The sequence below is a fragment of the Streptococcus pseudopneumoniae IS7493 genome (genome assembly GCF_000221985.1).
Classification (GTDB): Bacteria; Bacillota; Bacilli; order Lactobacillales; family Streptococcaceae; genus Streptococcus; species Streptococcus pseudopneumoniae.
The window spans coordinates 453,572-568,914 of the sequence record NC_015875.1; the positions used below are offsets into that span (position 1 = coordinate 453,572).

Here is a 115,343-nt window from a genome sequence, read left to right on the forward strand (position 1 = left end):
GGCTTGAGCTTTTTGAGCGATACTTCTAAAGAAAGTTCCTTTATTTCCTTCAAATCCCTTGCCTGAGTAGGTGCTTTGGAGTTTGTCATCCTTGAAGCGTTTGATATAGTCAGCTAGATAAGGTTCATCTGTCTCTTTGTCATTGATGTAAAGTTTATCATTTTCGTAACGGATGGTATCGCCAGGCATTCCGATGACGCGCTTGACGATGTCCTTATTGCCATCTTCCTCATGGGCCACCACGATATCAAAACGGTCAATAGGGAGGTGCTTAACGACAAAGAGAATTTCGCCATCCGCTAGGGTAGGATCCATGGAGTGTCCTTCTACGCGGACATTACTCCAAAAAAAGATACGACTTAAAGCTAGTAATGACAGAATCAGGAGGAATAATCCCCACTCTTTTAGGAAATTTTTAAATGAATTCATAACTTACCTTTCTAAGCGTTTTTTCGCTTTTTCAGTATTTTTAAAGTGCAATTTGGCGCAGAAGTTGAGTCCCTGCATACCATAGGCTTGTAAAATCTGGCTAGCTACCTTATCAGAAGCTGTTCCAGCTCCACTTGGAAGTTGATAACCCAGTTCTCGTCCTAGATTTTCTAGATTTTCCAGAAAGAGATCACGCGCAATGATAGAAGAAACTGCGACAGCCAAGTATTCGCCCTCAGCCTTTTCTTCTAAGCTGATAGGATTGCTGAAACGATTGGCCTCTTGTGCCAAGTACTTGTCATAATTTTTAGCACTGGTAAAGGCATCAATCACAATTTTCTCAGGTTGAACGCCTTTTTGAAGAAGGAGATAGATAGCCTGGTTATGGAGGGCAACCTTAACCGAAACAGCATTGTAGCGGTCTCCGATGACCTCGTTGTACTTGCTTGGTGAGAGAAGCAGTGCCTGGTGCTGGATTTTGTCCTTGAGGATAGGGGCAATCTGACGAATCTTTTGGTCGGTCAGAGTTTTAGAATCCCCCACACCGAGTTTTCGCAAGAAAGCATGCTGGTCAGGTGTGACAAAGGAAGCCACAACTGCAAGTCCACCAAAGTAGGAACCATTTCCCACCTCATCTGTCCCAATCAAAGGAAGATTTTGTCCGCTGGTTTCCTCTACAACTTGATAGCCAAAGAAACGAGCATATTTCTCAGCTCCTTCACCCTGAAGCAAGACCTTTCCAGAAGTATAGATAGAAACCGTTGCCTGAGGCAGTCTCAAAAAGTAGCGGATATAGGGATTCTTACTAGGAGCCAGACTGGTTTGATAGTGTTCAAGAAAAGCCTGAATCTTCTTTTCACTTGGTGTGAGTGTTATACTTGCCATAGTTTCTATTGTACCATAAAAGCAGGCAAATTTGTAAAAACTGACAAAATTAGCGAATTTTGGTATAATATCGTGAGGTGAATTTTATGGCAAATCTAAATCGATTCAAATTTACATTCGGGAAAAAATCATTAACCTTGACAAGCGAGCATGATAACCTTTTTATGGAGGAAATCGCCAAGGTTGCGACAGAAAAATACCAAGCAATTAAAGAACAAATGCCTAGTGCAGACGATGAAACCATCGCTCTTTTGTTGGCAGTCAACTGTTTAACAACTCAGCTCAGCCGTGAGATTGAATTTGACGATAAGGAGCAAGAGCTAGAAGAACTCCGTCACAAGCTTGTGACTTGCAAGCAAGAACAGAGCAAGATTGAGGACTCCTTATGATTTCACTCCTTCTTCTATTGGTCTTGGCTTGGGGATTTTATATCGGCTATCGGAGAGGCCTGCTCTTACAGGTTTATTACCTGATTTCAGCTATGGCATCTGCTTTTATGGCTGGTCAGTTTTACAAGGGGCTTGGCGAGCAGTTTCACTTATTGCTCCCTTATGCAAATCCGCAGGAAGGTCAGGGAACTTTCTTTTTCCCATCGGATCAACTCTTTCAGTTGGATAAGGTCTTTTATGCAGGGATCGGCTACTTGCTTGTATTTGGGATTGTCTATAGCATCGGTCGTTTGCTTGGTCTCCTATTACACTTGATCCCTAGTAAAAAATTGGGTGGTAAGTTGTTCCAAGTTTCAGCAGGTATCTTGTCCATGTTGGTGACCTTATTTGTCTTGCAAATGGCCTTGACCATCTTGGCGACCATCCCCATGGCAGCTATACAAAATCCTCTTGAAAAGAGTATCGTCGCAAAACACATCATCCAGAGCATACCAGTAACAACCAGTTGGCTCAAACAAATCTGGGTGACAAATTTAATCGGATAAAAAGGGCAGGAGTTTTCCTAGCCCTTTGTTTACAGATTGACTAGAATCTATCAGAATGTAAAAAGCTACCACACCTAGACATTCAAAGATAAGGAAATAAAGATGAATAAGAAAATATTAGAAACATTAGAGTTTAATAAGGTCAAGGCCTTGTTTGAGCCCCATTTGTTGACCGAGCAGGGCTTGGAGGAATTGAGACAGCTAGCTCCAACTGCCAAAGCAGATAAAATCAAACAGGCTTTTGCTGAGATGAAGGAAATGCAGGCTCTTTTCGTTGAGCAACCGCATTTTACCATTCTCGCAACTAAGGAAATTGCAGGAGTCTGCAAGCGGCTGGAGATGGGGGCAGACCTCAATATTGAGGAGTTCCTACTCTTGAAGCGCGTGCTTCTGTCTAGCCGAGAGCTGCAAAGTTTTTATGCCAATCTGGAAAATGTCAGCTTGGAAGAATTAGCCCTTTGGTTTGAGAAATTACATGATTTTCCGCAATTACAAGGAAATCTCCAAGCCTTTAATGATGCAGGTTTCATTGAAAATTTTGCCAGTGAAGAATTGGCGCGAATCCGCAGAAAAATCCATGATAGCGAGAGTCAGGTACGCGATGTTTTACAGGACCTGCTCAAGCAAAAAGCGCAGATGTTGACAGAAGGGATTGTTGCTAGCAGAAATGGCCGTCAGGTTTTACCAGTCAAAAATACCTACCGCAATAAGATTGCAGGTGTCGTTCATGATATTTCTGCTAGTGGAAATACCGTCTATATCGAACCCCGTGAGGTGGTCAAACTGAGCGAAGAAATTGCCAGTTTGCGAGCAGATGAGCGCTATGAAATGCTTCGCATTCTCCAAGAAATCTCTGAGCGTGTTCGCCCTCATGCGGTTGAGATTGCTAATGATGCTTGGATTATCGGCCATCTGGACTTGATTCGTGCCAAGGTCCGCTTTATCCAAGAAAGGCAAGCAGTCGTTCCTCAGCTGTCAGAAAATCAGGAAATTCAATTGCTCCATGTCTGCCATCCTTTGGTCAAAAATGCTGTCGCAAATGATGTCCATTTTGGTCAAGATTTAACAGCGATTGTCATTACAGGTCCCAATACAGGTGGGAAGACCATCATGCTTAAAACTCTGGGCTTGACACAGGTGATGGCTCAGTCAGGTTTGCCGATTTTAGCTGATAAGGGAAGTCGTGTTGGTATTTTTGAAGAAATCTTTGCAGATATTGGGGATGAGCAGTCTATTGAGCAGAGCTTGTCTACCTTCTCTAGCCACATGACTAATATTGTGGATATTCTTAGCAAGGTCAATCAACATTCACTCTTGCTTTTGGATGAGTTGGGGGCTGGTACAGACCCTCAAGAGGGAGCTGCCCTTGCCATGGCTATTCTGGAGGACCTTCGCCTGCGTCAAGTCAAGACCATGGCGACTACCCACTATCCAGAACTCAAGGCCTACGGTATTGAGACAGCCTTTGTGCAAAATGCCAGCATGGAGTTTGATACTGCAACTCTACGCCCGACCTATCGCTTTATGCAGGGTGTTCCTGGCCGAAGCAATGCCTTTGAAATTGCCAAACGTCTAGGTCTATCTGAAGTTATCGTAGGGGATGCCAGTCAGCAGGTTGATCAGGACAATGATGTCAACCGAATCATTGAGCAACTGGAAGAGCAGACTCTAGAGAGTCGCAAACGCTTGGACAATATCCGTGAGGTGGAGCAAGAAAATCTCAAGATGAATCGTGTTCTCAAAAAACTCTACAACGAGCTCAATCGTGAAAAGGAAACCGAGCTTAACAAGGCGCGTGAACAAGCTAGTGAGATTGTAGACATGGCCCTAAGTGAAAGTGACCAGATTCTCAAAAATCTCCACACTAAATCTCAACTCAAGCCCCACGAAATCATTGAAGCCAAGGCCAAGCTTAAAAAATTGGCTCCTGAAAAAGTAGACTTGTCTAAAAACAAGATACTTCAAAAGGCCAAGAAAAAACGAGCTCCAAAGGTGGGAGATGATATCGTGGTTCTCAGTTATGGCCAGCGTGGTACCCTGACCAGTCAACTCAAGGACGGCCGCTGGGAAGCCCAAGTTGGCTTGATTAAGATGACCCTGGAAGAGAAAGAGTTTGACCTTGTTCAAGCCCAGCAAGAAAAGCCAGTTAAGAAGAAACAAGTCAATGTTGTTAAACGGACATCTGGCCGAGGTCCACAAGCCAGACTGGACCTTCGAGGCAAACGCTATGAAGAGGCTATGAATGAGCTAGATGCCTTTATCGACCAAGCCCTGCTTAACAATATGGCTCAAGTTGATATCATTCATGGTATCGGAACAGGTGTCATCCGTGAAGGAGTCACCAAATACCTACAAAGAAACAAACATGTCAAGAGTTTTGGCTATGCCCCACAAAATGCTGGAGGCAGTGGCGCGACTATTGTCACTTTTAAAGGATAAGAAAAGCCTGAGGAAATATGTTGTTCCTCAAGCTTTTTGATTTCTAACCTAGACATCTAAAGGTTGTCCAGTGTGATTGAGTTGTGTGACAGTAACAAAGAAATCCTCTCTCATTCGAGTCAGAAGTTGATTTGGATAGACCTTTTCAAAGTTATCAAGACTGGCAAAGATATGCTTAGCAAGCTCTAGACCTCTGACATCATCTTTTCTGAGAAAATTATTAGCCCGTTCCATGGAAAGACTAATCATCTCTGTCATCTTGGTGCTCAGTAGAGGGAAAGTATTAATCACTTCCAAGGTTTTCATAGCTAAGCTCTCAGCTTTGTCATAGTAGCCATTAACAGAGTAATGCTTGATAGCAGTTCTTAAGCAGGCAATATAGTAGTCAGCAGTACGGATTGAATGGTATTCAGTCTGTTTTTTTAGAGTATCTAATAAGTGGTAGAGTCTATAATCTAAAAATTCGATTGAAAAGTGAGGCAGGATAGATGAAAAGATATTGACCTCAATTTTGTTCCAGTCGTCTAATTCACTTAGATAGTTCTTGATATATTCTAGTTCTTGATAGTCTTTTGGAGTCAGAAAAGAATCGCCGATGATGTTTGCGATAGCAAATTTATTGACTACACGATTGGCGATCACATAGTGTTCAGCGATTCCAGGATTTTCCAGAGGCTGATTAATCAAGCTAAGGATCTTTTTAAATTCACGCTTATAGGCCAAATCAGCAACTTGAGCCTGTAATTTATGAAATTCAGTTGGAAACATCTGCGTTTTGAGACTATCAAAGGTCTCCTTATCAATTCCAATATTAGACAGAATCTCTTCAAATTTTTGAATGGTTATTCGAGATTTCCCTTGCTCAAACTGACGTAAAAAGTGAGGGGTCACTGTAGTACCAGCGGCTTCCTTCTGTGTAAACCCTCTCTCCTCACGGATGGCCTTATAGACTAATCCATAAACACTTTCATCTTGCATCCTAAATCTCCTCAAGTCCTTTTTTCCATTCTATCATAATTCTACCAGTTTTTAAGAGAATTTTTAGAAAAAAGTAAATATAGTTACGCTTTTTCGGGGGGGGGAATTGTTCAATAAAGGTAAATATAGATACGCTTTTCGTAAATAAGGTAAATAGCATGCTATACTGTAATCGTAAACAATAAAATTTTAAAGGAGATTTTTGATGATGAAGTCAAAAACAGTTTTAGTAACTAGCCTAGCGGCTGCAACATTTGGATTGGTCTCTCTTGTGGACACAGCAGGAGTTCTACCTTTTTCAGCGCAAACAGTGCAGGCTGACACACAAACGCTTAATCCAACTGCTAAATATTATATTCTTGTTCCAAAAGATTCAGAAGTATTTAAAGGATGGAAGGGAACTGCTAATCGTCCCATTATTTGGGCTACAAAAACCACTCCAGAATTATCTTATTTCGAAGAAACTGCTCGAAATTATATAGCTCTTGAAAATAAGTCTGGTGCCAATTACATAGAGTGGAAGGGGACTGTAGAAGAGTTTAAAGAGGCTGTTAAGAAGTTGACTGGTAAAACAACAGCTTCCTCAACTCCAAAGACTTTTAACCAATCAACAACGAGTCAAAAAGATGGCTGGTCAGGTTCGTCCTACTACCAAAATGGTAGCAAAGTTACCAGTAAGTGGATTTTTGATAAGAACTATAATTCCTACTTCTACCTAGATGCTTCAGGTAATTATGTTCAAAATGCTTGGGTAGGAAACTACTACCTCAAGTCAGGTGGATATATGGCTAAAAGCGAGTGGATTTATGATAAGAATTATGGTTCATATTACTACCTAACGTCGGAAGGAAGTTACGCCCGTAATACTTGGGTGGGTAACTATTATCTCAAGTCAAACGGCAAGATGGCTAAAGGTGAATGGATTTATGACAGTAACTACAGCTCTTACTATTACTTAACATCAGAAGGAAGCTATGCTCGTAACACATGGGTAGGTGACTACTATCTCAAGTCAAATGGTAAGATGGCAGTGAATGAGCGTACACCAGATGGTTATCAAGTTGATGGATCAGGTAAGTGGATCCGCTCTAAGGGAACTCATACAGCCAGCAGTTCACAAGCAACATCATTAGGAATAAGCCTTTACCATGTCAATGATGCTATGACCTATATCGATATTGCTCTACCTAGTACTCCATCTTCATCTTATCAAGTAGCCTATGATTTTGCCTTAATTGATGTAAATACAGGTAAGGTTTCTACAGATGCTCATTTTACTGCTACTTACAGTCCAAGTCTACGTGTTTTTCAAACTCGTCACTTCTTTAGTGCAACTCCAGATGGAAGTTATCTCTTTGTTATCAAAGGAAAAGGACAAGATGGTAAGGTATATGATGGACAATCTGTTGTCTTTCGTGTAAAGAATCATCGTTTTGTCGGATAGATAAATGTTGCACTTTAAACAAATAAAGACTAAAAAATAAAGGAAATTAAAAACATGAACAAAAAGAAATTATTAGTATGTGCTTTGGCACTTTCAACAGTCGGAGTATTGTCAACTATTGACACAGCGGGAGTTCTACCTTTTTCAGCAAAAACAGTGCATGCTGATGACATTGTTGCAGTTGGTAATGTTGATCACAAGGTCAATCTAAGTTTGGTTGGTTATGATAAAAATCGTGGCGTTTCTGTCACTTTTTCAATTGATAGTGTTAATCCTAATTTTGTTAATAATTGGAATAGTAAGCAAGATTCTATTATTGTAAGAACGAAGCTTGTTAATGCTAAAACAAAAGAGGTTGTGGATAATGACACCGGAGCAAGTGTTAGATTGAGATCCTATGATTTAACAAAAAGCAGCATTGACTCTTATTCATATGAATCGATTCCTGATGGTGAATACAAATATGAAGCCTATGTAAGTGAATTTTATATTGATCCTCAAACTAAGCTTCGTCATCAATACAAAGGAGAATCTCCTATTTTTAGTATTAAAGACGGTAAATTTGCTGGTCTAGTATCTTCAACACAATCATCCACAACACCAACAACTACTGCAACTCCAAAACAATCTACTAGTTCTAAGTCAGGTCAGACTGGTTGGTCAGGTTCTTCTTACTATAAAGCTGGTGTTAAAGTAGTCAATCAATGGATTTTTGATGTTCAGTACAATTCTTACTTCTACCTAAATGCTTCAGGGAACTTTGTTCAAAATGCTTGGTCAGGAAGTTATTACCTCAAATCAGGTGGCTACATGGCTAAGAGCGAGTGGATTTATGACAATAACTATAAATCATACTATTACTTGACAGCAGAGGGCAGCTATGCGCGTAATGCTTGGGCTGGAAGTTACTACCTCAAATCAGATGGTAAAATGGCTAAGAGTGAGTGGATTTATGATAGTAGCTACAAATCTTACTATTACCTAACATCAGAAGGAAGCTATGCTCGTAACACATGGGTAGGTGACTACTATCTCAAGTCAAATGGTAAGATGGCAGTCAACGAACGTACCCCAGATGGCTACAAAGTAGATGGCTCAGGTAAGTGGGTTAAATAGAATAAAAGTAGTGAAAGGAATTAGCACAGGCTGGTTCCTTTCTCTTAGATAAGGGAGAAATATGAAAAAGTTACTATTAACCACAACACTTTCACTGACACTAGTTCTAGGAGGTTGTCAGTATCTACCTTGGAATAAAAGCGCGGAACCAGCATCCGAGGAAGTAGCAACTCCAGAGATAGATTACAGCAAATATAACAAGGTTTTGGATGACTACGAAAAAGTAGCGAAAGGCACCTTGCCGAAAGGTATAGATGTCAATCCCCTAGCTAGTCAAGTGAAGTCTTCTCAAGGCTTTTATACAGATGTAGTTTATCACAAGACGGATTTGAATAATGATGGAGTCGATGAACTCTTGCTTGCTCTTGAAATGAAGAGTGGCGAAAAGAGTTTACTTGATATTCGTACGCTGAAAGACGAAAAGGTGATTCGTTTGACTGATCAAGAAAATCGTTTAGACCAGATTGGTGAGAGAATGACAGTCGGTATCTTGCCAGATAATTCTCTGCTCTATCGTGGAGCTGGTACAGCAACGAGTCACATCTATGCTCACTACCAATTTAGTGAAGACGGACAGTCTTTGGTAAAGGGTAAGGAGGCTCAAGAAGTAGCAGATCTTGGGGTCGGTTCTCCCATTTCTTTAGATACTTTAAGCTGGAAGTCAGTTTCAGATAAGATTCTTGGCGGAAGCAGTGAAGACAAGAGTACAGATGAAGCCAAACCAAGCGTAGATTACAGTTCTTATAACAGCATTTTGAAGGATTATGAATTTATTTTAGACCATAAGGCAGAGGTTAAGGATAATATCAATCTAACTGCTAATATCTATGCAGGGATGGCAGAACGCAGTCAAGCCTTCACCTATGCAATGGTTGATATGGATAAAAATGGCATTGATGAATTGATTGTCTCTTCGAAAAATGGTAGTGAGATTTTAGATATTTTTACACTCAAAAATCAGAAAGTCATTCGCCTCACCAATGCTAAAAATAAAATGCAGATGCTGGGAACTCGCTTCAAGGCCTATCTCCTAGAAGATGGAAACCTCTATACCCAGTGGAATCCGTTCGCAGGAGACCCACAAACCATTCATACCATTTGGAAGTTGAATAGTAGTGGGGACAAACTAGAGAAAGTTAAAGAAGCTAAGACAGAGGATAAAGTCAGTCCTGGTGCTCGAATGAATCTATCTAGCCTGACTTGGAAATCTGTAACAGAAAAATTTGCTGCAACAGCATCTTCATCAAATCAAAATACTTCTGGGAAAATGGACATTAATGCCATAAAAAATGGAGATTTCTCTAGTATTGAGGGAAAATGGAGTAATGGTCATGGAGGAGAAGATTTAGTCTTTAGTAAAGATGGCTTGATAGCGCCAGAGAAATTTAAGGTTGACCTTGCAGAATCAGAAATAGTCAATGATTTTTTACGAGCTCGCTACTCAGGTCCATCTTTTGGAGTCTTTATTCAATTCATACCAGCAGGTGTTAGAATACCTGATGAGACATCAATGGATGGATTAATATCAGACGCTTCGGATATTAGTAAAGATAGAATCATCTATCGTGCTTCATTTCCAGTACATAATAAACCAGAACAATTCTTATATCGTGTAGACTAGGAGTGAAACAGATTGATTTAATTAACAGCACCTCACGCACATGGGAATGCTCAATCTTTTTCTACTGAGTCAAATAAGATTTTTCCAAAATCCATTGACAAAAGCCAACATTTTTTGTAGAATAAGAATCAATTAAATACCAACACCGAATGAAGTTTAATAGAAGTGGTAAATCGTTTGATTTTCCATGACTGTAAATGGACGGAACTCTGGAGAGACCGTAAAGGCACCGAAGGGGCAAGGCAGGCAACTGCTCAAACTCTCAGGTAAAAGGACAGAGCTAGGATAGACCGCTTTTTAGCATTTATCTAAGCATTCCAGAGTACATGTATCTTACATGTGCTCTTTCTTTTGGGGTTGAAAAGATAGGAGAAGGAAATGTTAGAATTGCTTAAATCAATTGATGCTTTTGCTTGGGGACCGCCCCTCTTGATTTTATTAGTCGGAACAGGGATTTACCTAACTATTCGGCTAGGACTCTTGCAGGTTTTGCGTCTGCCCAAGGCCTTTCAGCTTATTTTTATCCAGGATAAGGGACATGGTGATGTATCCAGTTTTGCAGCTCTGTGTACAGCCTTGGCATCAACCGTTGGGACAGGGAATATCATAGGAGTTGCGACGGCTATCAAGGTTGGTGGACCAGGAGCCCTCTTTTGGATGTGGATGGCGGCTTTCTTTGGAATGGCTACCAAGTATGCGGAAGGACTCTTGGCCATCAAATACCGCACCAAGGACGACCATGGTGCAGTAGCGGGAGGTCCCATGCATTATATCCTTCTAGGAATGGGAGAGAAGTGGCGACCACTTGCTGTTTTGTTTGCAGTAGCGGGAGTATTGGTTGCTCTCTTGGGAATCGGAACCTTCACCCAAGTCAACTCGATTACAGAATCTATCCAAAATACAACGACGATTTCGCCAGCCATCACAGCTCTCGTCTTGTCTGTCTTTGTAGCGATTGCAGTCTTTGGCGGGCTCAAGTCCATTTCAAAGGTTTCAACTACTGTTGTTCCTTTTATGGCTATCATTTATATTTTGGGAACTCTTACAGTTATTTTCTTTAATATTGAGAAAATCCCTGCCACAATCGCTTTAGTCTTTACCTCAGCTTTTAGTCCCCTTGCTGCGGTAGGTGGATTTGCTGGTGCTAGCGTTCGGATGGCTATTCAAAATGGTGTGGCGCGTGGTGTGTTCTCAAACGAATCTGGTCTGGGTTCTGCTCCTATTGCAGCTGCAGCTGCTAAGACAAATGAACCGGTAGAGCAAGGTTTGATTTCCATGACAGGGACTTTTATTGACACCCTCATTATCTGTACTCTGACTGGTTTGACCATCTTGGTAACTGGTGTTTGGAGTGGTGACTTGAATGGGGTTGCCTTGACTCAGTCAGCTTTCTCAATAGTCTTTTCACACTTTGGACCTGCTCTCTTGACCATCTTCCTTGTACTCTTTGCCTTCACGACGATTCTAGGTTGGAACTACTACGGAGAACGCTGTTTTGAGTTCCTCTTTGGGGTTCGCTTTATCTGGCTCTACCGTGTGGTCTTTGTGCTCATGGTCTTGCTGGGAGGATTTATCGAGTTGGATATGGTCTGGATTATCGCAGATATCGTTAACGCCTTGATGGCTCTGCCAAACTTGATTGCCCTCTTAGTCTTGTCACCAGTCGTTATTGCTGAAACTAAAAAGTATTTTGACAAATAATGGAATCACACAGCTCGTGTGATTTTTTTGCCTATAAATGATTTTTATCAAGCTGATATATAATATATATTATGCAAATGATTGGAAGTGTGATAAACTAATACTCAATGAAAATCAAAGAGCAAACTAGGAAGCTAGCCGCAAGCTGTACTTGAGTACGGTAAGGCGACGCTGACGCGGTTTGAATTTGATTTTCGAAGAGTATAATATACAACGAAAATCTTATGAGAGAATAAACCTTTGTCTTAAATAAACTTAGGAATCAGGATTTTATAAGATTTTCCAATATACTAGTGTCAATAACAAGAAAAGAGGTATCTTATGACAACATTTACAATCCATACAGTAGAATCAGCACCAGCAGAAGTGAAAGAAGTTCTTGAAACAGTAGAAAAAGACAACAATGGCTATATTCCCAACCTAATCGGTCTCTTGGCCAATGCACCGACTGCTTTAGAAGCCTACCGAACTGTCGCATCTATCAACCGTCGCAACAGCCTGACACCCGTTGAGCGTGAAGTGGTGCAAATCACGGCAGCCGTGACCAATGGTTGTGCCTTCTGTGTCGCAGGTCACACAGCCTTTTCCATCAAACAAATCCAGATGAATGATGACTTGATTCAAGCTCTTCGCAATCGTACTCCAATTGAAACAGATCCTAAATTGGATACCCTAGCTAAGTTTACTTTGGCAGTTATCAATACCAAGGGTCGTGTAGGAGATGAATCCTTGGCTGAGTTTTTAGAAGCTGGCTACACGCAACAAAATGCCTTGGATGTAGTCCTTGGTGTCAGCCTAGCAAGCCTCTGTAATTATGCCAACAACCTAGCCAATACCCCAATTAACCCAGAATTGCAACCTTATGCTTAATTCATATCTGAGTAAAAAATGAAGTCTGAAATCAACGGACTTCGTTTTTTATCCCCTCATTTAAGCGCTTTTATGCTATACTGAAACTAACATGATTATTGGAGGTTAGGATGAAAAAACTCCCCTTAGTATTTTCAGGTTGTTTGCTAGGTTTGGCAGGAGCTGGAAATCTCGTTTTAGATACGTTGCCGGTTCTGTCCCATCTATTGAGTCTGACAGGTTTGATTTTGTGGATTTACTTTCTGCTTCTGCATCTTTTTAATTGGAAAGAAACCAAGCAAGAGTTGACCAAGCCCCCTCTTTTATCAGGAATGGCCACCTTTCCCATGGCTGGGATGATTTTATCGACCTATGTCTTTCGCGTATTCCCTCATCTTCCTTTGGTTGCGCAAGGACTCTGGTGGTGTTCATTTCTCTTGGATTTGGCCTTGATTGCTGGTTTCACCATCAAGTTTGCTTGTCCAGGTAAGAGAGTCAATGCGACTCCAAGTTGGACTGTTCTCTATGTAGGGATAGCAGTGGCTGCTTTAACCTATCCTCTTGTAGGTATCATCGAAATTGCCTATGCGACCTTGAGTTTTGGTTTTCTCCTAACCTTCTATCTCTATCCGCTTATTTATAGCGATTTAAAGAAAAATCCACTCCCATTAGCCTTGCTTGGGCAAGAAGGTATCTACTGTGCTCCTTTCTCTCTACTCTTGGCTTCCCTAGTTCGAGTTGGAGGAGCCAGCCTACCGACTTGGCTCTTGATTGCCATGATTTTGGCTTCCCAGTTCTTCTTTTTCTTTGTTTTGACTCGCCTGCCCAATATTTTAAAACAAGGCTTTCAACCAGCCTTCTCAGCCCTCACCTTCCCAACCATTATCACAGCTACTTCGCTCAAGATGGCTCAGGGAATTTTGAAACTTCCATTTCTGGATTACCTAGTATTGGCTGAAACCATTATATGCCTAACTATTTTATTCTTTGTACTAGGTGCTTATCTGATTTGGTTACGAAAAAAGGTCTAGCTAGAAATAGCTAAACCTTATTTTTTATGGTTTGATGACCTCAGCTCCACCCATGTATGGACGAAGTGCTTCTGGGATGGTCACGGAACCATCTTCATTTTGGTAGTTTTCAAGAATAGCAGCCACTGTACGTCCAACTGCAAGTCCAGAACCGTTCAAGGTATGGAGCAATTTCACCTTGCCATCTGCTTCATCACGGTAACGGATTTGGGCACGACGGGCTTGGAAATCTTCTGTGTTTGAACAGCTTGAGATTTCACGGTAGGTATTTTGGGCTGGAATCCACACTTCCAAGTCGTAAGTCTTCGCAGATGAGAAGCCCATATCTCCAGTAGAGAGCGCAACGACACGGTATGGAAGGTTAAGTTTTTGAAGAATGTTTTCAGCGTTGGTTGTCATTTTTTCCAATTCTTCGTAAGATTCTTCTGGTTTGGCAAATTTAACCATTTCAACCTTATGGAATTGGTGCAAACGAATCAAGCCACGAGTATCACGACCAGCTGAACCAGCCTCAGAACGGAATGATGGGCTCATAGCAGTGAAATAGATTGGCAGGTCTTTACCGTCAAGGATTTCATCACGGTAGTAGTTTGTCAGAGGAACTTCAGCTGTAGGAATAAGGACGTAATTGCTGTCGCTGAGTTCAAAAGTATCTTCCTTGAATTTTGGATATTGACCAGTCCCAAACATAGAATCGTGGTTAACCATGTAAGGCGTGATGACTTCAGTATAACCTTCTTTGCCATGCTCGTCCAACATAAAGTTGTAGATAGCACGTTCCAAACGAGCACCGAGGCCTTTATAGAAGAGGAAGCGAGCGCCTGTTACCTTGCCACCGCGTTCCCAGTCGAGGATACCAAGGTCTTCACCAAGATCCCAGTGAGCTTTTGGCTCGAAATCGAACTCGCGTGGAGTGCCCCAACGACGAACTTCCACATTGGCATCTTCGTCAGCCCCAATAGGAACGCTGTCAGCAGGGATGTTTGGAAGAGTAGTAGTAAATTCTGTCAATTTAGCATCGATTTCTGCCAATTCAGCATCCAAGGCTTTAACCTCAGCAGATAGAGTTTGCATGGCAGCAATCTTGTCATCTGCATTTTCCTTGTTGCGTTTGGCTTGGGCAATCTCAGCAGAAACTGTGTTGCGTTCAGCCTTGAGAGTTTCAACCTTGACCAAAATATCACGACGTTTAGCATCGATTTCTTTCATCTCGTTTAAGACAGCAGCATCTACACCACGTGTAGCCAATTTTTCTGCGACAGCATCAAAGTCTGTACGAATACGTTTGATATCTAACATAAGAACTCCTTTATGAAAAAAGCACACCTGACAAAGCGTTGGAGTGGCAGGGCCACGGTTCCATCCAACTTCACAGGTGTGCACTTGATTGTGTATGTAATTGTTATTAACGGTAGAATTTCACCTATCCCTCCTATCTGCTCGCAGCATCCGCAGACTTTCTGAAAGAAGAAGATAACCTACTTATCCGTTGCTATGATTATACTAAAGTTTCTACTTTTTTGCAAATAGATTTTTAAATTTTTGACCAATTGTCTGAATCAGGGTCGGAAGTTTGATGACCTTGTCATTACCCAGTTTTTCACGAGCAATTTTGAGAATGGCACCTGAGTCTTTTGAAGCAAAGAGGAATTTTCCTTTGTCTGTAAAGACTTCGAAGTGGCGACTGATTTTCCGCCCAGTGACATTGGCTCCAATTTGGTTGATATGGCTCCAAGGAATCTGGATAAATTGTTCAACATTGACATCGGGGTAAAATTCCAAAGCCTGATCTCCGACAAGGAATTTCCCAACTTTCCCAGCGATAGAGAGGTAGGAAGTGCCTGTCGTACTGAGGAGTACTGTTTTGTTAAGTGATTGAGCCATGCTTAGTCTTCCTTACTTTCTCCAAAAAAGGCATTGTAGAGGGCTTTAATTGCTGCTTTCTCTTGGTCTTTATTGACAACAAACATAATAGAAACTTCACTAGAACCTTGAGACATCATCTGGATGTTGATTTTGTTTTCAGATAGAGCGCGTGTCGCAGTAGCAGTCACTCCGATATGGCTCTTCATTTTTTCACCAACAATCATAATGATAGAAAGGTCGTGTTCGATTTCTGCATGATCTACTTTAGCCTTTTGAACCAACTGACGCAGGATTTCTTCTTCCTTGATGGGAGTTAGTTCGCGAGAACGGAGAATGATAGAAAGATTGTCGATACCTGTTGGCATATGTTCCCAACCGATGTTAAGTTCTTCCAGGATTTGCAGAACCTTGCGGCCAAATCCAACCTCACGGTTCATGAGGTATTTCGACATGTTAATGCTGACAAAGCCTGAGTCACCAGCAATTCCCACAACTGGAAATTCATCACTACTGTGTTTTAGAACGATACGAGTACCCGGATGGTCAGGGTTGTTGGTATTCTTGATAACCAGAGGAATTTTTCCACGGTAGGCAGGAAGAAGAGCCTCGTCATGAAGGACTGAGAAGCCTGCATAGGCCAACTCGCGCATTTCACGGTAGGTTAACTTAGGAATCGAGTGTGGTTGGTGAATGATTCCAGGGTGGGCTGCAAAGATACCATCAACGTCCGTAAAGTTTTCATAGAGGTCGGCTTTTACACCGGCAGCAATGATAGAACCTGTAATGTCTGATCCTCCACGTGAGAAAGTACAGATTTGATTTTCCTTAGTGACACCAAAGAAACCAGGAATGACAAGGACTTCATTGGTGTTTGTCAATTCTTCAATCTTGTCATAACTTGATGGAATGATGCGAGCGTGACCAGGTTCACTTGTGACCACAATCCCAGCTTCTCTAGGGTGCATATAGCGTGCATCGATACCATTTTGGTTAAAGTAGGCAGCAATCAATTTGGCATTGTTATTTTCACCGGCTGCTAGGAAAGTATCGTAGAGAAATTCATTTTCTTCAATAGGAAGAGTGGCCAAGGCGTGAATGCTTTTAGAAATTTTTTCTAGCACAGCTGGTTTTAGTCCCAATTCACTAACCATAGCAGCATAGCGGTCGATAATCCAGCTTTGGCTCTTGCTAATATCGTTACCCGCAACATAGTCGCGGTAGTATTTAATCAGGGCATCCGTAACCTTAGTATCTTCAGCATTGCGTTTACCAGGCGCAGAAACGACTACAAAACGACGCTCTGAATCGCTTTTAACGATGTTTAAAACTTTTTCTAATTGACCAGCAGAGGCAAGAGAGCTACCTCCAAATTTAACAACTTTCATAAGAACTCCTAAAGTAAGTATTTTATACGATTATAGCAGAAAGAAAGGCTTTTTTCAATGAAGAAAATAAGATGCTTTATAGGATAAAGCGAGCCTTTCCAATCGGCTGAGACACTTTCAGTCAATTTTTTCTTGCTTTCTGCTCCTGAAAAAGATATACTTTGCAAATAAAATAATTCAATACTCAATGAAAATCAAAGAGCAAACTAGGAAGCTAGCCGTAGTCAGCTCAAAGCACTGCTTTGAGGATGCAGATGGAAGCTGACGCGGTTTGAAGAGATTTTCGAAGAGTATAAACTGCTTATAAAATAAAAAGGAGCCCTGATGGAACATATTATTTATCAGCTTGAAGAGGATTTGGCAATTATTACTTTAAACCGCCCTGATGTCGCTAATGGTTTCCATATTCCCATGTGTGAGGAAATCTTAGAAGCCTTGACTCTGGCAGAAGAAAATCCAGCTGTGCATTTTATCTTAATCAATGCCAATGGAAAGGTCTTCTCAGTTGGGGGAGATTTGGTAGAGATGAAGCGGGCAGTGGATGAGGATGATATTCCATCATTGACAAAAATCGCAGAGTTGGTCAATACGATTTCTTATAAAATCAAGCAAATAGCCAAACCTGTTTTAATGGAAGTTGACGGTGCTGTTGCAGGTGCCGCAGCGAATATGGCTGTTGCGGCAGATTTCTGTTTGGCGACGGATAAGGCTAAGTTTATCCAAGCCTTTGTTGGTGTTGGTTTGGCTCCAGATGCAGGGGGAATTCATCTCTTGAGCCGCAGTATCGGTGTGACGCGTGCTGCTCAATTAGCTATGACAGGAGAGGCTTTAACGGCAGAAAAAGCCCTAGAATGGGGGTTGGTTTACCGCGTTTCTGAAGCTGAAAAACTTGAAAAGACGAGAGAACAGCTTCTTAAAAAATTAAGACGTGCTTCAAGTAATTCCTATGCTGCCATTAAGAAGTTGGTTTGGGAGAGCCAGTTTAAAGACTGGCAGGGTTACGCTACTTTAGAACTGAACCTACAGAAATCCTTAGCTCAAACAGAGGATTTCAAAGAAGGAGTGCGAGCTCATTCGGAGAGAAGAAGACCTAAATTTACAGGAAAATAAAAAATACTTGCATCATTCTTTGAATTTTGATATAATTCTTTCTGTCAAATGTTTTGATTGTAAAAGTTTTTTGAAGAAGGAGGGATATGAAAAATGGACTACCAACGAATCAATGAATATTTAACATCTATATTTAACAATGTCCTTGTAATTGAGGAAGTGAACTTGAGAGGTAGTCGTTTTAAGGATATCTCCATCAAAGAAATGCATACGATTGATGTCATCGGTAAGGCTCCAGATGTGACTCCAAGTCAAGTGTCAAAAGAGTTGATGGTAACTCTTGGAACTGTTACGACAAGTTTGAACAATTTAGAGTGTAAGGGATACATTGAGCGAGTTCGGTCAGAACAGGATCGTCGTGTGGTGCATCTGCATTTGACAAAGAAGGGGCGCTTGATCCATAGACTGCATAAACGCTTCCACAAGGCCATGGTAGAAAAAATTATTGATGGCATGAGCGAGGAAGAAATTGATGTTATGAGCAAAGGTTTGACTAATCTTTACCAATTTTTGGAGGATTTGAAATAATGGCTTTTGCAAAAATAAGCCAGGTTGCTCATTATGTGCCAGAGCAAGTGGTTACAAATCACGACTTGGCTCAGATTATGGATACCAATGATGAGTGGATTTCAAGTCGAACGGGAATACGACAAAGGCATATTTCAAGAACAGAATCTACCAGTGATTTGGCTACGGAAGTTGCTAAGAAACTGATGGCAAAAGCTGGAATAATAGGAGAGGAACTGGATTTTATCATCCTAGCTACCATTACTCCAGATTCGATGATGCCCTCTACAGCTGCTCGTGTTCAAGCTAATATTGGTGCTAATAAAGCCTTTGCTTTTGACTTAACCGCGGCTTGCAGTGGATTTGTATTTGCTCTTTCAACTGCTGAAAAGTTTATCGCTTCTGGTCGCTTTCAAAAAGGCTTGGTGATTGGTAGTGAAACCCTCTCTAAGGCAATCGATTGGTCGGATCGATCAACAGCTGTGTTGTTTGGAGATGGTGCTGGTGGTGTCTTGTTAGAAGCTAGCGAGCAAGAGAATTTCTTAGCTGAGAGTCTCAATAGCGATGGAAGTCGCAGTGAGTGTTTAACTTATGGGCATTCAGGTTTGCATTCTCCATTTTCAGATCAAGAAAGTGCAGATTCATTTTTGAAGATGGATGGACGCGCAGTCTTTGATTTTGCCATTCGAGATGTAGCCAAGTCTATCAAGCAGACTATTGAAGAATCTCCTATAGAGGCGACAGACTTGGATTATCTGCTATTGCATCAGGCTAATATCCGTATTTTGGATAAGATGGCTAGAAAAATTGGTGTTGACCGAGACAAACTTCCAGCCAATATGATGGAATATGGCAATACCAGTGCAGCCAGTATCCCGATTTTACTTTCAGAGTGTGTAGAACAAGGTCTCATCCCTTTAGATGGTAGCCAGACTGTTCTTCTATCAGGCTTCGGTGGAGGCTTGACCTGGGGCACGCTCATTCTTACAATTTAGGTAATCATGTGGTGAACACATTGTTATAAAAAACTATTTATTTTAAAGGAGTCCTATCATGGCAGTATTTGAAAAAGTACAAGAAATTATCGTTGAAGAACTTGGAAAAGATGCATCAGAAGTAACACTTGAATCAACTTTTGATGATTTGGACGCTGATTCATTGGACTTGTTCCAAGTAATCTCAGAAATCGAAGATGCTTTTGATATCCAAATCGAAGCAGAAGATGACTTGAAAACAGTTGGTGACTTGGTTGCCTACGTTGAAGAGCAAACAAAATAATACTCAATGAAAATCAAAGAGCAAACTAGGAAGCTAGCCGCAGGCTGTACTTGAGTACGGCAAGGTGACGCTGACGTGGTTTGAATTTGATTTTCGAAGAGTATAAGCAGAATATAGATAGAAGGAGTAGGGAAACCCGCTCCCTCTTGTTTAGGCAATAGTTTGATTGTCAAATTATGACAGTATCGAACTATTACGTAAGCAAGAAACGATGGAGGCACTATGAAAACGCGTATTACAGAATTATTGAACATTGATTATCCTATCTTTCAAGGAGGAATGGCTTGGGTTGCTGATGGTGATTTGGCAGGGGCTGTTTCTAAAGCTGGAGGACTAGGGATTATCGGTGGGGGAAATGCCCCGAAAGAAGTTGTCAAGGCAAATATTGATAAGATCAAATCATTGACGGATAAACCCTTTGGTGTCAACATCATGCTCTTGTCTCCCTTTGTGGAAGATATTGTAGATCTCGTTATCGAGGAAGGTGTTAAGGCAGTGACAACAGGTGCAGGAAATCCTGGTAAATACATGGAACGTTTCCATGAAGCTGGGATAATCGTTATTCCTGTCGTTCCTAGTGTTGCTTTAGCTAAACGCATGGAAAAAATCGGTGCAGACGCTGTTATTGCAGAAGGAATGGAAGCTGGGGGGCATATCGGTAAATTAACAACCATGACCTTGGTGCGACAGGTAGCCACAGCTGTATCTATTCCTGTTATTGCTGCAGGAGGAATTGCGGATGGTGAAGGTGCTGCGGCTGGCTTTATGCTAGGTGCAGAGGCTGTACAGGTGGGGACACGGTTTGTAGTTGCAAAAGAGTCGAATGCCCATCCAAACTACAAGGAGAAAATTTTAAAAGCAAGGGATATTGATACTACGATTTCAGCTCAGCACTTTGGTCATGCTGTTCGTGCTATTAAAAATCAGTTGACTAGAGATTTTGAACTGGCTGAAAAAGATGCCTTTAAGCAGGAAAATCCTGATTTAGAAATCTTTGAACAAATGGGAGCAGGCGCCCTAGCCAAAGCAGTTGTTCACGGTGATGTGGATGGTGGCTCTGTCATGGCAGGTCAAATCGCAGGGCTTGTTTCTAAAGAAGAAACAGCTGAAGAAATCCTAAAAGATTTGTATTACGGAGCAGCTAAGAAAATTCAAGAAGAAGCCTCTCGCTGGGCAGGAGTTGTAAGAAATGACTAAAACAGCCTTTTTATTTGCTGGTCAAGGTGCCCAGTATCTAGGGGTGGGACGGGATCTCTATGATCACTACCCTATTGTCAAAGAAACGATTGATCGAGCGAGTCAGGTGCTCGGTTATGATTTGCGTCATCTCATCGATAGGGAAGAAGACAAACTCAATCAGACCCGCTATACGCAACCAGCCATTCTAGCGACTTCGGTTGCTATCTACCGTTTATTGCAAGAAAAGGGCTATCAGCCTGATATGGTTGCTGGTTTATCTCTTGGAGAATACTCTGCCTTGGTGGCAAGCGGCGCCTTGGATTTTGAAGATGCGGTTGCCTTGGTAGCTAAGCGTGGAGCCTATATGGAAGAAGCGGCTCCTGCTGACTCTGGCAAGATGGTAGCAGTTCTCAATACGCCAGTAGAGGTCATTGAAGAAGCCTGTCAAAAAGCTTCTGAACTTGGAGTGGTTACTCCAGCCAACTATAACACATCTGCACAAATCGTCATTGCTGGAGAAGTGGTTGCAGTTGATCGAGCGGTTGAACTTTTGCAAGAAGCAGGTGCCAAACGCTTGATTCCTCTTAAGGTGTCAGGTCCCTTTCACACCGCTCTCCTTGAGCCAGCTAGCCAGAAACTAGCTGAAACTCTAGCTCAGGTAAGTTTTTCAGATTTTACTTGTCCCCTAGTCGGCAATACAGAAGCTGCTGTGATGCAAAAAGAGGACATTGCTCAGCTCTTGACGCGTCAGGTCAAGGAACCCGTTCGTTTCTATGAAAGTATTGGGGTCATGCAAGAAGCAGGCATAAGCAACTTTATCGAGATTGGACCGGGGAAAGTCTTGTCAGGCTTTGTTAAAAAAATTGATCAAACTGCTCACTTAGCTCATGTGGAAGATCAAGCGAGTTTAGTAGCACTTTTAGAGAAATAGGCTAAAATAAGTAGAAGTTTTGAAAGGAAAAAAATGAAACTAGAACATAAAAATATCTTTATTACAGGTTCGAGTCGTGGAATTGGTCTTGCCATCGCCCACAAGTTTGCTCAAGCAGGAGCCAACATTGTCTTAAACAGTCGTGGGGCAATCTCAGAAGAATTGCTCGCTGAGTTTTCAAACTATGGTATCAAGGTGGTTCCCATTTCAGGAGATGTATCAGATTTTGCAGACGCTAAGCGTATGATTGATCAAGCTATTGCAGAACTGGGTTCAGTAGATGTTTTGGTCAACAATGCAGGGATTACCCAAGATACTCTTATGCTCAAGATGACAGAAGCAGATTTTGAAAAAGTGCTCAAGGTCAATCTGACTGGTGCCTTTAATATGACACAATCAGTCTTGAAACCGATGATGAAAGCTAGAGAAGGTGCTATCATTAATATGTCTAGTGTTGTTGGTTTGATGGGGAATATTGGTCAAGCTAACTATGCTGCTTCTAAGGCTGGCTTGATTGGCTTTACCAAGTCTGTGGCACGTGAAGTTGCTAGTCGGAATATACGAGTCAATGTGATTGCTCCAGGAATGATTGAGTCTGATATGACAGCTATCTTATCAGATAAGATTAAGGAAGCTACACTAGCTCAGATTCCGATGAAAGAATTTGGGCAGGCAGAGCAGGTTGCAGATTTGACAGTATTTTTAGCAGGCCAAGATTATCTAACTGGTCAAGTGGTTGCCATTGATGGTGGCTTAAGTATGTAGCGAAAGCTAGAGGTGAAAAGAATGAAACTAAATCGAGTAGTGGTAACAGGTTATGGAGTAACATCTCCAATCGGAAATACACCAGAAGAATTTTGGAATAGTTTAGCAACTGGGAAAATCGGCATTGGTGGCATTACAAAATTTGATCATAGTGATTTTGATGTGCATAATGCGGCAGAAATCCAAGATTTTCCGTTCGATAAATACTTTGTAAAAAAAGATACCAACCGTTTTGATAACTATTCTTTATATGCCTTGTATGCAGCCCAAGAGGCTGTAAATCATGCCAATCTTGATGTAGAGGCTCTTAATAGGGATCGTTTTGGTGTTATCGTTGCATCTGGTATTGGTGGAATCAAGGAAATTGAAGATCAGGTACTTCGCCTTCATGAAAAAGGGCCCAAACGTGTCAAACCAATGACTCTTCCAAAAGCTTTACCAAATATGGCTTCTGGGAATGTAGCCATGCGTTTTGGTGCAAACGGTGTTTGTAAATCTATCAATACTGCCTGCTCTTCATCAAATGATGCGATTGGGGATGCCTTCCGCTCTATTAAGTTTGGTTTCCAAGATGTGATGTTGGTGGGAGGAACAGAAGCTTCTATCACACCTTTTGCCATCGCTGGTTTCCAAGCCTTAACAGCTCTCTCTACTACAGAGGATCCAACTCGTGCTTCGATCCCATTTGATAAGGATCGCAATGGGTTTGTTATGGGTGAAGGTTCAGGGATGTTGGTTCTAGAAAGTCTTGAACACGCTGAAAAACGTGGAGCTACTATCCTGGCTGAAGTGGTTGGTTACGGAAATACTTGTGATGCCTACCACATGACTTCTCCACATCCAGAAGGTCAGGGAGCTATCAAGGCCATCAAACTAGCCTTGGAAGAAGCTGAGATTTCTCCAGAGCAAGTAGCCTATGTCAATGCTCACGGAACGTCAACTCCTGCCAATGAAAAAGGAGAAAGTGGTGCTATCGTAGCTGTTCTTGGTAAGGAAGTACCTGTATCATCAACCAAGTCTTTTACAGGACATTTGCTGGGGGCTGCGGGTGCAGTAGAAGCTATCGTCACCATCGAAGCTATGCGTCATAACTTTGTACCAATGACAGCTGGGACAAGTGAAGTATCAGATTATATCGAAGCTAATGTCGTTTATGGACAAGGCTTGGAGAAAGAAATTCCATACGCTATTTCAAATACTTTTGGTTTTGGAGGCCACAATGCAGTTCTTGCTTTCAAACGTTGGGAGAATAGATAAGTATGAATTTAAACGATATTAAAGACTTGATGACTCAATTTGACCAGTCAAGTTTGAGAGAATTTTCTTATAAAAATGGGACGGATGAGTTGCAGTTTAGCAAGAATGAAGCGAGACCTGTGCCTGAAGTTGCAACTCAAGTCGCTCCAGCACCCGTTCTAGCAACACCGAGTCCAGTAGCTCCTACATCTGCTCCAGCAGAGACTGTAGCAGAAGAAGTTCCAGCTCCAGCTGAAGCAAGTGTGGCTACTGAGGGAAATCTTGTAGAGAGTCCACTTGTTGGAGTGGTTTACTTGGCTGCTGGACCAGATAAACCTGCCTTCGTTACAGTTGGTGATAGTGTCAAAAAAGGTCAAACATTGGTCATTATCGAAGCCATGAAAGTCATGAATGAAATCCCAGCTCCTAAGGATGGTGTGGTAACGGAAATTCTCGTTTCTAACGAAGAAATGGTTGAGTTTGGTAAAGGATTGGTACGAATCAAATGATCGATATTCAAGGAATCAAAGAAGCCCTTCCCCACCGTTATCCTATGCTCCTAGTGGATCGTGTCTTGGAAGTGAGCGAGGATACCATCGTTGCCATAAAAAATGTGACCATCAACGAGCCTTTCTTTAACGGTCACTTTCCTCAATACCCAGTTATGCCAGGTGTTCTGATCATGGAAGCCTTGGCGCAAACAGCTGGTGTGTTGGAGTTGTCAAAACCTGAAAATAAAGGAAAACTGGTCTTTTACGCTGGTATGGATAAGGTCAAATTCAAGAAGCAAGTTGTACCAGGCGACCAATTGGTTATGACAGCGACTTTTGTAAAACGTCGTGGCACCATAGCCGTGGTTGAAGCAAAGGCTGAAGTGGATGGCAAGCTTGCAGCTAGTGGTACTCTTACCTTTGCAATTGGGAACTAAGGAGGTTCTCCATGTTTCGAAAAATTTTAATTGCCAATCGTGGTGAAATTGCGGTTCGTATTATCCGTGCGGCGCGTGAATTGGGGATTGCGACCGTAGCAGTCTATTCAACTGCTGATAAGGAAGCCCTTCATACGCTTTTGGCAGATGAAGCGGTTTGTATCGGTCCTGGTAAGGCAACTGAGTCTTATCTCAATATTAATGCGGTTCTATCAGCTGCAGTCTTGACTGAGGCAGAAGCCATTCACCCCGGTTTTGGGTTTCTCAGTGAAAATTCCAAATTTGCAACTATGTGTGAAGAAGTGGGCATCAAATTTATCGGTCCATCTGGTCATGTTATGGATATGATGGGGGACAAAATCAATGCGCGTGCTCAGATGATTAAGGCTGGTGTGCCTGTTATTCCAGGTTCAGGTGGAGAAGTGCATAACTCTGAGGAGGCCTTGATTGTTGCTGAAAAAATTGGCTATCCTGTTATGCTCAAGGCTTCAGCAGGTGGTGGTGGTAAAGGGATTCGTAAGGTTGAAAAACCAGAAGACCTTGTTTCAGCCTTTGAAACTGCCTCTAGTGAAGCCAAGGCCAATTATGGCAATGGTGCCATGTACATAGAACGGGTTATCTATCCAGCTCGTCACATCGAGGTTCAAATTCTAGGAGATGAACACGGAAATGTAATCCACTTGGGGGAACGGGATTGTTCTCTACAACGGAACAACCAAAAGGTTTTGGAAGAAAGTCCTTCGATTGCAATCGGGAAAACGCTGCGTCATGAAATCGGTTCTGCTGCTGTTCGAGCGGCGGAGTCTGTTGGCTATGAAAATGCAGGGACCATTGAGTTTCTTCTTGATGAAGCCAGTGGCAATTTCTATTTCATGGAAATGAATACTCGTGTACAAGTAGAACATCCAGTAACAGAATTTGTTTCAGGTGTGGATATCGTTAAGGAACAGATTCGCATTGCGGCAGGTCAACCTCTGTCTGTTAAGCAAGAAGATATTGTCCTACGCGGTCATGCCATCGAGTGTCGTATCAATGCAGAAAATCCAGCCTTTAACTTTGCTCCAAGTCCAGGTAAGATTACTAATCTCTATCTACCAAGTGGTGGAGTTGGCTTGCGCGTGGATTCAGCAGTTTATCCAGGTTATACCATTCCGCCTTATTATGATAGTATGATTGCCAAAATCATCGTACACGGTGAAAACCGTTTTGATGCCTTGATGAAAATGCAACGTGCCCTCTATGAATTAGAGATTGAAGGGGTGCAGACCAATGCAGATTTCCAGCTTGACCTCATTTCAGATCGCAATGTCATTGCTGGAGATTACGATACTTCCTTCTTAATGGAAACCTTCTTACCCAAATATCAAGAAAAAGAATAAAATGACTTCAAGAGTTTAAACCGAAAAGGGGAATCAATGGCTCTATTTAGTAAAAAAGATAAGTATATTCGAATCAATCCCAATCGTTCGGTTAGGGAAAAACCTCAAGCTAAGCCAGAGGTTCCAGATGAATTATTTTCCCAGTGTCCAGGCTGTAAGCATACCATCTATCAGAAGGATCTGGGAAGTGAGCGTATCTGTCCACATTGTAGCTACACCTTTCGTATTTCTGCCCAAGAACGCTTGGCTTTGACGATTGATATGGGAACCTTCAAGGAATTGTTTACAGGGATTGAAAGCAAGGATCCCTTGCATTTCCCTGGTTATCAAAAGAAACTAGCAACTATGCGTGAAAAAACAGGTCTGGATGAAGCCGTTGTGACAGGAACAGCTCTTATAAAAGGTCAGACTGTGGCTCTTGGGATTATGGATTCCAACTTTATCATGGCTTCTATGGGTACGGTTGTAGGTGAAAAAATCACTCGTTTGTTTGAGTATGCGACTGTCGAAAAATTGCCAGTTGTCCTCTTCACAGCCTCTGGTGGAGCCCGTATGCAGGAAGGAATCATGAGTCTCATGCAGATGGCCAAGATCTCTGCAGCAGTTAAACGGCATTCAAATGCTGGTCTCTTTTACTTGACCATTTTGACAGATCCAACGACAGGTGGTGTGACAGCTTCTTTCGCTATGGAAGGTGATATCATTCTGGCTGAACCACAGAGCTTGGTCGGTTTTGCTGGGCGTCGTGTGATTGAAAATACGGTTCGTGAAAGCTTGCCTGAGGATTTCCAAAAGGCAGAATTCCTATTAGAACATGGCTTTGTGGATGCTATTGTCAAAAGAAGAGACTTACCAGATATGATTGCTAGCCTAGTCAGATTGCATGGAGGGAGTCCTAGATGAATATTGCAAAAATAGTCAGAGAAGCGCGTGAGCAGAGTCGCTTGACAACCTTGGACTTTGCGACAGGCATTTTTGATGAATTTATCCAATTACATGGTGACCGTTCTTTTCGTGATGATGGTGCAGTTGTTGGTGGTATTGGTTGGCTTGGAGACCAAGCTGTAACAGTGGTTGGTATTCAAAAAGGCAAGAGTTTGCAAGACAACCTCAAACGGAATTTTGGCCAACCACATCCAGAAGGCTACCGAAAGGCACTGCGGTTGATGAAACAGGCTGAGAAATTTGGCCGTCCAGTTGTGACCTTTATCAATACAGCAGGTGCTTATCCTGGTGTCGGAGCGGAAGAACGTGGACAGGGAGAAGCTATTGCTCGCAATCTCATGGAAATGAGTGACCTGAAAGTTCCTATTATTGCCATCATTATCGGTGAAGGTGGTTCAGGTGGGGCTCTGGCTCTAGCCGTTGCGGACCGTGTTTGGATGCTGGAAAATTCTATCTATGCTATTCTCAGTCCAGAAGGCTTTGCTTCCATTTTATGGAAGGACGGAACTCGTGCCATGGAAGCAGCAGAACTGATGAAAATCACTTCCCATGAACTGTTAGAAATGGACGTGGTGGACAAGGTGATTTCTGAAGCAGGACTTTCTAGTAAAGAACTGATTAAGAGTGTCAAGAAAGAACTTCAAGCTGAGCTGGCTAGACTTTCACAAAAACCGCTAGAAGAGTTGCTGGAAGAACGCTATCAACGATTTAGAAAATACTAATACCTCAGAATACGCAAAAACTAGAACTGGCAGTTAGTTCTAGTTTTTATGTGGTTCTTACTCTGTATCAAGGACGAAGTAAAAGGTGCTTGGAAGACCAAACACCTTTTCGATTATTCATTTTTTTCTGTTACAAACTGGCTGAGCAGTCCGTTGATAAAGCGGGCTGATTTTTGATCTGAAAAATTCTTAGCGAGTTCAATAGCTTCATTGACTGCTACCAGCTGAGGTGTATCAAATGATGTGATTTCAAAGATACCCAAGCGTAGTAAGTTTTTTTCGACCAAAGTCAAACGTTCAACTGTCCAGCCTGACTTGAGGTGCTGGTTGATTTGTGTATCCAACTCGTCTTTTTGTGCTTGAACACCAGAAACCAAATTTAGAAGAAAGGCTGGGATTTGCACATCTGCATCTTCACGGTCATGTGTGTAGGCAAAGCGACAAGCTGTTTCCATATCTGTGTCGAATTCAAGGCTCATAAGAGCTTGAAAAGCGCCTTTACGAAGTTCGCGTCTAGATTCTAATAATGGACTAGTCATTGAGGAAGTCCTCGTTAAATAGATCTTTCAACTCTGGTTTAGGTGTTTTGTCTGGAACAATTCCTGTAACATGGATATTGACAGCAGAAAGTTCCACATCAGCCATATCATGGACAGCATCTTTGACTGCTTTTTGAATAGCAATAGCTACTTTTGGTACTTTCACACCGTACTCAAGATAGAGATAGATGTCAGCAGTTAGCTCTTCATTGTTTTCTTTTAAGTAGACGCCGCGACCAAGAGAGAGTTTTGATAGGGTGTCAGATACGGATTTATTTGAAAATGAGTGGACACCATCAACTTTAGCAGTTGCGATGGCAATGATTTTTTCAAGTACACGTGGAGCGATAACGATTTCGCCAAATTGTTCTTCAATTCCCATAGAATGACCTCTTTCTAGAGATTAGGCACGAGAAACGTAAGTTCCTTCTGCAGTGTTGATGATCAATTTTTGTCCAGCTTCGATGAAGTCTGGAACGTTGACAACAAGTCCAGTTTCCATGGTTGCTGGTTTACCAGAACCTGTAACAGTAGCACCTTTGATAGATGGTTGTGTTTCAGCAACTGTCAATTCAACAGTAGTTGGTACAGTTACACCGATTACTTCAGTTCCGTAGAATTGGATTTTCACATCAGAGTTTTCAAGGATGTAAAGCAACTCATTTTCAACATTTACGACTGGTATTTCGTATTGGTCGTAAGTTTCAGTGTTCATGAAGTAGGCAGTTTCATCCATTTTGTACAAGTATTGAGCTGGAACAGTTTCGATAATAGCTTGTTCGAATTTTTCTTCTGGACGGTAGCTTGTATCAAATGTAGAACCAGTACGGACATCACGCAATTTCATACGCATGATTGTGTTCCCTTTACCTGGTTTGTGGTGGCTAGCTTCCAAAACGCGGATCAATTTTCCGTCTGCAGTTTCAAATGTCATACCAGCTTTCAATTTGCTTGCTTCAATCATGTTTTTACCTCTTTAATAAATATTATTACTCTTCATTTTACCATAAAATCTTCTGGAAATAAAGCCAAAATAGTTATTGGGAGATGGTAGGGGAGAAAAAACCAACCTCAAGGCTGGTTTCTTTTACATATTAATCTTCTTTCAACTTCGCCAATTCCTGTGCAAGTAGTTTAAGGGCAACTTGTGGGTTGGCTTGGCCTTTGGTTGCCTTCATAAGGAATCCTGTAAAGGCCTTGTCGGCGTTACGTTTGCCTGACTTGAAGTCGGCAACTGCGGCTTCGTTATCCGCAAAGACTTGGTGGATAATTGGAATCAAGACAGCTGGATCTGAGATTTGAACCATACCTGCTTTTTCCACATATTCACGCGCGCCACCGCCATTTTTAGCCAGGTGGACAAAGACTTTCTTGGCAATCTTAGAAGAGATAGTACCGTCTTCGATGATGGCAATCATTTCAACCAAGTTTTCTGGTGTCAATTCGATTTGTTCCAGCGTCTTGCTTTCAGCATTCAAGAACTGAGCGACTTCCCCTTGGAGCCAGTTAGAGACTTGTTTGGCATCACCACCTAGGGCAACAGCTTTTTCAAAGAAGTCAGAAGTGACTTTATTAGCAGTCAACTGACTAGCATCGTAGTCTGATAAACCAAGGTCAGATACATAACGCGCACGACGTTCTTTTGGAAACTCTGGCAACTCAGTCCGCATTTCCTCAATCCACTCGTCAGAAATTTCAAAGAGGGGTAGGTCTGGTTCTGGGAAGTAGCGGTAGTCAGCAGCCCCTTCCTTGACACGCATGAGGATGGTTGCTTTATTCGCTTCATCGTAACGGCGTGTTTCTTGGCGGATTTGACCACCTGAGCGAAGAATTTCAGCCTGGCGTCGGACTTCGTATTCAAGACCTTTACGAACGTTTGAGAAGGAGTTGAGGTTCTTCAATTCAGTCTTGGTACCGAATTTCTCTTGACCATAAGGACGAAGGGAGATGTTGGCATCCACACGCATCGAACCTTCCTCCATCTTAACGTCAGAAATGCCAGCGTACTGGATAACTTCCTTGAGGGCTGTCAGATAAGCATAGGCTTCTTCAGGAGAACGCATATCTGCCTCAGATACAATCTCAATCAAGGGAACCCCTTGGCGGTTGAGGTCAACATAAGAGTAGCCATCTGTACCATGGGTGTTTTTACCAGCGTCTTCCTCTAGGTGGGCACGTTCGATACCGATTTTCTTGGTCGTACCGTCTTCTAGTTCGACTTCAATCCAGCCATTATATCCGATTGGTTCATCAAATTGAGAAATTTGGTAGGCTTTGGGGTTATCAGGATAGAAGTAGCTCTTGCGGTCAAAGTGCATCTTTTTGTGGATGTCCATGTTGAGGGCAAGAGCAGCCTTGATTCCGGCATCGACAACCCCTTTATTGAGAACTGGCAGAACTCCTGGGAAAGACCAGTCAATCACGTTAGTGTTGGCATTTTGATCATTTCCGAAGTGGGCAGAAGTAGGTGAGAAGATTTTTGAATTGGTGTTGAGCTCTACGTGGACTTCAAGTCCGATGACTGTTTCAAAGTTCATTAGTTGTCACCTCCAAAAATCTCGGGTTGTTGTTTGTGGTAGTCTGTTGTTGCTTCAAAAGCAGCAGCAGCTTGGTAAATGGTTTCCTCAGAGTACTTGGGACCAATCAATTGGAGTCCGACAGGTAGACCTTGAGAGAATCCAGCAGGAATCGAAATTCCAGGCAGTCCTGCCAAGTTTACAGGTATGGTCAATAGGTCGGCTAAGTACATGGCAACTGGGTCATGGTTGAGAGAATTCAAGTCATAGGCAACACTTGGAGCAGTTGGACCCAAAATCAAATCATAATCCACGAAGACTTTTTCGAAATCTTGAATGATAAGTGTACGAACCTGTCCAGCTTTCTTATAGTAAGCATCGTAGTAACCTGATGAAAGGCTGAAAGTACCTAGCATGATACGACGTTTCACCTCTTCACCAAAACCTTGGCTACGGCTGTTTACATAGATTTCATCAAGATTTGTCGCATCCTCTGCGCGGTAGCCGTAACGGATACCGTCAAAGCGTTGCAAGTTTGATGAAGCTTCTGATGAAGCGATGATGTAGTATACGGCAACTCCGTATTTAGAGTGAGGAAGGCTGACTTCTTCGACGATAGCACCCAATTTTTCAAAGTGTTTGGCTGCATTCAGAATGGTTTCCTTAACCTCTGGGTCAATCCCTTCGCCTAGATATTCCTTAGGTAAAGCAATTTTCATGCCCTTGATGTCTTGACCAATTTTTGAAGTAAAGTCGGCAATGCGGACAGGGGCAGAAGTAGAGTCTTTGGCATCTTCGCAGGCAATAGCGTTGAGCAAGAGGGCATTTTCCTTAACAGTTGGTGCGAAAGGTCCGATTTGGTCTAATGAGCTACCGAAGGCAATGAGACCGAAACGAGAAACTGTTCCGTAGGTTGGTTTGAGACCAACGATCCCGTTGAAGGCAGCAGGTTGGCGGATGGAACCACCCGTATCAGAACCAAGTGACAAGCGGACTTGTCCTGAGGCTACAGCTGCAGCTGAACCACTTGATGAACCACCAGGAACCTTGCTGTGGTCCCAAGCATTTTTAGTTGCTCCGTAGTGAGAAGTCTCACCAGAACCACCCATGGCAAATTCGTCCATGTTAGTTTTTCCTACGACAATCATGCCCTTGGCTTTTGCATTGGCAACGGCTGTCGCATCAAAGATTGGCTCATAGTTGTAGAGCATTTTTGAGGCAGCAGTTGTGAGGATACCATCTGTAGAGATATTATCCTTTACTGCAAGCGGAATTCCTGAAAGGACATTATCAGTGTCAATTCCAGCTTCATCAATGGCTTTAGCTTGAACAAGAGCTTGCTCTTCAGCGATGGTAACAAAAGCGTTGATAGCTGTCTCGCGAGACTTGATATCTTCAAGCGTAGCTTGTGTTAATTCTGTTGCAGAAATTTCCTTAGAGACAAGGAGATTGTGCAAGTCTTCAATGGTTTTATTGTTGAAAGTCATTAGGCATCTCCTCCATCGTCTAGGATAGCTGGTACCTTGATATAGTAGTTGTCTTTTTCAGGTACGTTTTTAAACAAGCGATCACGGTCTGTTCCTTCTTCAGCCACATCAGGGCGGAGTACGGTCTTGCGGTCAGCCATGGTCGTAGTAGGTGCGACACCAGTTGTGTCAACTTCGCCCAGCAATTCAACCATGTCAACAATTTTAGACAAGGTCGTTGCAAAGGCAGCAGTTTCTTCTTCAGAGAATTTTAATTTTGAAAGATTGGCAACGTGTGTTACCTCTTCTTGCGTAATTTTCATCTTGCATCCTTTCGTGAAATGATGATTTTTAGTCTGTTCTATTTTACCATATTTTCCTATAAATAAGGGAGGGATAAGTGAAAAGAAATAGAAATTGAAAAAAATGCTAAAATCCGATATAATGGAGTGTTGAAAGGAATGGTAAAATCCAATGTAAAAATCATTCTTAGCTATTGAAACAAGAAAAATAGAGAATCAAAGAAAGAGAACTTATGAATATTCAAGAAGAAATTAAGAAACGTCGTACCTTTGCCATCATCTCTCACCCAGACGCGGGGAAAACAACCATCACTGAGCAGTTGCTCTACTTTGGGGGCGAGATTCGTGAGGCTGGTACCGTAAAAGGAAAGAAAACAGGGACTTTTGCCAAGTCTGACTGGATGGATATCGAGAAGCAACGTGGGATTTCGGTTACTTCATCTGTGATGCAGTTTGACTACGATGGCAAGCGCGTGAATATCCTTGACACACCAGGGCATGAGGATTTCTCAGAAGATACCTATCGTACCTTGATGGCGGTGGATGCTGCGGTCATGGTCGTGGACTCTGCCAAGGGTATCGAGGCGCAGACAAAGAAATTGTTTGAAGTTGTCAAACACCGTGGTATTCCAGTCTTTACCTTTATGAACAAGCTAGACCGTGACGGTCGTGAGCCACTGGACCTCTTGCAAGAATTGGAAGAAGTCTTGGGTATTGCGAGCTATCCGATGAACTGGCCAATCGGGATGGGGAAAGCTTTTGAAGGGCTCTATGACCTCTATAACCAACGCTTGGAGCTCTATAAGGGGGATGAGCGTTTTGCCAGTTTAGAAGATGGGGACAAGCTTTTTAGCAGCAATCCTTTCTACGAGCAGGTAAAAGATGATATTGAACTTTTAAATGAAGCTGGAAATGAGTTTTCAGAGGAAGCTATCCTTGCTGGAGAATTGACACCTGTCTTCTTCGGTTCGGCTTTGACAAATTTTGGTGTGCAGACCTTCCTTGAGACTTTCCTTAAGTTTGCTCCAGAACCACATGGACACAAGAAAACAGATGGCGAAATTGTGGATCCTTACGACAAGGATTTTTCAGGATTTGTCTTTAAAATCCAAGCCAATATGGACCCTCGTCACCGTGACCGCATTGCCTTTGTCCGTATCGTATCTGGTGAATTTGAGCGCGGTATGAGTGTTAACCTGCCTCGTACTGGTAAGGGGGCTAAACTGTCGAATGTGACTCAGTTTATGGCGGAAAGTCGTGAGAATATAACCAATGCCGTGGCAGGTGATATCATCGGGGTTTACGATACAGGTACTTATCAGGTTGGTGACACTTTGACAGTTGGAAAAAACAAGTTTGAGTTTGAACCGCTGCCAACCTTTACTCCTGAAATTTTCATGAAAGTATCTGCTAAGAACGTTATGAAACAAAAATCTTTCCACAAGGGAATCGAGCAATTGGTGCAAGAAGGAGCTATTCAGCTTTATAAGAATTACCAAACAGGCGAGTACATGCTGGGAGCTGTTGGTCAACTTCAGTTTGAAGTCTTTAAGCACCGTATGGAAGGCGAGTACAATGCAGAAGTGGTCATGAGCCCAATGGGTAAAAAGACCGTTCGTTGGATTAAACCTGAGGACTTGGATGAACGCATGTCATCAAGCCGCAATATCTTGGCTAAAGACCGTTTCGACCAATCAGTCTTTCTCTTTGAAAATGACTTTGCTCTCCGTTGGTTTGCGGACAAGTATCCAGATGTAGAGTTGGAAGAGAAGATGTGACTCAGTACCAACAATTGGAACTAAAGTTCCTAATTGTTGGACGCTAGTCGCTATTTGGCGAACTAGCTAATTGCCTCACTAACTGAGTTTTACAAATGGAATTGATTTGTAAAACTCAGTGTCGTAGTTCAGTAAATTTATTTGATTGTGTAACAATCTAAGTAACTAACGAGTCTGGGACAAAAGTCTAACCTTAAATATAAAAAGCGAACAAAACAAGTTATCTGACACTCAGAATTCTGTTTTGTTTGCTTTTTTGTCTAATCTATCGATTTTAAAAACTTATAATAAAGAATTCATAAAATCAAAATCTTTTTGTCCCAGACTCTAGGCGCTCCACTAGTAAAGTTTTACGAATAATATCGATTCGTAAAACTTTACGTCGTAACTGGTAGTGAGCGGTCTAGCTAACTGCCTCACTAACTACGTTTGGCAAATAGAATCGATTGGTCAAACTACGTGTCGTAGTATAACAATCGGCTTACCTAAACGCTTCACTAGGAAAAATCCACGAATAATATTGATTCGTGGATTTTTCCGTTGTAGCAGAAAGTAGGTAGCCTAGCTAACTGCCTTACTAACTACGTTTGGCAAATGAAATCGATTTGTAAAACTCCGTGTCGTAATGTAAAAATTGTAAACCGTAATGGGACTTCATCTAAAATCTCCACTGGTATGGTTTTACGAACGAATAGGCGAAAATAATGGTTACGTAGAAACATATGATGGGAATAAAAAGAAATGAGATAAAGAGTGAAAGAAGAGAAAAAAGCGATTGTCTTAGGTGCAGATAATGCTTATATGGATAAAGTTGAAACAACAATAAAATCTCTTTGTGTTCATCTATTATAATCTTAAGTTTTATGTTTTTAATGATGACCTTCCGCGAGAATGGTTCCAATTGATGGAAAAAAGACTAGAGACTTTGAATAGTGAGATTGTGAATGTTTAGATTGACAGTAGTATTCTGAAAGGTTATCGTCTCCCCTTTGAGGGACTTTCATATGCGGCTTTTTTAGGTATTTTATTCCAAAGTATGTAAGCGAGTCTCGTGTACTGTATTTGGATTTAGATATTGTTGTAAGAAAATCGATAGATGAGCTGTGGGATTTGGACTTGACGGCTATACCCTTAGCTGCAGTTAGAGATGATTTTTATACACATAATTTTAATTCTGGTGTTCTGTTAATCAACAATGGTATGTGGAGAGCAGAAAATGTCACGCAAGACCTGATTTAAGACACAAATAAAAAATCTTCCAATTCTCTGTTTCCGTGTCTGAAGGTTTCTTTGCCTTTCTGTTGATAGACTAGTAGCAGACGATTGATTTGTCTTTCAGAAAGATTAAGTTCGACACAGGCTTGTTTCTTTGTTTTCTTTCCTTGGGCAATAGCTGTTATAGTCATTTAGTTTTAAAAAGCGTTCCAAACATTCAAAAATAGTTGGGACTTCCCTTAATAAATCTGTTACTTTCTTTTTCAAGATAGCCCAAGCTTGCTCAATAGGATTCGAATCTGGTGAATAAGGCGTGCTAGCTATCAGCTAGTTGAACCATCTAATTTTTAGGAGGGCTGGGTGGCTAACTTCATTATAGAACTTTCAATATCACATTCGAATCACAATAAATAAAAAAATCTTCCAATTCCCTTGCAAAAATGAAGAAAGTGTGATAACATAGTACGGTATGTAGTGCTAGCACATCCGCTATATTAGATTTAATAGGAGGAAAACACAATGGCTAAAGTATGTTACTTTACAGGTCGTAAGACTGTATCAGGAAACAACCGTTCACACGCGATGAACCAAACAAAACGTGCCGTAAAACCAAACCTTCAAAAAGTTACTGTTCTTATCGATGGTAAACCTAAAAAAGTTTGGGCTTCAGCTCGCGCTTTGAAATCAGGTAAAGTTGAACGCGTTTAATAATAAAAGCAAGGAGACCTCAGGGTCTTTTTCTTTTGACATAGTGAAAAAATCATTTTAAAAGCAGAGTAAATATCCGCTGATACAGTATTCTGCTTTTACACTTGGGCTGAAATATGATAAAATAGAGTATCAACTAGTTGAGGTAAAAAGGATGACTGTAAAAATTAATACAAAAGATGGTCAAATCGAACTAACAGATGAAGTGATTGCAACCGTCGTAGGTGGAGCAGCAACTGAAATTTTTGGTGTGGTCGGTATGGCTAGTAAAAATGCCCTCAAAGATAATTTCCAAGCCCTTCTAGGTAAGGAAAATTATTCCAAAGGTGTCGTCGTAAAGGCAGCCGAAGATGGAAGCATTGCAGTTGATGTGTATACCGTGTTAAGCTACGGAACAAAGATTAGTGAAGTGTCAAAAAACATTCAAGAGCGTGTTGCCTTTAGCTTGGAAAACCAGCTTGGAATTACTGCTCAGACTGTAAATGTCTACATTCAAAATATCAAAGTTGTAGGAGAATAACCGTGTCAAAAATTACTACTAGCTTATTTCAAGAAATGGTGCAGGCTGCATCAACTCGCTTGAATAAGCACGCTGAATATGTCAATTCATTAAACGTCTTCCCTGTTCCAGATGGAGATACTGGAACAAACATGGGGATGACCATCGAAAATGGAGCTAAAGAAGTTGCAGACAAGCCAGCTTCTACAGTTGGAGAGGTAGCGAGCATTCTTGCTAAAGGGCTTTTGATGGGTGCGCGTGGGAACTCAGGAGTTATTATGTCTCAGCTTTTCCGTGGATTTTCACAAGCCATCAAGGATAAAGACGAGTTAACAGGTCAAGACTTGGCCCTTGCCTTCCAATCAGGTGTTGAAGTTGCCTATAAGGCAGTGATGAAACCAGTTGAAGGAACGATTTTGACAGTTTCTCGTGGGGCTGCTATCGGTGCTAAGAAAAAAGCTGAGCAAACAGATGATGCTGTTGAAGTCATGCGCGCAGCCTTGGAAGGTGCTAAAACAGCTCTAACTAAAACGCCAGACATGCTTCCAGTATTGAAGGAAGTTGGCGTTGTGGACTCAGGTGGTCAAGGATTGGTCTTTATCTACGAAGGTTTCCTTTCTGCCCTTACTGGTGAATATATTGCATCTGAGGACTTTGTAGCGACTCCTGCCAATATGAGTGAAATGATCAATGCAGAGCACCACAAGTCTGTGGCTGGTCATGTGGCGACTGAGGATATCAACTTTGGTTACTGTACTGAAATCATGGTAGCTCTTAAGCAAGGTCCAACCTATGCCAAAGATTTTGACTACGATGAATTTCGTAACTACTTGAATGAACTTGGAGATTCTCTCCTCGTTGTCAATGATGATGAAATCGTCAAAGTCCATGTCCATACAGAAGATCCAGGACTTGTCATGCAAGAAGGCCTAAAATATGGTAGCTTGGTCAAGGTAAAAGTTGACAATATGCGTAACCAACACGAAGCACAGATTGAGAAAGAAACTGCCCAAGTTAGCAAGCCAGCTGAAGAAAAAGAGTATGCTTTGATTGCTGTGGTGGCTGGTAAAGGTCTAGCAGATATCTTCCGTTCTCAAGGTGTGGATTATGTTATCGAAGGCGGTCAAACCATGAACCCTTCAACAGAAGACTTTATCAAGGCTGTTGAACAGGTCAATGCCCGTAACATCATCTTCCTGCCAAATAACAAGAATATCTTCATGGCAGCTCAATCTGCGGCAGAAGTTTTGGAGCAACCAGCAGTAGTGGTAGAGGCTCGCACTCTTCCTCAAGGTTTGACAAGTCTTCTTGCCTTTGATTCAAGCAAGTCCATTGAAGAAAACCAAGAGCGTATGACAGCTGCTCTTAGCGATGTCGTTAGCGGAAGCGTCACAACAGCCGTGCGTGATACAACGATCGATGGTTTAGAAATCCATGAAAACGATAATCTAGGTATGGTGGATGGGAAAATCCTCGTGTCAAACCCTGACATGCACCAAACCTTGGCAGAAACTTTGAAACATATGTTGGATGAAGACAGTGAAATCGTAACCTTCTATGTCGGTGAAGACGGAAGCGAAGAACTTGCCAATGAAATCGCTCAAGAAATCGCAGAAGAATTTGAGGATCTTGAAGTTGAAATCCACCAAGGTCAACAACCTGTTTACCCCTATCTATTTAGTGTGGAATAAGAGCCGATTAATGAAGGACTGAGAAATCAGTTCTTTTTTCTTTTTTAGTAAATGAAAACGGTATCTTTTTAATAAAAACAAAAATAACATTCATAAATAAACGTTAAAATAGAAAATTCAGAAAATTTCTTCTTTTCTCTTGAAAATTTTTTAAAAAATGGTATGATAGTAACAAGTTATTTTTAAGAGGAAAGAAAGGGGAACAATGGAGAAAATCAGTTTAGAATCTCCTAAGACGGGTTCGGACCTAGTTTTGGAAACACTTCGTGATTTAGGAATTGATACCATCTTTGGTTATCCTGGTGGTGCAGTCTTGCCTTTTTATGATGCGATATATAATTTTAAAGGTATTCACCACATTCTAGGACGCCATGAGCAAGGTTGTCTGCATGAAGCTGAAGGTTATGCTAAATCAACTGGAAAGTTGGGTGTTGCCGTCGTTACTAGCGGACCGGGAGCAACAAATGCCATTACAGGGATTGCGGATGCCATGAGCGATAGTGTTCCCCTTTTGGTCTTTACAGGTCAGGTAGGGCGAGCAGGGATTGGGAAGGATGCCTTTCAGGAGGCAGACATCGTGGGAATTACCATGCCAATCACTAAGTACAATTACCAAGTTCGTGAGACAGCTGATATTCCGCGTATCATCACGGAAGCTGTCCATATCGCGACTACAGGCCGTCCAGGGCCAGTCGTCATTGACCTACCTAAAGACGTATCTGCTTTAGAAACAGACTTCATTTATTCACCAGAAGTGAACCTACCAAGCTATCAGCCGACTCTTGAACCAAATGATATGCAAATCAAGAAAATCTTGAAGCAATTGTCCAAGGCTAAAAAGCCAGTCTTGTTAGCTGGTGGTGGAATTAGTTATGCTGAGGCTGCGGCAGAATTAAATGAATTTGCAGAACGCTATCAAATTCCAGTCGTAACAACTCTCTTAGGTCAAGGAACAATTGCAACGACTCACCCACTCTTCCTTGGAATGGGGGGGATGCACGGTTCTTTCGCAGCGAATATTGCCATGACAGAGACGGACTTTATGATTAGTATTGGCTCTCGTTTTGATGACCGTTTGACAGGAAATCCAAAGACTTTTGCTAAGAATTCTAAGGTTGCCCATATTGATATTGACCCAGCCGAGATTGGCAAGATTATCAGTGCAGATATTCCTGTAGTTGGAGATGCTAAGAAAGCCTTGCAAATGTTGCTAGCAGAACCGACAGTTCATAACAATACTGAGAAATGGATTGAGAAAGTTACTAAAGACAAGAACCGTGTTCGTTCTTATGATAAGAAAGAGCGTGTGGTTCAACCGCAAGCAGTTATTGAACGCATTGGTGAATTGACGAATGGAGATGCCATTGTGGTAACAGATGTTGGTCAACACCAAATGTGGACAGCCCAGTATTATCCCTACCAAAATGAACGTCAGTTAGTGACTTCAGGTGGTTTAGGAACCATGGGATTCGGAATTCCAGCAGCAATCGGGGCTAAAATTGCTAACCCAGATAAGGAAGTAGTCTTGTTTGTTGGGGATGGTGGTTTCCAAATGACCAACCAGGAGTTGGCTATTTTGAATATTTACAAAGTGCCAATCAAGGTGGTTATGCTGAACAATCATTCACTTGGAATGGTTCGCCAGTGGCAGGAATCCTTCTATGAAGGAAGAACATCAGAGTCGGTCTTTGATACCCTTCCTGATTTCCAATTGATGGCGCAGGCTTATGGTATTAAAAACTATAAGTTTGACAATCCTGAGACCTTGGCTCAAGACCTTGAAGTCATCACTGAGCATGTTCCTATGCTAATTGAGGTAGATATTTCTCGTAAGGAACAGGTGTTACCAATGGTACCGGCTGGTAAGAGTAATCATGAGATGTTGGGGGTGAAGTTCCATGCGTAGAATGTTAACAGCAAAACTACAAAATCGTTCAGGAGTCCTCAATCGCTTTACAGGTGTCTTATCTCGTCGTCAGGTTAATATTGAAAGCATCTCTGTTGGAGCAACAGAAGATCCGAATGTATCGCGTATCACCATTATTATTGATGTTGCTTCTCATGATGAAGTGGAGCAAATTATCAAGCAACTCAATCGTCAGATTGATGTGATTCGCATTCGTGATATTACAGACAAGCCTCATTTGGAGCGCGAGGTGATTTTGGTTAAGATGTCAGCGCCAGCTGAGAAGCGAGCTGAGATTCTAGCGATTATTCAACCTTTCCGTGCAACAGTGGTAGACGTAGCGCCAAGCTCGATTACCATTCAGATGACAGGAAATGCTGAAAAGAGTGAAGCTCTATTACGAGTCATTCGACCATACGGTATTCGCAATATTGCTCGAACGGGTGCAACTGGATTTACCCGTGACTAAAAATCCAACTTAAATTTGTTAAACCAGCCTAAAAGGCAATAAATGATAGAAAAGAGAGAAAAACTATGGCAGTTCAAATGGAATACGAAAAAGATGTTAAAGTAGCAGCACTTGACGGTAAAAAAATCGCCGTTATCGGTTATGGTTCACAAGGACATGCGCATGCTCAAAACTTGCGTGACTCAGGTCGCGATGTCATCATCGGTGTACGTCCAGGTAAATCTTTTGACAAAGCAAAAGAAGATGGATTTGACACTTACACAGTAGCAGAAGCAACTAAATTGGCTGATGTTATCATGATTTTGGCACCAGACGAAATCCAACAAGAATTGTACGAAGCGGAAATCGCTCCAAACTTGGAAGCTGGGAATGCAGTTGGATTTGCTCATGGTTTCAACATTCACTTCGAATTTATCAAAGTTCCTGCGGATGTAGATGTCTTTATGTGTGCTCCTAAAGGACCAGGGCACTTGGTACGCCGTACTTACGAAGAAGGATTTGGTGTACCAGCTCTTTACGCAGTATACCAAGATGCAACAGGAAATGCGAAAAACATTGCTATGGACTGGTGTAAAGGTGTTGGAGCAGCTCGTGTAGGTCTTCTTGAAACAACATACAAAGAAGAAACTGAAGAAGATTTGTTTGGTGAACAAGCTGTACTTTGTGGTGGTTTGACTGCCCTTATCGAAGCAGGTTTCGAAGTCTTGACAGAAGCAGGTTACGCTCCAGAATTGGCTTACTTTGAAGTTCTTCACGAAATGAAATTGATCGTTGACTTGATCTATGAAGGTGGATTCAAGAAAATGCGTCAATCTATTTCAAACACTGCTGAATACGGTGACTATGTATCAGGTCCACGTGTGATTACTGAGCAAGTTAAAGAAAATATGAAAGCTGTCTTGGCAGACATCCAAAATGGTAAATTTGCAAATGACTTTGTAAATGACTATAAAGCTGGACGTCCAAAATTGACTGCTTACCGTGAACAAGCAGCTAACCTTGAAATTGAAAAAGTTGGTGCAGAATTGCGTAAAGCAATGCCTTTCGTTGGTAAAAACGACGATGATGCATTCAAAATCTATAACTAATTAGAAAGCAAAGAATTTTGCTTAAAATAGTAGCTTCAGCTATTCGTGGGATATTAGATATACTTATTTAGGGGTTGAAATCATATGAATATTACCAATTTGTTTTCTATCAAGACAGGATGTGATGAAACTGATAGGCAACTGCAAAAATTATTTTTTCAGTTGGATTTACAATTGGGAGAATTGACAGATCAACTAAGAAAATTAGATTCTAATTTTGTTTCTCGTAGTCAATTTGTAGACACGCTGGATTTGAATGATGTAGAATATAAAGAAGTTTTAAACTATTTTATCTTCCATCGTAATGATAGTGAAGAAAGTTTGGCAGAATGGTTATATGATTGGATTTCCACAAATCGTTATGAACTTCCTAAAGAGTTTTCAATTCGTATGGCTCATAAATATCATGAAAGTGTTGCTGAAGTTTTTGGAGATGAATAACTAAAAAAACAGTCATTAGTGACTGTTTTTTATAGAAAAAGAGGTTTTATATGTTAAGTTCAAAAGATATTATCAAGGCTCATAAGGTCTTGAATGGTGTGGTTGTGAATACCCCACTGGATTACGACCATTATTTATCGGAGAAGTATGGTGCTAAGATTTATTTGAAAAAAGAAAATGCCCAGCGTGTTCGTTCCTTTAAAATTCGTGGTGCCTATTATGCTATTTCTCAGCTCAGCAAGGAAGAACGTGAGCGTGGGGTAGTCTGTGCTTCTGCGGGAAATCATGCGCAGGGAGTTGCCTATACTTGTAATGAGATGAAAATTCCTGCTACTATTTTTATGCCCATTACCACTCCGCAACAAAAGATTGGTCAGGTTCGCTTTTTTGGTGGGGATTTTGTAACCATTAAACTAGTTGGAGATACCTTTGATGCCTCAGCCAAAGCAGCTCAAGAATTTACAGTCTCTGAAAATCGTACCTTTATTGCTCCCTTTGATGATACTCATGTCCAAGCGGGTCAAGGAACAGTTGCTTATGAGATTTTAGAAGAAGCTCGAAAAGAATCGATTGACTTTGATGCTGTCTTGGTCCCTGTTGGTGGTGGCGGTCTCATTGCCGGGATTTCTACCTATATCAAGGAAACAAGTCCAGAAATTGAAGTCATTGGGGTAGAGGCTAATGGAGCGCGTTCCATGAAAGCTGCTTTTGAAGCTGGTGGACCTGTTAAACTCAAAGAAATTGACAAATTTGCGGATGGGATTGCTGTGCAAAAGGTAGGACAGTTGACCTATGAAGCAACGCGTCAACATGTTCAAACTTTGGTAGGTGTCGATGAGGGATTGATTTCTGAAACTTTGATTGACCTCTACTCTAAGCAAGGGATTGTTGCAGAACCTGCTGGAGCAGCTAGTATCGCCTCTTTAGAGGTTTTAGCTGAATATATCAAGGGGAAAACCATTTGTTGTATCATTTCTGGAGGGAATAATGATATCAACCGTATGCCAGAAATGGAAGAGCGTGCCTTGATTTATGATGGGATCAAACATTACTTTGTGGTCAATTTCCCACAGCGTCCAGGAGCTTTGCGTGAGTTTGTAAATGATATCTTGGGGCCAAATGATGATATCACCCGTTTTGAGTATATCAAGCGAGCTAGTAAGGGAACAGGTCCAGTATTGATTGGGATCGCTTTGGCAGATAAGCATGATTATGCAGGCTTAATTCGTCGAATGGAAGGTTTTGATCCAGCTTATATTAACTTAAATGGGAATGAAACGCTCTATAATATGCTTGTCTGAGGACTAATAAAAAAAATATCATATTATTTGCACAACTAATGTATAGGTGTTATAATGATAGTGAAGAAAGGGGGCGATTCCTATGGTTTTAGGAAGCTTATCGTGCTATTTCTACTACAACTCACTATAACACCTATTATTTTCGATTCTGTTTATATTAAGGCGGCAGAATTACTTACTATATATAAGGAAATTTTTTGAAATCCCCAATTGTATATATCCCTAATTTGAGATTTCTCTAAATATAATAGGAATCAAAAAAAATAATCAATGTTTGTGAGATGACTGCTAGGTGAGTTGGTCGAAAAACTCGTGAGATAGACAATAGTGCTAGACATGCAATAGCTAGTGATACTGATTTTAAATGACTAGCTGGAAAGTGGGTATGTAATCAGAAGATGCAAGATTGTACAAAGTAAGTAGTACCGGTTGTGAAATGGATAAGATATAGATAAGGACAGGAAAGGAACCAAAGAAGGAGAAAGAAAACGGAATGATTTAGAGATAGTGAGGAGTGAAAGACTATCTTTAGTGGGCTTGTTGATTTAAAAGGAATAGATAGAATGAAATAGTAAATCCTGTCTATCCTATTAAGAAACTGGTATTCAGCATACGTGAATATTTTTACAAATTTAAAGTTTAATAATGCAATTGTTTTTTAGGAGCATACTGATGGGTTATAGTAAGCGGAAAACTATATATTATCGGCTTTAAAAAGGAAGTAAGAAGATTCTGGGTCATTTATTTTATTGAATATATGTTTTTTTATTGACAAAAGTAGTAAAAACGTATACAATTAAGTATTGTAAAGAAGAAAATAGGAGAAAAACATGGCTAAGTCAAACTTTGAAAAAGTAGAATCAGTTGTTGGCTGGGTTCGTGATAAGAAAATCACAGGCTACCGTATCTCTAAGGAAACGAATGCGCGTGAAATGTCTATCATTGCTCTGGCGCAGGGTCGTGCAAAAGTAAAAAATATTTCATTTGAAACAGCCCTAGGCCTAATTGATTTCTATGAAAAAAATCATGAAAAATTTGAAGATTAATCTTTGGATAACGGCGGATTCTTGACCCTCAAGTAGTAGAGATAGAGAATCTGCCTTTTCATTTTGAGGACAGCAAAAAGACTGCACGGTTGAGGCAGCCTTTTCTTTTTATTTGAGATAGCGTTGAAGGAATTCTTTTGTACGGTCTTCTTTAGGATTGGTGAAGAGATCTTCTGGTTTGCCTTCTTCAGCAATCACACCCTTATCCATAAAGATAACACGGTGAGAGACATCACGGGCGAATTCCATTTCGTGGGTTACGACAATCATGGTCAAGCCTTCCTGAGCCAGATCTTGCATGATTTTGAGGACTTCTCCAACCATTTCTGGATCGAGAGCTGATGTTGGTTCATCAAAGAGAATAGCGTCCGGATTCATGGAGAGGGCACGAGCGATGGCCACACGTTGTTTTTGACCCCCTGAGAGTTGTCTTGGCTTCGCTTGCCAGTAGCGTTCTCCCATGCCGACTTTTTCTAGGTTTTCTTTGGCAGTCTTTTCAGCTTCTGTGCGTTCGCGTTTAAGGACAGTTGTCTGAGCGACAATTGTGTTTTCAAGCACGTTGAGATTTTCAAAGAGGTTAAAGGATTGGAACACCATCCCCAACTTTTCACGGTATTGCGTGAGGTCATAGCCTTTTTCGAGGACATTTTGTCCATGATAAAGGATTTGTCCATCAGTTGGTGTTTCAAGTAGGTTGATGGAGCGTAGGAAGGTCGATTTCCCGCTTCCAGAGCTTCCGATGATAGAGATTACCTCTCCCTTGTGGACAGTGAGTGAAATGTCTTTTAGCACTTCGTTTTGGCCATAGGATTTTTTGAGGTGTTTAATTTCAAGGATTGCTTGTGTCATTATTTAAAATCCTCCGTTTGTATTTGGTTAGCACCTGTAGTATAGGTATCCATGTCCATTCTGCGTTCGATGAAGCGTAGGATACGTGTTACGGTGAAGGTGAGGACAAAGTAAATCACGGCGATGATTGTAAATGTCTGGAAGTATTGATAGGTTTGAGTTGCCACGGTATTTCCTGAGAAATAAAGTTCGACAACAGAGATAACGTTCAATACAGATGTATCTTTGATATTGATGACAAATTCATTACCAGTTGCAGGTAGGATGTTACGGACAACCTGAGGCAGGACAATCTTACGCATGGTTTGGTTATGGGTCATACCAAGAGCAGTAGCAGCTTCAAATTGTCCCTTGTCAATTGCTAGGATACCACCACGGACGATTTCAGTCATGTAGGCACCAGTGTTAATCGAAACGATGAAGATAGCAGCCAGTGTGCGATCAAGGTTGATACCGAAAGCTTGGGCAGTTCCATAGTAGATAACCATCGATTGAACGATCATTGGCGTACCACGGAAAATTTCAATGTAGACATTGAGGATCCAGCCGACTAGTTTTTGTAGGCTATAAATGGCTTTATTTTCAGAGAGAGGAGCAGTACGGAAAACACCAATGGCAAGTCCAATAATGAGACCTGTGATAGTTCCGACGATAGAGATTAAAAGGGTGACACCCGCACCACGCAAGAGTTGTTGCCAGTTTTCAGAAAGAATTTTAGCGACTTGGCTGAAGAAACTACTGCTAGTCTCTTCAGTTGTTGTAGATTCGGCAGGTTGTTCCTTGATCATACGATCCATCAAGGCAACTTGGTCATCTTTTGAAATGGTTTCGATGCTGGCATTGATTTGGCTAATACGATTGTCATCTTTACGAAGTCCAATGGCGATAGCTGTATCTTCTTCCCCAGTTTTGAAACCTGGTTCTACTTGGACCATCTTGAACTTAGAGTTAGCAGCTTCAGCAGTCAGAGCTTCTGGGCGTTCAGAAACATAGGCATCGATGACACCAGCCTCAAGAGCTTGGCGCATTTGAGCGAAGTCTCCCATAGCTGTTTCTTTTTTAGCACCTAAGATTTGTGCAATCAAGTCGTAGAGGTAGACACCTTGTTGAGAAGTGATTTTCGCACCATTAAAGTCATCCAAAGATTTAGCATTTGCGTAGGCAGAATCTTTTTTGATAAGCAAAACTGGTTCGCTAGTGTAGTAACTGCTTGAAAAGGCAATTTCTTGTTTACGCTCGGCAGTAGGACTCATACCTGCGATAATCATGTCAATCTTACCAGAAGTAAGGGCAGGGACTAGACCTTCCCACTTGGTTTTAACAACCAAAGGTTCTTTACCTAAGTCCTTAGCGATTTTCTTGGCGATTTGAACATCGTATCCGTTGGCATACTGGTTGGTTCCATCGATTTTGACAGCTCCATTGCTATCATCATCCTGGGTCCAGTTAAAGGGGGCATATGCTGCTTCCATCCCGATGCGTAAATATTCATCGGCTTGAGCAACATTGACAAGTCCTAGCATCAGCAAGAGACTTGTGAAAATAGATAAGTATATTTTTCTCATGATTTCTCCTATTCTAATCTATTAAAAAATAACTGTCTCCTATTTTATCGAAAAATGCGTAATTTTTCAACATAAGTAAGCCTTTACTTACGAAAAAATGCTATAATGATAAGAAAGATAAAAAGGGGGCTTAGTTGATGAAAAAAACTTTTTTCTTACTGATGTTTGGCTTGTTTTGCCTTCTGCCACTTTCTGTTTTCGCCATTGATTTCAAGATAAACTCTTATCAAGGGGATTTGTATATTCATGCAGACAATACGGCAGAATTTAGACAAAAGATAGTTTATCAGTTTGAGGAGGACTTTAAGGGCCAAATCGTGGGACTTGGACGTGCTGGCAAGATGCCTAGTGGATTTGACATTGATCCTCATCCAAAGGTTCAGGCTGCGAAAAATGGTGCTGAACTAGCAGACGTTACGAGCGAAGTGACAGAAGAAGCGAATGGTTATACTGTGAGAGTCTATAATCCAGGCCAGGAAGGCGACACAGTTGAAGTTGAGCTTACATGGAACTTAAAAAATTTGCTTTTCCTATATGATGACATTGCTGAATTAAATTGGCAACCTTTAACAGATAGTTCAGGGGCTATTGGCAAGTTTGAATTTCATGTAAGGGGAGACAAGGGAGCTGAAAAACTCTTTTTCCATACAGGGAAACTTTTTAGAGAGGGAACGATTGAAAAGAGTAGCCTTGATTATACTATTCGTTTGGACAATCTTCCGGCTAAGCGTGGAGTTGAATTGCATGCCTATTGGCCTCGAACTGATTTTGCTAGCGCTAGGGATCAGGGATTGAAAGGAAATCATTTAGAAGAATTTAATAAGGTAGAAGACTCGATTGTTAAAGAAAAAGAGCAAAGTAAACAACTCCTTACTTGGGTCTTACCTTCGATACTTTCTATCTCCTTGTTATTGAGTGTCTGCTTCTATTTTATCTATAGAAGAAAGACCACTCCTTCAGTCAAATATGCCAAAAATCATCGTCTCTATGAACCACCAATGGAATTAGAGCCTATGGTTTTATCAGAGGCTGTCTACTCGACCTCCTTGGAGGAAGTGAGTCCCTTGGTCAAGGGGGCTGGCAAATTCACCTTTGACCAACTTATTCAAGCTACCTTGCTAGATGTGATAGACCGTGGAAATGTCTCTATCATTTCAGAAGGAGATGCAGTTGGTTTGAGGCTAGTAAAAGAAGATGGTTTGTCAAGCTTTGAGAAAGACTGTCTAAATCTGGCTTTTTCAGGCAAAAAAGAAGAAACTCTTTCCAATTTGTTTGCGGATTACAAGGTATCTGATAGTCTTTATCGTAGAGCAAAAGTCTCTGATGAAAAACGGATTCAAGCAAAGGGGCGTCAGCTTAAATCTTCTTTCGAAGCAGTATTAAAAGAGATGCAAGAAGGGGTCAGAGACAGGGTTTTCTTCTGGGGGCTCCCAGATTACTATCGTCCTTTAACTGGTGGGGAAAAGGCCTTGCAAGTGGGTATGGGACTCTCCACTATCTTGCCCCTATTTATTGGATTTGGTTTGTTCTTGTACAGTTTGGACGTTTATGGCTATCTTTACCTCCCCTTGCCAATACTTGGTTTTCTAGGTTTGGTTTTGGCTGTTTTCTATTATTGGAAGCTTCGATTAGATAATCGTGATGGTGTCCTAAATGAAGCAGGAGCAGAGGTCTACTATCTCTGGACCAGTTTTGAAAATATGTTGCGTGAGATTGCGCGATTGGATCAGGCTGAATTGGAAAGTATTGTGGTCTGGAATCGCCTCTTGGTCTATGCGACCTTATTTGGCTATGCGGACAAGGTCAGCCATTTGATGAAGGTTCATCAGATTCAAGTGGAAAATCCAGATATCAACCTCTATGTAGCTTATGGCTGGCACAGTATGTTTTATCATTCAAGCGCGCAAATGAGCCATTATGCCAGTGTCGCAAATACAGCAAGTACCTACTCTGTATCTTCTGGAAGTGGAAGTTCTGGCGGTGGTTTCTCTGGAGGCGGAGGTGGTGGAAGTATCGGTGCCTTTTAAAGAGAACTGCCATAGATTGAAAAATATGCTATAATGGAAGATAGAAAAAGGAGTAATCTATGTATCTTATTGAAATTTTAAAATCTATCTTCTTCGGGATTGTTGAAGGAATTACGGAATGGTTGCCGATTTCCAGTACAGGTCACTTGATTTTAGCAGAGGAATTTATCCAATACCAAAATCAAAACGAAGCCTTTATTTCCATGTTTAATGTCGTGATTCAGCTTGGTGCGATTTTGGCGGTCATGGTAATCTACTTTAACAAGCTCAATCCTTTCAAACCGACTAAGGACAAGCAGGAAGTTCGTAAGACTTGGAGACTATGGCTGAAGGTCTTGATTGCGACCTTGCCTTTACTTGCCGTCTTTAAGTTTGATGATTGGTTTGATACCCACTTCCATAACATGGTTTCTGTTGCTCTCATGTTGATTATCTATGGGATTGCCTTTATCTATTTGGAAAAACGTAATAAAGCGCGTGCTATCGAGCCAAGTGTGACAGAGTTGGACAAGCTTCCTTATACAACAGCTTTCTATATCGGACTCTTCCAAGTTCTTGCCCTTTTACCAGGGACAAGCCGTTCTGGAGCTACAATCGTCGGTGGTTTGTTAAATGGAACCAGTCGTTCAGTTGTGACAGAATTTACCTTCTATCTAGGGATTCCTGTTATGTTTGGAGCTAGTGCCTTAAAGATTTTCAAATTTTTGAAAGCAGGACAGCTCTTGAGCTTTGGACAATTGTTCTTGCTCTTGGTTGCGATGGGAGTCGCTTTTGCAGTCAGCATGGTGGCTATTCGCTTTTTGACAAGTTATGTGAAAAAACACGATTTTACCCTTTTTGGTAAATACCGCATCGTGCTTGGTAGTGTCTTGCTACTTTACAGTTTTGTCCGTTTATTTGTATAAGAAAAACCTTGAAGGGGCAGCTCTTCAAGGTTTTATACTCTTTGAAAATCTCTTCAGACCGCGTCAGCTCTATCTGCAACCTCAAAACAGTGTTTTGAGCAGCCTGCGGCTAGCTTCCTAGTTTGCTCTTTGATTTTCATTGAGTTTCAAAATCCAGTCACGGTAATCCCCAGCAGGCGGACACCTCTTTCTTTCTCGCTTAATTCTTCATAGAGTTGTAGGGCTATTTGGCTTATCTGGCTAGCATCCTGTGTTTTTTGAGCTAGACTTTTTCGTTTAGTGAGAGTTGAAAAGTCCTCGTAGCGGATTTTCAAAATGACAATTTTTCCAGATTTTTCTTGTTGACTGAGATTGAGAGCGACTCTTTCTGATAGAAGAGTCAGCTCTTTTTTGATATCTTCCTCGGCACGGAGAATCTTCCCATAGGTTTTCTCCTTCCCGATTGACTTACGGATGCGATTGGATTTGACTGGGGAATTGTGGATGCCACGAGCCTTTCGATAAAGGTCATAACCCAGTCTACCAAAACGATCTATTAGGGTCACTTCAGGGACTTCAAGTAGGTCAGCGCCAGTAAAAACGCCCATTTGATGAAGACGTTCTACAGTCTTTTTTCCTACTCCATGAAACTTGGAAATATCCATTTGTTTGAGGAAATCCTCAGCTTGGTCAGGTAGAATCACTGTCAAACCATGTGGTTTTTGATAATCACTGGCCATTTTAGCCAAGAATTTGTTGTAAGAAACGCCAGCAGAAGCAGTTAGATGGAGTTCTTGCCAGATATCCTCTTGAATGAGGCGAGCAATTTTGACCGCTGACTTGATCCCGAGTTTATTTTCTGTCACATCCAAATAGGCTTCGTCAATGCTCATGGGTTCTATTAAATCTGTATAGCGCTTAAAGATAGCTCGAATCTGGAGTCCCACAGCTTTGTATTTCTCATAATTCCCCGAGATGAAGACGGCCTGGGGACAACGCTCATAGGCTTCCTTAGAGCTCATGGCTGAATGGATACCAAAAGCTCGTGCCTCATAGCTACAGGTAGAAACGACTCCCCGCCCACCTGTTTGCCGAGGGTCACTGCCGATAATGACAGGTTTTCCTCTGAGTTTAGGATTATCTCTGATTTCCACCGCAGCAAAAAAGGCATCCATGTCAATATGGATGATTTTTCTTGACAAATCATTTAACAAAGGAAAAATCAACATGCCTAGCCCCCTTTTTACCGCTTATTTTCTTTTATTATACCCTTTTTTCTGAAAAAAAGAAAAAAGGACTTTATTTTTTCAAAAATATAATACAGTTTGAAATAAAATATAGACTGTTTTAGAAAAGAAAGTGTAAAAATAGGGATTTTCCACTTGTTGAAATCGGTTACTGTATGGTATACTTGTCTCATGAATGTAACAGATGGTTGTTACTAGAAAGAAAAAAGAGGACATTAACATGGTTGTTAAAACAGTTGTTGAAGCACAAGATATTTTTGACAAAGCTTGGGAAGGCTTCAAAGGCGTAGATTGGAAAGAAAAAGCAAGTGTATCACGCTTCGTACAAGCTAACTACACACCTTACGATGGAGACGAAAGCTTCCTTGCAGGACCAACAGAACGTTCACTTCACATCAAAAAAATTGTAGAAGAAACGAAGGCTCACTACGAAGAAACTCGTTTCCCAATGGACACTCGTCCAACATCTATCGCTGATATCCCAGCAGGATTTATCGATAAAGAAAATGAAGTTATCTTCGGTATCCAAAACGATGAACTCTTCAAATTGAACTTCATGCCAAAAGGTGGTATCCGTATGGCTGAAACAACTTTGAAAGAAAATGGATACGAACCAGATCCAGCTGTTCACGAAATCTTTACTAAATACGTAACAACAGTTAACGACGGTATCTTCCGTGCCTACACTTCAAACATTCGTCGCGCACGTCACGCACACACTGTAACTGGTCTTCCAGATGCATACTCACGCGGACGTATCATCGGTGTTTACGCACGTCTTGCTCTTTACGGTGCAGACTACTTGATGCAAGAAAAAGTAAACGACTGGAATGCAATCGAAGAAATTGATGAAGAAACAATCCGTCTTCGTGAAGAAATCAACCTTCAATACCAAGCATTGCAACAAGTTGTTCGCTTGGGTGACCTTTACGGAGTTGATGTTCGCAAACCAGCGATGAACGTTAAAGAAGCGATCCAATGGGTTAACATCGCCTTCATGTCTGTCTGCCGTGTTATCAACGGTGCTGCTACATCTCTAGGACGTGTACCAATCGTTTTGGACATCTTTGCAGAACGTGACCTTGCTCGTGGTACATTTACTGAATCAGAAATCCAAGAATTCGTTGATGATTTCGTTATGAAACTTCGTACAGTTAAATTTGCTCGGACAAAAGCTTACGACCAATTGTACTCAGGTGACCCAACTTTCATCACAACTTCTATGGCTGGTATGGGTAACGACGGTCGTCACCGTGTTACTAAGATGGACTACCGTTTCTTGAACACTCTTGACAACATCGGTAACTCTCCAGAACCAAACTTGACAGTTCTTTGGACTGATAAATTGCCATACAACTTCCGCCGCTACTGTATGCACATGAGCCACAAACACTCTTCTATCCAATACGAAGGTGTAACAACAATGGCTAAAGACGGATATGGTGAAATGAGTTGTATCTCATGCTGTGTGTCTCCACTTGACCCAGAAAATGAAGAACAACGCCACAACATCCAGTACTTCGGTGCGCGTGTAAACGTATTGAAAGCCCTTCTTACTGGTTTGAACGGTGGTTACGACGATGTTCACAAAGACTACAAAGTATTTGACATCGAACCAATCCGTGACGAAGTTCTTGAATTTGAATCAGTTAAAGCTAACTTTGAAAAATCTCTTGACTGGTTGACTGACACTTACGTAGATGCCTTGAACATCATTCACTACATGACTGATAAATACAACTACGAAGCTGTTCAAATGGCCTTCTTGCCAACTAAACAACGTGCCAACATGGGATTCGGTATCTGTGGATTTGCCAACACTGTTGACACATTGTCAGCTATTAAGTACGCTACAGTTAAACCAATCCGTGACGAAAATGGCTATATCTACGATTACGAAACAATCGGTGAATACCCACGTTGGGGTGAAGATGACCCACGTTCAAACGAATTGGCAGAATGGTTGATCGAAGCTTACACTACTCGTCTACGTAGCCACAAACTTTACAAAGACGCAGAAGCTACTGTATCACTTTTGACAATCACATCTAACGTTGCTTACTCTAAACAAACTGGTAACTCACCAGTCCACAAAGGTGTATACCTCAACGAAGATGGTTCTGTGAACTTGTCTAAACTTGAATTCTTCTCACCAGGTGCTAACCCATCTAACAAAGCTAAAGGTGGATGGTTGCAAAACTTGAATTCACTTTCTAGCCTTGACTTTAGTTATGCAGCTGATGGTATCTCATTGACTACACAAGTATCACCTCGCGCTCTTGGTAAGACTCGTGACGAACAAGTTGATAACTTGGTAACAATCCTTGATGGTTACTTCGAAAACGGTGGACAACACGTTAACTTGAACGTTATGGACTTGAACGATGTTTACGAAAAGATTATGTCAGGTGAAGACGTTATCGTACGTATCTCTGGATACTGTGTAAACACTAAATACCTCACTCCAGAACAAAAAACTGAATTGACACAACGTGTCTTCCACGAAGTTCTTTCAATGGATGATGCCTTGGATGCATTGAGCTAATCAAGTTCTTGAATAATGAAAAGGAACCCTCGGTCAGTCGACTGAGGGTTTTGTGCTTGGGGATAGTGTGAGCAATTCCTTCGGCGCAATATGCAATGTTTTTGGAAAGGAATAGTGGACCGAATCTGAAATAGCCCGCTGAAACGTTTCAAACAGTGCTAGAAATTGACTGGAATTCAAAGATACTTGTTGAGTTGGGGGGATTTGAAAATAATCCTCAATGAAAATCAAAGAGCAAACTAGGAAGCTATCCTCAGGTTGCTCAAAACACTGTTTTGAGGTTGCAGATAGATCTGACGCAGTTTGAAGAGATTTTCATTGAGGATAAGTCAGGTACTGAAATGTCTGATCGGGATTTAAAGATATAATCCCGACTTTATCACTTAAAAAATACAAAAGGGCAGCTACCCCCTTGCGCCACAAGGGATTTCGCTGTTCTTTAATCTCGTTTAGGTGTTGTATATGGAGCTTTGGCGTAATTTTTGAGTTCTTCAAACTTCACGAACCCTTTGTTCCATTCCATGCCCAATAATCTATTTAGTAGCTGCATATCTGGACTTTCTTGTAGTCTATAGTAATTATCTTGTAACCTAGTTGCTTTGGCACTGTTGAGAGCATTAGCGATTCTCCTTGGACTCATCTTCCAATTAATTTGATGTTGGAGGAGTCGAAGATGAATTAAAGCGATAAAACAAGTCAAAAAATGTGCCTGTATATGATTTTCTGTCCATACATAAACAGGTCTACTTTCAAGCTCTGTCTTCGTGATGCGGAAGCAATCCTCAATCTTAGCTAACTCTTTATAAGCCTCCAACATCTCTTCATCTGTCATTCCAACTTCACTTGTTACAAGAACATTCACACCATCAAACTGAGCATCAAAATCAACCTGCTCATGGTCAATGGTAACAAGTGGGGAAAAAGGCTTTAGTTCCCCTGTTTTTTCATCCAGATAGTGGAGGTCTAGATATTTCTTGCCTCCTTTTTTACTGGTCTGTCGAAAGAGTTCCGCATTGGTTAGTTGGCTGGCATATTCTAAAGCACCTTCCCGACGAATCCGTTCTCGATCAGCGTATTTCTTAGACCAAGTAATCAGAACTTTCTCTTTGACAAGTGGAGAATCCTTCTTCGTTCCCAGCTTGCGTTCACGTAGATAGGACTTCTTTGCGAAGGTCAACTCCTTATTAAATTGCCAATCGTTTGGATTTAGAATTTGTGTTTGTAGCTCCTTTGAGGCGCCACGCCGTCCACGATGCTTCTGGGAGAAGAGCCATCCATCTTTTTGATGAATCATCTCAGAAATATTGTAAGAGCTATTCATAGCCTTATCGGCCACCACCACAATACGCTCAATTCCAAACTGTTTTTTAACTTCCTCAACAGCTGGAAGATAGGTAATAGGATCTGTTTGATTTCCTCTAAATAACTTATAACTGATGGGAATTCCATTCGTATCCATAAATAATCCTAATTGGACAATGGGTTTGGGACGATGTTCCTTACTAGGACCTCGCCTTCTTAGTCCTTCTTTTAGAATTTCACCATCAACTGAAACAACCGTCTCATCGGGGATATCTGTTTCAAAGTAGTAGTTCGTTACATCGTAGAAAACTAAACGTGCTTCACGCTTGGTCATGCGACTCACTTCTTTATGAAGATGAAGCAGAAGTTTTTCTTTCAAGGTATCCAACTTATCTAACGAACGATAAATAGCGTTGAGGCTTATTTCCCAATGACCAAATAAGTTTACTTGAGAAGCATAAGTAGATAACTTACTATCTGGATTGAGGACTCTCTGAAAAACTAATAGTTTTAAAACTTGAGCCAAATCGTACTCTGATTTCGATTTCACTGTCTTTAGAAACTCGGTTAGTTTTAACTCTTCAAACAGGTTATCCAAGACCATCCAACCATAGGACTGATCCACCTCATTCATAGGAGCCAGTAGGTCATAGCTTACTTGAAAGAATTGAGGTTCTGTTAGTAGACCTTCCTTTGCCTCACGTTTCAAACGTTCTAAGATATCAGGTTCCTCTACCTCTAGTTCATCTAAGAGACCATATTTTTTCAAAATACGCTGTCTGACTTTTCCATCTTTTCGATATCCCTCCACAAGATAGACATGAGTACGCCCTTCTTTGTTGGTTGTTGTTTTAATAAATGTCATACTCTATTATAGCATACATAATTATATACAACAAACAAAAAAGTTGAAAAATAGTCGGAAAATCCAGATGTACCAAGGGATTAAGTAAGGTCGGCGGAGAATTAAGTGATAAAGTCGGGCAGATAGATCTGACGCAGTTTGAAGAGATTTTCATTGAGGATAAGTCAGGTACTGAAATGTCTGATCGGGATTTAAAGATATAATAAAATGAAATAAGAATAGGACAAATCAATCGGGACAGTCAAATCGATTTCTAACAATGTTTTAGAAGTCCAGATGTACTATTCTAGTTTCAATCTACCATACTTGAGAATTTTATGCTGGGTATCCTTATCAATCACCGTTTGATTCACATGGAGAGTCAAAACACGGTGGGGAGATAGAATGGACAAAATTTGATTTTTGGCAATTTTTGAAAGGATGAGGCCTCGAATAATCTTGAGTCCACCTGCAGTTGATCCAGCAGAGCCACCGATTGCCATGAGGAAAAGGAGGATAAACTGGGAGAAGAGGGGCCAGTTGGTAATATCTCCATATCCAAAACCAGTTGTTGTAATGATGTTGGAAACCTGGAAGAAGGCCATTTCAAAGCTCTTTGAAAACCCTGGGTAGAGGTAGAGGGTGTTGAGGCTAATCAAGCCTGTAGAAACCAGTACAATGACCAAGTAAGCCCGAAGTTCTTCGTCACCAAAGAAGGCCTTGATGCGACGGAGCATGAGGTAGTAGTAGAGGTTGAAATTTACCCCAAAAACCAGAACTCCGATACTGACCAGATAGGTAATCAGTGAGCTGCCATAGTGGGCAATTCCGTCGTTATAGACGGTAAAGCCTCCAGTTCCCGCTGTCCCCGTAGCAATGACAAAACTATCGTAGAGAGGCATGCCAGCTAGATAATAGATGATGACAAAGAGGGAGAAGAGAGCTAGATAAAGGAGATAGAGAATCTGGGCAGTGTTTTTTAGTTTGGATACAACCTTGCCAAAAACAGGACCTGGAACCTCAGCCTTCATCACCTCTAGGTGGCTATTTTTGGCATTGTCCATAATAGCAAGTGCAAAAACAAGCACTCCCATCCCTCCAATCAAGTGGGTAAAACTTCGCCAGAAGAGGAGGGAACGGCTGAGGACCGAAACGTCGTTCAAAATAGTTGCTCCAGTAGTTGTAAAGCCAGAACTAATTTCAAAAAAGGCATCAATAACGCTAGGGATTTGCCCAGAAAAGACAAAGGGGAGACCACCAAAGAAGGACCAAAGGATTCAACAGAGGGCCACAATCAAGATTCCCTCCTTGGCATAAATCCGTTGATTTTTTGGCTTTTGTAAAATTCCTGAGCCACCTAGTAATACCAGAATTCCAATCGTTGTAAAGAGGGCTGTAAAGACTTGGCTCGATTCACGGTAATAGAGAGCGACAGCTACAGGAACCAAAAGGAGAACCGCTTCAATCAAAAGTAACTTTGAAAGGAGGTAGCGAATCATACTTTTATTCATTTCTTACCTCGCGATCAAGTCATAAATCTTAGTGATATTCGGCAACAAGGTTGTTACTAGGAGCTTGTCTCCAACTTCCAACATATCCTCCCCAGTTGGGAAAATCGTTTTGCCCTTTCGAATGATAGCTGCAATAAGAACCCCTTTTTTCAATTTCAGTTGAGAAAGAGGTTTGGCAGTCATTTTATTGGCTTCCTTGATATGGAATTGCAGGGTTTCGATTTGGCCATTGGCTAGATGGTGCATGGCTTGAAGGTCTGAATACTGGGCATTAACCCGACCACGAATAAAGTGCATAATCGTGTCTACGGCAATACTTTTAGGTGTGATGATACTTGAAAAATCAGGCGCATTGATAATTTCGAGGAGACTGGTACGATTGACCTTGGTAATATTTTTCTGTACACCTACCCTGTCCAGGAACATAGAGGTAATCAGATTTTCCTCATCGACCCCTGTTAGAGTCGCAACGGCATCATAGTTTTGAGCACTTTCTTCCAGCAGGATATCTTGTGCGGTACCATCTCCTTGAACGATGTAGAGGTTTGGGAATTTCTCGCTAAAGAAGCTAGCGATTTCAGGATTGATTTCAATAATCTTAGTATCAATACGACTATCTTTGAGGATACCTAGTAGATAATAGGCAATTCTACCAGCTCCAACAATAAGAAGACCCTTCACGGCACGAGACTTGAAATAATTATGGAAGAGCATCATATCAACACGGTTACCAGTGACAAAGATTCTATCTTTATCCTGTACAGTCATGTTACCGCTTGGAATGATAATTTGATGATCTCTTTCTATCGCACGACAATGACATTGCCAAATTTTTTTCCGAAAATCAGAAATGGGCATTTGGCAAAGACTACTGGAGGATTTAACAGTGAATTCCATCAAGCTGACCCGTCCACCAAAGAAACGTTCGACAGATAGAGCGTTGGGGAAGTCAATGATGTTGGCGATAGCGCGGGCAGCCAAGAGCTCAGGGTTAACGATAAGAGAAAAACCGAGAATATTCTTTTCTTTGAAATAGGAGTTAGAATATTCAGGGTTCCGCACCCGAACGATGGTCTCTTTAGCTCCCATTTTTTTGGCTAGAACAGCTGCAATCATGTTGACTTCATCGTACTCAGTCAGGGTGATAAAGATATCACAATCTTGGACGCTGGCTTGCTCAAGAATGGCAAAATCGACCCCGTTACCAAGGATACCCATGATATCAAAGCGACTGACAATATGATTGAGAACAGCTTCGTCTTGCTCAATCAGCAAAACATCATGCTTTTCTGCAACCAAGGAGCGACAGAGGGCAAAACTAACTTTTCCCCCTCCGACAAGGATAATTTTCATAATAAAACCTACTTTTTCATGATGTAACTATCATATCCTTTTTCAAAAAAAATGCACCTACTAGCCAATAAGGGAGAACTTTTAGCGGAAATCTGCTATAAGGTAAAACTATACCCTAAGCAATTGAAATAGCTATTAGCGACTTTCTCTGAAATATGGTATGATAAAGGATATACAAGGAGATAAAATGAATAATAATTTACTGGTATTACAATCAGACTTTGGTCTGGTTGATGGTGCGGTATCGGCTATGATTGGAGTGGCTTTAGAAGAGTCTCCAACCTTAAAAATTCATCACTTGACGCACGATATCACACCTTATAATATTTTTGAGGGTAGTTACCGTCTCTTTCAGACGGTGGATTACTGGCCTGAGGGAACGACTTTTGTATCGGTTGTCGATCCAGGTGTCGGCTCGAAACGTAAGAGTGTGGTTGCCAAGACTGCAAACAATCAATACATTGTCACGCCAGATAATGGGACTCTTTCTTTTATCAAGAAACACGTTGGTATTGTAGCCGTTCGTGAAATTTCTGAGGTAGCTAATAGGCGTCAAAACACAGAGCATTCTTATACTTTCCACGGTCGTGATGTCTATGCCTATACTGGTGCTAAACTGGCCAGTGGTCACATTTCTTTTGAGGAAGTGGGGCCAGAGCTCAGTGTGGATCAGATTGTGGAACTTCCAGTCGTAGAGACCATTAGTGAAGATCATCTGGTGAAGGGAGCCATTGATATTCTGGATGTGCGTTTTGGTTCGCTTTGGACCTCTATTACGCGAGAAGAATTTTACAAACTGGAACCAGAATTTGGTGACCGTTTTGAAGTGACCATCTATCACGCTGATATGCTGGTCTATCAAAATCAGGTTGTTTATGGCAAATCATTTGCAGATGTGAGAATTGGGCAACCCATCCTTTACATCAACTCTCTCTATCGTTTAGGTCTGGCTATCAACCAAGGTTCCTTTGCCAAGGCCTATAATGTAGGTGTCGGTTCATCTTGGACCATTGAAATAAAGAAAATAGAATCATAAAATAGGAGAATATAGATGAAAAATCAATCAATTAAACAAGTTGTTGCTGTAGGAATTGGCGCTGCCCTCTTTGTCGTCATCGGGATGATCAACATTCCGACCCCTGTTCCAAATACAAGCATCCAGCTTCAGTATGCGGTACAAGCGCTACTTTCTATTATTTTTGGACCGATTATCGGTTTGCTTGTCGGGTTGATTGGTCATGCAATCAAGGACTCTCTTGCTGGTTACGGTCTGTGGTGGACTTGGATTATCGCTAGTGGGCTCTTTGGTCTAGCTGTGGGGCTATTTAGAAAGTACGTTCGCGTGATCAATGGTGTCTTTGACTGGAAAGATATTCTTATTTTTAACCTCATTCAACTACTTGCAAATGCCCTTGTTTGGGGTGTCTTGGCACCACTTGGAGATGTTGTGATTTATCAAGAAGCTGCAGAAAAAGTATTTGCCCAAGGAATTGTTGCGGGAATTGCTAATGGTGTATCTGTAGCTATTGCAGGAACTCTTCTCTTGCTTGCCTATGCAGGAACTCAAACTCGTGCAGGAAGTTTGAAAAAGGACTAAAATGATGGAGAAGGCTGGGCAACCAGTCTTTTTCGATGTTTATAGATTAGTTAGGCAAGTAAGCTAGGATAGGAATCTTTTTGGCGCTAAGTTTTTAATAGAAGAGTCTGCAAGAAGGGGTAGATTTATGATAAAATAGAAGTCTAATACTCTGCGAAAATTAAATTCAAACCGCGTCAGCTCTATCTGCAACCTCAAAACAGTGTTTTGAGCAACCTACGGCTAGCTTCCTGGTTTGCTCTTTGATTTTCATTGAGTAGAAGAAGCGAATGAAGAGAGTAAGATGAAAGAAGCTATAATTGAGTGGAAGGATTTCTCTTTCCAGTATGAAACACAACAAGAACCGACCTTGCAAGGGATAGACTTGACCATTTACAAGGGAGAGAAAGTCTTAATTGTTGGACCATCTGGATCAGGTAAATCTACCTTGGGTCAGTGTTTGAATGGGATTATTCCCAATATTTACAAGGGTCAGACATATGGAGAATTTTTGATAAAGGGTCAAACAGCCTTTGATATGAGCATCTATGATAAGTCTCATCTGGTTAGCACAGTTTTGCAGGATACAGATGGGCAGTTTATCGGCTTATCTGTGGCAGAGGACTTGGCTTTTGCTCTAGAAAATGATGTAACAAGTCTAGAAGAGATGAAAAGTCGTGTTCATAAATGGGCTGAAAAGCTGGACCTTCTCCCTTTACTAGCTCAGCGTCCTCAAGACTTGTCTGGTGGACAAAAGCAGCGAGTTAGTCTAGCCGGTGTCTTGATTGATGAAAGTCCGATTCTCTTGTTTGATGAGCCACTCGCCAATCTGGATCCCAAGTCAGGTCAGGATATTATTGAATTGATTGATCAGATTCATAAGGAGGAGGGGACGACGACCCTTATTATCGAGCACCGTTTGGAAGATGTTCTGCATCGACCTGTGGATCGGATTGTCTTGATAAACGATGGCCGTATCCTCTTTAATGGAAGTCCTGATCAGTTATTGGCGACTGATTTGTTGACCCAAAATGGAATTCGCGAACCCCTTTATCTCACCACTCTCCGTCAATTGGGTGTGGATTTAGCCAAGGAAGAACAGTTAGCAGATCTGGATAACTTGTCTATCTCAAAAGGTCAGGTTCAGTTGCAGAATGAACTGGCAAAAGAGATGCCAGATTTGCAGTCACTTTTTAGACTAGAGGAGGTTTCTTTTTCTTATGATGATAGACCGATTTTAAAATCCCTACATTTGGATATTAAAAAGGGTGAAAAGATTGCCATTGTCGGGAAAAATGGAGCAGGGAAGTCAACTCTAGCCAAGGCCTTAAGTAGCTTTATTCAGACGGAAGGTCGCTATCTTTGGGAAGGGCAGGATATAAAAGGAGATTCTGTTGCAGAGCGGGCGGAACGAGTAGGCTATGTGCTGCAAAATCCTAATCAAATGATTTCAACTAACATGATTTTTGATGAGGTGGCTCTGGGACTTCGTTTGCGAGGTGTGGATGAGAAGGAAATTGAAACGAGAGTCTATGAAACTTTGAAAATCTGTGGTCTCTATGAATTCCGTAATTGGCCTATTTCTGCCCTGTCATTTGGTCAGAAAAAACGTGTCACTATTGCCTCGATTTTGGTTTTAGGAGCTGAAATTATCCTCTTAGATGAACCGACAGCAGGTCAAGACCAGAAGAACTATACTGAGATTATGGAATTTCTCGAAGAGTTGCATCAAAAAGGTCATACCATCGTCATGATTACGCATGATATGCAATTGATGCTGGATTATTCAGACAGGGCCCTTGTCATGGTTGATGGAGAACTGATTGCTGATACTGATCCAGCTAGTCTGTTGAGCAATCCTGAGCTGTTAGTAAAAGCCAATCTAAAAGAAACTTCAATCTTCAACTTGGCTAAAAAACTAGACGTGGATCCACTTGCTTTAACGGCATTTTACAAAGAAAGGAGAGAAGGATGCAAGCTAAATTAATTGGTTACCAGCATAGAGATACTGTGATTCATCGCTTGTCAGGAGCTGGTAAACTTCTCTTTTTCATCCTCGTGTCATTGGCGGCCATGATTAGCTATGATACCAGACTGCTTGTTCTGATTGCCATCTTTTCGGTCTTTCTCCTCTATTTGTCAGAAATCCGTTTTAAAGATGTTTCCTTTGTGGCCGTTTTTGCGACGGTATTTGCCGTTTTAAACGTTTTGATGGTCTATCTCTTTTCTCCTGAGTATGGGGTTGGACTTTACGGAGAGAGAAGTGTGATTTGGCAGGGAATCGGTGCCTACACTCTGACCAGCCAGGAGCTCTTTTATCTGCTAAATCTGGCCATTAAGTACCTTTGTACCATTCCTCTGGCTATTATCTTTTTGATGACAACCCATCCTAGTCAGTTTGCTTCTAGTTTAAATCAAATTGGTGTGCCTTACAAGATTGCCTATTCAGTCAGTCTGACCTTGCGCTATATTCCAGATTTGCAGGAAGAATTCTTTACTATCAAAATGTCTCAGGAGGCGCGTGGGATGGAATTATCCAAGAAAGCTTCTCTTATGCAACGAATCAAAGGCAATTTGCGCATTATTACTCCCTTGATTTTTAGCTCGCTAGAACGCATTGATACCATCGCGACCGCCATGGAGCTTCGGCGCTTTGGGAAAGAGAAAAAACGCACTTGGTATAGTTATCAGGCCTTGAAAAAAGGAGACTATCTTACCTTGTTCTTGGCAGCCTTGTTTTTAGTAGCTAGTTTACTACTTATCTTGCAGAATCAAGGACGATTTTACAATCCTTGGAAATAGCTTGAAAAAATTGAAAAAATCAAGTCGTTTCTATTGACAATGATTCTGAAAGTGTTATACTAAGAAAGTAGTTTCGCTGATTTACTTCAAACCTGTTGTGAGGTAAGTTAACGATGCCTTAACCACGCTGTTTGCTGAGCTTGACTCCGGGCAGTGTGGCTATTTTTTTGCAATGGTGAAAGGAAGCAAGTCATGACAAATCACATTGTATTATTTGAACCACAAATTCCACAAAATACAGGCAATATCGCGCGTACTTGTGCTGCGACCAATTCTCCCCTCCACATCATCAAGCCAATGGGCTTTCCTATTGACGACCGCAAGATGAAGCGAGCTGGATTGGATTATTGGGATAAACTAGAGATTTATTTTTACGAGAGTTTGGAGGATTTCATGTCTCATATGAAGGGCAAACTCTATCTGATCTCAAAATTTGCTGAGAAAGTGTATTCTGATGTGGATTTATCGACTGACGAGGACCATTATTTTCTCTTTGGACGTGAAGACAAGGGCTTGCCTGAGGACTTTATGCGAGAACATCCTGAGAAGGCTCTCCGTATTCCCATGAATGATGAACATGTCCGCAGTCTCAATGTGTCTAATACCGTCTGCATGATTGTCTACGAAGCCCTCCGCCAGCAGCACTTTGCAGGTCTTGAGCTCGTTCATACCTATGAAGCAGATAAATTGAAATAAAAAATGAAAATGAACAAAATGCTTGCGCTTGCAAGCGTTTTTTGTTATGATAAAAGAGTCTTCAGGGCAGGGTGTGATTCCCGACCGGCGGTAAATTTGACTAGCTATTTTAGCTTTCTCGTCGTTGTCTTGTCTCGATATACTTTAAGTATTATCTTCGACTGCGACGCCTAGATAAATCTAAAATATCTTAGCCAAATAAGTCCGCGAGCGCAAGCTGATGTGGTGAGATTCCACAACCGACAGTATAGTCTGGATGGGAGAAGACGAAAGAATAGCTTTGTCTGTTCTGATAGATTTATAGCTAAACTGTAACCGCTTGCTTGAATTTCCTTAATAGAGTGAGAGGGAACTTTTGGGATATAAAAAGTGAGAATAGATAGAGGAATCCTTTCTAACTTCTTCTGATTTTATAGAAAATTGGAGGAACCTGTTATGACAAACACACGTCGACTTTCGACCATTGCGATCTTATCAGCCATCTCATTTGTGCTGATGTACTTTGACTTTCCGCTCTTGCCAGCGGCATCCTTCCTCAAGATCGAATTTAGTATCTTGCCAGTCCTTGTGGGTCTGGTGGTCATGGATTTGCCTGCTGCTCTAGGAGTGCTCTTGCTTCGCTCACTCTTGAAATTGCTTCTTAACAGCCAAGGAGTGAATACTTACATTGGTTTGCCGATGAATATCGTAGCTTTGGGAGTTTTTGTCATCGTCTTTGCTTTGATTTGGAAAAAGGAACGGACAACCCTTCGTTTCCTACTAGGCTCTCTAGCTGGGACTGTTGGTTTAACTGTGGCAATGTTGGTTCTCAACTATGTTTACGCTGTTCCTTTGTACGCTAAGTTTGCTAACTTTGATATTGGAAAAATTTTGGGACTTTCCAACTACCTAATGACCATGGTATTACCTTTTAACTTGATTGAGGGTGTAATCTTTTCCGTTTCATTCTGGTTGTTGTATGTTCTCTTGAAACCAACCTTAAAACATTATGAGAGATAAACAAACATTTTTAATGAAGGGCAGTTTTGCCCTTTTACTTTTCGTTATTCTTGGCTACATGGTCAAATTTTACCCTGAAACGCTGGTCGGTTTTGACCAACCGATACAGACTGCCGTTCGAGGAGACTTGCCAGATTACTTGACTATTCTTTTCCGAGCCATTACACGTCTGATTGATATTCCAGTGATTATCACTTGGGTTGTCATTACAGCTTTTGTCTTTTATCGTAAGCGGTGGAAGATAGAAAGTTTCTTCATGCTGGGAAATCTGGCTTTAGCAGGACTTTTAATCGTGACCTTTAAAAATATCTACCAGCGCCCACGACCAGCTATTTTACACTTGGTTGATGAGAAGGGATTTTCCTTTCCAAGCGGCCATTCTCTGGCTGTAACCTTGATGGTCGGTTCTCTGATTGTCATTCTTAGTCAGCGGATGAAAGATCCGGTCTGGAGAAAAATCGTGCAAATCGTGCTAGGTCTCTACCTAGTCAGTGTGTTGGTATCAAGGGTCTATCTGGGAGTTCATTATCCATCAGACGTTCTTGCCAGTCTCTGTGTGGGTTTGGGAGTCTTGTTTATCGAATTTCCCTTCTATGACAAGATCCGCTTCCAATGGCGATTTAAAGGCAAGCAGAAGTGATGGAAAAGATAAAAAATTGTACAAATACAAATAGAACCATATGAAATATATACTTGAAACATGTTTTGGTGTTTGATATATTTTAATAAATAAAGCAAGGAGGAAGAAAGTGTGGGTATGCTATTAGCGACACGATTAAAAAATAAAAGAAAGGAATTAAAATTATCTCAAAAAGAATTAGCTGAGGGGATTTGTGAGCAAGGGCAGATTAGCCGTATGGAGCAAGGTAAATATTCACCTGGGTCAGAATTACTCTTTCAACTATCTAAGCGATTGAAGGTGAGCATGGATTATTTCTTTGAAGATACTGAGGTTTCTAGTTTAGAAAATATTGATAAGTTTAAAGAATTATCTAAGAAATTTTTGGATGAGAGGGAATATGAATCTCTCCATTACATCTATGAACTGGAAAAATCTAAACGTACTCGTCTATCTGCTAAAGACCAGATTTATTTGGACTGGATTGATACATTAGTTCAATTCTGTTATTTAAATCATCAAACAGGGGCAGTTGCGAAACTGGAAAAAATACTGTTATCTCTGAAAAAATCTGATTTTTACTATCTACAACTGGGAAATACCTTGGCTAATTTTTATTTTGATATGGGGCAGGAAGACACATATCAGGAACTCTATCAACTTTTAAAAGAGAACCTCCAGTCACTATCTGTTCATCATTTGGAACAGTTAGAATTGATGATTAAATTCCGATATAACTATTGTAGATATTTGTGGTTGAATGAACGAACATCTGAAGCTATAGCAGAAATTACAGAAACGATAGCTATTTGTAAAAGATATAATAGTAGTTATCGATTAGCAGATTTGTATTGTTTATTGGGAAATATAAGCGAGAGCTTTGCTGAAAGGGATAGGATACTAGGTTTTTATCAAGTATCTTATCAGCTTTACAAGCACGAAGAGAACCAGAGAATGATGCTAGAAATTGAGAAGGAAATGAAATTATTGGAAAGTGAAGATTAAGAAAAAGATTTGTATTTTTAGATAACTTAAATTCATATTTCAAAAAAAAATAAAAAACACCATAAAAATTATTGACAAACCAAAATTGATGTATTAGAATATCATCAATAGTTTTTGATTTTGGTATTGGAGCTTTGGGGATATATTGGGCGTTGTTAGGATTTCAATTTCCTTTTGAGCTGAAGAAGGAGGCAATCCAATGAATACTTTTCTGACCAATAAAAATTACCGGATGTTGCTAATTAATCAATGGGTTTCGTCATTTGGTGATACGCTGTTTTATATTTCATTTATTTCTTATGTATCGGGATATAAATTTGCTTCATTAGCTGTTCTTTGTATAACAGTTTCGGAGACTTTGCCGCAGATTTCTCAGTTGTTCACAGGCGTTATTGCCGATTTTCAAAAAAATCGTGTTGCAAAATATATTGCTATATTGGCAAGTAAGTTTCTGCTTTATACTCTATTGACACTGTTTGTAACGGATAAGAACTTTTCTATGGGGATGGTTTTTCTTATTTGTGGCATCAATCTTTTATCAGATACCATGAGTTATTTTGCAGGTGCTATGATTTCTCCTTTGTATGTGAGGATTATAGGAGATGATATGACAGATGCTATGGGGTTTAGACAGGCAACTGCTGGTGTAGTTAATATTCTTAGCAACCTTACAGGTGGAGTTTTGATTGGGGTCATCAGTCTTCAGATGTTTGTGGGTTTGAATGCTTTGACCTTTCTTTTTGCACTGTTGGGTGTGGTGTTTATTCGTACTTCTTTGAGAGATATTGAGGGACAGATGGAGGTTAGTAAAAGATTAACCGCAAAATCTTTTGGAGAGCATTTCCTCTATTCTATGAAGATATTGTCAAGTTTTCCAACCATCATCAAATTAATATTCATTGCAGCTATGAACCAAGTGATTTTAAGCATTATTACCCCTTTAACGACTTTGATGTTGATTCATCATCCATTTATCTTCTTTGACACTGGGAAATCCATTGCAGCATTGTCAGTGGTTATTTTTTCAGGAACGATTGTGGGAAGTTTTTTGAGTGGAGGTATCCTAAAAAATATTCCCATAAAAATGATTGTCTACTTTGAAGAAATTATGCATCTCTGTATTCTCTTTTCTTGGTTGATCAATCATTTCCTCCTTTTATTGGTAGTTGTCTTCTTATGCGCAGTTGCAGTAGGAATGATGGGGCCTCGGATTTTCAACCTTGTATTCTCGATGGTTCCAGAAGAAGTCATGGGAACCATCCAGTCAGTGCTTGGAGTATTCAATGTTGTTGTACCAGGAATTCTTAGCATGCTCATCGTTGCCTTAGCGAGTGCTACAAACCTAAAAATCACAGTGCTTCCACTTTTTATTTTTGTATTGACTGCCTTAGCAATTGTGAAAGCAATGAAAATAGAGTAATAGTAGTATGAACTACTGTCTCTTTTTGGGTGGGAGTTCATTACCCATCAGACGTTCTTGCCAGTCTCTGTCTGGGTTTGGGAGTCTTGTTTATCGAGTTTCCCTTTTATGACAAGCTCCGCTTCCAATGGCGATTTAAAGGCAAACAGAAGTGAGTATCGAATTCCCTTGAGGAGAAAGAAATGAAAGTCAATATAGCATATCTTCATCCGACTCAACTATACTTATTAGAAAAATGGACCATTCTGTATTATCCCATTACGCTGATTTAAGTTGGAGGAGCTCTTCCCATGCAACCTTAGAGCTTATAAAGAGTCCGATCAATACCGTCCAGCTAGAAATTAGGAGGAATCAGCAAGTGATTCCCCTGTCCCTCATAGAGTGATTATAAAACCATACGATAAATGTACCTCCTTAATTAATAAAATCAGATTTTACATGTTTAGAGAGATCACTGTTCCCAAGAGATACCATAATTCCTACCGTAAGCAATATTATATTTCTATCTATTTTAGTCACCACCTAAAACTATGATTTTGCAAGAAAGGTTATGGAATTCTCAAGCAATATGGCTAAAATTAGATAGATATACAAAAGGAAAGGTAGAAGCTTTCATATGTATGGTATATCAACACGAGAGCATAGTAATTGCGTAAAATATATTTTTTTGCTATACTAATCAATATTTATTTGCAAAAGGAATGAGTTAAGATAAGCAATAATAATTTTAAATACTTACTTTGCAATCAAATTTTTAACTTGATTGCAAATATTTTTTTCAGTGTAACAATCATCTCAAAGGTTTATTCACAAAGTAATTCTATCAGTGAATCAACATTTGTTTTGATAATAGGAACTATTTCAGCAGTTATAGGAGGTTTGATTGGACCTATTTTTTTAGACAAAATTTCACATAAAAATGTATTGTCGTTTACTAATCTGATTGGTGGGCTAGTTACTCTGTCTTATACCATTATCAGTTCATTTAATGATAGTATTATAATAACCTATTCCACAGTCTTTTTAATAAGCATCACCAATAGTTTTTATACTCCTGCACGTCTAGCTATTGTTCCTAGTATAGTTGATAATGATGCGATAGTAAAAGCAAACGGTCTCACCCTAAGCATTCGTCAATCCGTTCAAACAGCAGGCTGGGCACTTGCAATTCCATTGTCTACGTTACTAGGTTTGCAATATTCATTATATTGTATATCTTTGTGTTTCTTGCTCTCCTCAGTTCTAAGTTTTTATATTCACGTTGAAAAGAATCAACATAAACCAAACTCTTCCAAAAGTTCATATGTATATCAAATTTTTGAAGGTCTCATACCTATAAGGGATAATCCTGTCATCAGGGATATAACTATTATGGATATTATTGAAAATTTTGCAAATGTGATTTGGACATCTTCATACCTCCTAGCATTTACAACCACTATCCTTTTAACAAGTGAAACTTGGTGGGGATACCAGGGTTCAGCATACTTCTTAGGGATTATAGTTGGAGGAGGGGTAATAACAAAATACTCTCATAAACTTCAACATTTTCCAGGAAAATTTTTGTTTATATCATCACTTCTTGTTACACTACTCACACTATTTTACACTGTTAATAGAAGCCCTATCATAACAATTATTATTTCTTTTCTAGTCGGCCCCCCTGCACAAATTAGAAATATAATTCAAGAATCAATTATTCAAGAAAAAGTTGATCCTAGTATATTGGCAAGAGCTTTTGCTGCCAGAAGTGTTTTAATGCAACTAATGTATGCTGTAGCGCTAGTTTCATTTAGTTATCTAGCAGACTTAATTGGAATTTTGCCAGTATACTTTATTTCAGTTATCATTTATTTTGCAATTTCATTTATTCCTGTAATATCGTCAGCATTAAAAAAAACACTGTGAAATTATGTATTTTTATGGAGATATAAGACTTCATATATCGTTTTGAGTAGTTTATGAGTACAAGCTATGATAGTTTCCATCTTACTGCCTCCTATTCCATTAGATTAGACTTCCTGTGAAACAAAAATATGATACAATAAAATTATGAAGCAAGTAAACAACTAACTGATACACGATTTAAGCTCCTTGTTGCTGTTCAGCGCACGACTTTTGAAGAGATGTTAGCCGTATTAAAAATTAAACACGCAAAAGATGGATAAAAACCTAAATTAAGCCTAGAAGACCTTCTGATGGCCACTCTTCAATATGTGCGAGAATACCGCACTTATGAACAAATTGCGGCTGATTTTGGTATCCACGAAAGCAACTTAACCCATCGGAATCAATGGGTTGAAGTAACTCTTGTTCAAAGTGGTTTTACGATTTCAAGAACTCCTCTCAGTTCTGAGGATACGGTAATGATTGATGCGACGGAAGTAAAAATCAATCGTCTTAAAAAACAATTAGCGAATGATTCTGGTAAAAAGAAATGCCACGCTATGAAGGCTCAAGCGATTGTCACAAGTCAAGGGAGAATTGTTTCTTTGGAGATCACTGTGAACTATTGTCATGATATGAAGTTGTTCAAAATGAGTCGCAGAAATATCGGACAAGCTGGTAAAATCTTGGCTGACAGTGGTTATCAAGGGCTCATGAAGATATATCCTCAAGCACAAACTCCACGTAAATCCAGCAAACTCAAGCCGCTAATAGCTGAAGATAAAGCCTATAACCATGCGCTATCTAAGGGGAGCAGCAAGGTTGAGAATATTTTTGCCAAAGTATAGTAGATTGAAACTAGAATAGTACATATCTACTTCTAAAACATTGTTAGAAATCGATTTGACTGTCTTGATTGATTTGTCCTGTTCTTATTTCATTTCACTATGAAAACGTTTAAAATATTTTCAACAACCTATCGAAATCATCGTAAACGCTTCGGATTACGAATGAATTTGATTGTTGGTATTATCAATCATGAACTAGGATTCTAGTTTTGCAGGAAGTCTATTTACTCTGTTTTTGATTTAGAAGATCGTATCCTAGCTCAAGATGGGTATGAAGCAAAATGGTATAACTGGTGTGATGGTTTTAATCAAGCAGCAACTCTTTTGTTGAAAAGGTAGTGCATTGTGTCTTGTTCCTTATTATAAGGTCAATCATTGTGAGGAAGCTTTTGCTTGGTATCAGGATGTGAACTTGGTTTACCTCGTAGATGGGGTGAAGCTTCCTTACAGTCAAGCGACCTTGGAAGCCATGTATTTCTATTTGGATCGGCATGGTGAGCCTTTTTGGATTGAAGTCAAGGAGAAGGGAGAATGGTTTCCAATTGGGGATATTACACTATCTCAGGATAATCTCCCCATTGTGATTGGGAATTCCGCTTACCAACATCGAGGACTTGGAAAAAAGATTCTAAGTGCTTTGATTGAATTTGCTTGAGTAAAAGGATGGAAAGAATTGAGAGTTAAGGAAATCTACACCTACAATCATGCTTCTAGGAGGTGTTTCAAGTCGCTTGGATTTGTGGAAAATGGAGCAACAGAAAAAGGAAGGAGTTTTATATTGGAATTAGTCTAATCCTGCCACTTTCTCCCCCTTAACCTTTGACTATTCCGCAAAATTATCGTAAAATAAAGAGTAAATGATAAAATGAGGTCAGAGTCTGTTTGCTCTGGCGATAGTAGTATAAATGAGGAGAAACGCTTTGGAATTAGAAGTATTTGCTGGGCAAGAAAAAAGTGAACTATCTATGATTGAGGTGGCGCGTGCTATCTTGGAACTTCGTGGTCGCGATCATGAGATGCATTTTAGCGATCTTGTAAATGAAATTCAAAACTACCTTGGAACATCAAACAGCGATATCCGCGAAGCTTTGCCTTTGTTCTACACAGAGTTGAACTTTGACGGTAGCTTCATCTCACTTGGGGACAACAAATGGGGTCTTCGTTCATGGTATGGTGTGGACGAAATCGACGAAGAAATCATCGCTCTTGAAGAAAATGACGACGATGAAGTAGCACCAAAAGCTAAGAAAAAACGTGTCAATGCCTTTATGGATGGTGATTCAGATGCCATTGACTACAATGCAGATGATCCAGAAGACGAAGATGCATACGAAGCAGATCCAGCTCTTTCATACGATGATGAAAATCCAGATGATGAAAAAAATGAAGTGGAAGCTTATGATGCAGAAATCAACGAAATCGCTCCAGATGACTTGGGAGAAGATGTGGATCTCAACGAAGACGACGAGTTTTCAGATGATGATGCTGAAATCATCGAGGAATAAAAGTTAGCTATTGACAATTATCCTATTTTTAGGTATCATATTGTTCGGGCACCTCTTTTAGAGGTCGGAGCTCCCTAGTTCTTAGGGAGCTATTTTTGTTTTTACAAGAAGTTATCTTCTTGTATTTTATACTCAATGAAAATCAAAGAGCAAACTAGGAAACTAGCCGTAGGCTGCTCAAAACACTGTTTTGAGGTTGTAGATAAGACTGACAAAGTCAGGAACACATATCTACGGCAAGGCGACGTTGACGCGGTTTGAAGAGATTTTCGAAGAGTATTAGTTGTGAATCTGGTGCAGTCGTCCCAGATTATTCTTATTAGTAGGGTCTTGTTTTCTATGTCCCCACGTAGTTAGCAAGACCTTGAGCACTTTAGAAAGAGGAATCTATGTCTACGAAATATATTTTTGTAACTGGTGGTGTGGTATCGTCTATTGGGAAAGGGATTGTGGCAGCGAGTCTGGGCCGTCTCTTGAAAAATCGTGGTCTTAAAGTAACCATTCAAAAATTTGACCCTTATATCAATATTGATCCAGGAACTATGAGTCCTTACCAGCACGGGGAAGTTTTTGTGACAGATGACGGAGCTGAGACAGATTTGGACTTGGGTCACTATGAACGTTTCATCGATATCAATCTCAACAAATATTCCAACGTGACAACTGGTAAAATTTACAGTGAAGTTCTTCGTAAGGAACGTCGTGGAGAATACCTTGGGGCAACTGTTCAGGTTATTCCTCATATCACAGATGCTTTAAAAGAAAAAATCAAGCGTGCCGCTCTAACGACCGACTCTGATGTCATTATCACAGAGGTTGGTGGAACTGTTGGAGATATCGAGTCCTTGCCATTCCTAGAGGCCCTTCGTCAGATGAAGGCGGATGTGGGTGCGGATAATGTTATGTACATCCATACAACCTTGCTTCCTTACCTCAAGGCCGCTGGTGAAATGAAGACCAAACCAACTCAGCACTCTGTAAAAGAATTGCGTGGATTGGGAATCCAACCAAATATGTTGGTGATTCGTACAGAAGAGCCAGCTGGTCAAGGAATTAAAAATAAACTGGCCCAGTTCTGTGATGTGGCACCAGAAGCCGTTATCGAATCGTTGGATGTCGAACATCTTTACCAAATTCCACTGAACTTGCAGGCACAAGGTATGGACCAAATTGTCTGTGACCATTTGAAATTAGACGCACCAGCAGCGGATATGACAGAATGGTCAGCCATGGTGGACAAGGTCATGAACCTCAAGAAACAAGTTAAGATTTCCCTTGTTGGTAAGTATGTGGAGTTGCAAGATGCCTATATCTCAGTGGTCGAAGCCTTGAAACACTCTGGCTATGTCAATGATGTAGAAGTTAAAATCAATTGGGTCAATGCCAATGATGTGACAGCAGAGAATGTAGCAGAACTCTTGTCTGATGCGGACGGGATCATCGTACCAGGTGGTTTTGGTCAACGTGGTACAGAAGGGAAAATCCAAGCCATCCGCTATGCGCGTGAAAATGATGTTCCAATGTTGGGAGTCTGCTTGGGAATGCAGTTGACATGTATCGAATTTGCTCGTCACGTTTTAGGACTCGAAGGTGCCAATTCTGCAGAGCTTGCACCAGAAACAAAATACCCTATCATTGATATCATGCGTGATCAGATTGATGTTGAGGATATGGGGGGAACCCTTCGCTTGGGGCTTTATCCGTCTAAGTTGAAACGTGGCTCTAAGGCAGCAGCTGCTTATCATAATCAAGAAGTGGTGCAACGCCGTCACCGTCACCGTTATGAGTTTAATAATGCCTTCCGTGAGCAGTTTGAGGCAGCAGGTTTTGTCTTTTCAGGAGTTTCTCCAGACAATCGTTTGGTAGAAATCGTGGAAATTCCTGAAAATAAATTCTTTGTAGCTTGTCAGTATCACCCTGAACTGTCAAGCCGTCCAAACCGACCAGAAGAACTCTACACTGCCTTTGTTACTGCAGCGGTTGAGAACAGCAATTAGCAAAATCAGAACCTTTGAGAAAAATCTCAGAGGTTTTTTGCATACGATGATATTGCAGTATATCTGAGGTAGGAGTCCTCTGTATGTACCTGCTACCGTTGAAATCAATAGCGACTCCCTCTTGCCCTGTGCTAGTGAATGGATTTTTCAGTATATTGAAATGAAATAAAATTTGAACAAATTAATTCGGAAAGCCAAATCAATTTCTAGCAAAGTTTTAGGAACTGGATTGTATAGTGAATTGAAATAAGATGTGAACAACTCTATCAGGAAAGTCAAATTAATTTATAGAAATATTTTAGCAGTCAAGATGTACTGTTATAGATTCAATATACTATACTTTTTTAATTTAATCCACTATAATAAAATGAAATAATAACAGGATAAATCGTTCAGGACAGTCAAATCGATTTCTAACAATGTTTTAGAAATAGAGGTGTACTATTCTAGTTTCAATATACTATATATCTGCAGAATACTCTTTCAGTTTCATTCAGCCTAGTCTTGCTTAGGAAAAAGCAAAAAGCCATCCAATTATGATGGATAGCTTCTTGGTTCTTAGATTTGTTCTGCAAAAACCTTTTCAGCAAGGTTCATAGCGTGGTCTGATACACGAGTGTAGTGTGAGATGATGTCTATAAAGTTGACCCCAGCTTGTGTTGAACATTCGCCCTTGTTGAGGCGTTTGATGTGGGTTTTTCTGAGAACACGTTCTATCTTATTGATTGCTTCATGACGTTCTACAAGACTGCGTGCTTTTTCAATATCATTGTTTTCCACACTATCCAGAGCATCTTTGATAAAGTCACTAGTTTGACGATAAACTTCCTCTAATTCTTTCAAGGCGGCATCAGAAAATTCAACATTTTTACGTTGAAGATAGTCAGTCAGATTGAGTAGAGCCTCCGCGTGGTCTCCAATCCGTTCCAAATCACGGGAGGAATCAAGGATATTGGTGAGCACTTCGCTTTCTTTTTGACTGAGAGCTTCGCTTGAAAGGGCAATGTGATAACGTGTTAATTGCTCATCGATGGTGTTAATGGCTTCTTCGGTTTTATGCCCTTTTTCAGCAACTTTTTCATCCAAGTCAATGATATACTTATAGGAAAGGTCAAAGGCTTTAGCAGCGTAGTTTCCTAAGTGCAAGAGCTCTTTCTTAGCATTTCCGAGAGCGATAGATGGGGCTTGTTTGATGAAATGTTCATCAAGATATAAGGGTTCGTATTTGACAATCTCGTCCTCTCCAGGAATAATCTTGGTTACAAAGTAAGCCAGAGCTCCGATAAATGGAAATTGGACAATGGTATTGGTAATATTAAAGGTTCCATGAGCAAAGGCGATGGTCATTTCCGGTGCTAGATTTAGCGTAGATTCAAACCAATGAATCAAGCCAGTGAAAGGTACAAGGAAGACAATACAGATAACCGTACCAATCACGTTAAAGGCGACATGGGCACCTGCTACCCGTTTAGCTGCAATATTAGCACCTAAAGAGGCAATGATGGCTGTAATGGTTGTCCCGATATTGTCACCAAATAGAACTGGCAAAGCTCCTTGCAGGTCAATGAGGTTGCTGGCGTAGAGGTTTTGTAAAATCCCGATGGTAGCCGAGGAAGCTTGAATCAGTAAGGTCAAGCCGGTACCGACAAAGACACCCAAAACAGGATTCTTACTTAGCTCAATCATATAGTCTTTAAAGACCTGTAAATCTTTGAGTGGAGCCATTGCGCCACTCATGAGATTGAGGGCAAAAAAGATACCACCGACACCAAAGAGGATGCGTCCGATATTATTGACTGTCCGATTTTTTGTAAAGAAGAGGCAGACAGCACCGATAAAGAGCATAGGCAGGGCATAGTCACCTAGTTTAAACCCAATAAGAAAGGATGTGACTGTTGTCCCAATATTAGCCCCCATGACAATCCCGATAGCCTGACGTAAGGTTAGGAGACCGGCACTGACCAGACCGACTGTGATAACTGTTACACCAGAACTAGACTGAATTAGAGCAGTCATCCCAATACCAACCAGAACTCCAAAGAAAGGATTACTAGTATACTTGTCAATGTAAAAACGAAGGCGATCTCCAGCAGCTTGCTGCAAACCGTCTCCCATGGTCTTGATACTATATAAGAATAGTCCCAGACCACCTAAAAAGTGAAATAAAATTTCCTGCCAATTAATGGACATTTCTTTTTCCTCCGAAAAATAATAACGGAATTTCTCCTATTCTATTTTAAAGGATAAAAGTAAATCTAACAAGTGTTAAGCTAAGATTTTAGAAAGAAAATTCGTGAGAAAAGGCCTTAATTATATTAATTTTACCAATTTCTAACCTAGATATAGATATTTCCTTTTATATATTGACATTTAAAAGAAATATTTTAAAATTAGGGAGAAATTATCTTAATCCCTGTGATTGGGATAAAAATTTTACGAAGAAAGTTAAGCGCTTTCTTTAAAATAATAAAATCAATCTTTTAGGAGGAGAAAATGAAGAATTCATTTTTTGAAAGACGTTGTCGGTACAGTATTCGTAAGTTATCAGTAGGAGCCTGCTCGCTGATGATTGGGGCTGTTTTATTTGCTGGTCCAGCCTTGGCAGAAGAAACTGCAGTTCCTGAAAATAGCGGAGTCAATACAGAGCTTGTTTCAGGGGAGAGTGAGCATTCGGCCAATGAAGTTGATCAGCAGAATGAAGGAGAACATGCTAGAGAAAATAAGCCAGAAAAGGCAGAAGGAGTAGCGACAGCATCTGACACTGCTTCGCCAGCAAGCAATGAAGCTGCAACTACTGAAACTGCAGAGGCAGTAAGCGTAGCTAAATCAGAGGAAAAACCAAGTGAGGTGGCTGCAGAAACACCATCTGCAGAAGCAAAACCAAAGTCTGACAAGGAAACGGAAGCAAAGCCTGAAGCAACTAGCCAAGGAGATGAGTCTAAGCCAGCAGCAGAAGCTAATAAGACTGAAAAAGAAGTCCAGCCAGATGTCCCTAAAAATACGGACAAAACATTAAAACCAAAGGAAATCAAATTTAATTCTTGGGAAGAATTGTTAAAATGGGAACCAGGTGCTCGTGAAGATGATGCTATTAACCGCGGGTCTGTCGCCCTCGCTTCACGTCGGACAGGTCATTTGGTTAATGAAAAAGCTAGCAAGGAAGCAAAAGTTCAAGCCCTATCAAACACCAATTCTAAAGCAAAAGACCATGCTTCTGTTGGTGGAGAAGAGTTCAAGGCCTATGCTTTTGACTATTGGCAATATCTAGATTCAATGGTCTTCTGGGAAGGTCTCGTACCAACGCCTGACGTTATTGATGCAGGTCACCGTAACGGGGTTCCTGTATATGGTACACTCTTCTTCAACTGGTCTAATAGTATTGCTGATCAAGAAAAATTCGCTGAAGCTTTGAAGCAAGACGCAGATGGTAGCTTCCCAATTGCCCGTAAATTGGTAGATATGGCCAAGTATTATGGCTATGATGGCTATTTCATTAACCAAGAAACAACTGGGGATTTGGTTGAACCTCTTGGAGAAAAGATGCGCCAGTTTATGCTCTATACCAAGGAGTATGCTGCTAAGGTAAACCATCCAATCAAGTATTCTTGGTACGATGCCATGACTTATAACTATGGACGTTACCACCAAGATGGTTTAGGAGAATACAACTATCAGTTTATGCAAAAAGAGGGGGACAAGGTACCCGCTGATCACTTCTTTGCTAACTTTAACTGGACCAAAGAGAAGAATGATTACTCTGTAGCTATGGCCAAATGGCTAGAGCGTAGCCAGTACGATGTCTTTGCAGGATTGGAATTGCAACAGGGTGGTTCCTACAAGACCAAGGTTAAGTGGAATGACATTTTAGATGAAAATGGGAAATTACGCCTTTCTCTTGGTTTGTTCGCCCCAGATACCATTACAAGTTTAGGAAAAACTGGTGAAGATTATCATAAGAATGAAGATATCTTCTTTACAGGTTACCAAGGTGATCCTACTGGCCAAAAACCAGGTGATAAAGATTGGTATGGGATTGCTAACCTAGTTGCGGACCGTACGCCAGCAGTAGGTAATACTTTTACTACTTCTTTTAATACAGGTCATGGTAGAAAATGGTTCGTAGATGGTAAGGTTTCTAAGGATTCTGAGTGGAATTACCGTTCAGTTTCAGGTGTTCTTCCAACATGGCGCTGGTGGCAAAAATCAACTGGCGATAAGTTGAAAGCAAGCTATGATTTTGAAGATGCTTATAATGGTGGAACTTCTCTCAAATTTGCAGGGGATCTTTCAGGTGCGACCAAGCAAGATGTGAATTTGTACTCTACTCGCTTGAAGGTGACAGATACCACCAAATTGCATGTTGCCCACAAAGGAGGCAAAGGGACCAAGGTTTATGTAGAATTTGCAACCAAGAAAGATTATACCTACGGTGATGAAGCTGCCCGTAAAGAATTGACAGTTTCAGATAACTGGACTACCGATGATTTTGATTTGAGTGCCTTGGCAGGTAAAACAATTTACGGTATTAAACTCTATTTTGAAAATGATAAAGACTTAAAAGGTTATCAATTTAACTTGGGGCAATTGACCATCAGCAATAATCAAGATGCTCCTCAGGCACCAACCACAGTAGCTGTAGCCAAACAAGTCCTAAAAAATGCCCAAGAAGCAGAAGCAGTCGTGCAATTTAAAGGCAACAAGGATGCAGATTTCTATGAAGTTTACGAAAAAGATGGAGACAGCTGGAAATTACTAACTGGCTCATCTTCTACAACTATTTATCTACCAAAAGTTAGCCGTTCAGCAAGTGCTCAAGGTACAACTCAAGAACTGAAAGTTGTAGCAGTCGGTAAAAATGGAGTTCGTTCAGAAGCTGCAACCACAACCTTTGATTGGGGCATGACTGTAAAAGATACCAGCCTACCAAAACCATTAGCTGAAAATATCGTACCAGGTGCAACAGTTATTGATAGTACCTTCCCTAAAACAGAAGGTGGGGAAGGCATAGAAGGCATGTTGAATGGTACCATTACCAGTCTGTCAGACAAGTGGTCTTCTGGACAATTAAGTGGTAGTGTGGATATTCGTTTGACCCAGCCACGTACAGTTGTTAGATGGGTGATGGACCATGCTGGAGCTGGTGGAGAATCTGTAAACGACGGTTTGATGAACACCAAAGATTTTGACCTCTATTATAAAGATGCGGATGGTCAATGGAAGTTGGCTAAGGAAGTCCGTGGCAATAAAGCCCATGTTACAGATATTACCCTTGATAAACCAATCACAGCTCAAGATTGGCGCTTGAATGTTGTCACTTCTGACAATGGAACTCCATGGAAGGCTATTCGTATCTATAACTGGAAAATGTATGAAAAGCTTGATACAGAAAGTGTCAATATTCCGATGGCCAAGACTGCAGCTCGTACTTTAGGCAATAACAAGGTACAAGTTGGCTTTGCAGATGTACCAGCTGGAGCTACCATTACCGTTTATGATAATCCAAATTCTCAAACTCCGCTTGCAACCTTGAAGAGCGAAGTTGGAGGAGACCTAGCAAGTGCACCATTGGATTTGACAAATCAATCTGGTCTTCTTTACTATCGTACCCAGTTGCCAGGCAAGGAAATTAGTAATGTCCTAGCAGTTTCTGTTCCAAAAGATGACAGAAGAATCAAGTCAGTCAGCCTAGAAACAGAACCTAAGAAAACAAGCTACGCCGAAGGGGAGGATTTGGACCTTAGAGGTGGTGTTCTTCGAGTTCAGTATGAAGGAGGAGCTGAGGACGAGCTCATTCGCCTAACTCACGCAGGTGTATCAGTATCAGGCTTTGATACGCATCATAAGGGAGAACAAAATCTTACTTTACAATATTTGGGACAACCAGTAAATGCGAAGTTGTCAGTGACTGTCACTAGCCAAGATGAAGCAAGTCCGAAAACTATTTTGGGAATTGAAGTGAGTCAGGAACCGAAAAAAGATTACCTAGTTGGTGATAGCTTAGACTTGTCTGAAGGACGCTTTGCAGTGGCTTATAGCAATGACACCATGGAAGAACATTCCTTTACTGATGAGGGAGTTGAAATTACTGGTTACCATGCTCAAAAGACTGGTCGTCAAACCTTGACTCTTCGTTACCAAGGTCATAAAGTCAACTTTGATGTTTTGGTATCTCCAAAAGCAGCATTGAACGATGAGTACCTTAAACAAAAATTAGCAGAAGTTGAAGCGGCTAAGAACAAGGTGGTCTATAACTTTGCTTTACCAGAAGTAAAAGAAGCCTTCTTGAAAGCAATTGAAGCGGCTGAACAAGTGTTGAAAGACCATGAAACTAGCACCCAAGATCAGGTTAATGACCGACTTAATAAATTGACAGAAGCTCATAAAGCTCTGAATGGTCAAGAGAAATTTACGGAAGAAAAGACAGAACTCGATCGCTTAACAGGTGAGGCTCAAGAACTCTTAACTTCAAAACCAAACCATCCTTCAGGTTCCGCCCTAGCTCCTCTTCTTGAGAAAAACAAGGCCTTGGTTGAAAAAGTAGATTTGAGTCCAGAAGAGCTTGCAACAGCGAAACAGAGTTTGAAAGATCTGGTTGCCTTATTGAAAGAAGACAAACCAGCAGTCTTTTCTGATAGTAAAACAGATGTTGAAGTACACTTCTCAAATAAAGAAAAGACTGTCATCAAGGGCTTGAAAGTAGAGCGTGTTCAAGCAAGTGATGAAGAGAAGAAATACTTTGCTGGAGAAGATGCTCATGTCTTTGAAATAGAAGGTCTAGATGAAAAAGGTCAAGACGTTGATCTCTCTTACGCTTCTATTGTGAAAATTCCAATTGAAAAAGATAAGAAAGTGAAGAAAGTCTTCTTCTTACCTGAAGGCAAAGAAGCAGTAGAATTGGCTTTTGAACAAACGGATAGTCATGTCATCTTTACAGCACCACACTTTACTCATTATGCCTTTGTTTATGAATCTGCTGAAAAACCACGAGTAGAATCTAATGGTGCAAATGACCTTGTTACTATCTCAACTAAACCAGAACAACAAAACACAGTCCTTTCAAAACCTACTAATCAACCTCCTTCTGATAAACAAAAGGCTCCTAAATTGGAAGTTCAAGAGGAAAAGGTTGCTTTTGACCGTCAAGAGCATGAAAATGCTGATATGCTAGTTGGGGAACAACGAGTCATCATACAGGGACGAGATGGTCTGTTGAGACATGTCTTTGAAGTTGATGGGAACGGTCAGCGTCGCCTTCGTTCAACAGAAGTCATCCAAGAAGCGATTCCAGAAATTGTTGAAATTGGAACAAAAGTAAAAATAGAACCAGCAGTAGTAGCTACACAGGAAAAATCAGCTCAAAATACAGCAGTTAAATCAGAAGAAGCAAGCAAACAATTGCCAAATACAGGGACAGTTGCTACAAATGAAGTCTTAATAGCAGGATTGGCCAGCCTTGGCTTTGCTAGTTTAGCCTTGACATTGAAACAGAAAAAAGAAGATGAAGATTAAATATCGAAAAATCTTGTGAAATCTTTCCTTATATTTCCAAAGTGTGATATAATAGTTTCGAATAAAATAATTAAAGGGGTTTTTGTAACATGGCAAAACTTACTGTTAAAGACGTTGACTTGAAAGGTAAAAAAGTCCTCGTTCGTGTTGACTTCAACGTACCATTGAAAGATGGCGTAATCACTAACGACAACCGTATCACAGCAGCTCTTCCAACTATTAAGTACATCATCGAACAAGGTGGACGTGCAATTCTTTTCTCTCACCTTGGACGTGTGAAAGAAGAAGCTGATAAAGCTGGTAAATCACTTGCTCCTGTAGCAGCTGACTTGGCAGCAAAACTTGGTCAAGATGTTGTTTTCCCAGGTGTCACTCGTGGTGCGGAATTGGAAGCGGCAATCAACGCTCTTGAAGATGGACAAGTTCTCTTGGTTGAAAACACTCGTTACGAAGATGTTGACGGCAAGAAAGAATCTAAAAACGATCCTGAACTTGGTAAATACTGGGCATCACTTGGAGATGGTATCTTCGTAAACGATGCATTCGGTACAGCTCACCGTGCACACGCATCTAACGTTGGTATCTCAGCAAACGTTGAAAAAGCAGTTGCTGGATTCCTTCTTGAAAACGAAATTGCCTACATCCAAGAAGCAGTTGAAACTCCAGAACGTCCATTCGTAGCAATCCTTGGTGGTTCAAAAGTTTCAGACAAGATTGGTGTTATCGAAAACTTGCTTGAAAAAGCTGATAAAGTCCTTATCGGTGGTGGTATGACTTATACATTCTATAAAGCACAAGGTATCGAAATCGGGAACTCACTTGTAGAAGAAGACAAATTGGATGTTGCGAAAGCTCTTCTTGAAAAAGCAAACGGTAAATTGATCTTGCCAGTTGACTCAAAAGAAGCAAACGCATTTGCTGGTTACACTGAAGTGCGTGACACTGAAGGTGAAGCGGTTTCTGAAGGCTTCCTTGGTCTTGACATCGGTCCAAAATCTATCGCTAAATTTGACGAAGCTCTGACTGGTGCCAAAACAGTTGTATGGAACGGACCTATGGGTGTATTTGAAAACCCAGACTTCCAAGCTGGTACAATCGGTGTGATGGACGCTATCGTGAAACAACCAGGTGTTAAATCAATCATCGGTGGTGGTGACTCAGCTGCCGCAGCGATCAACCTTGGACGTGCAGACAAGTTCTCATGGATCTCTACTGGTGGTGGAGCATCAATGGAACTTCTTGAAGGTAAAGTATTGCCAGGTTTGGCTGCACTTACAGAAAAATAATTTCAGCCCGTTAGTCTCTACAAAATCCTGATTTTGTAGAAAAGGAAGAAAACTGAAACGTTAACAAAAAGGTGGCTATGTCACCTTTTTGTGTTAGTGTAGGTATTTGTGACGCGGTGGTGGGGCATCAATGGAGCTTCTTGAAGGTAATACTCTTCGAAAATCTCTTCAAACCACGTCAACGTCGCCTTGCCGTATATATGTTACTGACTTCGTCAGTTCTATCTACAACCTCAAAGCAGTGCTTTGAGCAACCTGCTGCTAGTTTCCTAGTTTGCTCTTTGATTTTCATTGAGTATAAAGTTCTTCCAGGACTTGTAGCCTTGACAGAAAAATAAGATTTTATAAACAAATCAAAGAAGAGAGAGATGAAAGTTCCTCTTTTCTTTTGCTTAAAATAAAAGAGCTTCCTCGCAACTATTACTCATAAAAATCACCGATTTATGATAAAATGGAAATAGAAAGTTGAGATTATGAGTTATTTTAAAAAATATAAATTCGATAAATCCCAGTTCAAACTTGGTATGCGAACCTTTAAAACAGGAATTGCTGTTTTTCTAGTTCTCTTGATTTTTGGCTTTTTTGGTTGGAAAGGTCTTCAAATCGGTGCTTTGACAGCTGTTTTTAGCCTGAGGGAGAGTTTTGATAAGAGTGTTCATTTTGGGACTTCGCGTATTCTAGGGAATAGTATCGGAGGCCTCTATGCCTTTGTCTTCTTCTTATTAAATACCTTTTTCCACGAAGCCTTTTGGGTGACCTTGGTAGTTGTTCCAATTTGCACCATGTTAACCATTATGACAAATGTAGCCATGAATAACAAAGCAGGGGTGATTGGTGGTGTAGCGGCTATGTTAATCATTACCCTATCGATTCCGAGCGGCGAAACAATTTTGTACGTATTTGCGCGTGTATCAGAAACTTTCATGGGAGTTTTTGTCGCAATTCTCGTAAATTACGATATTGATCGTATTCGACTCTTTTTAGAGAAAAAAGAAAAATAATGTTATATTTTATGACATTATCAATTGACGTTTGTCTTTTTTTAGACTATAATAGACAGAAAGAAGGAAATTGTAAATGAAGGAAAAAGAATTTCGCCGAAATATGGCTGTTTTTCCTATCGGCAGTGTTATGAAGTTGACCGATCTATCGGCGCGTCAGATTCGTTATTATGAAGATCAAGAGTTGATCAAACCTGATCGAAACGAAGGGAACCGTCGCATGTATTCCTTGAATGACATGGATCGTCTGCTTGAAATCAAAGATTATATCTCTGAAGGTTATAATATCGCTGCCATTAAGAAAAAATATGCTGAACGTGAAGCGAAATCCAAGAAAGCGGTGAGTCAGACTGAGGTGCGCCGTGCACTTCACAATGAACTCCTCCAACAGGGTCGCTTTGCTTCGGTGCAATCACCTTTTGGTCGCGGTTAAGCAACCGCAAGTAGTCATACATTAAGGAGAAAACTCATGCCAATCACAGCTGCAGATATTCGTCGTGAAGTCAAGGAAAAAAATGTTACCTTTATCCGTCTCATGTTCTCAGATATTTTGGGAACCATGAAAAACGTCGAAATTCCTGCTACAGATGAACAGTTAGATAAAGTCTTGTCAAACAAGGCTATGTTTGATGGATCTTCTATTGAAGGTTTTGTACGTATCAATGAGTCAGATATGTACTTGTACCCTGACTTGGATACATGGACAGTCTTCCCTTGGGGAGATGAAAATGGAAGTGTTGCAGGTTTGATCTGTGATGTCTATACAACAGAAGGTGAACCATTTGCGGGGGACCCTCGTGGCAATTTGAAACGTGCTCTTCGTCACATGGAAGAAGTTGGATTTAAATCCTTCAACCTTGGACCAGAGCCAGAATTTTTCCTATTTAAACTCGATGAAAATGGGGACCCAACACTTGAAGTGAATGACAAGGGTGGCTACTTTGATTTGGCGCCTACTGACCTTGCGGACAACACACGTCGTGAGATTGTGAATGTCTTGACCCAAATGGGATTTGAAGTAGAAGCCAGTCACCACGAGGTCGCGGTTGGACAGCATGAGATTGACTTTAAGTACGATGAAGTCCTCCGTGCTTGTGATAAGATTCAAATCTTTAAACTTGTTGTTAAAACCATTGCTCGCAAACATGGCCTTTACGCAACCTTTATGGCGAAGCCAAAATTTGGTATTGCTGGATCAGGTATGCACTGTAATATGTCCTTGTTTGATGCAGAAGGAAACAATGCCTTCTTTGATCCAAATGATCCAAAAGGAATGCAGTTGTCAGAAACGGCCTACCATTTCCTTGGCGGTTTGATTAAGCATGCCTACAACTATACTGCCATCATGAACCCAACAGTTAACTCATACAAACGTTTGGTTCCAGGTTATGAAGCGCCTGTTTACATTGCTTGGGCTGGTCGTAACCGTTCGCCACTTGTGCGCGTGCCTGCTTCACGTGGTATGGGAACTCGTCTTGAGTTGCGTTCAGTGGATCCAATGGCGAACCCTTACATCGCTATGGCTGTTCTTTTGGAGGTTGGTTTGCATGGTATTGAAAATAAAATCGAAGCACCAGCTCCTATCGAAGAAAATATCTACATCATGACAGCAGAAGAGCGCAAGGAAGCTGGTATTACAGACCTTCCATCAACTCTTCACAACGCTTTGAAAGCTTTGACAGAAGATGAAGTGGTTAAAGCTGCTCTCGGAGATCACATCTACACTAGCTTCCTTGAAGCCAAACGAATCGAATGGGCAAGTTATGCAACCTTCGTTTCACAATGGGAAATTGATAATTATTTAGACCTTTACTAATACTAATATAGAAGAAAGATTGCCTGTGGGCAAACAGTCACACAGCAGTCTAAGCCATCAAATACCTATAACCCTTAAAATAGCGATTTCGGTCGCTATTTATTTTTCGAAAAATCCTCTTGACTCTTTTGCGAATTAGATTTATCATCAGACGTGTAGAAGAAAATTAAGGAGTCACTATGGAAAAATTCAATTTCAAAAACAATATCGGGCAAGAAAACAAGTTACTTCAAATCGAAATCTACAAGTTTACTAACTTTTGCAAGCTTCAAAATTACACATCTGTAAATATTTTTTCGAAAGATATATTTGAAGCCATAGTAAATTGAGACTAGAATAGTACACTACATCTGCTAAAAATTTCTAGAAACTAATTTAACTTTCCTAATCGATTTGTTTACATCTTATTTCAATCTACTATATTATCTCAATAAATGATGATGGAGACTGTTTTGTTTGTGCTTGTCGATTTTTGAATCCTGATCGAGCGGAAGAATATTTCTACCGAGGTTGCCAAGGGGAAAATCCTGAAGATATTGAATTTTATGATGAACAATTACAGGCAGAAAAGGTGGAGGTTTTAAGTATTCGATTGGAAGTAAAAAATTGAATTATCTACAATCTCATCAACAATAAACCTATTTCAACCCCATTATCTATAGGCGTATTTTTACGCCTTTTTATATACTTGAAGCACATAAGAAACATTATGGGAAGTTTGCTGATGGAAGCACTCAAGAAATTGATGTTCCTTATGATATTCCTGATACTTGGGAGTGGGTGAGATTAAACGATATAACCTCCTACATTCAAAGAGGAAAGTCTCCAAAATATTCAAATATTCCTATATACCCTGTGATTGCTCAGAAATGTAATCAATGGTCTGGCTTTTCTATTGACTTGGCAAGATTTATTGATCCCGAAACAGTTCATAGTTACCAGAAAGAAAGATTACTAAGAGATGGTGATTTAATGTGGAATTCAACAGGCCTAGGTACGTTAGGACGATTAGCTATTTACCATGAAAATAAAAATCCTTATGGCTGGGCTGTTGCAGATAGCCATGTTACAGTTATAAGAGTCTTATCGGGGTTTATTAATTGCCATTTCATCTATAATTTTCTTTCCTCTCCTATTGTTCAGTCAGTTATTGAAGAAAAAGCGTCGGGTAGTACAAAACAAAAAGAATTATTAACGAAGACTATAAAAGAATATTTAATCCCTCTCCCTCCGCTAGCTGAACAACAACGCATAATAGAAGCAATCGAATCAGCTTTAGAAAAAGTAGATGAATATGCTGAAAGTTATAATAGACTAGAACAGCTAGATAAAGAATTTCCAGATAAACTAAAAAAATCTATTCTTCAATATGCTATGCAAGGAAAATTAGTTGAACAAGACCCAAATGATGAATCAGTCGAAGTTTTACTTGAAAAAATACGAGCAGAAAAACAAAAACTCTTTGAAGAAGGCAAGATTAAAAAGAAAGATTTGGACATTTCTATTGTTTCCCAAGGAGATGATAAACTTTTTTAAAACTAAATGACTATATAAGCAGTAAAATCATTTTATACTCTTCGAAAATCTCTTCAAACCAGGTCAGCGTCCATCTGCAACCTCAAAACAGTATTTTGATCTGACTTCGTCAGTTCTATCCACAACCTCAAAACACTGTTTTGAGCAACCTGCGGCTAGCTTCCTAGTTTGCTCTTTGATTTTCATTGAGTATTAGAACATACAAAGGAGGTCGTCATGGACAATATCATCGATGTGTCAATTCCCGTTGCAGAAGTGGTGGACAAGCATCCAGAAGTCTTGGAAATTCTAGTGGAGTTGGGTTTTAAACCCCTTGCCAATCCCTTAATGCGCAACACAGTTGGTCGTAAAGTATCGCTCAAACAAGGTTCTAAGCTTGAAGGAACTCCTATGGACAAGATTGTCCGCACGCTGGAAGCAAACGGTTACGAAGTGATTGGGTTAGACTAATGGCAGATGAACGAATTCATGTCCTGCGGGATATTTTGTTAGAATTGCATAATGGCTCCTCTCCTGAGTCGGTTCAGGAGCGCTTTGATGCGACCTTTACAGGTGTTTCAGCCATCGAGATTTCCCTTATGGAGCACGAGCTGATGAACTCAGACTCAGGTGTCACCTTTGAAGATGTCATGGAACTCTGTGATGTTCATGCCAATCTTTTTAAAAATGCTGTTAAGGATGTCGAAGTTGCAGATACCGAGCACCCAGGTCACCCAGTTCGGATTTTCAAAGAAGAAAATCTAGCCCTCCGTGCGGCCTTGATTCGTATTCGGAGATTGTTGGATACCTATGAGTCTATGGAAGATGAAGAAATGCTGGCGGAGATGCGCAAGGGCTTGGTGCGTCAGATGGGTCTTTTGGGGCAATTTGACATCCATTACCAACGTAAGGAAGAGCTCTTCTTCCCCATCATGGAGCGCTATGGACACGATTCACCTCCAAAAGTTATGTGGGGAGTGGATGATCAGATCAGGGAACTCTTTCAAACAGCTTTAGCGACAGCCAAGTCACTACCAGAAGTGTCAATTAGCAGCGTAAAAGAAGCTTTTGAAGCTTTTGCGACAGAGTTTGAAAGTATGATTTTCAAGGAAGAATCTATCCTTCTCATGATTCTCCTTGAGTCCTTTACTCAGGATGACTGGCTTCAGATTGCGGAGGAGAGCGATGCCTATGGCTATGCTATTATCCGTCCGTCTGAGAAATGGGTGCCAGAACGCCAGAGTTTTGTTGAGGAAAAGAGTGAAGAGGAGCCTGTACAGCTAGATACGGCAGAGGGTCAAGTTCAGCAGGTTATTGATACGCCAGAAGGACAGTTTACCATTACCTTTACCCCTAAGGAAAAGGAAGCAGTGCTGGACCGCCATAGTCAGCAGTCTTTTGGTAATGGCTATCTTTCAGTCGAGCAGGCTAATCTCATCCTCAATCACCTCCCCATGGAAATTACCTTTGTCAATAAAGACGATATTTTCCAGTATTACAATGACAATACGCCAGCTGATGAGATGATTTTCAAACGAACACCGTCCCAAGTTGGGCGCAATGTCGAACTCTGTCATCCACCTAAGTACTTGGACAAGGTCAAAACCATCATGAAGGGGCTTCGTGAGGGAACCAAGGACAAGTATGAAATGTGGATTAAGTCTGAGTCGCGAGGTAAGTTTGTCCACATCACCTACGCTGCAGTGCACGATGAAAACGGAGAATTCCAAGGTGTGTTGGAATACGTTCAGGATATCCAGCCCTACCGTGAGATTGACACGGACTATTTCCGTGGATTAGAATAAGGAGGAAAAAATGAGTTACGAACAAGAATTTATGAAGGAATTTGAAGCTTGGGTCAATACCCAAATCATGATCAACGACATGGCGCATAAGGAAAGTCAAAAGGTCTACGAAGAAGACCAAGACGAACGTGCCAAAGATGCCATGATTCGCTACGAAAGTCGTTTGGATGCTTATCAGTTCTTGCTTGGTAAGTTTGAAAATTTCAAAGCAGGAAAGGGATTCCATGATTTGCCAGAAGGCTTGTTTGGTGAGCGAAATTATTAAACGAGATAGGTTCTTGATTTTTCACTAAAATCTTGATAGAATATTTATATTAAATCCTTGTCAGAGCAGGGATTTTTTATTGAAAGGATTTTATCATGTCAAAGAAACTCAATCGTAAAAAACAATTACGAAATAGTCTCCGTCGTGCAGGTGCCTTTTCAAGTACTGTGACTAAAGTTGTAGATGAGACAAAAAAAGTCGTGAAGCGTGCAGAACAGTCAGCAAGCGCAGCTGGTAAGGCTGTTTCTAAAAAAGTTGAACAAGCAGTAGAAGCTACCAAAGAGCAAGCTCAAAAAGTAGTTAATTCTGTAGAAGATTTTGCAGCAAACTTGGGTGGACTTCCCCTTGATCGTGCCAAGACTTTCTATGATGAAGGAATCAAGTCTGCTTCAGATTTCAAAAACTGGACTGAAAAAGAACTCCTTGCCTTGAAAGGAATCGGCCCAGCTACCATCAAGAAATTGAAAGAAAATGGCATCAAGTTCAAGTAATTTTTCTTGAGTCTTGCATTTCCGAGAAAAACTTGCTACAATAGAGCCATTAGAGGTGTTTTGAATCCTACATTTTACAGAAAGTGGCGGCGCTGAGAAGTCCACAAATGTGTCAAAACTGGTTGCTAATGACTGAAAAAATGAAATATTTCTGTCTTTTTATTTTAAAGACTAAAGATGCGGGCTTGGCCCGAAATTGGGTGGTACCGCGGATAAACACATTCGTCCCTGTCATGTAGATGGCAGGGATTTTCTTTTGCGTCTTAGTCAAAGGAGCTTGTTATGAAGCAATCTTTTAAAACAAGTAAACTCTATTATGGTTTTCCTATCTTCATTTTGGGGTATCAGGATCAGAATTTTGGACACAATATTACGACCTGTAGCTCCTCTTATAGCTTGGGAGATTGGCTAGTCATTGGTGTTGGTGCTGAAGAAAATGCGACTGAGCAGATTAAGTATTATCAACAGTTCACCGTGAATATCCCTGATGAAAATCTCATGCTCGAGATGGAGCAGGCTGGTTTTATCAGTCATCGAGAGAAATTGAAACACCTGGGGCTAGACTACGAGATTTCTGAACGGACTCAGGCACCGATTTTAGAGGTTTGTCCAGTCGTGTTAGAATGTCAGGTAGATAGGATTGATGAGGAAGAGGGAATTTGTCATATTTTCGCTAAGATTGTTGAGCGATTTGTTGACCCAGAACTTTTGGATGAAAAGGGACATTTTAGAAATGACCGTTTTGCACCTACTTACTTTATGGGGATGGCCACCAGCGCGTTTATCGCTATTTAGATGACCGAGTAGACCCTATGGGGAGCTTCATTAAGAAAGCGAGGATGAAGGATGTCAAGAGCTGAATTACCAGAACGATTAGAAACCGAACGACTCGTCCTACGAGTTCGTACAGTGGCAGATGCTGAGGATATCCATACCTACGCTAGTTTGCCAGAGGTTGCCTATCCAGCTGGCTTTCTACCCGTCAAGACCTTGGAAGATGAGATTTATTATCTGGAGCACATTCTTCCGGAGCGTAATCAAAAGGAAAATCTCCCAGCAGGCTACGGGATTGTCGTCAAAGGAACGGATAAGATCGTTGGCTCTGTCGATTTCAACCATCGCCATGAAGATGATGTGCTGGAAATCGGCTATACCTTACACCCAGACTATTGGGGGCGAGGTTATGTGCCAGAAGCAGCGCTTGCCTTGATTGACTTAGCCTTTAAAGATTTGGGTCTTCACAAGATTGAACTAACTTGCTTTGGATATAACCTTCAAAGTAAACGAGTCGCGGAAAAGCTTGGCTTTACCCTCGAAGCTCGCATCAGGGACAGAAAGGATGTTCAAGGAAACCGCTGTGACAGTCTGATATATGGTTTGCTGAAGAGTGAGTGGGAGGTGATTTGATGCATCTTTTCATCATTGGGGCTCCGGTTTCTGGGAAAATGACGATTGGTCAAGAGTTATCTCGACTGACAGATGCTACCCTCTTTTATAACCATCAAGCCATCGATTTTGCACTAGAAATCTATCAGGACTTTACAGAGGAAATGTGGGAATTTGTTCGTGGAATTACCTTTTCTTTCCTTGGAGCAAGTGCAAGAAATCAGCGATCAGTAATTTTAACTGACGTAATTGATTTTTCAAATCAGTACCAGCTGATGTATTTAAAGCAAATTCAGGATTTATTGGATAACTTTCATCAAGAGATTCTGTTTGTTGAGTTGGAAACAAGTCTTGAAGAGCGTTTACGTCGAAATCGAACGGAGAATCGATTAAAGCACAAACCCTTAAAACGACATATTGAGGTATCTGAAAGAGAAATTTTGGAGACTACTGAAACACTTCAATTAAATTCCCAACATCAACTAAATGAGTTGCACCACTACCTTAAAATAAATAATACGAATTTGTCTGCAGAAGAAGCTGCTAAGCAAATTCAAAATAAAATGAATACAATAGAGAAAGGACACACACATATCTAAACAACTTCATGAAGACGTTCTCAAGACTCAAGAAGTTCAAAAGTCTCAATCTTTTTCGTTCGTGATTCCTACCACCAAATGTAACTGGAAAACTCTACCTTAATCGCGCTTGGAGTACACCCTTCAAAGTAAACGAATCACAAAGAAACTGGGATTTCCCATTTAAGCCTGTATCCGAGGTCGTAAGAATATCCAATACAGCAGAGGTAGAGTTTGATTTATTGAAGAATGAGTTAGAGGAGAAAATAGATGGCTAAAAAGAAAAATAGAAAAAAGAATTAAACCGCCAGCAAAAGTTGGATATCAAAGTCGTTTCTGAAGAAGAGGTTGTCTGGACAGAACTACTGGCTAAAAAACCAACTTTTGTAGAACGTCGGACCATTCAAAATTTCGATGAACTACATACAACAGTGATGCAATATGCTGATGAACATGGAGAGTATCCAGATGTTCAGCTAATCAATTACCAACTGAAAAATAGGATTTTTGATTAGAATCAGGATCATGCTTTATTTAGAGAAGCTATGCATACTCCAAATACACAGAAGCGAAATGAACTGTTAAAACAAGTTTTAAAGATCAATCCAGATTATTTTGCTGCTGATTTTCACCCATTCTTATCAGAGGTTGAAGATTTTGATTTACCAACCTTTAGATTAGATTTAGGAGGCAAAGATTGAAATTAATGTATTATTTTAATACTGACAATAGATTGAAGAATCTTTTTGCTCAAACTTGGAAAATACTTATGTATGCGCTAACGTATTTTCCAATAATATCTCTAATTGTATTCTGTCTTACCGATTTTAAATTAGTTATAATTTTACAATTTGCCTTGATACTAATATATGTGTTTAACTATAAAAATCGATTTAATAAGTTTAGAGTTTTTCTTACTAAAAGTACTAAATCTTTAGCTTTTATGAACGCATGGGATGGAATATTTTGCGGAATCTTGACTTACATTCTTTATAACCTAAATCTAGTTGAATCAACTTTAATCAACTTATCTCAATATTTTTTTATTAATTATGGCATAAGTAAAAATCACATAAATAACTGGATTATCATTGTAATACTTTTAATATTACCATTTGTATTATCTGTTATAAAAACTGTAGGATCAATCAAGATATTTCAAAAAGTTAATAAAATAGATATCGTAAAGGGAAAGACACTGTGGAATGTATATGCCACGATGCTTATTATTTCGTTTTTATGGTATTATATCTATATTTATTACTTTATTTCTAAAGCTATTGATTTTCATTCCGATTTAATAACTGACATTTTTATATTTAATTCATTTATTGCGCTTTATTTAATATTCTGGTGGAGAATTCATAATCTAATTAGACATGGTGCAAAAGATACCAAAGAAGTAATAGCATCATGGCTAACTGGAACAATCTGTATATTGTTGTTAGCAATATTTAATCAAGTTGAAAATGAATTAATAAATGCTTTAACCTGGTTTTTGCCAATATTAATTCCTAGTCTAATTGGAGAAATAAATTCTCAATTTGATACAAAAAAATATAAGAAAAAACCAATAAGAACTGAGAAAATGGATAGACACCTCTATCGAACTCAACTATATAGTTTTCTTACTCTATTAATGTTGAGTATTATTCCAAAGTTAACCGAAATTATTTGGGGTTTAAAGATTAAGATGAAATTGGTCGAATTTATAACTCCCGCAGCTGATTGGATGTCTGAATTATTTGCCTCAACTATAATTATTTTCGTTTGTTTCATATTATCATTAGTTATTGGGAAGGCTATAATTTGGTTATTACAGTATTTCTATTTAAACACCCATAATGGATATTACGTGTATCGTGACAACATGCACAGTGTATTAATAAATCGTAGATATAAAAGAAATATTCATAAAAGGAGAAAAAATAATGTCTAATCAACTTTCACCTAAATACACTCCATCCTATGTTTAGGCTGGTCGTTACAAAAATGCCTTGATACGGATGTTTTCAAGCCGGCAGGAGATCAAAAGGCTAAGCCTTATTCAATCGTGATTCCCACCACCAAATGTAACTGGAAAAAACTCTACCTTAGTCACGCTTGGGGGATAACTTTCAAAGTAAACGAATCACAAAGAAACTGAGATTTCCCATTCAAGCCTGTAGCTGAGTCCCAAAGGATATCTAAGCCAGTTGAGTCGGGTCTATTGAAGAATGAGTTAGAGGAGAAAATAGATGGCTAAAAAGAAAAATAGAAAAAAAGAATTAAAACGCCAGCAAAAGTTGGATATCAAAATTATTTCTGAAGAAGAGGCTGCTTGGACAGAAATAATGGCTAAAAAACCAACTTTTGTAGAACGTCGACAAATTCAAAATTTCGATGAACTACATACAGCAGTGATGCAATATGCTGATGAACATGGAGAGTATCCAGATGTCCAGCTAATCAATTACCAACTAAAAAATAGGACTTTTGATTGGAATCAGGATCACGCTTTATTTAGAGAAGCTATGCATACTCCAAATACACAAAAGCGAAATAAACTGTTAAAGCAAGTTTTAAAGATCAATCCAGATTATTTTGCGGCTGATTTTCACTTATTCTTATCAGAAGTTAAAGATTTTGATTTACCAACCTTTAAAAAAGTACTGGATTTTGAAGTTCTAGTTTTAGAAAAATGGAAAATGAACGGATACAATAGTTGGAATTATTTTGAAGCTCGCCCTATCCTGTCTGCTCTGATGTTTCTGATTGAATATTATATGACAGAAAAATTTTACTTTAAGGCTTTGGACTTGGTTAACTTATACTTAAGTAAGCGACCAGAACGTTTTCCTCCTAATTTTGTCTTCTGTATGCTTTCCTTGTATCATATTACTGGTCAGGAATTAAAGGTTGAACGTTTCTATTGTGAAGAATTAAATAAAGGAAAGCGGGATGATACCATCCTTATTCATGCCATCATCTCTGCTTTTTCTCAAGGAAAAATTGAGGAAGCCAGTCAGCTATTTGCAAAATTAGTGGAAATCAATGATGAAGCTGTTGAATTCTTCATAGAGAAAGACTGGCAATTCAATATTTTAGACATTGAAGAACAAGAATGCTATTGTCCAAATTCAGTTGAATCGCTACAAGCTAGTTTGTATCCTCTGCTTGACTATTTACAAGAAAATATTATCTTAACAGAATTTTTAACAAAAGAAGCCAAGAAATTCCGTCGTAAACCAGTATTTTCGAATCATTCCAGTGTGTTAAGAAATCTATCCCAGGTTACAGACTGGTACTCCTTTATGAGCGAGGAAAAAATGAAGGGAATCCGGATGGATCTTGTTCGCATCTTTGTTGAAAATGGGATTCGTACATCTTCAGATTTCAAAAAATGGACTGAAAAAGAAGTTCTCGCTTTGAAGGGAATTGGTCCTGTAACCGTTAAAAAGCTGAAAGAAAACGGCATAAAGTTTAAGAAAGAGAAGTAATTGTTTATGGAAGGGGGGAGGTGAAATTGTCTTGAATGAAATTTCTAATTTCATCCTGTATACTACACCAAATGGCGACGTTCAGCTAGATATCCTTTTACAAGATGAAAATCTTTGGTTGACTCAAAAAGGTCTTGCAGAGCTCTTTGGAGTTGAACGAAGTGTCATTACAAAGCACTTAAAAAACATTTATGATAGTGGTGAGTTGGATAAGGTGTCAACTTGTGCAAAATTTGCACAGGTTCAACAAGAGGGAAATAGAACTGTCCGACGTGAACTTGAATATTACAATCTGGATGCTATCATTTCAGTTGGCTATCGCGTAAATTCCAGCAAGGCTACTCAATTTAGAATTTGGGCAACCAAGACCTTGAAAGAATTTATCATCAAAGGTTTTGTTTTGAATGATGAACGCTTGAAACAAGGACAGACAGTTTTCGGACAAGATTATTTCCGTGAACTTTTAGAACGAATTCGCTCTATTCGTTCTAGCGAGCGCCGAATCTATCAACAAATTACGGATATCTTTGCCGAATGTGCCATAGATTATGATCGAAACTCGGATATTACTAAAAACTTCTATGCTATGGTGCAAAATAAATTTCATTATGCAATTACTGGAAGTACGGCTGCAGAAATTATCTATCAGCAAGCTGATGCTAGTAAAGAAAAAATGGGATTAACTACTTGGAAACATGCACCTGATGGACGAGTGCTCAAATCAGATGTAACGGTAGCCAAAAATTATTTGCAAGAAAAAGAAATTCGACAACTAGAGCGAACTGTTACAGCCTATTTTGATTATATCGAGGGTTTAGTTGAGCGCCGTAATACGTTTACAATGCGAGGATTGGCAGATAGTATTGATCGCTTTCTATCCTTTAATGAATATGAAATCTTAGAAGGAAAAGGAAGCATTTCCAAGAAACAAGCAGACTCAAAAGCCATCCAAGAGTATGAAAAATTTAACCGAACTCAAAAAATTATATCGGACTTTGATAAACATATTCTGAAGATAATGAGAGAAAGTTAATGTAAAATTTTTATACAGTTTCTTTTTTACTAATAGAAGATACTGAAAAAATCAGATGTGCTGAATCAAGGCATATCTTCTACATACTAATTTTATTTAAAGATATTAACTAGAAAGGACAAACACATGTCTAAAGAACTTTCACCTAAATACAATCCAGCCGAGGTTGAGGCTGGTCGTTACCAAAAATGGCTTGATGCCGATGTTTTCAAGCCTTCAGGAGACCAAAAGGCTAAGCCTTATTCAATCGTGATTCCACCACCAAATGTAACTGGGAAGCTTCACCTTGGTCACGCTTGGGATACGACTTTGCAAGATATCATCATCCGTCAAAAACGCATGCAAGGTTTTGATACCCTTTGGCTTCCAGGGATGGACCACGCGGGGATTGCCACTCAGGCTAAGGTTGAGGAGCGCTTGCGTGGCGAGGGTATTTCCCGCTATGACTTGGGTCGTGAGTCTTTCTTGACGAAAGTCTGGGAATGGAAAGACGAATATGCCACTACTATCAAGGAACAATGGGGTAAGATGGGGCTCTCTGTAGACTACTCTCGTGAGCGTTTCACTCTTGACGAAGGTTTGTCAAAAGCTGTTCGTAAGGTCTTTGTGGACCTTTACAAGAAAGGGTGGATCTATCGTGGTGAATTCATCATCAACTGGGACCCAGCTGCACGCACAGCCCTTTCTGATATTGAAGTTATCCACAAGGATGTCGAAGGTGCCTTCTACCACATGAACTACATGCTGGAAGACGGCTCACGCGCCCTTGAAGTGGCAACAACTCGTCCTGAGACCATGTTTGGGGACGTTGCGGTTGCGGTAAATCCAGAAGATCCACGCTACAAGGACTTGATTGGTCAAAACGTTATTCTGCCAATCGCTAATAAATTGATCCCAATCGTTGGTGATGAGCACGCAGATCCTGAGTTTGGTACTGGTGTCGTGAAAATTACACCTGCCCACGATCCAAACGACTTCTTGGTTGGTCAACGTCACAACTTGCCACAAGTCAATGTTATGAACGACGACGGTACTATGAATGACTTAGCCTTCGAATTTGCAGGCATGGACCGTTTTGAAGCTCGTAAGGCAGTCGTTGCTAAGTTGGAAGAAATCGGTGCCCTCGTTAAAATTGAAAAACGTGTCCACAGTGTTGGTCACTCAGAGCGTACTGGTGTTGTGGTTGAACCACGCTTGTCTACTCAATGGTTCGTCAAGATGGACCATTTGGCTAAGAACGCCATTGCCAACCAAGACACAGAGGACAAGGTCGAATTCTACCCACCTCGTTTCAACGATACCTTCCTCCAATGGATGGAAAATGTCCATGACTGGGTAATCTCTCGTCAGCTCTGGTGGGGTCACCAAATCCCTGCTTGGTACAATGCTGAGGGTGAAATGTACGTTGGCGAAGAAGCTCCAGAAGGTGACGGATGGACTCAGGACGAAGACGTCTTGGATACTTGGTTCAGTTCTGCCCTTTGGCCATTCTCAACCATGGGCTGGCCTGATGTTGACTCAGAAGACTTCAAACGTTACTTCCCAACTTCAACCTTGGTAACAGGTTACGACATCATCTTCTTCTGGGTGTCTCGTATGATCTTCCAATCCTTGGAATTTACTGGTCGTCAGCCATTCCAAAACGTGCTTATCCACGGTCTCATCCGTGACGAGCAAGGACGCAAGATGTCTAAATCTCTCGGTAACGGGATTGACCCGATGGATGTCATCGAGAAATATGGTGCCGATGCCCTTCGTTGGTTCCTTTCAAACGGTTCTGCGCCAGGCCAAGACGTGCGCTTCTCTTACGAGAAAATGGATGCTTCATGGAACTTCATTAACAAGATCTGGAACATCTCTCGCTACATCCTCATGAACAATGAAGGCTTGACCCTTGAGCAAGCAACTGCCAATGTGGAAAAAGTTGACAACAAGGAAGCTGGAAATGTCACAGATTGCTGGATTCTCCACAACCTCAATGAAACCATCGGAAAAGCAACTGCCAACTTTGACAAGTTTGAGTTTGGTGTGGCTGGACACATCCTCTACAACTTCATCTGGGATGAGTTTGCGGACTGGTATGTTGAGTTGACCAAGGAAGTCCTTTATAGTGACAACGAAGAAGAGAAAGTCATCACGCGTTCTGTTCTCCTTTATACTTTGGATAAGATTCTTCGTCTCCTTCACCCGATCATGCCATTCGTGACAGAGGAAATCTTTGGACAAATCTCAGAAGGCTCTATCGTGACAGCTGCATACCCAACTGTTAATCTAGCCTTTGAAGACCTTGCGGCTCACACTGGTGTGGAAAGTCTCAAAGACTTGATCCGTGCCGTTCGTAATGCGCGTGCGGAAGTAAACGTAGCACCAAGTAAGCCAATCACAATCCTTGTTAAGACTAGCGATAGTGACTTGGAAGCCTTCTTTAACAGCAATGTCAACTACATCAAACGTTTCACAAATCCAGAACACTTGGAAATTGCATCAAACATCCCTGCACCTGAACTCGCAATGTCAAGCGTCATCACAGGAGCAGAAATCTACTTGCCACTGGCAGACCTCCTCAATGTCGAAGAAGAACTGGCTCGTCTCGACAAGGAACTGGCTAAATGGCAAAAAGAACTAGATATGGTGGGCAAGAAACTCTCTAACGAACGCTTCGTCGCCAATGCTAAACCAGAAGTCGTCCAAAAAGAACGCGACAAACAAGCCGACTACCAAGCCAAATACGACGCGACAGTTGCACGTATTGATGATATGAAGAAGTTGGTGAAGTAGTGTGAAGTGAGATATACTTGGAAGATGATTTACACCTCACACCTGCTTTTTTATGTAGTTTGTGTTAAACTGATAGTACTGCCTCCATGGTGAAAGGAGAATATATATGAAACTAACAATAGAAAATATAGGTAATGTAAAGAATGCAGAAATTGAAATAAATGGAATTTCAGTTATTGCAGGTCAAAATGGCACTGGAAAAAGTACAATAAGTCGTTCTTTATTTTCAATATTTAGTGCCAATTATGATGTTATAAAAAAAATTTCTAACGATCGAACTAAAGCAATTAATGATTTTTTAGAAGACTATCTCTCTGATATCGAAATGAATCGTAAAAATAATTCTGAAATAGGGATTGCTAGAAGAATCGTTCCGAGTTTCCTTTATACAGAATTGACAAAAATCATTTCAAAAAATTTATTGATATTTCTTGATAAAAATTATAGTGAACATAATAACGAATCCCTTAAGAAGAGTATCATTGAATCAATTAATGAATTCAATAAACGAAATTCAAAATACTTTGTATTAAATATTAAGGATTTGGACCTAAATGTTTTATCTGAAAATATAAAAGAAATTCTATCTCAGTCAGACCAATCTATCTTTAACCAAATTTTAACTGCTCATTTAACTGATGAATTTCATAATCAAATAAATAATATATACGACCCATTGACAGGACTAATTTCTTTAAGAATAAAAGATGAACAAATAAATGTTGAAGTTAACAAAAATAGAGCTACTGCAGATAAATTGATAAATTTTAAAACAGATGTAGTATACATAGATGATGCTGCTGCAATAGTTGAAAATTTATTTTCAACTAAATTTTTAAATAAATTTTCAACTAAATTTTTAAATGAATTTTTAAATAAAATTGATTTAAAATTGGATCATAATGCTCATTTAATGGAGCAGCTTAGAGATGAAAGAAACAACACTTACACATTACGAGCTAAGATAACTGACAGATTAAATTTGGTGTTTAATGAAATAAATCATATATTGAAGACTGATATTGTTAATAGTTCAGAAGATGAGGAAGATGAAAAAAAACTTAATATAATCAATTATTCTTCAGGTATGAAAACGTTCTATTTAATTAAATCTCTTTTAGAAAATGGTGTGATTAGAGAAAATGGGACACTCATTTTAGATGAACCAGAAGTCCATTTACATCCAGAATGGCAATTGAAATTTGCTGAAATTATAGTATTACTTCAGAAAGAATTTGGATTACATATCTTAATCAATTCCCATAGTCCTTATTTAGTTGAAGCGATTGATATATTTAGCAAAAAAAATGATACAAATGATTCTGTTAAGTATTATCTTGCTAATAGTTCTATTGAAGATGTTACTGACTCGATTGATAAGATTTATGAGCAAATGTATGTTCCTTTAAATCGCCTTGAGGAGCTAGCGGAGGATTTTGATGGTGAGTAAAATAATTTTCTCTATATTACATGATTTTAATATTAGATTTTCTGAATGTCGTAGCGATATTAAAACCTGCTCATATGATTCTGATTCTAACTATAATTTGGTAAACTCTAAATATACTTGTTATAATTTTGATAAGATTTCAGAAATTATTTTTAAAAAACATAGCTTTGATAAATGGCAATCTGTAGATACAATTCTGCCTCTTCTTCCTGTAGATGCTGATAGTAAATTATATTTAATAGAGTTTAAGAATTCAAAAAATATTCCATATGCTAACGTTAGAGCTAAAATATTATCGAGTTTGTTCCTACTAGAAAATTTTTATGGATTGCAAAAAACTGATTATAAAAAAATAGTGACAGTTACTGTAGTTAAATCACAAAAAGGTAAAAGACATTTAAATGAAATTAGACAACATCAGGCAAAAATAAGTGGTAAGTCACCTTATAAAGTTGAAAATTTTAGGGCTTTAGAAGATTTTTATGGAATTGAATCTTTTAAATATCCCCCTGAAAAATTTATAGAATTTATAGAGAATAATAATTTAGTCAGTTAAAATTAAAATACTAAAATTTTATAGCTTTGATTAAAAACCAGCTCACTACACAACAACCCCTCTAAGTTCGAACCGCTCTGAGAAGTACAACATTGCAGTTTCTTCTCAGGTGTTGGGGGATTTGAACAAACCAACGAGTTCAGAGTGGTGTATCCTATGAGTTTGATAAGTATGCAAGCTAGAATTATTCATTTAATCAAACCATTCATCCAAAAGGCATTACAAATGAGTGCATGGGATGTTGAGTATAACTCTTTTATTACTTCTTCATAGAACTTATTATGAATGTTTTTTATAGTTCACCCCAATTTCACCATTTACCGATGACACAGAAAAACAATTGAAAGGATATTTCTATGCAACCAACTTACAACATTGACAACCCAAACTTGTCTTATGAAGCTAAGCGTGACTTATGGCGGATAGGTTTTGGTCTGCAGAAAGTTGACAATCTAGTGCCATCAGCGTATATGGAATCTTTGGCTGAGAAACAGTCCCGGGGTGAACTGACTTACGAGCAGGTTTATGAGGATGCAACGGCTTATCACCATACTATTGATGCAAGTACGGAAGAGGCAGACTTGGTTTCTCTACGTATTGTAGAACTATTGTCTCGAAGAGGCTTTAGCTTTAGTCCTGCGACCTTACTTGCTATTCATAAGGAGTTGTTTCAAGATATATTTGAACCCTCTATTCCGGTGGGGCAATTTCGTCAGACCAATATCACAAGGAATGAACCTGTTTTGAATGGTGAAAGTGTTGTGTACTCTGATTACTCCATGATTCAAATGACCTTGGATTATGATTTTAATCAGGAAAAACAAGTTGCATATGCGACACTAACTCAGGCGGATGTGGTTAAACAAATCCAGCATTTTATTTCAGGAATCTGGCAGATTCATCCATTTCGCGAAGGAAACACTCGGACAGTAACGGTCTTTTTGATTCAGTATCTTCGTGAGTTTGGTTTTGATATTGATAATACACCATTTCAGCAACATGCCAAGTATTTTCGTGATGCCTTGGTATTAGATAATGCAAAGATTTTACAGCGACGTCCTGAGTTTTTAACAGCTTTTTTTGAAAATCTCTTGTTCGGTGGTCAAAATGATTTGTCTTCAGAAAAAATGTATCTAGATTTAGACCTCGATTTTTCATAATCCTAATACTGAGTAAACATTGAATTTTAGGAAAAAATGAAGCAAATATTCTCACAAGAAAACGTATATCATCAAAGTTTTAGGTCACTTGATAATATGCGTTTTTTGAATTTTATAGACTGCTCGTTTAAACTCTATTTACCTCGTACATTCCGGAGCGAGACGGAATATTAGCCACATACAAAATGAGTACTATTAGGATTTTATTTTCGTGTACAATTTCAGCTATTCTTGTTATAATCAGCCTATAGGAATCAAGGAGGTGATTGTTATGGCTGTTTTTGTGTCTTTGGATGGAATTGTGGTAGAAGTACTTGATGTCTTTTCTTCTTTTAATGGGGATAGTGAGTTTTTCTTGTGTAAACGTCTTAAAGACAAGAGTCAGTTTGTTATGGAACGCTCTCGGTTCGAGGAGATGTTCCAACTTCAAAGTAGTCACTTGACGACGCAAGAAAAATTACAATTGTTTACCTCCGTGTTTGCTGGCCGTTTTGATGTTTATGCTAAGAGTTTTATCAATGATCAAGGGAAAATTCAGTATTTTCCATCCTATGATTATGGTTGGAAGCAGTTGTCACCTGAAAAACGGAGTTTCCAGACATTGACGGATTCCGTTTTGAAATCTCATTTTCGTGGGGAGACAGCTATCGGTATCTTTCCTATGCACTTAGATGATAGCTGTTATTTTTTGGTACTTGATTTGGATGAAGGAGATTGGAAAGAAGCTGGTTTAACCATTCGAAGAATAGCCAGGGAACGCCAGATGGAAGCCCATTTAGAGATTTCTCGTTCGGGTCACGGACTCCATATTTGGTTCTTCTTTGAGGAAGCGATTCCGAGTCGAGAGGCTCGCTTGTTTGGAAAGAAACTGTTAGAACTGGCAATGCAGGAAAGTATGCAACTGTCCTTTGATTCTTTTGATCGCATGTTTCCAAATCAGGATGTTCTTCCTAAAGGTGGATTTGGTAATTTGATTGCCCTTCCTTTTCAAGGAGAAGCTTATCATCAAGGGCGAACGGTCTTTGTGGATGAACAGTTTCAGCCTTATGAAGACCAATGGAGGTATCTACAAGAAATTCAGAGGGTTTCAACTGCTAAAGTGGCACTGTTAATCCAAGAGGAGTTAGGTAAGGAAGAATTGGATAAGGAGTTGAAGGTCGTCTTATCCAATATGATCCAACTTGAAAAATCGTCTGTGACACCCAAGACACTGTTTTTCTTGAAAAATATGGCTTCATTTTCTAATCCCGAATTTTATTTAAAGCAGGCTATGCGACAGCCAACCTATCAAATTCCTGAGCGAATGTATTTATTTGGAGAATCCGATCATTATTTATGGCTGCCAAGAGGTTTGCTGTATCCATTGCAAGATAAATTTAATACTCTTCGAAAATCTCTTCAAACCACGTCAGCTTCGCCTTGCCGTACTCAAGTACTGCCTACGGCTAGCTTCCTAGTTTGCTCTTTGATTTTCATTGAGTATGAGCAGGGATCTGTGGAAGATAGGAGAAAGGTACAAAGGTCTATTAGAGTGGAATTTAAGGGAGAACTCACTTTTGAGCAAGAGTTAGCCCTGTCAGATATGACTTCTAAAGAAAATGGTTTACTTCATGCGGAGACCGGTTTTGGAAAGACCGTTTTAGGTGCTGCTCTTATCTCTGAACGGAAAACAAAAACAATTATCCTAGTTCATAATAGGCAACTCTTAGACCAGTGGCTGGATCGCCTAAAGTGTTTTTTGACTTTCGAAGAGGAAGAAGCTACCCGTTATACGCCATCAGGTCGTGAAAGGGTAATAGGCTATGTCGGGCAGTACGGTGGGACTAAGAAATGGTTGAGTGGACTGGTTGATGTCGTTATGATCCAATCTCTATTTAAGTTGGAAAATAGTCAAAGTCTTTTGGATGAGTATGAGATGATGATTGTGGATGAGTGTCATCATGTCTCTGCCTTGATGTTTGAAAAAGTTGTTGCTCAGTTTAGAGGGAAGTATCTTTACGGTTTGACGGCTACGCCTGAGCGTAAGAATGGTCATGAGCCTATTGTTTTTCAGAGAATTGGTGAGATACTCCATACTGCTGATAAGAGGGAAACGGATTTTAAACGGCAATTGCAATTAAGATTCACTTCTTTTGGTCATTTGGAGATTGAAAAGACCAAAGCAAGTAATTTTATACAGCTTAGTGATTGGATTGCTACTGACTCAGTGAGGAATCAGTTGATTATCAAGGATATTCTAGACCAAGTGGCAGAAGGGCGGAATATCTTGGTTCTAGTCAATCGAATTCAACAGATAGATGTCTTTGAAAAGTTATTGAAAGAGAAAGAGGTTGATGACTGTTATATTATTAGCGGAAAAACCAAAGTCCGAGATAGAACAAGTTTAATGGAGACGTTAGAACAGTTAGATAAAGGGTTTGTTTTATTGTCTACTGGAAAATACATTGGCGAAGGTTTTGACTTGCCTCAGCTAGACACGCTTATATTGGCAGCACCCTTTTCTTGGAAAAATAATTTAATTCAGTATGCAGGTCGGATTCATAGAAACTACAAGGATAAGTCTTTGGTGCGGATTTTCGATTATGTGGATATTCATGTTCCTTATTTAGAAAAGATGTTTCAGAAACGACAAGTAGCTTATCGAAAGATGGATTATCGTGTCATCGAGGGTGAGGAGAAACAATTCGTTTATGTTGATAGTAGATATGAGAAGGTGTTGAGAGAGGACTTGGCAGGGGAAAGACAGGAATGTCTGCTTATTTTACCTTATGTGCACCAGACAAAACTGATGAATTTTCTAAAAGAATTTAGGATTAGTCAAATTGAGATATGTATACCAGAGACGGTTGCAAATAAAGCATGGCTAGACCAGTTGAAGAGCCAGAAAATTAAAGTATCTTTTACTCAATCAAAAATAGTCACGCCTATTCTTTTGGTAAACAAGACCATTGTTTGGTATGGCGCAATGCCATTATTAGGGAAGGTAGATGAAATGACCATATTACGTTTGGAATCAGCTAGTATAGCTTCTGAACTAGTGGCAGGTTTACGATAGAGAAAACTTTTAAAAATTTCTATGTATGATTTTCATTTCTTTAGTGAGGCTGTTGACATTTTCACATTCGAATCACACAAAATAAAAAAATTTCTACAAGTACTTGACAAATAGATTGAAATATCATAAAATAAAAACGGTTACAGAGTTATTAATTATTTAAGCTTCATGTCACCATTAAAAATTGAAATAAAAGGATGTTATCACTAATACAAGTGAGCAGGAACCTATTTAATCACATCAGAAGAAGTTTCTTGATGTTTTTAAGTAGGTTCCTTTTATTTTAAAAGGGAAATTTTATGATCATAAAACGAATACTAAACCACAATGCCGTAATTGCGCAAAGTAAAAAAGATATCGATATTCTTCTTTTTGGAAGGGGAATAGCTTTTGGAAGAAAAATTGGAGATAAAGTAAATCCAATTGATATTGAGAAAAGTTTTTTTCTCAAAAATAGAGATAATATGACCCGTTTTACAGAGATGTTTATTAACGTTCCTTTGGAGTTGGTGTACATTACCGAAAAAATAATTAACCTAGGTAAAATAACATTGGGTAATAATTTTGATGAAATTATCTATATTAATTTAACGGATCATATTTCTTCGAGCATAGAACGTTATAAAGAAGGGATTATTATTTCGAATCCCCTACGCTGGGAAATCTCGAAATATTATAAAGAAGAATTTGAGCTTGGGAAAAGGGCTTTACAAATAATAAAAAAAGAGTTAGGTATTGAACTTCCAATTGACGAAGCTGCATTCATAGCGCTACATTTTGTTAATGCTAATTTAGAAAATAATTTTCAAGAGTCGTATAAAATCACTGAAATAATTATGGGAATTGAGAAAATCATTCAAGATTTCTATTGTACTGAGTTTAACCAAGATTCTATTGATTATTATAGATTCATAACTCATATAAAATTATTTGCCCATCGCTTGGTTGAAAATACAACTTATTGTGACGATGATGATGAAGACTTGTTAGCATTAATGAAAAATAAATATCCTAGAGAATATGAATGTGGTGAACAGGTGGCAATGTTTATACAAACTGAGTACAATTATTTGCTGACTTCTAGTGAATTAGTTTATTTGATGGCTCATATTCGTCGTTTAACAAAAAATTTAGATTAATAGAATAGGAGAATACCATGAGTTATAAAGATACAGTACAAAAAATCCTCGATGTAATTGGAGGCGAAAAAAATGTCAATAGAGTTACCCATTGTGTAACACGTTTAAGATTAGAATTAAAAGATGAAAATTTAGTCAATGATGATGATGTGAAGAAGATACCAGGTGTAATAGGTATTATGAAAAAGAATGGGCAATATCAAATTATACTTGGTAATGATGTAGCCAATTATTATAAAGAATTCATTAAACTTGGCAATTTTGAAACAGATTCAGTTGATCAAGGGCACAAAGGGAATATTTTAGAAAGAATCATTGAATATATCGCTGGTTCCATGACTCCAATCATTCCAGCAATGTTAGGGGGAGGTATGCTGAAAGTCTTGGTAATTATTTTACCAATGCTTGGTATATTGCAATCAGATTCTCAGACTATTGCTTTTTTGACATTTTTTGGGGATGCTCCATATTATTTCTTACCGCTGTTATTAGCTTATTCTGCATCACAAAAATTAAAAGTAACATCTACATTAGCTATGTCTGTAGCAGGTGTACTTCTCCATCCAAATTTTGTTCAAATGGTGCAATCAGGGAATCCTCTTAGTTTATTTGGTGTACCTGTGACACCAGCTAGTTATGGTTCGTCAGTCGTTCCAATTCTTATTATGGTTTGGTTGATGAAATATATTGAAAAAATGATTGCTAAATTAACACCAGCTGTTACTAAGAGTTTTTTGCAACCTACGCTAGTATTATTAGTATCAAGCTGTATTGCCTTAGTTGTAGTCGGACCTATTGGAGTAATTGTTGGTGAAGGATTATCAAATCTAGTTGGGCAAATGTATGGTGTAGCTGGATGGCTTACATTAGCTATTCTTGGCGCTATTATGCCATTTATTGTTATGACTGGAATGCATTGGGCTTTTGCACCTATTTTTTTGGCGGCATCTATTGCTACTCCAGACGTATTAATTCTTCCAGCAATGTTAGGGTCAAACTTAGCTCAAGGGGCTGCTTCGATGGCTGTTGCATTAAAGAGTAAAAATAATAATACAAAACAAATTGCTTTTGCAGCAGGTTTCTCAGCCTTACTTGCAGGGATTACCGAACCTGCATTATATGGTGTGACTTTAAAATATAAAAAACCGCTTTATGCAGCTATGATTGGTGGTGGATTAGCGGGATTATTTGCAGGTCTTACTAGTGTTAAAGCATATCTATTTGCTGTCCCAGCTTTGATAGCGTTGCCTCAATTTATTTATTCTGATGTGCCATCAAATATTGTAAATGCTTTAATTGTGGCAGTCATTTCGGTTGTTATTACCTTTGTATTAGCTTATATATTTGGAATCGATGAAGAAGGGAGTTCTAGCAATTTAGAAGTTGAAGTTGGAGTTTCAAATAAAAAAATGATATTTTCTCCTATATCAGGAGAAATCATTCCGTTAAGCGATGTCCAGGATAAAACATTTTCAGATAAACTAATTGGAGACGGAGTAGCGATTATCCCAAGTGAGGGTAAGGTTTATGCACCATTTGATGGGAAAATTACAAATATTTTTCCGACTAAGCACGCAATTGGATTGAAGAGTGATGAGGGTGTTGAGTTACTAATTCATATTGGATTAGATACTGTTGAGCTAAAAGGTCAAGGTTTTATTAGTCATGTAGAAGAAGGAGACAGAGTTTTCAAAAATCAGTTGATTTTTGAAATGGACTTAAATTTAATCAAGAGTAAAGGCTACGAAACAGTTACACCAGTAATTGTAACGAATACCAACGATTTTCTAGATGTATTAGTATTACCTAATAATCAGACAATCGAGCATTCTAAGGAATTACTGGTAATATTATAATGGAGGAAAGTTATGACCATTTTTCCAGATGATTTTCTTTGGGGTGGAGCTGTTGCAGCTAATCAAGTAGAGGGAGCATATAATGAAGATGGTAAGGGATTATCAGTTCAGGATGTGTTACCCAAAGGTGGATTAGGAGAAGCAACAGAAAATCCTACAGAAGATAACTTAAAATTATTAGGTATTGATTTTTATCATAAATATAAGGAAGATATATCCTTGTTTTCTGAAATGGGCTTTAATGTTTTTCGCACTTCTATTGCATGGAGTAGAATTTTTCCAAAAGGAGATGAGGAAGAACCTAACGAAGCTGGTTTGAAATATTATGATGAATTGTTTGATGAACTACATGCTCACGAGATAGAACCACTTGTAACTCTTTCACACTATGAGACTCCATTATATTTAGCAAGAAAATATCATGGATGGATTGATAGGAGAATGATTCATTTTTATGAAAAATTTGCTCGAACAGTTTTAGAAAGGTATAAAGATAAAGTTAAATATTGGCTTACATTTAACGAAGTAAACTCTGTTTTGGAATTACCGTTTACTAGTGGAGGAATAGATATACCTAAGGAGAATCTTTCGAAACAAGAATTATATCAAGCTATACATCATGAGTTAGTCGCTTCGAGTTTGGTTACAAAAATTGCTCGAGAGATTCATTCAGAGTTTAAGGTGGGATGTATGGTATTAGCTATGCCAGCTTATCCAATGACTCCAAATCCAAAAGATGTATGGGCGACTCATGAGTATGAGAATCTAAATTATCTATTTTCAGATGTGCATGTTAGAGGTTATTATCCGAATTATGCAAAAAGATATTTTAAGGAACATGACATTAACATAGAGTTTGCAGCTGAAGATGCAGAGTTATTAAAAAATTATACCGTAGATTTTTTATCCTTTAGCTATTACATGAGTGTGACTCAATCTGCTCTTCCAACACAGTATAATTCAGGACAAGGGAATATTATTGGTGGTTTAGTAAATCCTTATTTAGAGTCTTCTGAGTGGGGATGGCAAATTGATCCAATTGGACTACGTATAATTTTAAATAGATATTATGACCGTTATCAAATCCCATTATTTATAGTAGAAAACGGATTAGGTGCTAAAGATCAACTAATAAAAGATAAATTTAATAACTTAACAGTCCAAGATGATTATAGAATTCAGTATATGAAAGAACATTTATTGCAAGTAGCTGAAGCTCTACAAGATGGTGTGGAAATTATGGGCTATACGTCTTGGGGATGTATTGACTGCGTTTCTATGTCCACTGCACAGCTTTCTAAGAGGTACGGTCTCATTTATGTTGATCGAAACGATGATGGAAGTGGTACATTCAATCGATATAAGAAAATGTCCTTTACTTGGTATAAAGGAGTGATTGAATCAAATGGAGAATCCTTATTCAAATAGTTTGTTTATTGATGATTAGATATTATCACGGTTAAGGCAGCATCTCATTAAATATGAAATAAAGAGGTTTGGAAGACATCAAATTCTAAACCTCTTTATTTTATAGGGGGATTAATTAATTTAATTTTGTTACAGAGAGCCGATTATAAATAGTTAACTTAGGATAGATTGGTTATATATAGTAGACTGAATCTAAAATAGTACGAAACAATTGCTAAAACGTTTATAGAAATTAATTTTACTTTCCCAATCGATTTGTTTTCATCTTATTTCAATCCGCTATAAAGTTAGATAAGAATAAGCTAACAAGCAGAAGTAAGATAGGTCTTGCAAGAATGGTAAAAATCTGATAAACTAAGTAGTAATTGAATAGGAATCTGAAAGACTAGTAGCCCAAGGGAAGTATATCAGGGAGGAGAGCCGTGACTGCAAGCTCTCTATATGAAAGCTGGGTGAATTCACTTGCGCATGGATTTAGAAATGAAGGTCTGACTTGTCAGATGAAAACGGATGGTACCGCGTGTCAACGCTCCGAGTGGAGTTTTTGGCATGTGGTTTTCTTTTTATCTACGAGAGACTGATGGAGGAAATATGTCAACTATTGAAGAACAATTAAAAGCGCTTCGCGAAGAAACGCTGGCTAGCTTGAAGCAGATTACTGCTGGAAATGAAAAAGAGATGCAAGATTTGCGTGTCTCTGTCCTTGGTAAAAAGGGTTCGCTCACTGAAATCCTCAAAGGGATGAAAGATGTTTCTGCTGAGATGCGTCCAATCATTGGGAAACACGTCAATGAAGCTCGTGATGTCTTGACAGCTGCTTTTGAAGAAACAGCTAAGCTCTTGGAAGAAAAGAAAGTCGCGGCTCAACTGGCTAGCGAGAGTATCGATGTGACGCTTCCAGGTCGTCCAGTTGCGACTGGTCACCGTCACGTTTTGACACAAACCAGTGAAGAAATCGAAGATATCTTCATCGGTATGGGTTATCAAGTCGTGGATGGTTTTGAAGTGGAGCAAGACTACTATAACTTTGAACGTATGAACCTTCCAAAAGACCACCCAGCTCGTGATATGCAGGATACTTTCTATATCACTGAAGAAATCTTGCTCCGTACCCACACGTCTCCAGTTCAGGCGCGTGCTATGGATGCCCATGATTTTTCTAAAGGTCCTTTGAAGATGATCTCGCCAGGGCGTGTCTTCCGTCGCGATACGGACGATGCGACCCACAGTCATCAATTCCACCAAATTGAAGGCTTGGTTGTTGGGAAAAATATCTCTATGGCAGACCTTCAAGGAACCCTTCAGTTGATTGTCCAAAAAATGTTTGGTGAAGAGCGTCAAATTCGTTTGCGTCCATCTTACTTTCCATTCACAGAGCCATCTGTTGAGGTGGATGTTTCTTGCTTCAAATGTGGTGGAGAAGGCTGTAACGTATGTAAGAAAACAGGTTGGATCGAAATTATGGGGGCCGGTATGGTTCACCCACGTGTCCTTGAAATGAGTGGTATCGATGCGACTGTATACTCTGGCTTTGCCTTTGGTCTTGGACAAGAGCGTGTAGCCATGCTCCGTTATGGAATCAACGATATCCGTGGATTCTACCAAGGAGATGTCCGCTTCTCAGAACAGTTTAAATAATGATTAGAAAAGTAGAAATGGTAGATGTTGAGGTGTTGGCTAAAATTGCCAAACAAACCTTTCGTGAAACATTTGCTCATGATAATACGGAAGAGCAGTTACAGGAATACTTTGAAGAGGCTTATAGTCTGAGAGTTTTATCAACTGAGTTGGAAAATCCTGACTCCGAAACCTATTTCATTATGCATGAAGAGGAGATAGCTGGTTTTCTCAAAGTCAACTGGGGAAGTGCTCAAACTGAGAGAGAATTAGAGGACGCTTTTGAAATTCAACGCCTCTATGTGCTACAAAAATTCCAAGGATTTGGATTCGGTAAGCAACTGTTTGAATTTGCTCTTGAACTTGCTACAAAAAATAGTTTTTCTTGGGCTTGGTTAGGTGTTTGGGAGCATAATACAAAAGCTCAAGCGTTTTATAATCGATATGGTTTTGAAAAATTTAGCCAACATCATTTTATGGTTGGTCAAAAAGTAGATACGGATTGGTTACTGCGAAAGAAATTAAGGTAAGAAGAGGATTCTTCTATTGAAATGATAGGAAAGGAAAAGAACCAGTGTGGCAATGGTCATTCTGGAGAACTAAATTATGCTTGTATCTTATAAATGGTTAAAAGAATTGGTGGACATTGATGTGCCATCACAGGAGTTGGCTGAAAAAATGTCAACCACAGGGATCGAGGTAGAAGGTGTCGAATCACCGGCTGCTGGTCTCTCAAAAATTGTCGTCGGTGAGGTCTTGTCCTGCGAAGATGTGCCAGAAACTCACCTTCATGTTTGTCAGGTTAACGTTGGCGAAGAAGAAGCCCGTCAAATCGTCTGTGGTGCCCCAAATGTGCGTGCTGGTATCAAGGTTATGGTGGCTCTTCCAGGAGCTCGCATCGCTGACAACTACAAAATCAAAAAAGGAAAAATCCGTGGTTTAGAGTCACTTGGAATGATCTGTTCGCTTGGCGAATTGGGAATTTCTGACTCAGTTGTGCCTAAGGAATTCGCAGATGGCATCCAAATTTTGCCAGAAAATGCCGTTCCAGGTGAGGAAGTCTTCTCATACCTAGACTTGGATGATGAAATCATCGAACTGTCTATCACACCAAACCGTGCAGATGCCCTTTCTATGCGTGGAGTGGCTCACGAAGTGGCAGCTATCTATGACAAGGCAGTCAACTTTAAAGAATTTACTCTTTCAGAAACTGACCAAGCTGCAGCAGATGTTCTTTCTGTGGGCATTGATACAGACAAGGCGCCTTACTATGCAGCTCGTATCTTGGATAATGTGACGATTGCACCAAGTCCACAATGGTTGCAAAACCTTCTCATGAACGAAGGAATCCGTCCTATTAACAACGTAGTGGACGTGACAAACTACATCCTGCTCTACTTTGGTCAACCTATGCATGCCTTTGACTTGGATACCTTTGAAGGGACTGACATCCGTGTGCGTGAAGCGCGTGCTGGTGAAAAATTAGTGACTTTAGATGGTGAAGAACGTGACTTAGAGGTGAATGACTTAGTTATCACTGTCGCAGACAAACCAGTAGCCCTTGCAGGTGTCATGGGCGGTCAAGCAACAGAAATTTCTGAGAAATCTAGTCGTGTCGTCCTTGAAGCTGCAGTCTTCAACGGAAAATCTATCCGCAAGACTAGTGGTCGTCTTAACCTTCGTTCTGAGTCATCTTCTCGCTTTGAAAAAGGTATCAATGTGGCAACTGTTAACGAAGCCCTTGATGCGGCGGCTAGCATGATTGCAGAACTTGCAGGTGCGACGGTGCGTAAAGGTATCGTTTCAGCGGGTGAACTTGATACCTCTGATGTGGAAGTTTCTTCTACCCTTGCTGACGTCAACCGTGTCCTCGGAACTGAGCTTTCATACGCTGATGTAGAAGATGTCTTCCGTCGTCTTGGCTTTGGTCTTTCTGGAAATGCAGACAGCTTTACAGTCAGCGTCCCACGTCGTCGCTGGGATATCACTATCGAGGCAGACCTCTTTGAAGAAATCGCTCGTATCTATGGCTATGATCGCTTGCCAACCAGCCTTCCAAAAGACGATGGTACAGCTGGTGAATTGACTGCAACTCAAAAACTTCGCCGTCAAGTTCGTACCATTGCTGAAGGAGCAGGTTTGACAGAAATCATCACCTATGCTCTAACAACTCCTGAAAAAGCAGTTGAGTTTACGGCTCAACCAAGTAACCTTACTGAACTCATGTGGCCAATGACAGTGGACCGTTCTGTCCTCCGTCAAAATATGATTTCTGGTATCCTAGATACAGTTGCTTACAACGTGGCTCGTAAGAACAAAAACTTGGCTCTTTACGAGATTGGAAAAGTCTTTGAACAGATAGGCAATCCAAAAGAAGAACTTCCAAATGAGATCAACAGCTTTGCTTTTGCCTTGACAGGCTTAGTTGCTGAAAAAGATTTCCAAACAGCAGCAGTTCCAGTTGATTTCTTCTATGCTAAGGGAATCCTTGAAGCCCTATTTACTCGTTTGGGACTCCAAGTAACCTATATAGCAACATCTGAAATCGCTAGCCTTCATCCAGGTCGTACAGCCGTGATTTCACTCGGTGACCAAGTTCTTGGTTTCCTTGGCCAAGTGCATCCAGTCACTGCCAAGGCTTACGATATTCCAGAAACGTATGTAGCTGAGCTTAACCTTTCAGCCATCGAAGGGGCGCTCCAACCTGCTGTTCCATTTGTGGAAATCACGAAATTCCCAGCAGTCAGCCGTGACGTTGCCCTTCTCCTCAAGGCAGAAGTAACTCACCAAGAAGTTGTAGATGCTATCCAAGCTGCCGGCGTGAAACGTTTGACAGATATCAAACTCTTTGACGTCTTCTCAGGTGAGAAATTGGGACTTGGTATGAAGTCCATGGCTTATAGCTTGACCTTCCAAAATCCAGAAGATAGCTTAACGGACGAAGAAGTCGCACGATATATGGAAAAAATCCAAGCGTCGCTCGAAGAAAAAGTGAATGCAGAAGTGCGTTAAACGATAGTAGGATATAAATTCCCCCTCTAGTTTATGAACACTAGAGGGGTGATTTTATATAAAATAATTAAAATGTGATTTCTGTAAAAATACATCTATGATCAGAGTTTTGAAAACTTACAATGTCTAAATCTTTAACATAGTAGTGGTTTTTAGGCAATAAAATATGATCTATCGTTGCATTAAAAAGTTTTGGACTTTGGCTATTCCAAGTTCCTCTTTCAAAAGGTGGCAGTGCATTTAATGCGTCCCTATGAGAGCTTATTTTTGCAAGTGCTCCATGACGCATAGTTGCATTAAAATCACCTGCAATAATAGCCTTTGGATATTTTGAAGCCAATTGATTATGAATGATGGTTAAGTCTTGCTTCCAGATTTCCATTAAACCTGGCAGAGGAGGAGCAGTATGCAAAGCAATGATATCTGGTATATCTTGTTTTCTCGAATGTAATACAATTGTCCCGAACCGTGTTGTATGAAAAGTTTCAGCTTTTGTATAGAAATCGTAACTTTTCTTGACAATCACAGTCACAGGAGCTATTCCACTGTCAGTAGGTGGAGAAGTAAAAATATCATAGTTGGCCATAGAAAGTCCAACTTGATGAAACAATAGTTTGATTCTCTGGTTTTCTTGCTTACCTCTGATATTGGTAGCTAGTTCAGGGAATATAGCCATATCGGCATCAAAATGGCTAAAAATTCGCTCAATATGTTGTGCTTCTATTTGATTAGCGACGTTCCAAGTTACTAATTTTAAGGTTTTAGTCTTATTTGATACGGAAGAAAGGGTTTTATCTGTTCCGAATAATAGTAATATGAACGATAGTAAGAGCAAGATGCTAGAATAAAACCGTATTTGTTTATTTTTCTTGTAAAAAGATAGGGAAAAAAATACGAAACTTAAAATAGAAACCATAGTTGCAGTAGCTAAGGGGAAGGCATAAATCTGTGCCAAGATAGGTCTGGTAGATAGCCAAATATTAAGATTAGAAGATGGAAAAAAAGAATAAGCTATGATAGGGAT

The 115,343-nt window shown here is 40.0% G+C and carries 101 protein-coding genes, 10 pseudogenes and 2 riboswitches (2 of these 113 running past the window's edge); of the genes and pseudogenes, 87 read left to right on the forward strand and 24 right to left on the reverse strand.

Annotation, left to right across the window (positions count from 1 at the left end):
- Both lepB and rnhC read right to left on the reverse strand, forming a co-directional pair.
- Positions 1-429 carry the 5' portion of a signal peptidase I gene (gene lepB, locus SPPN_RS02530; protein ID WP_001083986.1) on the reverse strand. It extends 186 nt beyond the left edge of the window, so the window shows 429 of its 615 coding nt (coding positions 1-429); the start codon lies at positions 427-429; the stop codon falls past the left edge of the window.
- 3 nt (positions 430-432) lie between these two features.
- Positions 433-1,314 carry a ribonuclease HIII gene (gene rnhC, locus SPPN_RS02535; protein WP_000146891.1) on the reverse strand — a complete coding sequence of 294 codons (882 nt, stop codon included), beginning with the start codon at positions 1,312-1,314 and terminating at the stop codon, positions 433-435.
- Between the two features lie 86 nt (positions 1,315-1,400).
- Between rnhC and zapA the strand changes: the two genes are divergently transcribed.
- The 3 genes from zapA to SPPN_RS02550 all read left to right on the forward strand — a co-directional run bounded on the left by zapA (position 1,401) and on the right by SPPN_RS02550 (position 4,687).
- The gene (gene zapA / locus SPPN_RS02540; protein WP_000002020.1) at positions 1,401-1,703 is read left to right on the forward strand and encodes a cell division protein ZapA; all 303 of its coding nucleotides are present in this window, start codon (positions 1,401-1,403) and stop codon (positions 1,701-1,703) included.
- On the forward strand, positions 1,700-2,248 hold the full coding sequence (locus SPPN_RS02545; RefSeq protein WP_000624509.1) for a CvpA family protein: 549 nt from the start codon (positions 1,700-1,702) through the stop codon (positions 2,246-2,248). The genes zapA and SPPN_RS02545 overlap by 4 nt, the downstream gene beginning before the upstream one ends.
- A 102-nt stretch (positions 2,249-2,350) precedes the next feature.
- Positions 2,351-4,687 carry an endonuclease MutS2 gene (locus SPPN_RS02550; RefSeq protein WP_001035042.1) on the forward strand — a complete coding sequence of 779 codons (2,337 nt, stop codon included), beginning with the start codon at positions 2,351-2,353 and terminating at the stop codon, positions 4,685-4,687.
- A 48-nt stretch (positions 4,688-4,735) separates the two neighbouring features.
- On the opposite strand, the gene SPPN_RS02555 is transcribed toward SPPN_RS02550, so the two are convergent.
- Complete coding sequence (locus SPPN_RS02555; protein WP_001150390.1) at positions 4,736-5,665, reverse strand: helix-turn-helix domain-containing protein; 930 nt, start codon at positions 5,663-5,665, stop codon at positions 4,736-4,738.
- 208 nt (positions 5,666-5,873) lie between these two features.
- On the opposite strand from SPPN_RS02555, the gene SPPN_RS02560 reads away from it, so the two are divergent.
- From SPPN_RS02560 to SPPN_RS02585, 6 genes are all read left to right on the forward strand, one after another.
- On the forward strand, positions 5,874-7,109 hold the full coding sequence (locus SPPN_RS02560) for an endo-beta-N-acetylglucosaminidase (protein WP_025170600.1): 1,236 nt from the start codon (positions 5,874-5,876) through the stop codon (positions 7,107-7,109).
- Positions 7,110-7,163: 54 nt separating this feature from the next.
- On the forward strand, positions 7,164-8,225 hold the full coding sequence (locus SPPN_RS02565) for a hypothetical protein (RefSeq protein WP_001035285.1): 1,062 nt from the start codon (positions 7,164-7,166) through the stop codon (positions 8,223-8,225).
- A gap of 61 nt (positions 8,226-8,286) precedes the next feature.
- Positions 8,287-9,846 carry a DUF6287 domain-containing protein gene (locus SPPN_RS02570; protein ID WP_000735119.1) on the forward strand — a complete coding sequence of 520 codons (1,560 nt, stop codon included), beginning with the start codon at positions 8,287-8,289 and terminating at the stop codon, positions 9,844-9,846.
- A 199-nt stretch (positions 9,847-10,045) separates the two neighbouring features.
- Positions 10,046-10,134: riboswitch (glycine riboswitch) on the forward strand.
- Between the two features lie 90 nt (positions 10,135-10,224).
- Positions 10,225-11,547: an alanine/glycine:cation symporter family protein gene (locus tag SPPN_RS02575; protein WP_000891477.1), complete on the forward strand. Its 1,323-nt coding sequence runs from the start codon at positions 10,225-10,227 to the stop codon at positions 11,545-11,547.
- 321 nt (positions 11,548-11,868) lie between these two features.
- Complete coding sequence (locus tag SPPN_RS02580; RefSeq protein ID WP_000206766.1) at positions 11,869-12,417, forward strand: carboxymuconolactone decarboxylase family protein; 549 nt, start codon at positions 11,869-11,871, stop codon at positions 12,415-12,417.
- 110 nt (positions 12,418-12,527) lie between these two features.
- A complete protein-coding gene (locus SPPN_RS02585) occupies positions 12,528-13,427 on the forward strand; it encodes a TDT family transporter (protein ID WP_000735985.1) in 900 nt (299 codons plus the stop codon).
- 24 nt (positions 13,428-13,451) lie between these two features.
- On the opposite strand, the gene serS is transcribed toward SPPN_RS02585, so the two are convergent.
- The 3 genes from serS to SPPN_RS02600 all read right to left on the reverse strand — a co-directional run bounded on the left by serS (position 13,452) and on the right by SPPN_RS02600 (position 16,678).
- Positions 13,452-14,726 (reverse strand): serine--tRNA ligase, encoded by a 1,275-nt coding sequence (gene serS, locus SPPN_RS02590; RefSeq protein ID WP_000884228.1) that lies wholly within the window; start codon positions 14,724-14,726, stop codon positions 13,452-13,454.
- A gap of 213 nt (positions 14,727-14,939) precedes the next feature.
- On the reverse strand, positions 14,940-15,311 hold the full coding sequence (locus tag SPPN_RS02595; protein ID WP_000079356.1) for a DUF956 family protein: 372 nt from the start codon (positions 15,309-15,311) through the stop codon (positions 14,940-14,942).
- Between the two features lie 2 nt (positions 15,312-15,313).
- A complete protein-coding gene (locus tag SPPN_RS02600; RefSeq protein WP_000869644.1) occupies positions 15,314-16,678 on the reverse strand; it encodes an aspartate kinase in 1,365 nt (454 codons plus the stop codon).
- A 324-nt stretch (positions 16,679-17,002) separates the two neighbouring features.
- Here SPPN_RS02600 and SPPN_RS02605 point away from each other — a divergent pair, with 324 nt between their 5' ends.
- The 13 genes from SPPN_RS02605 to SPPN_RS02665 all read left to right on the forward strand — a co-directional run bounded on the left by SPPN_RS02605 (position 17,003) and on the right by SPPN_RS02665 (position 27,658).
- Positions 17,003-17,788: an enoyl-CoA hydratase gene (locus SPPN_RS02605; RefSeq protein ID WP_000400065.1), complete on the forward strand. Its 786-nt coding sequence runs from the start codon at positions 17,003-17,005 to the stop codon at positions 17,786-17,788.
- Positions 17,789-17,881: 93 nt separating this feature from the next.
- The gene (gene fabT, locus SPPN_RS02610; protein ID WP_000386345.1) at positions 17,882-18,316 is read left to right on the forward strand and encodes a fatty acid biosynthesis transcriptional regulator FabT; all 435 of its coding nucleotides are present in this window, start codon (positions 17,882-17,884) and stop codon (positions 18,314-18,316) included.
- A complete protein-coding gene (locus SPPN_RS02615; RefSeq protein ID WP_000852943.1) occupies positions 18,316-19,290 on the forward strand; it encodes a beta-ketoacyl-ACP synthase III in 975 nt (324 codons plus the stop codon). Before fabT ends, SPPN_RS02615 begins: the two co-directional genes overlap by 1 nt.
- 58 nt (positions 19,291-19,348) lie before the next feature.
- Positions 19,349-19,573: an acyl carrier protein gene (locus SPPN_RS02620; protein ID WP_000257838.1), complete on the forward strand. Its 225-nt coding sequence runs from the start codon at positions 19,349-19,351 to the stop codon at positions 19,571-19,573.
- 222 nt (positions 19,574-19,795) lie between these two features.
- Positions 19,796-20,770, forward strand: a complete 975-nt coding sequence (fabK, locus tag SPPN_RS02625; protein ID WP_000857436.1) for an enoyl-[acyl-carrier-protein] reductase FabK — start codon at positions 19,796-19,798, stop codon at positions 20,768-20,770.
- Positions 20,763-21,683: an ACP S-malonyltransferase gene (fabD, locus tag SPPN_RS02630; protein WP_000167657.1), complete on the forward strand. Its 921-nt coding sequence runs from the start codon at positions 20,763-20,765 to the stop codon at positions 21,681-21,683. The genes fabK and fabD overlap by 8 nt, the downstream gene beginning before the upstream one ends.
- Before the next feature lie 33 nt (positions 21,684-21,716).
- Positions 21,717-22,448 (forward strand): 3-oxoacyl-[acyl-carrier-protein] reductase, encoded by a 732-nt coding sequence (fabG, locus tag SPPN_RS02635; protein WP_000763053.1) that lies wholly within the window; start codon positions 21,717-21,719, stop codon positions 22,446-22,448.
- Positions 22,449-22,469: 21 nt separating this feature from the next.
- Entirely contained in the window at positions 22,470-23,705 is a 1,236-nt protein-coding gene (gene fabF / locus SPPN_RS02640) for a beta-ketoacyl-ACP synthase II (RefSeq protein ID WP_000774063.1), read from the forward strand.
- Positions 23,706-23,707: 2 nt separating this feature from the next.
- Positions 23,708-24,193 (forward strand): acetyl-CoA carboxylase biotin carboxyl carrier protein, encoded by a 486-nt coding sequence (accB, locus tag SPPN_RS02645; protein ID WP_001052244.1) that lies wholly within the window; start codon positions 23,708-23,710, stop codon positions 24,191-24,193.
- The gene (gene fabZ / locus SPPN_RS02650) at positions 24,190-24,612 is read left to right on the forward strand and encodes a 3-hydroxyacyl-ACP dehydratase FabZ (protein ID WP_000565515.1); all 423 of its coding nucleotides are present in this window, start codon (positions 24,190-24,192) and stop codon (positions 24,610-24,612) included. The genes accB and fabZ overlap by 4 nt, the downstream gene beginning before the upstream one ends.
- Positions 24,613-24,623: 11 nt before the next feature.
- Positions 24,624-25,991, forward strand: a complete 1,368-nt coding sequence (gene accC, locus SPPN_RS02655) for an acetyl-CoA carboxylase biotin carboxylase subunit (RefSeq protein WP_000488684.1) — start codon at positions 24,624-24,626, stop codon at positions 25,989-25,991.
- A 36-nt stretch (positions 25,992-26,027) separates the two neighbouring features.
- Positions 26,028-26,894 carry an acetyl-CoA carboxylase, carboxyltransferase subunit beta gene (gene accD, locus SPPN_RS02660; protein WP_001173358.1) on the forward strand — a complete coding sequence of 289 codons (867 nt, stop codon included), beginning with the start codon at positions 26,028-26,030 and terminating at the stop codon, positions 26,892-26,894.
- Positions 26,891-27,658, forward strand: coding sequence for an acetyl-CoA carboxylase carboxyl transferase subunit alpha (locus SPPN_RS02665; protein ID WP_001017397.1), 768 nt, complete (start codon positions 26,891-26,893; stop codon positions 27,656-27,658). The genes accD and SPPN_RS02665 overlap by 4 nt, the downstream gene beginning before the upstream one ends.
- 113 nt (positions 27,659-27,771) lie before the next feature.
- On the opposite strand, the gene nusB is transcribed toward SPPN_RS02665, so the two are convergent.
- From nusB to gatC, 6 genes are all read right to left on the reverse strand, one after another.
- Positions 27,772-28,197 carry a transcription antitermination factor NusB gene (nusB, locus tag SPPN_RS02670; RefSeq protein WP_000203649.1) on the reverse strand — a complete coding sequence of 142 codons (426 nt, stop codon included), beginning with the start codon at positions 28,195-28,197 and terminating at the stop codon, positions 27,772-27,774.
- The gene (locus SPPN_RS02675) at positions 28,190-28,579 is read right to left on the reverse strand and encodes an Asp23/Gls24 family envelope stress response protein (RefSeq protein ID WP_000510572.1); all 390 of its coding nucleotides are present in this window, start codon (positions 28,577-28,579) and stop codon (positions 28,190-28,192) included. Before SPPN_RS02675 ends, nusB begins: the two co-directional genes overlap by 8 nt.
- Positions 28,580-28,600: 21 nt before the next feature.
- On the reverse strand, positions 28,601-29,161 hold the full coding sequence (efp, locus tag SPPN_RS02680; RefSeq protein ID WP_000568643.1) for an elongation factor P: 561 nt from the start codon (positions 29,159-29,161) through the stop codon (positions 28,601-28,603).
- Between the two features lie 130 nt (positions 29,162-29,291).
- Positions 29,292-30,734: an Asp-tRNA(Asn)/Glu-tRNA(Gln) amidotransferase subunit GatB gene (gatB, locus tag SPPN_RS02685; protein WP_001008686.1), complete on the reverse strand. Its 1,443-nt coding sequence runs from the start codon at positions 30,732-30,734 to the stop codon at positions 29,292-29,294.
- On the reverse strand, positions 30,734-32,200 hold the full coding sequence (gatA, locus tag SPPN_RS02690) for an Asp-tRNA(Asn)/Glu-tRNA(Gln) amidotransferase subunit GatA (RefSeq protein ID WP_000143716.1): 1,467 nt from the start codon (positions 32,198-32,200) through the stop codon (positions 30,734-30,736). Before gatA ends, gatB begins: the two co-directional genes overlap by 1 nt.
- Positions 32,200-32,502 (reverse strand): Asp-tRNA(Asn)/Glu-tRNA(Gln) amidotransferase subunit GatC, encoded by a 303-nt coding sequence (gene gatC, locus SPPN_RS02695; RefSeq protein WP_000705411.1) that lies wholly within the window; start codon positions 32,500-32,502, stop codon positions 32,200-32,202. The genes gatA and gatC overlap by 1 nt, the downstream gene beginning before the upstream one ends.
- 212 nt (positions 32,503-32,714) lie before the next feature.
- On the opposite strand from gatC, the gene SPPN_RS02700 reads away from it, so the two are divergent.
- From SPPN_RS02700 to SPPN_RS11755, 3 genes are all read left to right on the forward strand, one after another.
- Entirely contained in the window at positions 32,715-34,259 is a 1,545-nt protein-coding gene (locus SPPN_RS02700) for a peptide chain release factor 3 (RefSeq protein ID WP_001025441.1), read from the forward strand.
- Positions 34,260-35,012: 753 nt separating this feature from the next.
- Positions 35,013-35,111, forward strand: a complete 99-nt coding sequence (locus SPPN_RS13755; RefSeq protein WP_001810144.1) for a hypothetical protein — start codon at positions 35,013-35,015, stop codon at positions 35,109-35,111.
- Between the two features lie 210 nt (positions 35,112-35,321).
- The gene (locus SPPN_RS11755) at positions 35,322-35,498 is read left to right on the forward strand and encodes a glycosyltransferase (RefSeq protein ID WP_001816247.1); all 177 of its coding nucleotides are present in this window, start codon (positions 35,322-35,324) and stop codon (positions 35,496-35,498) included.
- A gap of 26 nt (positions 35,499-35,524) precedes the next feature.
- Here the strand turns inward: SPPN_RS11755 and SPPN_RS12670 are convergent.
- Positions 35,525-35,665 (reverse strand): annotated as a pseudogene (locus SPPN_RS12670) (helix-turn-helix domain-containing protein); the annotation flags it as partial.
- Positions 35,666-35,993: 328 nt separating this feature from the next.
- Here SPPN_RS12670 and rpmB point away from each other — a divergent pair.
- The 9 genes from rpmB to SPPN_RS02755 all read left to right on the forward strand — a co-directional run bounded on the left by rpmB (position 35,994) and on the right by SPPN_RS02755 (position 44,623).
- A complete protein-coding gene (gene rpmB, locus SPPN_RS02715; RefSeq protein WP_001140948.1) occupies positions 35,994-36,182 on the forward strand; it encodes a 50S ribosomal protein L28 in 189 nt (62 codons plus the stop codon).
- A gap of 154 nt (positions 36,183-36,336) precedes the next feature.
- Entirely contained in the window at positions 36,337-36,702 is a 366-nt protein-coding gene (locus SPPN_RS02720; RefSeq protein ID WP_000216436.1) for an Asp23/Gls24 family envelope stress response protein, read from the forward strand.
- Between the two features lie 2 nt (positions 36,703-36,704).
- Positions 36,705-38,372: a DAK2 domain-containing protein gene (locus SPPN_RS02725; RefSeq protein ID WP_000036649.1), complete on the forward strand. Its 1,668-nt coding sequence runs from the start codon at positions 36,705-36,707 to the stop codon at positions 38,370-38,372.
- Between the two features lie 205 nt (positions 38,373-38,577).
- The gene (locus tag SPPN_RS02730; protein ID WP_000411733.1) at positions 38,578-40,278 is read left to right on the forward strand and encodes an acetolactate synthase large subunit; all 1,701 of its coding nucleotides are present in this window, start codon (positions 38,578-38,580) and stop codon (positions 40,276-40,278) included.
- Positions 40,271-40,747, forward strand: a complete 477-nt coding sequence (ilvN, locus tag SPPN_RS02735; RefSeq protein WP_001253803.1) for an acetolactate synthase small subunit — start codon at positions 40,271-40,273, stop codon at positions 40,745-40,747. The genes SPPN_RS02730 and ilvN overlap by 8 nt, the downstream gene beginning before the upstream one ends.
- Positions 40,748-40,812: 65 nt before the next feature.
- Entirely contained in the window at positions 40,813-41,835 is a 1,023-nt protein-coding gene (gene ilvC, locus SPPN_RS02740) for a ketol-acid reductoisomerase (protein WP_000290683.1), read from the forward strand.
- 84 nt (positions 41,836-41,919) lie between these two features.
- Complete coding sequence (locus SPPN_RS02745; protein WP_001027903.1) at positions 41,920-42,276, forward strand: hypothetical protein; 357 nt, start codon at positions 41,920-41,922, stop codon at positions 42,274-42,276.
- 50 nt (positions 42,277-42,326) lie between these two features.
- Positions 42,327-43,577, forward strand: coding sequence for a threonine ammonia-lyase IlvA (gene ilvA, locus SPPN_RS02750; protein ID WP_000952968.1), 1,251 nt, complete (start codon positions 42,327-42,329; stop codon positions 43,575-43,577).
- 830 nt (positions 43,578-44,407) lie between these two features.
- The gene (locus SPPN_RS02755) at positions 44,408-44,623 is read left to right on the forward strand and encodes a capsule biosynthesis transcriptional regulator (RefSeq protein WP_001130036.1); all 216 of its coding nucleotides are present in this window, start codon (positions 44,408-44,410) and stop codon (positions 44,621-44,623) included.
- Between the two features lie 108 nt (positions 44,624-44,731).
- Here SPPN_RS02755 and SPPN_RS02760 read toward each other — a convergent pair whose 3' ends face one another.
- On the reverse strand, positions 44,732-45,472 hold the full coding sequence (locus tag SPPN_RS02760) for an amino acid ABC transporter ATP-binding protein (protein ID WP_000189488.1): 741 nt from the start codon (positions 45,470-45,472) through the stop codon (positions 44,732-44,734).
- Positions 45,472-47,037, reverse strand: coding sequence for an ABC transporter substrate-binding protein/permease (locus SPPN_RS02765; protein ID WP_001227296.1), 1,566 nt, complete (start codon positions 47,035-47,037; stop codon positions 45,472-45,474). The genes SPPN_RS02760 and SPPN_RS02765 overlap by 1 nt, the downstream gene beginning before the upstream one ends.
- Positions 47,038-47,174: 137 nt before the next feature.
- Between SPPN_RS02765 and SPPN_RS02770 the strand changes: the two genes are divergently transcribed.
- Together SPPN_RS02770 and SPPN_RS02775 are read left to right on the forward strand one after the other, a co-directional pair.
- Positions 47,175-49,064 carry a DUF2207 domain-containing protein gene (locus SPPN_RS02770; RefSeq protein WP_000750623.1) on the forward strand — a complete coding sequence of 630 codons (1,890 nt, stop codon included), beginning with the start codon at positions 47,175-47,177 and terminating at the stop codon, positions 49,062-49,064.
- A 59-nt stretch (positions 49,065-49,123) separates the two neighbouring features.
- Positions 49,124-49,969 (forward strand): undecaprenyl-diphosphate phosphatase, encoded by an 846-nt coding sequence (locus SPPN_RS02775; RefSeq protein WP_000280764.1) that lies wholly within the window; start codon positions 49,124-49,126, stop codon positions 49,967-49,969.
- 146 nt (positions 49,970-50,115) lie between these two features.
- On the opposite strand, the gene dinB is transcribed toward SPPN_RS02775, so the two are convergent.
- Positions 50,116-51,177: a DNA polymerase IV gene (gene dinB / locus SPPN_RS02780; RefSeq protein ID WP_000904576.1), complete on the reverse strand. Its 1,062-nt coding sequence runs from the start codon at positions 51,175-51,177 to the stop codon at positions 50,116-50,118.
- 238 nt (positions 51,178-51,415) lie between these two features.
- On the opposite strand from dinB, the gene pflB reads away from it, so the two are divergent.
- On the forward strand, positions 51,416-53,740 hold the full coding sequence (pflB, locus tag SPPN_RS02785; RefSeq protein ID WP_000260631.1) for a formate C-acetyltransferase: 2,325 nt from the start codon (positions 51,416-51,418) through the stop codon (positions 53,738-53,740).
- A gap of 439 nt (positions 53,741-54,179) precedes the next feature.
- Here pflB and SPPN_RS02790 read toward each other — a convergent pair whose 3' ends face one another.
- From SPPN_RS02790 to trkA, 4 genes and pseudogenes are all read right to left on the reverse strand, one after another.
- Positions 54,180-55,907 (reverse strand): IS1634 family transposase, encoded by a 1,728-nt coding sequence (locus tag SPPN_RS02790; protein ID WP_000142808.1) that lies wholly within the window; start codon positions 55,905-55,907, stop codon positions 54,180-54,182.
- Between the two features lie 302 nt (positions 55,908-56,209).
- Positions 56,210-57,163 (reverse strand): annotated as a pseudogene (locus tag SPPN_RS02795) (TrkH family potassium uptake protein); the annotation flags it as partial.
- Positions 57,164-57,397 carry a hypothetical protein gene (locus SPPN_RS13760; protein WP_007285018.1) on the reverse strand — a complete coding sequence of 78 codons (234 nt, stop codon included), beginning with the start codon at positions 57,395-57,397 and terminating at the stop codon, positions 57,164-57,166.
- Positions 57,398-57,400: 3 nt separating this feature from the next.
- Positions 57,401-58,750, reverse strand: coding sequence for a Trk system potassium transporter TrkA (gene trkA / locus SPPN_RS02800; RefSeq protein WP_000691705.1), 1,350 nt, complete (start codon positions 58,748-58,750; stop codon positions 57,401-57,403).
- Between the two features lie 187 nt (positions 58,751-58,937).
- Here trkA and SPPN_RS02805 point away from each other — a divergent pair, with 187 nt between their 5' ends.
- The 18 genes and pseudogenes from SPPN_RS02805 (at position 58,938) to SPPN_RS02870 (ending at position 74,104) form a co-directional block, all read left to right on the forward strand.
- Positions 58,938-59,786: an SAM hydrolase/SAM-dependent halogenase family protein gene (locus SPPN_RS02805; protein ID WP_001063603.1), complete on the forward strand. Its 849-nt coding sequence runs from the start codon at positions 58,938-58,940 to the stop codon at positions 59,784-59,786.
- 15 nt (positions 59,787-59,801) lie between these two features.
- Positions 59,802-60,347, forward strand: a complete 546-nt coding sequence (locus SPPN_RS02810; protein ID WP_000795930.1) for an ECF-type riboflavin transporter substrate-binding protein — start codon at positions 59,802-59,804, stop codon at positions 60,345-60,347.
- Between the two features lie 283 nt (positions 60,348-60,630).
- Positions 60,631-62,313, forward strand: coding sequence for an ABC transporter ATP-binding protein (locus SPPN_RS02815; RefSeq protein ID WP_000656513.1), 1,683 nt, complete (start codon positions 60,631-60,633; stop codon positions 62,311-62,313).
- Complete coding sequence (locus SPPN_RS02820; protein ID WP_001148088.1) at positions 62,298-63,128, forward strand: energy-coupling factor transporter transmembrane component T family protein; 831 nt, start codon at positions 62,298-62,300, stop codon at positions 63,126-63,128. Before SPPN_RS02815 ends, SPPN_RS02820 begins: the two co-directional genes overlap by 16 nt.
- 192 nt (positions 63,129-63,320) lie before the next feature.
- Positions 63,321-63,824, forward strand: coding sequence for a tRNA (cytidine(34)-2'-O)-methyltransferase (locus SPPN_RS02825; RefSeq protein WP_000181376.1), 504 nt, complete (start codon positions 63,321-63,323; stop codon positions 63,822-63,824).
- 53 nt (positions 63,825-63,877) lie between these two features.
- A riboswitch (FMN riboswitch) is annotated at positions 63,878-64,096 on the forward strand.
- Positions 64,097-64,259: 163 nt separating this feature from the next.
- On the forward strand, positions 64,260-64,823 hold the full coding sequence (locus SPPN_RS02830; RefSeq protein WP_000185837.1) for an ECF transporter S component: 564 nt from the start codon (positions 64,260-64,262) through the stop codon (positions 64,821-64,823).
- On the forward strand, positions 64,813-65,463 hold the full coding sequence (locus SPPN_RS02835; RefSeq protein ID WP_044012001.1) for a phosphatase PAP2 family protein: 651 nt from the start codon (positions 64,813-64,815) through the stop codon (positions 65,461-65,463). The genes SPPN_RS02830 and SPPN_RS02835 overlap by 11 nt, the downstream gene beginning before the upstream one ends.
- Positions 65,464-65,574: 111 nt before the next feature.
- Positions 65,575-66,447: a helix-turn-helix domain-containing protein gene (locus tag SPPN_RS02840; RefSeq protein ID WP_000525619.1), complete on the forward strand. Its 873-nt coding sequence runs from the start codon at positions 65,575-65,577 to the stop codon at positions 66,445-66,447.
- Between the two features lie 199 nt (positions 66,448-66,646).
- Positions 66,647-67,867, forward strand: a complete 1,221-nt coding sequence (locus SPPN_RS02845) for an MFS transporter (RefSeq protein WP_001091363.1) — start codon at positions 66,647-66,649, stop codon at positions 67,865-67,867.
- A gap of 26 nt (positions 67,868-67,893) precedes the next feature.
- Positions 67,894-68,022 (forward strand): annotated as a pseudogene (locus tag SPPN_RS12680) (phosphatase PAP2 family protein); the annotation flags it as partial.
- 604 nt (positions 68,023-68,626) lie between these two features.
- Positions 68,627-69,775, forward strand: a complete 1,149-nt coding sequence (locus SPPN_RS02850) for an MFS transporter (RefSeq protein WP_007285020.1) — start codon at positions 68,627-68,629, stop codon at positions 69,773-69,775.
- Between the two features lie 140 nt (positions 69,776-69,915).
- Positions 69,916-70,599 (forward strand): annotated as a pseudogene (locus tag SPPN_RS11775) (transposase family protein); the annotation flags it as partial.
- Between the two features lie 105 nt (positions 70,600-70,704).
- Positions 70,705-70,809: pseudogene (locus SPPN_RS12685) on the forward strand (IS5/IS1182 family transposase); the annotation flags it as partial.
- A 9-nt stretch (positions 70,810-70,818) separates the two neighbouring features.
- Positions 70,819-70,941, forward strand: a pseudogene (locus SPPN_RS11780) (chromosome partitioning protein ParB); the annotation flags it as partial.
- Between the two features lie 4 nt (positions 70,942-70,945).
- Positions 70,946-71,395 (forward strand): annotated as a pseudogene (locus SPPN_RS02860) (GNAT family N-acetyltransferase).
- A 127-nt stretch (positions 71,396-71,522) separates the two neighbouring features.
- A complete protein-coding gene (rpoE, locus tag SPPN_RS02865; RefSeq protein ID WP_000418403.1) occupies positions 71,523-72,107 on the forward strand; it encodes a DNA-directed RNA polymerase subunit delta in 585 nt (194 codons plus the stop codon).
- A gap of 135 nt (positions 72,108-72,242) precedes the next feature.
- A complete protein-coding gene (locus SPPN_RS14160) occupies positions 72,243-72,368 on the forward strand; it encodes a hypothetical protein (protein ID WP_050315417.1) in 126 nt (41 codons plus the stop codon).
- A 128-nt stretch (positions 72,369-72,496) separates the two neighbouring features.
- A complete protein-coding gene (locus tag SPPN_RS02870; RefSeq protein ID WP_000105243.1) occupies positions 72,497-74,104 on the forward strand; it encodes a CTP synthase in 1,608 nt (535 codons plus the stop codon).
- 558 nt (positions 74,105-74,662) lie between these two features.
- On the opposite strand, the gene SPPN_RS02875 is transcribed toward SPPN_RS02870, so the two are convergent.
- Positions 74,663-76,294, reverse strand: a complete 1,632-nt coding sequence (locus SPPN_RS02875) for a Na/Pi cotransporter family protein (protein WP_000026627.1) — start codon at positions 76,292-76,294, stop codon at positions 74,663-74,665.
- Positions 76,295-76,597: 303 nt separating this feature from the next.
- Here SPPN_RS02875 and SPPN_RS02880 point away from each other — a divergent pair, with 303 nt between their 5' ends.
- The 5 genes from SPPN_RS02880 to glnA all read left to right on the forward strand — a co-directional run bounded on the left by SPPN_RS02880 (position 76,598) and on the right by glnA (position 85,716).
- The gene (locus SPPN_RS02880; protein ID WP_080564652.1) at positions 76,598-81,613 is read left to right on the forward strand and encodes an endo-beta-N-acetylglucosaminidase; all 5,016 of its coding nucleotides are present in this window, start codon (positions 76,598-76,600) and stop codon (positions 81,611-81,613) included.
- A gap of 89 nt (positions 81,614-81,702) precedes the next feature.
- Positions 81,703-82,899, forward strand: a complete 1,197-nt coding sequence (locus SPPN_RS02885; protein ID WP_001096743.1) for a phosphoglycerate kinase — start codon at positions 81,703-81,705, stop codon at positions 82,897-82,899.
- Positions 82,900-83,372: 473 nt separating this feature from the next.
- Positions 83,373-83,900, forward strand: coding sequence for an FUSC family protein (locus SPPN_RS02895; RefSeq protein ID WP_000119913.1), 528 nt, complete (start codon positions 83,373-83,375; stop codon positions 83,898-83,900).
- Between the two features lie 76 nt (positions 83,901-83,976).
- On the forward strand, positions 83,977-84,333 hold the full coding sequence (glnR, locus tag SPPN_RS02900) for a transcriptional repressor GlnR (protein ID WP_000659547.1): 357 nt from the start codon (positions 83,977-83,979) through the stop codon (positions 84,331-84,333).
- 36 nt (positions 84,334-84,369) lie between these two features.
- Complete coding sequence (glnA, locus tag SPPN_RS02905; RefSeq protein ID WP_001122892.1) at positions 84,370-85,716, forward strand: type I glutamate--ammonia ligase; 1,347 nt, start codon at positions 84,370-84,372, stop codon at positions 85,714-85,716.
- Positions 85,717-85,811: 95 nt separating this feature from the next.
- On the opposite strand, the gene SPPN_RS11795 is transcribed toward glnA, so the two are convergent.
- A complete protein-coding gene (locus SPPN_RS11795; protein ID WP_001808898.1) occupies positions 85,812-85,931 on the reverse strand; it encodes a hypothetical protein in 120 nt (39 codons plus the stop codon).
- Here SPPN_RS11795 and SPPN_RS13765 point away from each other — a divergent pair.
- The 3 genes and pseudogenes from SPPN_RS13765 to SPPN_RS02915 form a co-directional block, all read left to right on the forward strand.
- Positions 85,896-86,045: a hypothetical protein gene (locus SPPN_RS13765; protein WP_000410533.1), complete on the forward strand. Its 150-nt coding sequence runs from the start codon at positions 85,896-85,898 to the stop codon at positions 86,043-86,045. The genes SPPN_RS11795 and SPPN_RS13765 overlap by 36 nt on opposite strands.
- Before the next feature lie 143 nt (positions 86,046-86,188).
- On the forward strand, positions 86,189-86,326 hold the full coding sequence (locus tag SPPN_RS13370) for a hypothetical protein (RefSeq protein WP_001067594.1): 138 nt from the start codon (positions 86,189-86,191) through the stop codon (positions 86,324-86,326).
- A 92-nt stretch (positions 86,327-86,418) separates the two neighbouring features.
- Positions 86,419-87,249: pseudogene (locus tag SPPN_RS02915) on the forward strand (restriction endonuclease subunit S); the annotation flags it as partial.
- A gap of 66 nt (positions 87,250-87,315) precedes the next feature.
- Here the strand turns inward: SPPN_RS02915 and SPPN_RS13120 are convergent.
- Positions 87,316-87,438 (reverse strand): hypothetical protein, encoded by a 123-nt coding sequence (locus SPPN_RS13120; RefSeq protein WP_007285182.1) that lies wholly within the window; start codon positions 87,436-87,438, stop codon positions 87,316-87,318.
- A 30-nt stretch (positions 87,439-87,468) separates the two neighbouring features.
- On the opposite strand from SPPN_RS13120, the gene SPPN_RS02920 reads away from it, so the two are divergent.
- The 24 genes and pseudogenes from SPPN_RS02920 (at position 87,469) to pheT (ending at position 114,319) form a co-directional block, all read left to right on the forward strand.
- Positions 87,469-87,702: a DUF1858 domain-containing protein gene (locus SPPN_RS02920; protein ID WP_000368739.1), complete on the forward strand. Its 234-nt coding sequence runs from the start codon at positions 87,469-87,471 to the stop codon at positions 87,700-87,702.
- Positions 87,702-89,036 (forward strand): DUF438 domain-containing protein, encoded by a 1,335-nt coding sequence (locus SPPN_RS02925; RefSeq protein ID WP_000752907.1) that lies wholly within the window; start codon positions 87,702-87,704, stop codon positions 89,034-89,036. The genes SPPN_RS02920 and SPPN_RS02925 overlap by 1 nt, the downstream gene beginning before the upstream one ends.
- Before the next feature lie 10 nt (positions 89,037-89,046).
- The gene (locus SPPN_RS02930; RefSeq protein ID WP_000119707.1) at positions 89,047-89,301 is read left to right on the forward strand and encodes a DUF1912 family protein; all 255 of its coding nucleotides are present in this window, start codon (positions 89,047-89,049) and stop codon (positions 89,299-89,301) included.
- Positions 89,302-89,396: 95 nt separating this feature from the next.
- Positions 89,397-89,792 carry a helix-hairpin-helix domain-containing protein gene (locus tag SPPN_RS02935; protein ID WP_000038630.1) on the forward strand — a complete coding sequence of 132 codons (396 nt, stop codon included), beginning with the start codon at positions 89,397-89,399 and terminating at the stop codon, positions 89,790-89,792.
- A 282-nt stretch (positions 89,793-90,074) separates the two neighbouring features.
- Positions 90,075-90,652 (forward strand): annotated as a pseudogene (locus tag SPPN_RS02940) (flavin reductase family protein).
- The gene (locus SPPN_RS02945; protein ID WP_000085194.1) at positions 90,639-91,199 is read left to right on the forward strand and encodes a GNAT family N-acetyltransferase; all 561 of its coding nucleotides are present in this window, start codon (positions 90,639-90,641) and stop codon (positions 91,197-91,199) included. The pseudogene SPPN_RS02940 and the gene SPPN_RS02945 overlap by 14 nt, the downstream one beginning before the upstream one ends.
- Entirely contained in the window at positions 91,199-91,777 is a 579-nt protein-coding gene (locus SPPN_RS02950) for an AAA family ATPase (protein ID WP_000550041.1), read from the forward strand. The genes SPPN_RS02945 and SPPN_RS02950 overlap by 1 nt, the downstream gene beginning before the upstream one ends.
- A gap of 296 nt (positions 91,778-92,073) precedes the next feature.
- Positions 92,074-92,271, forward strand: a complete 198-nt coding sequence (locus SPPN_RS02955) for a hypothetical protein (RefSeq protein ID WP_007284866.1) — start codon at positions 92,074-92,076, stop codon at positions 92,269-92,271.
- Positions 92,272-92,301: 30 nt separating this feature from the next.
- Positions 92,302-92,457 carry a hypothetical protein gene (locus SPPN_RS13375; protein ID WP_004237269.1) on the forward strand — a complete coding sequence of 52 codons (156 nt, stop codon included), beginning with the start codon at positions 92,302-92,304 and terminating at the stop codon, positions 92,455-92,457.
- A gap of 5 nt (positions 92,458-92,462) precedes the next feature.
- Positions 92,463-93,695, forward strand: coding sequence for a hypothetical protein (locus SPPN_RS02960; protein WP_033606863.1), 1,233 nt, complete (start codon positions 92,463-92,465; stop codon positions 93,693-93,695).
- Positions 93,688-93,878 (forward strand): annotated as a pseudogene (locus tag SPPN_RS14395) (class I tRNA ligase family protein); the annotation flags it as partial. The gene SPPN_RS02960 and the pseudogene SPPN_RS14395, both read left to right, overlap by 8 nt.
- Positions 93,879-93,993: 115 nt before the next feature.
- The gene (locus SPPN_RS02965) at positions 93,994-95,235 is read left to right on the forward strand and encodes a helix-hairpin-helix domain-containing protein (protein WP_001085116.1); all 1,242 of its coding nucleotides are present in this window, start codon (positions 93,994-93,996) and stop codon (positions 95,233-95,235) included.
- A gap of 31 nt (positions 95,236-95,266) precedes the next feature.
- Positions 95,267-96,268, forward strand: coding sequence for a virulence RhuM family protein (locus tag SPPN_RS02970; protein WP_001002884.1), 1,002 nt, complete (start codon positions 95,267-95,269; stop codon positions 96,266-96,268).
- Between the two features lie 126 nt (positions 96,269-96,394).
- Positions 96,395-99,046 (forward strand): valine--tRNA ligase, encoded by a 2,652-nt coding sequence (locus SPPN_RS02975; protein WP_000032162.1) that lies wholly within the window; start codon positions 96,395-96,397, stop codon positions 99,044-99,046.
- 106 nt (positions 99,047-99,152) lie between these two features.
- Complete coding sequence (locus SPPN_RS02980) at positions 99,153-100,496, forward strand: AAA family ATPase (RefSeq protein ID WP_000778677.1); 1,344 nt, start codon at positions 99,153-99,155, stop codon at positions 100,494-100,496.
- Positions 100,486-101,052, forward strand: coding sequence for a hypothetical protein (locus SPPN_RS02985; protein WP_000253751.1), 567 nt, complete (start codon positions 100,486-100,488; stop codon positions 101,050-101,052). Before SPPN_RS02980 ends, SPPN_RS02985 begins: the two co-directional genes overlap by 11 nt.
- 356 nt (positions 101,053-101,408) lie before the next feature.
- Entirely contained in the window at positions 101,409-102,212 is an 804-nt protein-coding gene (locus SPPN_RS02990) for a Fic/DOC family protein (RefSeq protein WP_001183271.1), read from the forward strand.
- Between the two features lie 271 nt (positions 102,213-102,483).
- Positions 102,484-105,267, forward strand: coding sequence for a TOTE conflict system archaeo-eukaryotic primase domain-containing protein (locus SPPN_RS13770; protein WP_000268100.1), 2,784 nt, complete (start codon positions 102,484-102,486; stop codon positions 105,265-105,267).
- 299 nt (positions 105,268-105,566) lie between these two features.
- Positions 105,567-106,406, forward strand: a complete 840-nt coding sequence (licT, locus tag SPPN_RS03000; protein ID WP_000584530.1) for a BglG family transcription antiterminator LicT — start codon at positions 105,567-105,569, stop codon at positions 106,404-106,406.
- Positions 106,407-106,423: 17 nt separating this feature from the next.
- Positions 106,424-108,262: a beta-glucoside-specific PTS transporter subunit IIABC gene (locus tag SPPN_RS03005; protein ID WP_000120574.1), complete on the forward strand. Its 1,839-nt coding sequence runs from the start codon at positions 106,424-106,426 to the stop codon at positions 108,260-108,262.
- Between the two features lie 12 nt (positions 108,263-108,274).
- Positions 108,275-109,690, forward strand: coding sequence for a glycoside hydrolase family 1 protein (locus SPPN_RS03010; RefSeq protein WP_000151848.1), 1,416 nt, complete (start codon positions 108,275-108,277; stop codon positions 109,688-109,690).
- A gap of 591 nt (positions 109,691-110,281) precedes the next feature.
- Positions 110,282-111,328: a phenylalanine--tRNA ligase subunit alpha gene (gene pheS / locus SPPN_RS03015; RefSeq protein ID WP_001818763.1), complete on the forward strand. Its 1,047-nt coding sequence runs from the start codon at positions 110,282-110,284 to the stop codon at positions 111,326-111,328.
- The gene (locus SPPN_RS03020; protein ID WP_000619957.1) at positions 111,328-111,837 is read left to right on the forward strand and encodes a GNAT family N-acetyltransferase; all 510 of its coding nucleotides are present in this window, start codon (positions 111,328-111,330) and stop codon (positions 111,835-111,837) included. Before pheS ends, SPPN_RS03020 begins: the two co-directional genes overlap by 1 nt.
- A gap of 76 nt (positions 111,838-111,913) precedes the next feature.
- Positions 111,914-114,319: a phenylalanine--tRNA ligase subunit beta gene (gene pheT / locus SPPN_RS03025; RefSeq protein ID WP_000961530.1), complete on the forward strand. Its 2,406-nt coding sequence runs from the start codon at positions 111,914-111,916 to the stop codon at positions 114,317-114,319.
- 67 nt (positions 114,320-114,386) lie between these two features.
- Here the strand turns inward: pheT and SPPN_RS03030 are convergent, their stop codons facing one another.
- Positions 114,387-115,343: the 3' portion of an endonuclease/exonuclease/phosphatase family protein gene (locus SPPN_RS03030; protein ID WP_000590360.1), read on the reverse strand. The gene runs 45 nt beyond the window's last position; 957 of the gene's 1,002 nt are visible here — the last part of the coding sequence; its start codon lies off the right edge, out of view; its stop codon occupies positions 114,387-114,389.

Excerpts from the sequence above, each read along its gene's own strand:
- rnhC (WP_000146891.1), bottom strand. The coding sequence starts at position 1,314 with ATGGCAAGTATAACACTCACACCAAGTGAAAAGAAGATTCAGGCTTTT.
- zapA (WP_000002020.1), top strand. The coding sequence starts at position 1,401 with ATGGCAAATCTAAATCGATTCAAATTTACATTCGGGAAAAAATCATTA.
- SPPN_RS02545 (WP_000624509.1), top strand. The coding sequence starts at position 1,700 with ATGATTTCACTCCTTCTTCTATTGGTCTTGGCTTGGGGATTTTATATC.
- SPPN_RS02550 (WP_001035042.1), top strand. The coding sequence starts at position 2,351 with ATGAATAAGAAAATATTAGAAACATTAGAGTTTAATAAGGTCAAGGCC.
- SPPN_RS02555 (WP_001150390.1), bottom strand. The coding sequence starts at position 5,665 with ATGCAAGATGAAAGTGTTTATGGATTAGTCTATAAGGCCATCCGTGAG.
- SPPN_RS02560 (WP_025170600.1), top strand. The coding sequence starts at position 5,874 with ATGAAGTCAAAAACAGTTTTAGTAACTAGCCTAGCGGCTGCAACATTT.
- SPPN_RS02565 (WP_001035285.1), top strand. The coding sequence starts at position 7,164 with ATGAACAAAAAGAAATTATTAGTATGTGCTTTGGCACTTTCAACAGTC.
- SPPN_RS02570 (WP_000735119.1), top strand. The coding sequence starts at position 8,287 with ATGAAAAAGTTACTATTAACCACAACACTTTCACTGACACTAGTTCTA.
- SPPN_RS02575 (WP_000891477.1), top strand. The coding sequence starts at position 10,225 with ATGTTAGAATTGCTTAAATCAATTGATGCTTTTGCTTGGGGACCGCCC.
- SPPN_RS02580 (WP_000206766.1), top strand. The coding sequence starts at position 11,869 with ATGACAACATTTACAATCCATACAGTAGAATCAGCACCAGCAGAAGTG.
- SPPN_RS02585 (WP_000735985.1), top strand. The coding sequence starts at position 12,528 with ATGAAAAAACTCCCCTTAGTATTTTCAGGTTGTTTGCTAGGTTTGGCA.
- serS (WP_000884228.1), bottom strand. The coding sequence starts at position 14,726 with ATGTTAGATATCAAACGTATTCGTACAGACTTTGATGCTGTCGCAGAA.
- SPPN_RS02595 (WP_000079356.1), bottom strand. The coding sequence starts at position 15,311 with ATGGCTCAATCACTTAACAAAACAGTACTCCTCAGTACGACAGGCACT.
- SPPN_RS02600 (WP_000869644.1), bottom strand. The coding sequence starts at position 16,678 with ATGAAAGTTGTTAAATTTGGAGGTAGCTCTCTTGCCTCTGCTGGTCAA.
- SPPN_RS02605 (WP_000400065.1), top strand. The coding sequence starts at position 17,003 with ATGGAACATATTATTTATCAGCTTGAAGAGGATTTGGCAATTATTACT.
- fabT (WP_000386345.1), top strand. The coding sequence starts at position 17,882 with ATGGACTACCAACGAATCAATGAATATTTAACATCTATATTTAACAAT.
- SPPN_RS02615 (WP_000852943.1), top strand. The coding sequence starts at position 18,316 with ATGGCTTTTGCAAAAATAAGCCAGGTTGCTCATTATGTGCCAGAGCAA.
- SPPN_RS02620 (WP_000257838.1), top strand. The coding sequence starts at position 19,349 with ATGGCAGTATTTGAAAAAGTACAAGAAATTATCGTTGAAGAACTTGGA.
- fabK (WP_000857436.1), top strand. The coding sequence starts at position 19,796 with ATGAAAACGCGTATTACAGAATTATTGAACATTGATTATCCTATCTTT.
- fabD (WP_000167657.1), top strand. The coding sequence starts at position 20,763 with ATGACTAAAACAGCCTTTTTATTTGCTGGTCAAGGTGCCCAGTATCTA.
- fabG (WP_000763053.1), top strand. The coding sequence starts at position 21,717 with ATGAAACTAGAACATAAAAATATCTTTATTACAGGTTCGAGTCGTGGA.
- fabF (WP_000774063.1), top strand. The coding sequence starts at position 22,470 with ATGAAACTAAATCGAGTAGTGGTAACAGGTTATGGAGTAACATCTCCA.
- accB (WP_001052244.1), top strand. The coding sequence starts at position 23,708 with ATGAATTTAAACGATATTAAAGACTTGATGACTCAATTTGACCAGTCA.
- fabZ (WP_000565515.1), top strand. The coding sequence starts at position 24,190 with ATGATCGATATTCAAGGAATCAAAGAAGCCCTTCCCCACCGTTATCCT.
- accC (WP_000488684.1), top strand. The coding sequence starts at position 24,624 with ATGTTTCGAAAAATTTTAATTGCCAATCGTGGTGAAATTGCGGTTCGT.
- accD (WP_001173358.1), top strand. The coding sequence starts at position 26,028 with ATGGCTCTATTTAGTAAAAAAGATAAGTATATTCGAATCAATCCCAAT.
- SPPN_RS02665 (WP_001017397.1), top strand. The coding sequence starts at position 26,891 with ATGAATATTGCAAAAATAGTCAGAGAAGCGCGTGAGCAGAGTCGCTTG.
- nusB (WP_000203649.1), bottom strand. The coding sequence starts at position 28,197 with ATGACTAGTCCATTATTAGAATCTAGACGCGAACTTCGTAAAGGCGCT.
- SPPN_RS02675 (WP_000510572.1), bottom strand. The coding sequence starts at position 28,579 with ATGGGAATTGAAGAACAATTTGGCGAAATCGTTATCGCTCCACGTGTA.
- efp (WP_000568643.1), bottom strand. The coding sequence starts at position 29,161 with ATGATTGAAGCAAGCAAATTGAAAGCTGGTATGACATTTGAAACTGCA.
- gatB (WP_001008686.1), bottom strand. The coding sequence starts at position 30,734 with ATGAACTTTGAAACAGTCATCGGACTTGAAGTCCACGTAGAGCTCAAC.
- gatA (WP_000143716.1), bottom strand. The coding sequence starts at position 32,200 with ATGACTTTCAACAATAAAACCATTGAAGACTTGCACAATCTCCTTGTC.
- gatC (WP_000705411.1), bottom strand. The coding sequence starts at position 32,502 with ATGAAAATTACGCAAGAAGAGGTAACACACGTTGCCAATCTTTCAAAA.
- SPPN_RS02700 (WP_001025441.1), top strand. The coding sequence starts at position 32,715 with ATGAATATTCAAGAAGAAATTAAGAAACGTCGTACCTTTGCCATCATC.
- rpmB (WP_001140948.1), top strand. The coding sequence starts at position 35,994 with ATGGCTAAAGTATGTTACTTTACAGGTCGTAAGACTGTATCAGGAAAC.
- SPPN_RS02720 (WP_000216436.1), top strand. The coding sequence starts at position 36,337 with ATGACTGTAAAAATTAATACAAAAGATGGTCAAATCGAACTAACAGAT.
- SPPN_RS02730 (WP_000411733.1), top strand. The coding sequence starts at position 38,578 with ATGGAGAAAATCAGTTTAGAATCTCCTAAGACGGGTTCGGACCTAGTT.
- ilvN (WP_001253803.1), top strand. The coding sequence starts at position 40,271 with ATGCGTAGAATGTTAACAGCAAAACTACAAAATCGTTCAGGAGTCCTC.
- ilvC (WP_000290683.1), top strand. The coding sequence starts at position 40,813 with ATGGCAGTTCAAATGGAATACGAAAAAGATGTTAAAGTAGCAGCACTT.
- SPPN_RS02745 (WP_001027903.1), top strand. The coding sequence starts at position 41,920 with ATGAATATTACCAATTTGTTTTCTATCAAGACAGGATGTGATGAAACT.
- ilvA (WP_000952968.1), top strand. The coding sequence starts at position 42,327 with ATGTTAAGTTCAAAAGATATTATCAAGGCTCATAAGGTCTTGAATGGT.
- SPPN_RS02755 (WP_001130036.1), top strand. The coding sequence starts at position 44,408 with ATGGCTAAGTCAAACTTTGAAAAAGTAGAATCAGTTGTTGGCTGGGTT.
- SPPN_RS02760 (WP_000189488.1), bottom strand. The coding sequence starts at position 45,472 with ATGACACAAGCAATCCTTGAAATTAAACACCTCAAAAAATCCTATGGC.
- SPPN_RS02765 (WP_001227296.1), bottom strand. The coding sequence starts at position 47,037 with ATGAGAAAAATATACTTATCTATTTTCACAAGTCTCTTGCTGATGCTA.
- SPPN_RS02770 (WP_000750623.1), top strand. The coding sequence starts at position 47,175 with ATGAAAAAAACTTTTTTCTTACTGATGTTTGGCTTGTTTTGCCTTCTG.
- SPPN_RS02775 (WP_000280764.1), top strand. The coding sequence starts at position 49,124 with ATGTATCTTATTGAAATTTTAAAATCTATCTTCTTCGGGATTGTTGAA.
- dinB (WP_000904576.1), bottom strand. The coding sequence starts at position 51,177 with ATGTTGATTTTTCCTTTGTTAAATGATTTGTCAAGAAAAATCATCCAT.
- pflB (WP_000260631.1), top strand. The coding sequence starts at position 51,416 with ATGGTTGTTAAAACAGTTGTTGAAGCACAAGATATTTTTGACAAAGCT.
- SPPN_RS02790 (WP_000142808.1), bottom strand. The coding sequence starts at position 55,907 with ATGACATTTATTAAAACAACAACCAACAAAGAAGGGCGTACTCATGTC.
- SPPN_RS13760 (WP_007285018.1), bottom strand. The coding sequence starts at position 57,397 with ATGAATAAAAGTATGATTCGCTACCTCCTTTCAAAGTTACTTTTGATT.
- trkA (WP_000691705.1), bottom strand. The coding sequence starts at position 58,750 with ATGAAAATTATCCTTGTCGGAGGGGGAAAAGTTAGTTTTGCCCTCTGT.
- SPPN_RS02805 (WP_001063603.1), top strand. The coding sequence starts at position 58,938 with ATGAATAATAATTTACTGGTATTACAATCAGACTTTGGTCTGGTTGAT.
- SPPN_RS02810 (WP_000795930.1), top strand. The coding sequence starts at position 59,802 with ATGAAAAATCAATCAATTAAACAAGTTGTTGCTGTAGGAATTGGCGCT.
- SPPN_RS02815 (WP_000656513.1), top strand. The coding sequence starts at position 60,631 with ATGAAAGAAGCTATAATTGAGTGGAAGGATTTCTCTTTCCAGTATGAA.
- SPPN_RS02820 (WP_001148088.1), top strand. The coding sequence starts at position 62,298 with ATGCAAGCTAAATTAATTGGTTACCAGCATAGAGATACTGTGATTCAT.
- SPPN_RS02825 (WP_000181376.1), top strand. The coding sequence starts at position 63,321 with ATGACAAATCACATTGTATTATTTGAACCACAAATTCCACAAAATACA.
- SPPN_RS02830 (WP_000185837.1), top strand. The coding sequence starts at position 64,260 with ATGACAAACACACGTCGACTTTCGACCATTGCGATCTTATCAGCCATC.
- SPPN_RS02835 (WP_044012001.1), top strand. The coding sequence starts at position 64,813 with ATGAGAGATAAACAAACATTTTTAATGAAGGGCAGTTTTGCCCTTTTA.
- SPPN_RS02845 (WP_001091363.1), top strand. The coding sequence starts at position 66,647 with ATGAATACTTTTCTGACCAATAAAAATTACCGGATGTTGCTAATTAAT.
- SPPN_RS14160 (WP_050315417.1), top strand. The coding sequence starts at position 72,243 with ATGAAAATCAAAGAGCAAACTAGGAAACTAGCCGTAGGCTGCTCAAAA.
- SPPN_RS02870 (WP_000105243.1), top strand. The coding sequence starts at position 72,497 with ATGTCTACGAAATATATTTTTGTAACTGGTGGTGTGGTATCGTCTATT.
- SPPN_RS02875 (WP_000026627.1), bottom strand. The coding sequence starts at position 76,294 with ATGTCCATTAATTGGCAGGAAATTTTATTTCACTTTTTAGGTGGTCTG.
- SPPN_RS02880 (WP_080564652.1), top strand. The coding sequence starts at position 76,598 with ATGAAGAATTCATTTTTTGAAAGACGTTGTCGGTACAGTATTCGTAAG.
- SPPN_RS02885 (WP_001096743.1), top strand. The coding sequence starts at position 81,703 with ATGGCAAAACTTACTGTTAAAGACGTTGACTTGAAAGGTAAAAAAGTC.
- SPPN_RS02895 (WP_000119913.1), top strand. The coding sequence starts at position 83,373 with ATGAGTTATTTTAAAAAATATAAATTCGATAAATCCCAGTTCAAACTT.
- glnR (WP_000659547.1), top strand. The coding sequence starts at position 83,977 with ATGAAGGAAAAAGAATTTCGCCGAAATATGGCTGTTTTTCCTATCGGC.
- glnA (WP_001122892.1), top strand. The coding sequence starts at position 84,370 with ATGCCAATCACAGCTGCAGATATTCGTCGTGAAGTCAAGGAAAAAAAT.
- SPPN_RS13765 (WP_000410533.1), top strand. The coding sequence starts at position 85,896 with ATGGAAAAATTCAATTTCAAAAACAATATCGGGCAAGAAAACAAGTTA.
- SPPN_RS13120 (WP_007285182.1), bottom strand. The coding sequence starts at position 87,438 with ATGAAAATCAAAGAGCAAACTAGGAAGCTAGCCGCAGGTTGCTCAAAA.
- SPPN_RS02920 (WP_000368739.1), top strand. The coding sequence starts at position 87,469 with ATGGACAATATCATCGATGTGTCAATTCCCGTTGCAGAAGTGGTGGAC.
- SPPN_RS02925 (WP_000752907.1), top strand. The coding sequence starts at position 87,702 with ATGGCAGATGAACGAATTCATGTCCTGCGGGATATTTTGTTAGAATTG.
- SPPN_RS02930 (WP_000119707.1), top strand. The coding sequence starts at position 89,047 with ATGAGTTACGAACAAGAATTTATGAAGGAATTTGAAGCTTGGGTCAAT.
- SPPN_RS02935 (WP_000038630.1), top strand. The coding sequence starts at position 89,397 with ATGTCAAAGAAACTCAATCGTAAAAAACAATTACGAAATAGTCTCCGT.
- SPPN_RS02945 (WP_000085194.1), top strand. The coding sequence starts at position 90,639 with ATGTCAAGAGCTGAATTACCAGAACGATTAGAAACCGAACGACTCGTC.
- SPPN_RS02950 (WP_000550041.1), top strand. The coding sequence starts at position 91,199 with ATGCATCTTTTCATCATTGGGGCTCCGGTTTCTGGGAAAATGACGATT.
- SPPN_RS13375 (WP_004237269.1), top strand. The coding sequence starts at position 92,302 with ATGCATACTCCAAATACACAGAAGCGAAATGAACTGTTAAAACAAGTT.
- SPPN_RS02960 (WP_033606863.1), top strand. The coding sequence starts at position 92,463 with ATGTATTATTTTAATACTGACAATAGATTGAAGAATCTTTTTGCTCAA.
- SPPN_RS02965 (WP_001085116.1), top strand. The coding sequence starts at position 93,994 with ATGGCTAAAAAGAAAAATAGAAAAAAAGAATTAAAACGCCAGCAAAAG.
- SPPN_RS02975 (WP_000032162.1), top strand. The coding sequence starts at position 96,395 with ATGTCTAAAGAACTTTCACCTAAATACAATCCAGCCGAGGTTGAGGCT.
- SPPN_RS02980 (WP_000778677.1), top strand. The coding sequence starts at position 99,153 with ATGAAACTAACAATAGAAAATATAGGTAATGTAAAGAATGCAGAAATT.
- SPPN_RS02985 (WP_000253751.1), top strand. The coding sequence starts at position 100,486 with ATGGTGAGTAAAATAATTTTCTCTATATTACATGATTTTAATATTAGA.
- SPPN_RS02990 (WP_001183271.1), top strand. The coding sequence starts at position 101,409 with ATGCAACCAACTTACAACATTGACAACCCAAACTTGTCTTATGAAGCT.
- SPPN_RS13770 (WP_000268100.1), top strand. The coding sequence starts at position 102,484 with ATGGCTGTTTTTGTGTCTTTGGATGGAATTGTGGTAGAAGTACTTGAT.
- licT (WP_000584530.1), top strand. The coding sequence starts at position 105,567 with ATGATCATAAAACGAATACTAAACCACAATGCCGTAATTGCGCAAAGT.
- SPPN_RS03005 (WP_000120574.1), top strand. The coding sequence starts at position 106,424 with ATGAGTTATAAAGATACAGTACAAAAAATCCTCGATGTAATTGGAGGC.
- SPPN_RS03010 (WP_000151848.1), top strand. The coding sequence starts at position 108,275 with ATGACCATTTTTCCAGATGATTTTCTTTGGGGTGGAGCTGTTGCAGCT.
- pheS (WP_001818763.1), top strand. The coding sequence starts at position 110,282 with ATGTCAACTATTGAAGAACAATTAAAAGCGCTTCGCGAAGAAACGCTG.
- SPPN_RS03020 (WP_000619957.1), top strand. The coding sequence starts at position 111,328 with ATGATTAGAAAAGTAGAAATGGTAGATGTTGAGGTGTTGGCTAAAATT.
- pheT (WP_000961530.1), top strand. The coding sequence starts at position 111,914 with ATGCTTGTATCTTATAAATGGTTAAAAGAATTGGTGGACATTGATGTG.